This is a genomic window from Lentzea sp. NPDC059081 (genome assembly GCF_042738015.1).
Taxonomy (GTDB): domain Bacteria; phylum Actinomycetota; class Actinomycetes; order Mycobacteriales; family Pseudonocardiaceae; genus Lentzea.
In genome coordinates this window covers 1-113,546 of record NZ_JBHYGW010000022.1, presented here as the reverse complement: position 1 = coordinate 113,546, position 113,546 = coordinate 1, and the positions used below count along the sequence as shown (strand labels likewise).

Sequence of the window (113,546 nt, the reverse complement as noted above, 5' to 3'; positions counted from 1 at the left end):
GTTCCTGCAGCTCGCCGACGCGTTCGACATCGCGGTCGTCTCGCTCTGCGACACACCGGGGTTCATGGTCGGCCCCGACGCCGAACGCACCGCCACCGTCCGCCACCTCACCCGCATGGTCGTGACGGGCGCGAACATCACCGTCCCCTTCGGACTCGTCGTGCTCCGCAAGGCGTACGGCCTGGGCGCGCAGGCGATGGCGGCCGGCAGCCTGAAGGTCCCGCAGTTCGCGATCTCCTGGCCCACCGGCGAGTTCGGTCCGATGGGTCTCGAAGGCGCGATCAAGCTCGGCTTCAAGAAGGAGCTCGAAGCCATCACCGACCCGGACGAACGAAAGCAGCGCTACGACCAGATGGTCGCGATGGCCTACGAGCACGGCAAAGCGCTGAACGTCGCGTCGGTCTTCGAGATCGACGACGTGATCGACCCGGCCGACACCCGCCGTTGGATCGCCACGGCGCTGGCCCCTGCAGCTTCCCGGTCGCCCGGGAGGAAACGCCCGTTCATCGACACGTGGTGAAGGAGAAGTTGTGGTCAGTGTCGCCCCGACTGAAAAGAAGACCCTGCGCAGGCTGATGGCGGCCGGGCTCGTGGGCTCCAGCATCGAGTGGTACGACTTCTTCATCTACGCGACCGCAGCGGCGCTGGTGTTCCCGAAGCTGTTCTTCCCCGAGGCCACGCCGATCGTCGGGTTGCTGCTGTCGTTCAGCACGTTCTGGGCGGGCTTCGTCGCGCGCCCGATCGGTGGCCTGGTGTTCGGCCACGTCGGCGACAAGGTCGGCCGCAAGCCCGCGCTCGTCATCTGCCTGGCGATGATGGCGAGCGCCACGTTCCTGATCGGCCTGTTACCGACGTCGTCGAGCATCGGCGTCGGCGCACCCCTGCTGCTCGTGCTGCTGCGCTTCCTGCAGGGCATCGCGGTCGGCGGGCAGTGGGGCGGCGTGGTCCTGCTGCTGACCGAGTCGGCGGGTGAGAACCGGCGCGGCTTCGCGGGCACGTTCGGCCAGGCCGGCGTGCCGATCGGCGTGTTCCTGGGCAACGTCGCGTTCATCCTGGCGTCGACGACGATGTCGGCGCAGGCGTTCGCGTCGTGGGGCTGGCGCGTGCCGTTCCTGGCCTCGGCACTGCTGTTCCCAGTCGTCCTCTTCATCCAGCTCAAGGTCGAGGACAGCCCGGTGTTCCGCGAGATGCAGCAACGCCGCGCCGACGCACCCGCCGTCGCCCACGCACCGCTGACGGAAGTCCTGCGCACGCACCGCAAGCCGATCCTGCTGGGCGCGGGCCTGATGTTCGCGTCCAACGCGATCTTCTACGTGTCGATCGCCGGCGTGCTCTCCTACGCCACGACGACGCTGGGCCTGACGCGCGACTCCGTGCTCATCGTCAGCCTGCTCTCCTCGGTCGTGAGCATCCCGGTGATCCTCTACGCGGGCCACCTGTCCGACCGCATGGGCCGCCGGCCGCTGATCATCGCGGGCTCCATCGGCCTGATCGTGTGGGCGTTCCCGTACTTCCTGCTCGTGGACACGGCGTCGTTGTTGTTGCTGTTCGTCGCCACGACGGTCGGTGGCGTCGCGTCCTCTCTCGTGTACGGACCCATCGCCGCGTACCTGGGTGAGCTGTTCGAGCCGCACGTGCGGTACTCGGGCGCCTCTCTCGCGTACCAGCTGGCGTCGATCCTCGTCAGTGGCGGCACTCCGGTCATCATGACGGCGCTGCTGGGGTGGACGGCGACGTCCATGTCGGTGTCGGCGTTCCTGTGCCTGATGGGCGTGGTGACGCTGTACTCGGTGCTGAAGCTGCCGGAGACGCATCCGGCGAAGGCGTGATGGTCGTTTGACCACGTTTCTCCCTCGGGCACCACCGGCAACCCTCAGTCAGACTGACGAGGAACCGACCGAGGAGATGACGGCGTGTCCGACAGGGTATGGATGGTCACCGGCGCCAACAGCGGTCTCGGCCGCGCCATCGCCGAGGCCGCGATCGGGGCCGGTGACCGCGTCGTGGCCGCCGCGCGCCGGACGGAGACGCTCGACGACCTGGTGCGGGCCCACCCGCGCCAGGTCGTCCCCGTCCAGCTGGACGTGACCGACCACGAGGCCATCCGGACGACCGTTGCCAACGTCATCGCCGAAGAAGGGCGGATAGACGTCCTCGTCAACAACGCGGGCCGTATGCACGTGGGGTCCGTGGAGGAGACCACGGACGCGGAGTTGCGCGATCTCTTCGAGGTGCACGTGTTCGGGCCGGCGGCACTCATCAGGGCCGTGCTGCCGCACATGCGCGCACGGCGCGAGGGGGCCATCGTGCAGGTGAGCAGCCTTGGCGGGCAGCTGTCGTACGGCGGGTTCGCGGCGTTCAGCGCGTCCAAGTTCGCGCTTGAAGGCCTGTCGGAGGCGCTCGACGACGAGGTGAAGGAGTTCGGGATCAAGGTGCTGATCGCCGAACCCGGCTCGTTCCGCACGAACCTGCTGCGCGGCTACACCGAGTCCCGGCGGACCGAGGTCTACGCGGAGTCGTCCGGCAAGACCCGCAAGTTCATCGACGTGCGCGACGGTCAGCAGCCCGGTGACCCCGCGAAGGCCGCCGCCGCGATCCTCACCGCCCTCGACGCCGCGGAGACGCCGTTGCGGCTGCCGCTGGGCGGTGACGCGGTGGACGGCGTGCTCGCCCACCTCGACCAGGTGCGGGCCGGGGTCGAGCTGTGGGAGAAGGTCTCGCGCGAGACCGACTTCGACCGCTGAACTGCGCAAACGCACCCGAACCGGCAGTAAATCCGGACAAAACGATCCTTCACAGTCAAGACCTCTGCGGAACCCCGGAGCGATGCCGTACGTTGCTGCGTCGTGACCACTCTCATGGCGCGCTTCAAGCAGCGGATGCGTCGGTTCGCCCAGAAACCGGCGTCGGTTGACCTCGCCCCGTTCCAGGCTCTGCTCGCGGACGTGGAGAAACACGCTGACGCGTTCAAGGCGTTCAGCGACGAGGAGCTGACGGAACACGCGAAGAAGCTGCGCGAGGAGAGCACGGACACCGAGCTCGTCGCCCTCACCAGAGAGGCCGCCGAGCGCGCCATCGGGCAGCGTCCGTTCGACGTGCAGGTGCTGGGCGCGCTGGGCATGCTCAGCGGGCTCGTCGTCGAGATGGCGACCGGTGAGGGCAAGACGCTCGCGGGCGCCATGGCCGCGGCCGGGTTCGCCGTCAAGGGCAAGCGCGTCCACGTGGTCAGCGTCAACGACTACCTCGCCCAGCGCGACGCGGAGTGGATGGGCCCGCTGTACCGGCTGCTCGGCGTCACGGTCGGCTGGATCAACGGCAGCTCGAAGGCCGAGGAGCGCCGCGAGGCCTACAAGTGCGAGGTCACGTACGCGCCGGTCAGCGAGATCGGTTTCGACGTGCTGCGCGACCGGATCGTCACGAGCCCCGACGACCTCATCGTGCCCGAGCCGGAGGTCGCCCTGATCGACGAGGCCGACTCGGTGCTCGTCGACGAGGCGCGCGTGCCGCTCGTGCTCGCCGGCTCGACCAGCGCGGAGGCGGCCGACCCGGTCATCGCCGACCTGGTGAAGCGCCTGCGGCAGAACCTGCACTACGAGATCGACGACGAGGAGCGCAACGTCTTCCTCACGGGCGCGGGCTCCGAGGCCGTCGAGCGCGCTCTCGGCGAGATCGACCTGTATTCGCAGGAGCACGTCACCTCGACGCTGTCGAAGGTCAACGTCGCCCTGCACGCCCAGGTGCTGCTGCACCGCGACGTCGACTACATCGTCCGCGACGGCAAGGTGCACCTGATCAACGACACCCGCGGCCGCGTCGCGAAGCTGCAGCGGTGGCCGGACGGCCTGCAGGCCGCGGTCGAGGCCAAGGAGAACGTCCAGACGACCGAGTCGGGCGAGATCCTCGACTCGATGACGGTGCAGGCGCTGCTCTCCCGCTACCCGACGCGCTGCGGCATGACCGGTACCGCCGTCGCCGTCGCGGAGACCCTGCGCGAGTTCTACGAGCTCGAGGTGCTCGTGATCCCGCCGAACAAGGAGAACATCCGCGAGGACGAGCACTTCCGCCTCTACGCGACGCTGGAGCAGAAGGAAGAGGCGATCGTCGAGGAGATCAAGACCGTCCACGAGACCGGGCGGCCGATCCTCGTCGGCACGCTCGACGTCGCGGAGTCGGAGCGGATCTCCTCGAAGCTGCGCGACGCCGGCATCGAGTGCGTGGTGCTGAACGCGAAGAACGACGCCGAGGAGGCGTCGATCATCGCCGACGCCGGCTCGTACCAGCGCGTCACCGTCTCCACGCAGATGGCCGGTCGCGGCACGGACATCCGCCTCGGCGGCCACGAGGGCGAGGACCACGACCGGATCGCCGAGCTGGGCGGCCTGTACGTGATCGGCACCGGACGCCACTCGTCGTCACGACTGGACGACCAGCTGCGCGGCCGCGCCGGACGTCAGGGCGACCCCGGCGGCTCGGTGTTCTTCTCCTCCATGCACGACGACCTCGTCACGCAGTACGCGCCGGACGCCGAGGACCCGTCCGAAGTGGACGAAGACGGCCGCGTGCGCGACAAGGGCCTGCTGCACACCTTCGAGCACGCGCAGCGCGTCGCCGAGGGCGTGAACCTGGAGATCCACCGCAACACCTGGCGCTACAACAAGCTCATCGAGCACCAGCGCGAGATCCTGCTCAAGCACCGCGACGTCGTCATGCGCACGGACGCGGCGTTCGAGAAGGTCGGCGAGAAGGAAGGCGTGTCCGACGAGGTGGCCGGCGACGCCGCCCGCAAGATCACGCTGTTCTTCCTCGACGACCTGTGGACGCACCACCTGACGTTCCTGTCGGACCTGCGCGAGGGCATCCACCTGCGTGCGCTGGCACGGCAGAACCCGTTGGACGAGTTCCACCGCGAGGCCATCCCGGCGTTCAACAAGATCGTGCCGGAGTCGTGGGAGCTCACCAGGGAGAAGTACGAGGCGGCGACCATCACCGACGACGGCTACGACCTCGCCGACGCCGGGGTGAAGCGCCCGAGCTCGACGTGGACGTACCTGGTGCACGACAACCCCTTCGGCTCCGGGCTGGAGGAGTCGATGAAGGGTCTCGTGAAGATGGTGCGCGGCCAGCGCCGCTGACCGTCAGCCGTTCGCGATCAGATCGTCAGCGGGTCTGGCCTGCCGGGGCACCACCCCGGCCGGTCTGGCCCCGCTCGCCGACGTGGTCATCTCCTCGGAGAGCGCTCTGATCTCCGCGAGGATGTCCAGGTGCTCTTGCGACGGCGGTGGTCCCACGAAGTTGGACCTGTTGTGCGCCGTCCGTTCCGCCCGCTCGGCCAACTGCCGGATGCGGCGGAGGAGATCGTGCTCCCCGTCCGGGAGCAAGCAGTCCGTCTGCTCCATCACCCGTGCAAGCTTTCGCGTGCACGGGTGATAGGTCGATCCCCTAGTCGGCTGATTCCAGTTTCTGGACCAGCCACGCGTGGAACCCGCCGATGTGGTGCTCCGAGGGCACCAGCACTCCGCCCTGCGCGTAGGCGCGGGAGGCCATCGCGGGCTGACATCGCTCGCAGGCTTCGAAGTCCTGTTCGTTCACCCGGTGGAACAGCTCGACCGAGCGAGAGACATCACGGCCGGTGTCGACGACTTCCCTGGCGTAGAGCCAGTCGCACTCCACGACCGTCCGGTCGACGGCCACCGGGTACATGCGGTGCAGGATCACGTGGTCCGGCACGAGGTTGATGAACACCTGTGGTTTGACCGTGATGGCGTAGTACTTCCTGTCGCGTTCCTCTTCCAGGCTGGAGAGTTTCTCGAAGCCCTCGCTGCCGTCGACCGTGAAGCCCTGGATCTCGTCACCGAACTCGGCGCCGTGCCCGACGTAGTACTGGGCCGCGTAGCCGTCGGCGAACTCGGGCAGGACCTCGGTGAGCTCGGGGTGGATCGTCGCGCAGTGGTAGCACTCCATGAAGTTCTCGATGATCAGCTTCCAGTTGGCCTTCACGTCGTAGACGATTCGTTTGCCCACGGACAACTCGTCGATCTCGTACCCGTCGATGGCGTCCAGGCTGCCGAGGCGTTCGGTCACCGCGCTGAGGACGTCGTCCTCAAAGCTCGGAGGACTCTCGGCGAGATTCACCCACGCGTACCCGAGCCACTCGCGCAGATGCACCTTCGTCAGTCCGTACTCAACGCGATCGATGTCCGGCATTGAGGTGAGATTGGGTGCGGCAATCAGTTTTCCGTCCAACGCGTACGTCCAGGCGTGGTAAGGGCACTGGAACGCCCGTTTGACGCTGCCGGCGTCGTCGACGCAGATGCGCGCGCCGCGGTGGCGGCACACGTTGAGGAACGCGTTGAGCGCTCCGGTGCGGTCGCGGGCGATGAGCACGCTCTCGCGTCCCACCTGCACGGTGCGGAAGTCGCCTGGCTTCGCGAGGTCGCTGGACTTGACCGCGCAGAACCACATCTTCTCGAAGATCTCCGCCTGTTCCTGCGCGAAGATCGCGGGGTCGGTGTAGTAGCGGCCCTCAAGGGTGGAGATCAGGCTGCCGGTCATGCTCCGCCTCTCAAGCGAGCAGGGTCGAAAAGGGCGATCGGGTGCCGCGTGGCCCCGTCGGTCGTGAGGTCGGCCAGGATCTCGCCGACGACGGGCGTGAACTTGAACCCGTGCCCGGAGAAACCGCACGCCACGGTCACGTTCTCGTGCTCGGGGTGGCGGGCGATGACGAAGTGCCGGTCGGCGGTGTTGGTGTACAGGCAGGTCGCGCCGCGCTGGTACGTCCCGGCGATGCCGGGCATCGGTCGTGCGGTGGCGTCCACCATGGCTTCGACCTCGTGGTCGTGCACCGTGCGGTCGATCGTGTCGGCCGTGCACGGGTCGCCGCCGGTGTGGAACGCGACCTTCACCGCGCCGTCGATGCGGGGGAAGCCGTAGAAGCCGCGGCCGTCCGCGGGGTCCCAGATGTAGACGGGGTGGTCGTCGAAGTCGCCGGTGGGCGTGAAGTAGTGCTGGACGGCTCGTTCGACCTCGAACGGGATTTCCAGGTCCCGCAACAACTCCGGCGCCCACGCTCCCGGACACACGACGACGTGCTCGGCTTCGTAAGTCGCCAGCGCCGTGGTGACGCGGCCCTGTTCCCAGTGCTTTACCGATTCCTCGAAGTGCAGCTCAGCGCCCGCTCGCCGCGCCAGTTCGAGGTGAGCGCGCACCGCCGCCTCCGGCACGACGAACCCCGCGCCCTCCTCGTACAGCGCGACCTCGTCCGCCTCGGGACGCAGGGTGGGGAAACGTTTGCGGGTCTCGTGCGCGTCGAGCAGCTCGTGCTTCAGCCCGTACTGCTCGGCACTCGCCCGGCTGCCGCTGATCGTGTCGCTGTCCGGCGGGCCGACGATGACGCCGCCGACGCGGTGGAAGATCCGCTCGCCGCTGTCCTGCTCGATCTGGTCCCACATCTCGTGGGCGCGCAGCAGCAGCGGCACGTACGCGGGGTCCTCGAAGTAGGCCTGCCGCGTGATGCGCGACCCGCCGTGGCTCGACCCCAGCGTGTGCGCGGGCGTGAACTTCTCCAGCCCCAGCACCTTCAAGCCGCGCCGGGCGAGCCGGTACGCGGCGGCACCGCCCATGCCGCCGAGCCCGATGACGATGACGTCGTAGGCCACGTCAGGCCCTGAGCCGCTTCATCTCGGGGTCGAACAACGGCTCCCGCGCCGGCCGCGCGGTGACCTTGCGCCCGAAGTACTCGATCTCCACCTCGTCGTCGATCTCGCTGGGCAGCCAGGCGTAGGCGATGTTGAGGCCGGTCGTGTACCCGTAGGCGGCACTCGTGACGTACCCGACCGGTTCTCCCTGGTGGTACACGGGTTCGCTGCCCATCACGACGTCGTGCGGGTCGTCGATCGTGAGGCAGGTGAGCTTCTTGGTGGACGTGAGGTTGTGCAGCGCCTCCTTGCCGAGGAAGTCCTTGTCCTGCCGGACCGCGAACCCGAGCCCCGCCTCGAACGGGTCGTGCTCCGTCGTCACGTCGGTGCCCCACGACCGGTAGCCCTTCTCCAGCCGCAGGCTGTTGAACGCCCCGCGCCCGGCGGCGATGACGCCGTGCTCCTGCCCCGCCTCCCACAGCGTGTCCCAGAGCTTCGGGCCCAGGTCGGCCGTGGTGTACAGCTCCCAGCCGAGTTCGCCCACATAGGACAGTCGCAGCGCGGTCACCGGAACGTTCTTGATGAACGCCCTCTGCGCGGTGAAGTACCCCTTCTGCGTGTCGAGCGTGTGTGCGACACCGTCGAGCAGATCGCGCGCTTTCGGCCCCCACAAACCGATGCAGCACGTTCCCGGCGTGATGTCCTTGACGTGGACGCCTTCCGGCGCGTGCCGGGTGAGCCATTCGAGGTCGAGGTTGCCGTTGGCGCCGACCTGGAAGGTGGTGCGGTCGAGCCGCGCGATCGTGAGGTCGCTGCGCACCCCGCCCTGCTCGTCGAGCAGCAGCGTGTAGACGACGGCACCGGGCTTGCGGTTGAGGTTGTTGGTCGTCATGCGCTGCAGGAACTCCAACGCCCCCGTCCCGCTGACCTCCAGCCGCTTCAACGGCGTCATGTCGAACATCGCCACCCGCTTGCGCGTCACGAGCGCCTCGGCCCCGCAGATCGGCGACCAGAACCGGCCCGCCCACTCGTTGCGTTCGGGCACCTCCGCGACCTCGGGCAGGTCCGCGTTGGCCTCGTACCAGTGCGGCCGCTCCCACCCGGACGCCTCCAGGAAGAACGCCCCGAGCTCTTTCTGCCGCTCGTAGAACGGACTGGTGCGGATCGGCCGCGGACTCTCCATGGGCTGCAACGGGTGCAGCAGGTCGTAGACCTCGACGAAGTTCTGGCAGCTGCTCTCCAGCACGAAGTCCGGCGCCAGCTGCACCTGCTCGAACCGCCCGAGGTCACTGGAGTGCAGGTCCAGCTCGGGCTGCCCGTCGACGATCCACTCGGCCACCGACCGCGCGACCCCGGCGGAGTGCGTGATCCACACCGCCTCGGCCACCCAGAACCCGCTCAACCCCGGATGCTCCCCCAGCAACGGCATCCCGTCGCTGGTGAACGAGAACAGCCCGTTGAACCCGTGGTCGACCCCGGCCTCGGCCAGCGCGGGAATGAGGTCCACCGCCGCCTCCCAGGACGGCTCGAAGTCCTCCTTGGTGAACGGCAGCTCCGACCCGGTGATGTCCTGGGCCCTGATCGGCATGGGCTTGTGCCCGTAGGCCCCGATCCCGACGGCCCGCCCGTGCGACCGGAAGTACAGATCGGCTTCCTGGTGCCGCAGGATCGGCTGCCGCGCCAACGCTTCCACCGACGCGTCCACTTCCCCGGTGAACGCGTACTGGTGCGCCATCGGCACCAGCGGAACGGTCAACCCGACCATCTCCCCCAGCACCGGCCCCCACATCCCGGCACACGACACGACGATGTCAGCGGCAAACGTCTCACTCTCGGTCCGCACCCCGGCAACCCGATCGCCCGCAGTCTCCACCGCGACAACCTTCTGCCCGAACACGAACCGAGCCCCGCGCTCAGTCGCCCGCCGAGCCTGCACCTCAGCGGCCAGCACCGGCTTGGCCAGCCCATCACTGGGAATCAAGAACCCGCCGAGCACCTGCTCCCGATCCAGCAGGGGGTACAGCCGAGCCACCTCGTCCGCGTCCACCAGCCGGCTCTCCACGCCCCACGACGTGGCCCACCCGTGCCGCCGAGCCAGATCAGCGAGCCGAGCCTCACTGGTGGCGATCTCCAGCCCGCCGATCTGCTCGAAGCACCCGAGCGCCGTGTACTTCTCCACCGTGTACCGCGCGAACTGAGTCATGCTCCGACACGAGTTCGTCTGAAAAACCAACCCGGGCGCATGACCGCTGGACCCACCAGCCGCCAGCCCATCAGCCTGCTCCAACACCGTGACGTCGGTGAATCCTCGTTCGGTGAGCTCGTCGGCCAACGCACACCCGACGATCCCCGCCCCCACCAGCACCACGCGAGGCACTTCACCAGGCATCAGGACACCCCTTCGCCGCCGTTGCGTGGAACGGAACCCGTTCCGCCATCAGCAACAAAGTGCGGCCAGCGAGACCGGCTGTCAATACTGCCGTTCGGGCGCGAGACGTCCGGCTCCCACCAGAACCGGTCATTGCGGGACGTTCCGCAGGCTCCAGTCGCACAAGGCGTCCGAGACCGCCCATGGCGAGGACGACCCACGCCCACCTGGGACGACGTCGTCAACCTGGCCGAGAAGGGGCCCGCACTCCTAGCGTCCGCCGACCGGGAGCCGGAGGCGGGAGGCGGCAGACAGATCGGGCAACGCGATGCCGAAGGCGAGCAGTAACAACCCCCGCACTCCCACAACCGCGATGCCGAAGGCGAGCCGTGCAGACCTGACGCCGATGGGTAGCGGTGCACCCACTCGTGGTTAGGCGATTGGGGCTTGACTTTGGGTGCGAGGTGCTACCACTAGTGGATCGGCCGGTTGCGAAGCATCCGGCCTTTTCCGGCCGAACCAGCGCCTCGCAAGGGCCCCGAAGTCAAGCCCCAATCGCGGATCGTCGCGGAGCGGCGATGAACCCAGTCTTTCGTCCGAGGTGCACGCCCACGCTGGAACAGCCACGAAACCGCAACGGCGACCACGCTGGAACAAGCACCCGACCGCAAGGACGACCACGCTGGAACCAGCACCAGACCGCAACGGCGACCACGCTGGAACCAACACCAAAACTCACCCAGCAAAATACCCCAACTGAGCCGACAACTCCCCAGCAGCAGAAGTCATAGCCGGAACAATCTCCAAAACCCGCTCCCGACTCAACCGATAAGAAGGCCCAGAAGCACTCATGGCGGCCACAACCTCCCCCCGATGCCCCCGCACCGGCACGGCCACCGCATGCAACCCCAGCTCCAGCTCCTCAAAACAAGCCGCATACCCCTGAGAAGACACAACATCCAACTCAGCCAACAACCGATCAGCATCAACAACGGTGTTGACCGTATAAGAATCCAACGACAAAGAAGCCAACCGCTTACGTTCATCAACAGCCAAGTAAGCCAACAAAACCTTACCGGACGAAGTCGCGTGCAACGGCGTCCGCTGCCCGATCCAGTTGACCGCGGAAACAGCCGCCGACCCACGAGCTTGAGTGATGTTGATAGCCACCCCGGCGTCATGCACAGCGATGTTCACGGTCTCACCGAACGCATCGGCAAGAGACTGACAAACAGGCTGCCCGAGCTTGGTCAGGTCCATCCGCCCGGTAGCCGCCCCGGCCAGCCGCACGACCCCGAAACCGATCGCGTACTTCCCCCGCTCCCCGAGCTGCTCGACGAGCCCGCGCGACTCGAGCACGGACACGAGTCTGGAGACCGTGGACTTGTGCACGCCCAGCTCACCCGCGATCTCGGTGATGCCGGCCTCGCCCTGGGCGAGGAGTTCGAGCACGCTGATGGCCCTGTCCACGGACTGCACCTGAGCTGCCGAGTCGGAGTTGCTCATCGCGCAACAGTATCCGGCAGGTAAAACAGGCCGCTCGACCTCTTGACGGCGCGTCGCGAGAGCCGCACATTGTGTTGCGTCATTCGGAACGTGTGCCGTGTCACGCAACGGAGGCCGACGATGATCCGCGCCTGCGCTCTCATGGACCTGCCCGCGGGGGAGGCCGTTCGCGTCGTCGGTCCCCACGTGCCGATCGCGGTGTTCAACGCCGACGGCGTCCTGTACGCGGTCGACGACACCTGCACCCACCAGGACGCCTCGCTCAGCGAGGGGTGGCTGGAGGGCTGTTTCGTCGAGTGCCCGCTGCACGCCGCGAGCTTCGACCTGCGCACCGGCGAACCCACCTGTCTGCCCGCCAAAAGGCCGGTGAGGACCTACCCCGTTCTTGTGGAGGATGGAGTGGTCTATGTCGATGTCGAGGTGAACAAGGACGTGGCGTGAGGACGATCGCGATCATCGGTGCATCACTCGCCGGTTTGAGGTCGGCGCAGGCACTGCGCCAGCAGGGGTTCGACGGACGGCTCGTCGTCATCGGCGACGAGGTCCACCTCCCCTACGACCGGCCTCCTCTCTCGAAGGACTTCCTGCTCGGCAAGGTCGAGGCCGTACCGCTGGCGGACCAGGAGGACCTCGACGCGCTCGACGCCGAGTGGCGTCTGGGCGTCCAGGCGACCGGGCTGCTCTCCACCCGGGAGATCGCCCTGAGCGACAGCACGACGGTCGAGGCCGACGGCGTCGTCATCGCGACGGGCGGCATCCCGCGCACGATTCCCGGCGCGCACGTGCTGCGCACGCTCGACGACGCCATCAAGCTCCGCGAGGCGTTCGCCGGGGCTCAGAGCGTCGGGGTCATCGGGGCGGGGTTCATCGGCGCGGAGATCGCGTCGAGTGCGCGTGCGCTGGGCAAGGAAGTCACCGTCGTCGAGGCGTTGCCGGCACCGCTCATCCGTGTACTGGGTGAGGAGATGGGCGCTGCAGTTGGACTACTGCACGGCGACCATGGATCAACGTTGATTACGGGCGTCAATGTTGACTCGGTCAACGTTGACGGCGGAATCAACCATGGAATCAACCTCAGTGATGGACGCAAGGTGGACGCGGACGTCGTCGTCGCCGGCATCGGCGTCCGTCCGGCGACGGACTGGCTCGTGGGCGGACCCGTCCAGGTCGACAACGGCGTCGTGTGCGACGCGGGCGGGGTGACGGCTGTGAAGAACATCGTGGCCGTCGGCGACGTCGCGAACTGCGCGGGCGTCCGGGCCGAGCACTGGACGTCCGCGACCGAGCAGGCGCAAATCGCGACTCGCAACTTGCTGGCGGGCGAGACGGTCGCCACGCACACCAACGGCGGCTACGTCTGGTCCGACCAGTACGGGGTGCGAATCCAGTTCATCGGGCGAGCGACGCGTGACGTTCGCGTCGAAGACGGGTCAATCGAGGACAGGAAGTTCGTGGCGACGTACCGAGACGGCGACAACGGAGACGATGTCGTCGGGATCGTCGCGATGAGCAACGCGCGGCTGTTCACCCGGCTGCGCAGGAACCTGAAGTAGGAGACGGTCGTCACGGTTTGAAACCCACCGGCGACCGGCTACACCCCGATGTCCTTCGTGGACGGACGAACAGGGAGGCGCCCGTGTCGCCGGTGCGGCAGATCATCAACCCCTACGACCGCAGTGTTCTCACCGAGGTCGAGGACCAAACCCGCGACCAGGCGATCGCCGCGATCGAGAAGGCCAGAAACGCCTTCGACCACGGCGACTGGCAGCACTCCGCCCCCGAACACCGCGCCGCCGTGCTGAACCACGTCGCGGACCTCCTGGAGCGCGACAAGGAGGACATCGCCCGCACCGAGACGCTCGACACCGGCAAGACGCTGGTGGAGAGCAGGATCGACGTGGACGACGTCGTCGCCGTGTTCCGCTACTACGGCAACCTCGCCGGGCTGCTGCACCCGAAGATCGTGCAGGGCGCCCCGGCGGACGTGATCAGCCGCATCGACTACGAACCGGTCGGCGTCTGCGGCATGATCGCGCCCTGGAACTACCCGCTGCTGCAGATCTCCTGGAAGATCGCGCCGGCCCTGCTCGCGGGCAACACGCTCGTCGCGAAGCCCAGCGAGATCACGCCGCTCACCACCATCAAGCTCTTCGAGCTGCTGGCGGAGGCCGGCCTCCCGGACGGCGTCGCGAACCTCGTCCTCGGCACCGGGCCCGAGGTCGGCGCGCCGCTGAGCGAGCACCCGGACGTCGACCTGGTCTCGTTCACCGGCAGCCTCGCCACCGGTCAGCGGATCATGGCGTCGGCGGCGAAGACCGTGAAGAAGGTCGCGCTCGAACTGGGCGGCAAGAACCCGAACATCGTCTTCGCGGACGCCGACCTCGACACCGCCGTCGACTACGCGCTCACGGCCGCGTTCTTCCACGCCGGCCAGGTCTGCTCGTCGGGCACGCGGCTCATCGTGCACAGCAGCGTCTACGACGACTTCGTGACCGAGGTCGCGCGCCGGGCCGACCGGATCAAGCTGGGCAACGGTTTCGACGCCGACACCGAGTCCGGGCCGCTCGTCAGCGAGGAGCACCGGGCCAAGGTCGAGAGCTACGTCGAGCTCGCGAAGCAGGAGGGCGCGACCCTCAGGGCGGGTGGCCGCCGGCCGGAGGATGCCGAGCTGCAGAACGGTTTCTTCTTCCGCCCCACCGTCTACGCGGACTGCACCAAGGACATGCGGCTCGTCCAGGACGAGACGTTCGGCCCGATCATCACGGCCGAGCGGTTCGAGTCCGAGGAGGAGGCCGTGGCGCTGGGCAACAACACCGACTACGGCCTCGCCGGCGGTGTCTGGAGCCAGGACCTCGACAAGGCGCAGCGCGTCGCGAAGAAGCTCCGGCACGGCACGGTCTGGATCAACGAGTTCGGCCCGTACCTGCCGCAGGCGGAGTGGGGCGGCTTCAAGCGCTCCGGTGTCGGCCGCGAGCTCGGCACCGCCGGTCTGCACGAGTACACCGAGCCCAAGCACGTGTACCAGAACCTCAAGCCCCAGGCCCAGAACTGGTTCGCCCGCGGCACCGGTTCCGCGCGAAAGGACTCCGCCCAGTGACCGCTTACGACTACGTCATCGTCGGAGGCGGAACAGCGGGGTGCGTCCTCGCCGCGCGGCTCACCGAGGACCCGTCCGTCACGGTCGCGGTCATCGAGGGCGGGCCGTCCGACGTCGGCGACGAGAAGATCCTCAACCTGCGCAACTGGATCAACCTGCTCGAGACCGAGTACGACTACGACTACCCGACGGTCGAGCAGCCCCGCGGCAACTCGCACATCCGGCACAGCCGCGCGAAGGTGCTCGGCGGGTGCTCCAGCCACAACACGCTGATCTGCTTCACCCCCCTGCCGCAGGACTTCGACGACTGGGGCCACGGCTGGACGTGGGACGCGATCGGCCCGTACTACGACAAGGTCCAGCTCAACATCATCCCGGTGGCGGAGAAGGACAGGAACCCGATCGCGAAGGACTTCGTGACGGCCGCTCAGGAGGCCATCGGGGTCGACGAGGTCGACGACTTCAACGCGGAGCCGTTCGAGGACGGCGTGGGCTTCTTCTCCATCGCCTACCACCCGGAGAAGAACAACCAGCGCTCGTCGGCGTCGACCGCGTACCTGCACGAGATCCTCGGCAGCCGCCGGAACCTGACGCTGCTGCTGCGCACCTGGGCGAGCAGGATCGAGTTCGACGGCACCGAGGCGATCGGGGTGCACACCGACAAGGGCTACATCGAGGCCAACAAGGAAGTGCTGCTCTGCGCGGGTGCCATCGACACCCCGCGGCTGATGATGCTGTCGGGCGTCGGCGACTCGAAGCACCTCAGGAACATCGGCATCGAACCGAAGCACGACCTGCCCGGCGTCGGCGAGAACCTGCTCGACCACCCGGAGTCGGTGATCGTCTGGGAGACCACGAAGCCGCTGCCGGAGAACTCGGTGATGGACTCCGACGCGGGCCTGTTCGTCCGGCGCGACGAGTCCGACCCCAGGCCGGACCTGATGTTCCACTTCTACCAGATTCCGTTCACCACCAACACGGAACGCCTCGGCTACCCGAAGGTGGAGCACGGCGTCTGCATGACGCCGAACATCCCGCGGCCGCACAGCAAGGGCCGCCTGTGGCTGAAGTCCAACGACCCCACCGAGAAGCCGGCGCTCGACTTCGGCTACTTCACCAACCCGGACGGCTACGACGAGCAGACCCTCGTCGACGGCTTCCGGATCGCGCGGAAGATCGCCGAGCAGGAGCCGCTCAGGTCGTGGCTGAAACGGGAGATCGCTCCCGGCCCGGACGTCACGAGCGACAAGGCGCTGTCCGAGTACGGCCGCCGGGCCGCGCACACCGTCTACCACCCGGCGGGCACGTGCGCGATCGGGTCCGTTGTGGACGGTGATCTCAAGGTGATCGGCTTGCAGGGCCTGCGGGTCGTCGACGCGTCCGTGTTCCCCACCATGCCGACCGTGAACCCGATGGTCACGGTCCTCATGATCGGAGAACGCGCCGCCGACCTGATCAAGGGGGGCGCGTGAACCTGACGGCCGAGGACAGGCTCAAAGACCTCGGGTACACGTCGGAGTTCAAGCGGGACATGAGTCCCTGGGCGAACTTCTCGCTCGGCTTCACGTACCTCTCCCCCGTGGTCAGCACGTACACGTTGTTCGGCACCGCCCTCGCCCTGGGCGGTCCGCCGATGATCTGGAGCTTCGTCGTGGCGGGCGTCGGCCAGTTCCTGGTCGCGCTGGTCTTCGGCGAACTGGTCGCGCAGTACCCGGTCGCAGGCGGCGTCTACCCGTGGGCCCGGCGGCTGTGGGGCAAGCGCTGGGCGTGGATGACCGGCTGGGTCTACATGATCGCCCTGCTGGTCACGATCGCGTCCGTCAGCTACGGCGCGGGCCCCTACCTGGCGACGCTGCTGGGCTACACCGCGACGGTCGGCAACACCGTGCTCTGCGCGGTCGCGATCATCGTGGTCTCCACGCTCATCAACTACGCCGGCACGAAGGTGCTGAGCTGGGCCGCGATCTTCGGGTTCGCCGCGGAGATCGTCGGCGCGCTCGTCGTCGGCGTCTGGCTGCTCGTCGACAACCGGATCCACGGCCTGGGCGTGCTGTTCGACAGCTTCGGCGCGGAGGGGTCCGGCAGCTACCTGCCGGCGTTCTTCGCGGCGGGCATCATCGGCCTCTACCAGTACTACGGCTTCGAGGCGTGCGGCGACACCGCGGAGGAGGTCGAGGATCCCGGCCGCGTCATTCCGAAGGCCATGCGCCGCACCATCTACATCGGCGGCGCGGCGGCCACGTTCGCGTGCCTGTCACTGCTGCTCGCGGTGCCGGACTTCGGCAGGGTCATCAGCGGTGAGGACGCCGACCCCGTCACGAACGTCCTGACGAACGCGTTCGGCCCGGTCGGGTACAAGATCGTGATCGCGGTCGTGCTGATCTCGTTCCTGTCCTGCACGATGTCGTTGCAAGCCGCGGCCAGCAGGCTGACCTACTCCTACGCCCGCGACAAGATGCTGTTCGGGCACAGGGCACTGGCGAAGTTCAACCCGAAGCGCCACATCCCGCCGTACGCGCTGGCGCTGGCCGGCGTGATCCCCGCGGTCATCGTGGTCGCGTCGATGCTCTCGACGAACGCGCTGGACAAGATCGTCTCGTTCGCGACGCTCGGCATCTACCTGGGCTTCCAGATGGTGGTGTTCGCGGCGCTGCGGGCACGGCTCAAGGGCTGGACGCCGTCGGGCGAGTTCACGCTCGGCCGCTGGGGCCTGGTCGTCAACGTCCTGGCGCTCGCGTACGGCGTCGCGGCGATGGTCAACATGGTGTGGCCGCGCACCCCGGACGCGCCGTGGTACGACAACTACGTCGTGATCCTCAGCGGCGCGCTCGTGGTCGGCATCGGCCTGGTGTACATGGTGATCGCCAAGCCGTTCGGCAACTCCGACGCTGCCGCCGGCGACGCCGTTCCTGTCGAAAGATCAGCTGTCCTGCAGGCGAAGTAGCCTCAACGCGAGCTGCACCTCCAGCACGCGGTCCGGCGTCTGCCAGTCGGCGCCGAGCAACGACGAGACCCGGTCGAGCCGTTGCGTGACCGTGTTGACGTGGAGGTGCAGCTCCGCCTTGGCACGACTGAGGTTGGCGCCGCAGCGGAAGTAGACCTCCAGCGTGTGCACGAGCTCCGTGCCGCGTTCGGTGTCGTAGTCGAGCACCGGCCCCAGCACCGACCGCACGTACCCGGACACGTCCGCGCGGTCGCCCAGCAGCACGCCGACGAACCCGAGGTCGTCCAACGTCGCCGCGTCCTTGTCCCGTCCCAGCTGCCGCAACGCCTTCAGGCACCGCCGCGCCTCCTCGAAGGCCGCCGCGATCGCCACCGGACCGGCGACCGGCCCGCACGCACCGACCGTCGCGTCCAACGCCTTCGCCACATCGCGCATCACGCCGGTGGACGACGACGGCAAGGCCAGCACGACGTCACGGCCACGCGACCCAGCCAGTCCTCTGTGGACCGACGCGTAATGCGTGGCACCGGACAGGTTCCCGTCCGCCACCAGCACGACGTGCGGCTCGGACAGCTCGACACCCACCCGCCGGGCCCGAGCCAGCAGACCGGTGGCGTCGCGGCCGTCCAGGATGTCGGTGATCAGCTCACCACGGACCTTGTTCTCCGCCTCGGCCACGGTTCGCCGCAGCAGCAACAACAACGCCGTCACCGCCGCCGACCGCTCGAACACCCGACGGTCCGCGTCGGAGAGGTCGGGACGGCCTGAGAGCGTGATCCCGCCCAGCAGCTCGGACCCCGCGAGCACCGCGCACACCCACACCTCCCCCACCAGCACCGCACGGCCGTTGGCCCGCACCGCCGGCGATGGCACGGTCTCCAGCACCTCGACCGGCCCGCCGAGCAGCTCCCCCACCGCCGCGGCCACCTCGGCCGAGGAACCGCCGCGCAGCACCAGGTCCGTGAGCCGGTCGTGGGCTTCCTCTGCGCGTTTCATGGCCTCGTTGTGCGACTGGATGGTCGCGAACAACGACGCCGTGTCGATCGCGATGGCCGCGTGGTCGGCCAGCGACTGCAGCAGGGCCACTTCCTCGGGCGGGAACTCGCGCGGGGTCCGGTCGGCCGCGTACAGCACGCCGATGACCTTCGAGTCGAGCTTCAGCGGCACGCCGAGGATCGCGGTGAGGCCCTCGTCGCGCACCGCCGAGTCGATCGGCCGGGTGTGGTTGAAGCGGGCGTCGGCGAAGTAGTCGGAGGTCGAGTACGGGCGCGCGGTCTGCGCGACCAGGCCGCCGAGTCCCTCGCCGAGCCCGAGCCGGACCTTCTGGAACAACGGCGAGAACGACCCGTCCGTCACCCTCATGTAGGTGCCGGCCGGGTCGTTCATCGACAGGTACGAGACGTCCGTCCCGAGCAGCGTCCGCGCTCTGCGCACGATCGAGCGGAGGACCGCGTCCGGGTCGCGCATGCCCGCGAGCTCGGACGCGGTCTCGAACAACGCCGCCAGTTCGGCCTCACGCCGTCGTGTCACACCCCAACCCTGTCACGTTCCTCCAGATCCGCACCACGGGTCTCCCGCGCGGCCAGCACCGCGACCACGGTCAGCACGCACATGGCCACCACGTAGATCGAGATCGGCAGCGACGACCCGTAGGCCTTCAGCAACGCCGTCGCGATCAACGGGGCCAGCGCACCGGCCGCGATCGACGCGAGCTGGTAGCCGATCGAGGCACCCGAGTACCGCACCCGCGTCCCGAACAGCTCGGAGAAGAACGCGCCCTGCGGCCCGTACATGGCGCCGTGCAGCACGAGGCCGACCGTCGTCGCCACGATGATCAGGAACGGGTTCTTGGTGTCCAGCATGGCGAAGAACGCGAACACCCACACCGCCATGCCGGCCGCGCCGACCAGGTAGACCGGCTTGCGCCCGAACCGGTCGGAGAGGTGGCCCCACACCGGGATCGTCACCAGGTGCACCGCCGAGCCGATCAGCACCGCGTTGAGCCCCACCGACTTCGACAGGCCCAGGCCGGTCGTCACGTAGACGAGGATGAACGCCGTGATCACGTAGTACGACACGTTCTCGGCGAGCCGGGCGCCCATCGCGACCAGCACCTCGCGCCAGTGGTCGCGCAGCAGTTCGAGGACCGGCGCCTTCTCCTGCTTCGGCGCCTTCTCCGCCTTCTCCTGTGCGGCCAGGAAGACCGGCGACTCGGACACCTGCAGCCGGATCCACAGCCCGATCACCACGAGCACGCCCGAGAGCAGGAACGGGATCCGCCAGCCCCACGCGAGGAAGTCCGCGTCGGACTGCACCGCGGCCAGGATCGCGAGCACGGCCGTCGCGAGCAGGTTGCCGCCCGGCGCTCCCGCCTGCGGCCACGACGCCCAGAACCCGCGGTGCTTCGCGTCCCCGTGCTCCGACACGATCAGGACGGCCCCGCCCCACTCGCCGCCGAGCGCGAAACCCTGCACCAGCCGCAGCAAAGTCAGCAGCAACGGCGCCAGGACGCCCACCGACGCGTACGTCGGCAGCACGCCCATCAGCATCGTCGCGCCACCCATCAGCAACAGCGACAGCACCAGCAGCTTCTTGCGCCCCAGCCGGTCGCCGAAGTGACCGAAGACCACGCCGCCCAACGGCCGGGCCAGGAAGCCGATCGCGTACGTGGTGAACGCGAGCAGCGTGCCCGTCAGCGGGTCTGCCGTGGGGAAGAACAGCTTGTTGAACACCAGGGCGGCCGCCGAGCCGTAGAGGAAGAAGTCGTACCACTCGACGGTCGTCCCGATGAGCGAAGCGCCTACCACCTTTTTGATCATCGACTACTCCTCATTGAGCGGTCCAGCCGCCGTCGACGGCCAACGACGTGCCTGTGACAAAACTGTTGTCGCACAACCACAGCACGGCGCCGGCGACCTCGGAGGGCTCGATCAGCCGCTTGACCGCGCTGCGCTGGAGGAAGATCTGCGACGTGACGTCGTCCTCACCGATGTCGTGCACGCGCGCCTGGTCCGCGATCTGCTTCTCCACCAACGGGGTCCGCACGTAGCCGGGTGCCACGCAGTTCGACGTGACGCCGAACGGCGCGCCTTCGAGGGCGGCGACCTTGGAGAACCCCTCCAGGCCGTGCTTCGCGGCGACGTAGGCCGACTTGAACGCGGACGCGCGCAGCCCGTGCACGCTGGAGATGTGGACCAAGCGGCCCCAGCCGGCGTCGTGCATGTGCGGCAGGACGTGCCGGGTGAGCCGGAACGCCGCCCCCAGCATCAGCTCGACCATCGCCGAGAAGCGCTCGGCGGGGAACTCGTGGATGGGCGCGACGTGCTGCACGCCGGCGTTGTTGACGAGGATGTCGACCTCGGCAGGCAGGGCGTCGACGGGGCCCGTCAGGTCGGCGACGTGCCCGGTCCCGCCGAGCCCGGCGGCGAGCTCCAGCACCCGCGGGTCGCGGTCGACCAGATGGACCTTCGCGCCCTGGGAGGCCAGCGCCTCGGCGCAGGCCAGGCCGATGCCGCTCGCGGCTCCGGTGACCAGCGCGGTGTGACCCGTGACACTCGACATGACCGGAAACGGTAGGCGTCACAGGCCGTGATCAACATGTGGCGGCCCCACACAACGCCTGGTCACGCGGTGGCTTTAGCCACCATTTAGCGCCGAGCGGGGATAGATCGCAAAAGTTTGGGTACAGGGGCGTAAGCTCCCGTCACCTGAACGGGGGAAGATCGCTAGAGGGGGAACCACCATGTCCACCACACCCATTTACGACGACCTCCTGCGCGAGCTCGACGAGATCGCGCAGGAGGCCGGTTTGACCAGCTCGGAGCCCACTCCCGAGCCTGCCGAGTAACTACTTCGGGGGAGCGATCAGCTCGGCGGGCACCGGCTCGTCCTTGCTGATCAGGTCGAAGAGCTGCGAGGCCTTCTCCTTGTTCCACTGCACGACCGAGCCCGCACCGGGCACCGTCGGCGTGGACCCCACCGGCACCGTGCCGCTCGTCGCCTCGCTCATGTTGAGCGCGACGCTCGCGAGGTGCCACACGTGGTCGTCGTCGTTGACCGACACCGCACCCGAGGCCGCGTTCATCAGCGGCACGAGGCGGAACGGGTTCGCGAGCGTGGCCGGGCTCTTGACCTTGGCGAACAACGCCGACAGGAACTTCCGCTGGTTCTGCACGCGCTGCAGGTCGGCGGTCGCGAACGCGCGCGTCCTGACGAAGCCGAGCGCCTGCGGCCCGTCGAGCTCCTGGCAGCCGGCGGGCAGGTCGATGCCGGCCAGCGGGTCCTTGATCGGCTCGTCGAGGCACATGTCGACACCGCCGACCGCGTCCACCATGTCGGAGAACCCGCCGAAGCCGATCTCCATGTAGTGGTCGATCCGCACGCCGGTCGCGCCCTCGACGGTCTTCACGAGCAGCTGCGGGCCGCCGAACGCGTACGCGGCGTTGACCTTGTTGCGGCCGTTGCCCTCGATCGCGACGTAGGAGTCGCGCGGGATCGACAGCAGCACGGGCTTCGCGGCGCTGTTGTCCGGCAGGTGCAGCATCATGATGGTGTCGGTGCGCCGACCGGCCGCGTCACCGGTGGCGAGCGCGTCCTTCTGCTCCTGCGTCAGGCCTTCGCGCGCGTCCGACCCGACGAGCAGCCACGTGGTACCCGCCGTCTCGGCGGGACGGCCCTCGTAGTCCGGCAGCGCGTTGATCCGGGTCAGCGTCGAGTCGACGTAGAACCCGAACCCGACGGCACCCAGAACCAGGACGAGCAGCAGCACCAGGATGATGCGTCCAGGACGCCGCTTCTTCCGCACCGGCCGCTGCGGCGGCATGGGACGCCGCGGCTGCTGGTAGCCGTGGTGATACCCAGCGCTCATGTGTCGCCAACCCCGATCGCTTTAGTTTCGCTTTGCACCTAGGGACGCGAGTCGTCCGTCCAGGTTGCGAGGAAACCTACCGGGGCGGCAGCACCAACGCCTCGAACAGGCGGTTGACCTCGGCAGACGGGTCGTCGGTGAATCCCGTGTGCGCGGGCGAGGTCTGCACGATGGTGCTGCGCGGCGCCGTGAGCCACCGGAACCGCTGCCCGGTGGAGGTCTTGCTGACCGGCCCGGCGTCGGCGGTGCCGGCGCACGAGCTCGTGAGGTGCGCCAGGCTGCTTTCGAGCGTCTCGACGTCGAGCCGCGGGTCGAGCGCCCGCAACCGGTCACCGTCCACATAGGTCTTGGCGCACAGGAAGTCGAGCGCCCGGCAGTAGACGATGACGCCGACGTTCATGAACTCGCCGCGCTCCTGCCGCGGTACGGCCCGCAGCAGCGCGTACTCAAACACGTGCGGCACGCGCGGCCTCCAGCGAGTCGACCCAGCCGCGGTGCGCGAGGCGGTAGGTGAAGAAGTCCTTGTAGCGCTGCCGCAACTCGGCGGGATCGCCTTCGAGCCACTCGTCCGGCACGAGCGCGAGCACCTCGTCGAGCAGCTCCGGGGTGACCGCCGCCGCCAGCTGAGCGTCCACTTCGGACAGCGCGGCCGCGTTCGGCAGCATCGCGTGGTCGGACGGGTCGAACCGGAACTCCTTGGTGGCGGGCCGGTCCTCGCTCCACGAGTAGTGGAAGTACAGCGAGGCGCCGTGGTCGATCAGCCACGGTTCGCGGTGCCACAGCAGCATGTTCGGGTTGCGCCAGCTGCGGTCCACGTTCAGCACGAGGGCATCGAACCACAGCAGCCGCGTCGCCAGATCGGTGCCGGGGTCGCGCACGACGGGGTTGAAGTCGAACGAGCCCGGCAGGTAGTCGAGACCCAGGTTCAGCCCGCCGCTGGCCTTCAGCAGCTCCTGGACCTCCTGGTCGGGTTCCGCGCGCCCCAGCTCGGGGTCGAGGTGCACGAGCACGATCTCGGGTATGCGGAAGCCCAGCCGCCGCGCGAGCTCGCCGACGACGATCTCGGCGACCAGGACCTTCACGCCCTGCCCGGCGCCGCGGAACTTCACCACGTACATGCCCAGGTCGTCGGCCTCGACCAGGCCCGGCATCGACCCGCCCTCGCGGAACGGGGTCACGTACCGGGTGGCCGTGACCTCCCTCAGAAGACTCCCTGCCACATTCACCGGCGCATGATCACACGAACACCCGCCCGAAGCCGAACAGGATTCGGGCGTAGGCGGCCTGACCTGCCTTGTTCGGGTGGTAGGAGTCGCCGACCGGGTTGGTGAGCCCGTTCATCCACGGCTCCACCGCGCACACACCGTGGTCCGCAAACGCTTCCCTCGGGTCCACGAACCGAGCCCCGGCTAGTGCAGCCGCCTGGGAGACGACCGCCGCCAGCTCGTCGGCGGCGTCGTTCAACGCCATCCGCTTGGCACCGGACATCACCCGGCAGCGGTCGTCCGGTGTGAACAGCCGCGGGTACCCGACCACCACGAGCTGGGCACGCGGCGCGGCAGCACGGATCGCCGCGTAGGTGGAGTCGAGCCGCGAAGGCAACGAGGAGCGGGTGAACTCCCGCGCCTCGGACACCCGCGAAACACACGCGCGGTCGCCGTTCAGCGTGCAGGTGGTCAGCACGTCGGCGAACCCGAGGTCGTTGCCGCCGATCGTGATCGTGACCAGCGAAGTGGCCGGGGTCAGCGCGCGGAGCTGCGGCCGCAACGAACGGGTGGTCGCGCCGCTGCACGCCAGGAACTCGAACGACGTGAACTCCGCGCCCCGCAACGCCGGATACGCGTTCGAGCTGCGGCGGCACGCCCCGTCCAGGTAGGCGCCGGCACCCGCACCGGACGCGTAGGAGTCGCCGAGTGCGACGTACTCCGGTGCGATCGGCGCGGGCGCCAGCAGTGCGACCGCGAGTACCCCAGCCAAGAAACCCATGTGTGCCGGAGTACCAGCGTCCACACAGGACCGGGAAGGGCGTTAGCCCAGTCGGGTGGGCAGCACGCAGACCGGGATCTCGGTCTTCAGCGGCGTGCCGGACGGCGTGATCTTGCCGGTCGCGCGGTCGACGGCGAACGACGTGACCAGGTTGGAGTTCTGGTTGGCGGCGAACAGGAACGACCCGGTCGGGTCGAACGTGATGTGCCGCGGGTACTTGCCGCCGACGGACGTGTGGCCGACCAGGGCCAGCCCGGCGCCGTCGACCGCGAAGTGCGCCACGCTGTCGTGGCCGCGGTTCGACACGTAGACGTGCTTGCCGTCGGACGAGACCAGCACCTCGGCCGGGTAGTTGCGCTCGGCGCCCTCGGGCGCGGTCTTGAGCACCTGCCCCGGCGTGAGCTTCCCGTCGGCGTAAGCGCAGCTCACGACGGTCGAGTCCAGCTCGTTCGCGACGTACGCGGTCTTGCCGCTCGGGTGGAACGCGATGTGCCGCGGCCCGGCGCCGGGCGCGAGCTTCGCCGTCGAGACGAGCTGGAGCCGGCCGGTGAAGGAGTAGAAGAACACCGAGTCGGCGCCCAGGTCGACCGCCGCCGCGTACTTGCCGGCCAGGTCGAACACGATGTGGTGCGCGTGCGGGCCCGCCTGGCGGTCCGGGTCGGGTCCCGAGCCCTGGTGCTGCACCTTCTGCGTGCGCGCGCCGAGGCTGCCGTCGGCGTTGACCGGGAAGACGCTCAGCGAGCCGGACGAGTAGTCGGCCGTGATCAGGTACTTCCCGGACGGGTCGAGCGTCAGGTGGCACGGGTCGGCGCCGCCGGTCGCCTGCTTGTTGATCACCTTCAGCGTGGCCGCGTTGATCGACGTGACCTCGCCGGAGGAGTTCTCGTTGACGGCGTACAGGAACCGGCCGTCCGCGGACTCGACCACGAACGACGGGTTGACCACGCCGGAGATGACGCCCGTCTTGGCGAGCCGGCCGGTCGAGGTGTCGTACGTGCCGATGCCGATGCCCTTGGCGCCGCCGCTCCACGTCGTGTACGCGCCGAAGAACACTCTCTTCGTGGCAGGTGCCGCCTCAGCGGTTCCTCCGGTCATCAGCAGTCCAGCTCCCACGCCCATGGCTCCGAGAAAACGTCGCCGGTCCACACCCACGTCCGCACCTCCGGTAGTTCGTCGGCGGCGGCGCGATCCACACTGGCCTAGACCACTGCGGCGATGCAACAGGCGCGTCGAAGATTGCGTCTAGCGCAACGGGTCGTTCGACACCAGCCTGGCCTTCTCGGCTTCGAGGTCGTACGCGGGCGGCGGGAACTTCGGGTCCATCTCGCGCAGGGTCTCGAGCAGCAGCCGGCTGATCGCCCAGTTCCGGTACCACTTGCGGTCGGACGGCACGGCGTACCAGGGCGTGTCCGAGCAGGTCCGCAGCGCCTGCGTGTAGGCCTCCTGGTACTTCGACCACTTCGACCGCACGTCGATGTCGGCCGGGTTGTACTTCCAGTTCTTGCGCGGGTCGTCGAGGCGGGCGAGCAGCCGTTCCTTCTGGACCTCCGGCGAGATGTGCAGGAAGCACTTGACGAGCGTGGTGCCGGTGTCGGCGAGCTCCCGTTCGAACGCGTTGATCTCCTTGTAACGCCCGCGCAGCTCCGCGGCCGTGATGAGACGTTCTACTTTGGGCACGAGGACGTCCTCGTAGTGCGACCGGTCGAACGCGCCGATGCGGCCCTTCTCGGGCAGGACCTTGCGGATGCGCCAGAGGTAGTGGTGCCGCAGCTCGGCGGCGGTCGGCTTCTTGAACGACGCGATGTGCACGCCCTGCGGGTTCACCAGGCCGACGACGTGACTGATCACGCCACCCTTGCCGGAGGTGTCCATGCCCTGCAGCACCAGCAGCACCGCGCGGGAGCTCTCCGCGTACAGCGCCTCCTGCAGGGTGTCCAGCTCGGTCCCGGTGGCGGCGAGGTCCTCCGCCGCCTCCTTCTTGTTCTTGGGACCGATCGGGCGGCCGGCGGGGTCGAGGGTGGAGAGGTCCACCTCGTCGAGCCGCAGGGCATCACGAACCGACTTCTTCGCCATCATCAGACCGTAGCGATTCACCGCTGATTCCGCCCGCTGTGCAAAGAACTGCCACGGACGGATGAATATGCGCAACGAACTGAGGCCGTGCGCAACGCTTGACGGCTGAATTCGCTTGTAGACGCACCTAGCCTTGGAGGATGACCGCCATCGCTGAGCACACCGCCACCACCAGCGCTGACTTCATCAACCTCGACGAAGAGTGGAGCACCCACAACTACCACCCGCTGCCGGTGGTGCTCTCGCACGGCGAGGGGGCGTGGGTCACCGACGTCGAGGGCCGCCGCTACCTCGACTTCCTGTCCGGCTACTCGTCGCTCAACTTCGGGCACCGCCACCCCGCCCTGGTGGCCGCCGCCGTCGAGCAGCTCGGCCGCGTCACACTGACCAGCCGCGCGTTCCACCACGACCAGTTCGGCCTGTTCTGCCGCGAGCTCGCGACGCTGACCGGCACCGAGATGGTCCTCGCGATGAACTCCGGCGCCGAGGCCGTCGAGTCCGCGATCAAGGTCGCGCGCAAGTGGGCCTACCGGGTCAAGGGCGTGCCGGAGGGCACCGCCGAGATCATCGTCGCCGGGTCGAACTTCCACGGCCGCACCACGACGATCGTGTCGTTCTCGACCGACGAGACCGCGCGCAACGACTTCGGCCCGTTCACGCCCGGCTTCAAGGTCGTCAAGTACGGGGCGCTGGACGAGGTCGAGTCGGCCATCTCGCCGCGCACCGCCGCCGTGCTGATCGAGCCGATCCAGGGCGAGGCCGGCGTCGTCGTGCCGCCCGCCGGGTACCTCGCGGGCGTCCGCCGCCTGTGCGACGAGAACAACGTCCTGATGATCGCCGACGAGATCCAGTCCGGGCTCGGCCGCACCGGCGAGCTGTTCGCGCTCGACCACGAGGGCGTGCGCGCCGACCTCTACACGCTCGGCAAGGCCCTCGGTGGCGGCATCCTGCCGGTGTCCGCGGTGGTCGGGTCGCGCGCGGTGCTGGGCGTGCTCAAGCCCGGCGAGCACGGGTCGACGTTCGGCGGCAACCCCCTCGCGTGCGCCGTCGGGCGGGCGGTCGTGCGGCTGCTGGAGACCGGTGAGTTCCAGGAGCGCTCGCGCGAGATGGGCGACCACCTGCACGCGGAGTTGAACAAGCTCGTCGGCCACGGCATCGCCGAGGTGCGCGGGCGCGGGCTGTGGGCCGGTGTCGAGATCGCGCCGGGCGGTCCCGTCGGCCGTGCGGCGTCCGAGGCGTTGTCGGTGCGCGGGGTGCTGTGCAAGGAGACGCACGCGTCCACGCTGCGGGTGGCGCCGCCGTTGGTGATCACGCGGGACGAGATCGACCTGGGTGTGCAAGCGATTGCGGAAGTCGTTCGTCCCGATTTGGGGTGATTTACGCGCCTGGCCAGGTCACAAATGCGGCGGACGAGCCACGTACTTCGTCCGCCGCATGCATCATGACTCGTATGGGTGAAAGGGTGCGTGCCAAGGCCGCTGCGGCACTGGGTCGTTGGGTGGAGCCGGACGAGGTCTACGCGGAGGGGCGCGCGCTGCGGTCCGAAGTGGACTTCAAGGCGCACCGGGCGATGTCGCTCGCCGCATCGCGCCCGTCCGTGCTGGAGTTCCTGCGCGCCAGCAACGAGGGCCGGCTGGAGCACCTGATCCCGCTGCGGGTCGGCCGGATGCTCGAGAACCCGTTCGCGTTCTTCCGCGGCTCGGCGGGCCTGCAGGCGGGCGACCTCGCCGCCGGGTGCGCGACGGGCCTTCACGCTCAGTTGTGCGGTGATGCACACGCCGCGAACTTCGGCCTCTACGGCACGCCCGAGGGCCAGATCGTCATGGACATCAACGACTTCGACGAGACGCTGCCCGGCCCGTGGGAGTGGGACCTGAAGCGGCTCGTGGCGTCGCTGGTGCTGGCGGGCCGCGTCGGCGGCGTGTCGGACAAGGGCTGCCGCGACGCCGCCGAGGACGCCGTCAGCGCCTACCGGAGCACGATCAAGCACCTCGCCGAGATCCCGTTCATGGACTCGTGGACCGCGCTCGGCGACGAGTCGACGCTGTCGAAGGTCAAGGCCGACGACCTGATCAACGACTTCTCCAAGGCCGCCGAGAAGTCCCGCAAGAACACCAGCGCCCGCTTCGCCGCGAAGTGGACCGCGCACGACGGCGAGAAGTGGCGGTTCGTCACGAACCCGCCGACGTTCACCGAGGTCACGCAGAAGACGGCGGACGCGGTGATCGGCGCGCTGCCGTCCTACGTGGACACCCTGCGCGAGTCCCGCCGGAACCTGATCATGCGCTACGGCGTCTCGGACGTGGCGTTCCGCGTCGTCGGCACCGGCAGCGTCGGCCTGCGCAACTACCTGGTCCTGCTGCACGGCAACGGCACCGAGGCCCTCGTCCTGCAGGCCAAGGAGGCCCGGCCGTCGGCGTTGCAGCCGTTCCTCGACGTCGACCCCGCCAAGCACGAGGGCAAGCGGATCGTGCACGGCGCACGGCTCGTGCAGGCCGAGACGGACATCCTGCTCGGCTGGACGACCATCGAGGGCCGGCACTTCATCGTGCGCCAGTTCCGCAACCGCAAGGGCGAGATCGACGCGACCACGCTGAAGCGCGACGACCTCGACGACTACGGCCGCTTCGCCGGTGCTCTGCTGGCCCGCGCGCACACCCGGTCGCTGGACCCGCGGCTGCTCGCCGGGTACTTCCAGAACGGCGGCGGCAACGACCTGGACGAGGCCTTCGCGAAGTACGCGTTCGACTACGCCGACCAGACCGAGGCGGACTACGAGGAGCTGACTCGTCTGGTCAAGGCCGGGAAGCTGCCCGCGCACGTCGAAGAGGACCGCTGACGCGGCGGAGGATCGCTTCCGACACGAGCCACAACGTGACGGCATCGAGCACGTGCCGCTCGAAGTGGGTGGCGATCGGGACGGCTGCCGCACAGCGGTTCGTCGAGGGTGCGGAGCGTGAGCGACACCGCTGACACGGCCCTCCGCTCCGCGCGGAATCGATTCCGACTGACCGGCCCCCTGGGGGGCGCGAGTCCCCACTCCTATCGTCTCAGGCAGGTCTGACAGTTCCGGGGCGCTCGACGGGCCGTGGTCGCCGGGTGGGACGAAGCGAGGGCGGCCACTGAGCCGACACCCAGCGGCGGCCGTGATGGTCACGCCGACTGATCAGCTCACGAACCCGCGCCGCACCCGTCCAGGGCACCGGTGAGCTGGGTGGCGAGCGTGGGGAAGCTCAGGCTCGCGAGGCCGACCAGTGCGAGCAGGCTCGGCGGTGCCTCGGCCCACCGGCCGGGACCGAGGCGTTCGCAGCAGGCGTCGACCGACACGCCAGCGGTTCTACCGCAGCGAGATGAGCGGAGATCGTGCTTAACCTGGCCAGGTGAAGATCCGTCGCGCCGCCTCCCCCGACGACGTGGTCGCCGCCGCGCACCTGTTCGACGCGCCGCCGCGGCCGGACTCGACCGCGCGGTTCCTGGCGCAGGACCACAGCCACCTGCTGATCGCCTACGTCGGCGACGTGCCGGCCGGGTTCGTGTCCGGGATCGAGACGACGCACCCCGACAAGGGCACCGAGATGTTCCTCTACGAGCTGGGCGTGGACGACCGGTTCCTGCGCCGCGGCATCGGAACGGCGCTGGTCGAGGCGCTGCGCAGCCTCGCGGCGGAACGCGGTTGCTACGCGATGTGGACCGGCACCGCCGCGGGCGACACGGCGGCGCAGGCCACCTACAAGAAGGCCGGCGGGTCGATCTACGACGGCGCCTTCGTCAGTTGGGAGCTGTGACCTCGGCAAGCAGGGCGTGCCAGGCGCCGGCCGAGAAGGCGAGGGTCGCGGCCGGGTTCTTGGAGTCGCGGACCAGTGCGTTCCACGCGAGCGAGACCTCGACGCAGTCGCTGTTGACCGTACCGTCGCTGTAGCTGCTCTTACGCCAGGTCCGTTCGCGATCCATTGGAGTCCTCTCGCAGCCTGCTGACGTACTCCATCAGCTTCCTCCGAGATTGTTCCGGATCCAAGGCGACGGCATCCAGCCGCTGAAAGACCTTCCGCGTTCGCTTGATCGCGGCGGGATCCTGCGCGAACACCATGGCTGCCTCGGTCGACCCGTAGGACACCGGTGACGCCTTCTCGAACTCGTACAGCGAGCACTTCGACAACAGCGCGGCCGTCATGACATTGGCCGGGACGATCCTCAGCACGTGGGTGCGGTGGAGAAGGCGCAGGTACTGGTCCTCCATCACCTGTGCCGTCCCCAGCCGCACCTGGAGAGCGAGCTCGTGGAGGTAGAAGACGCACTCCGGGCGGTTCGGCCTCCGCATGATCGTCTGCCGCTCGACGCGCAGTTCGATGCCCCTCTTGATGTTCTCCGGCGTCTCGACACCTCTCTCGACGAACAGTTCGTGCGCGTACGGAACCGTCTGCAGCAGCCCGGGCATCATCAGGACGTCGTAGGTGGTGATCTTCGTGGCCGCCGACTCCGTCATGGAGAGCGTGCGCAGCTCGTCCGGGACCTGCACGAAGTACAGGTCGAACGCGTGCCGGTAGCGGCGGCGGAACTCCTCGAAGAAGTCGACGTCCTTGCCGCACAGCGTCAGGTACTGCACCAGGTCGATCTCGCTCGCGCGCGCCCGTCCGTGCTCGATGTTGGAGACCTTGCTGGGGTCCCAGCCGAGCTGGACGGCGAGCGCGCGGCCGGTGAGCCCGGTGCCGGACTCGCGCAGGTGGCGCAGCTCGTCGCCCAGGTCCCTGCTGTACGCGGTGGAGATGGTCATTCCGCCGACGCTAGGGCTTGAAGTCAGTCCCAGAAGGGGCTCGTTCGGGTGAAAACTAGGTCCACACCGGTTCGTCCACTTCGGACACCTTGCCGTCGGCCCTGAAGTGCAGGAAGCGGTCGAACGACTTGGCGAACCACCGGTCGTGCGTGACGGCGACGACGGTGCCCTCGAAGTCGTTCAGGGCGTTCTGCAACGCCTCCGCGGAGGCGAGGTCGAGGTTGTCGGTCGGTTCGTCGAGCAGGAGCAGCGTCGCTCCGGACAGCTCCAGCAGCAGGATCTGGAACCGGGCCTGCTGGCCGCCGGACAGGTTCTCGAAGCGCTGGTCACCGGCCTTGTCGAGGCCGTAGCGGCTCAGCACGGACATGGCGGCGCCGCGGTCCTTGCCCGACCGCCGGCCGTCGCCGTGCCAGAGGATGTCGACGAGCGTGCGGCCGAGCCATTCCGGGTGCTCGTGGGTCTGTGCGAACAGGCCGGGCACTACGCGCGCGCCGAGTTTCCACGCGCCCGTGGTGCGGACGTCGTCGCCGCCGAGCAGTCGCAGGAAGTGGCTCTTGCCGGAGCCGTTGGAGCCGAGCACCGCGACGCGGTCGCCGAAGAAGATCTCCTGCGAGAACGGCTTCATCAAGCCGGTGAGTTCGAGCTGTTCGCACGTGATCGCGCGCACGCCCGTGCGTCCGCCCCGAAGGCGAGGGGTGACCTTCTCGTCCGAGGGGATCTCCGGAGGAGGACCGGCGTCCTCGTAGCGTTGGAGGCGTGCGGCCATCACGCGGTACTTCTGCGCCATCACTTCGGAGGACTTGGCCTGTTGCTGGAGGGTGCGCACGAGTTCCTTGAGGCGTGCGTGCTCTTCGTTCCAACGGCGGTGGTCTTCGAGGAGCTTCTCGATGCGTTTGGCGCGGGCGGTGTGCCAGGTGGCGAACGAGCCGGCGTGCGTCCAGGCGGAGTGCGCCTCGACGGTGACGACGTGGGTGGCGGCACTGGCCAGCAGCTCGCGGTCGTGGCTGACGACGAAGACGGCCTTGTCGGTGGCCTTCAGGCGGTCCTCGAGCCAGCGCTTGCCGGGGACGTCGAGGTAGTTGTCAGGCTCGTCGAGCAGGAGGACCTGCTCCTGGCCGCGCAGGAGCGTTTCGAGGACCAGGCGTTTCTGCTCGCCGCCGGAGAGCGTGCGGACCTCACGGAACCGTGCGCGGTCGTAGGGCAGGCCCAGTGCGGCGACCGTGACGGTGTCCCAGAGCACCTCGACGTCGTAGCCGCCGGCCTCGCCGTAGCCGGTGAGGGCGTTGGCGTAGCGCATCTGGGCGGCTTCGTCGTCGGTGTCCATCAGCGCGAGCTCGGCGTCGTCGAGCTCTTGAGCGGCGGTCCGCAACGCCGGAGGGGCGACGGACAGCAGCAGGTCGCGCACGAGTGAGTCGTCCCGGACCGAGCCGATGAACTGCGGCATCACCGCGAGTCCACCCTGCACGTGCACGCTGCCCTGTTTGGGGGTGAGCTCGCCCGACAGGATCCGTTGCAGCGTCGTCTTGCCCACGCCGTTCGCGCCCACGAGCGCGACCACGGTCCCGCCGCTCACCTTGAACGAGACGTCGCGGAACAGCTCCCTGCCGTCGGGAAGTGCGTACGCGAGCCCGTTCGCCTCCAGATAACCCACGCCGGAGATGATCGGGGTCTCCGGCCGCGATGACCAGCGAGTTACGGGTTACCGCAGGCGCAGCGGGTACTTCCTGAACACCAGCACACCCGCTGTGACCAGCAGGCACTGGAACGCGGGACCGAACGCTCCGATCACCATCAGCAGCACCGTGAGGCCGCCGAAGACGAGCAGGAGGGAGTAGAACAGCCACGGCCGCACCTGACGGTTCATGGTGCGGGCGAGTCTCGGTTCGTCCGCCAACAACCGCTGCTCGATCTCCTCGAGCGAGCGGCGCTCGGCTTCACTCAGCATGGGTGCCTCCGGGGGACGTCGGGACGTCATCATTCCCACTCGTCACCAGTGGATACTCGAACGTCGCCGGAGTCAAACCCTCGACAGCGCGACCAAACGGCTGACAGCTCGCAGATACTTCTTCCGGTAGCCGCCGTTGAGCATCTCGTCGGTGAACAACTCCGACAGCGGGCGGCCCGACACGGCGACCGGGACGTCGCGGTCGTAGAGGCGGTCGCCGAACGCCACGAGCCGCAGTCCGACGTTCTGGTCGGGTGCGGGCTTGACGTCCTTGAGGTGCACCGCGGTGACGCCGTCGAGCAGCCGGCCGTACTTCGACGGGTGGATGCGGGCGAGGGCCGCGCACAGCTCGTCGAAGTCGTCGATGGTCGAGCCCTGGGTGTTCGCGGCCCTGGTCTCGAGGTCGGCGGTGGCCATCGGCGCCGGGGCGTCGGGCAGGCCGCGGTGGCGGTAGTCGGGGCCGTCGACGCGCACGACGTCGAACTTCGAGGACATCGACTGGATCTCGCGCAGGAAGTCGGCGGCGGCGAACCGGCCCTCGCCGAGCTTGTCGGGGAGCGTGTTCGAGGTGGCGGCGACGTGCACGCCCTGGGCGGTCAGCTCCTTGATCAGGCGCGTGACCAGCATGGTGTCGCCGGGGTCGTCGAGCTCGAACTCGTCGATGGCGAGCAGCTTGTGGCCGCTCAGCCGCTTCACGGCCTCGGGGAAGGTCAGGACGCCGACGAGGTTCGTCAGCTCGACGAACGTGCCGTACGCCTTGGGGCCCGGCACGGCGTGCCAGAGGCTCGCGAGGAGGTGGGTCTTGCCGACGCCGAAGCCGCCGTCGAGGTAGAGGCCGAGCTTGCCCTCGTCGTCGGCCCTGCCGCCGAACAGCGACCACTTCTTGCGCTTGACGCTGACGCGGGCGGCGAACAGGCGGCCGGCCTCGACGGCGGCGGCCTGGCTGGGCTCGTCCGGGTTCGGGAGGTAGGTGTCGAAGCTGACGGTGTCGAACCTCGGCGGAGGTACCAGGCCCTCGATCAGTTCGTCGGCACCGATCTGGGGATCCCGGTCGGACAAGCGCATGCCCGCACCCTATCGGCGTGATGGGATGGGTTCGTGCAGATGTTGTGGCCCTCACCGGGCGTTGAGATGACCGACACAGACCTGGTGGAGCTCTACTCCTCCGAGTCGGGCGTCACGGCGAACTTCGTGTCCAGCGTGGACGGTTCGGTGTCGGTCGAGGGACGCTCCGCCGGCCTCGGCTCCCCCGCCGACAAGAAGATCTTCTCGCTGGGGCGCGAGCTCGCGGACGTGGTGCTGGTGGGCGCCGGGACCGTGCTGGCGGAGGGGTACCGGGGTGCGCGGCGGGAACGGCCGCTGCCGATCGCCGTGGTGACCGCGCGGGGGTCGCTGACGCCGGACCTGCCGCTGTTCACGGACACCGCGGTGCCGCCGATCGTGATCACCTGCGCGGCCGCGTCGTTGCCCGCTCTGCCCGCCGAGGTGATCGTCGCGGGTGACTCCGAGGTGGATCTCCCGCTGGCGGTGTCGGAGCTGGCGGCACGGGGTCTGCACAAGGTCGACCTGGAGGGCGGGCCGCGGTTGTTCGGGGCCATGGTCGCCGCCGGGCTGGTCGACGCGCTGAACCTGACCGTGGCGCCGTTGCTGGCCGTGGGCGAGGCCTCGCGGATCGCCACGGGCCCCGTGGTGCCGCCGGTCGATCTCTCGCTGGCGTCGGTGCTGCGTGCCGACGACGTGCTGTTGCTGCGCTACCAGCGGCGAAATTCCAGTTGAAGAGGCAGGATGTCGGCGTGGACCTTCCGCTGACACCGCCGCTGCAGCCGATGCTCGCCACCGCGGTGGACGGCATCCCCGACGCCGCGGACCTGCTGTTCGAGCCGAAGTGGGACGGGTTCCGCTGCGTGGTGTTCCGCGCGGGGGACGAGGTGTTCCTGCAGTCGCGCAGCGGCAAGCCGCTCAACCGGTACTTCCCCGAGGTCGTGGCGTCGATGCTCGACGTGCTGCCCGAGCGCGTGGTCGTGGACGGCGAGCTCGTGGTGGCGAAGAACGACGAGCTGGACTTCGACGCGTTGTCCGAGCGCATCCACCCGGCGGCGTCGCGGGTGACGATGCTGGCGGAGTCGACGCCGGCCACGTTCGTCGCGTTCGACCTGCTCGCGCTCGGCTTCGAGGTGCTGCTGGAGAAGCCGACCGTGGAGCGTCGTGCGGCGTTGCTGGAGCTGCCGGGTCTCAACGTCACGCCCGCGACGACGTCCGTGGAGACGGCCCGGCAGTGGTTCACGCTGTTCGAGGGCGCCGGGCTGGACGGCGTGATGGGCAAGCCGTCCGACGGCCCGTACACGCCGGGCAAGCGGTCGATGATCAAGGTGAAGCACGCGCGGACCGCCGACGTGGTGCTGGCCGGGTTGCGCTGGCACAAGGACACCGAGCCGGGGACGGCCGTCGGGTCGTTGCTGCTCGGGGTGTACGACTCGTCGGACGTGCTGCACCACATCGGGGTGTGCGGGTCGTTCAAGGCGGCGGAGCGGCGGTCGCTGGCTTCCGAACTCGCCCCGTTGATCACCGCTGACGACGACCACCCGTGGGCACACCCCGTTGCGGGCCAAAGGATTCCCGGCGAGATCAACCGGTGGCGCGGCAAGCAGGCCGAGTACGTGGCGTTGCGGCCCGAACGGGTGCTGGAGATCCACTACACGCAGACCGAGGGCGACGCGCCGGTGCGGTTGCGGCACAACGGCCAGTTCGCGCGGTGGCGTCCGGACCGCGAACCGTTGTCGTGCCGCTACGACCAGCTGGAGATCCCGGCCCGCTACGACGTGGCGTCGGTGCTGAAGGGCGAGCTGCGGGCTCGTTAGGCCTCGGGTTTCGCCGATCTCGTCGCACCGACCGACGCGATCACGACGCAGCAGATCGCGACCCACTGGACCGGTGCGAGGAACTCCCCGAGCAGGACGAGACCCGCCACCGCGGCGACCGCCGGCTCCAGTGACATGAGAATGCCGAACACGCGTGCGGGCATGCGCCGCAACGCTTCCAGTTCCAGCGAGTACGGCAGCACCGACGACATCAGGCCGACCACCACCGCGGCGGCCAGCACGACCGGGTCGAGCAACGCCGTGCCCGCGGACGTGACGCCGAACGGCAGTGCGATCACGGCACCCACCGCCATCGCGAGCGCGAGGCCCTTGCCGTCGCTGGTGGTGCTGCCGAGCTTGGCCGTGACGAGGATGTACGCGGCCCACAACCCGCCCGCGGCCAGCGCGAAGAGCACGCCCGTCCACAGCAGACCGCCCTCGACGCGGGTGAGCAGCACCACGCCCGCTCCCGCGAGCAGCACCCACAGCCCGTCGAGCCAGCGCCGTGAGCCCGCGACGGCCACCGCGAGCGGGCCGAGGAACTCGATGGTGACGGCGGCGCCGAGCGGGATGCGTTCGATGGCGGAGTAGAAGCAGAGGTTCATCGCCGCGAGCACGACGCCGTAGGTGAGGACGACGGTGAGCGTGCGGCGGTCGAGTCTGAGGGACGGCCGCCAGATCGCCAGCAGCACGACCGCGGCCACGAGCAGGCGCAACGTGACGATGCCGATCGCGCCCGCCGTGGCGAAGAGCTGCTTCGCGACGGCCGCGCCGACCTGGACGCTGACGATGCCGAGGAGCACGAGAGCCGTCGGCGGGACGCCGCCCAGGAGCCTGGCGACGGGAAGCCGATCAGCGTGGGACATGTGCCCCATCCTTGCTCACCTCTCGTTTACCTTGCTCGTGCGAGGCTTCAGTTCCCGGATCGTGAACGAGAGTGAGGACTTCTGTGCGTCGCGCTGCCTTGGCCCTACTGGCAGTGAGCGTGCTGGCTGCGTGCAGCGCGGGACCCTCGACCCGGCCGGTGATCGCCGTGCGGGGTGAGGAGAACGGGCCGGTCGACCAGAGCACGCTCGCGGGGCCGCAGCCCGTGCCCCCGCTGGACGAGTACAAGAAGGACTCGCTCGCGTGGGCGCCGTGCAACGAGCAGATGAAGGACCGTCTCGGCGGTGACGCACCGCAGGGCGACCTGACCTACGAGTGCTCGCGCATGTCCGCCGTGCTCGACCCGCCGGGACGTCCCGGCCGCGGCACGATCGGCATCGCGCTGATGCGCGTGGGTACCGGCAAGAGCGCGTTGGTCGTGGTGAACGACCCCGGTGGCGAGCCCGGCACGGTGAAGGCGGCCCGGCTCGCGGCGGCGTTGCCGAAGGAGATCCTCAGCACGTACACGCTGATCGGCGTGGACCGCCGCGGCACGGGCCGGTCGGACGGCTTGGCGTGCGTCCCGATGGGGACGCGTGCGCAGCTCGTCGAGTACGACCCCGTGTCGACCGAGCAGTCGAACCTGGTCGTCGCGGCCGGTGAGGCGTCGCAGGAGTGCGTGCTGGACCTCGAGGGCAGGCTGACCGCGTTCGACTCGTGGCGCGCGGCCGCCGACCTGGAACGCCTCCGCGACTACCTGGGCACCGACCGCCTGAACGCGATCGGCCTGGGCGAGGGCTCGCGGGTGATCACGACCTACGCCCAGCGCTACCCGAACCGCATCGGCCGCACCGTCCTCGACGGCGCCCCGGACCCGACGCTGGACCAGGTGGGCGTCCTGGAGTCCCGCGCGGTCGCCGCCGAGGCGACGCTCGAGGCGTTCGCGCGCGACTGCAAGATCCGCACCTGCGCCCTGACGAACCCGCGCGAGGACGTGCAGGCCCTGCTGACCCAGCTGCGCACGACCAGGGTCCGCGGCGACTACATCGACCTGACCCCCGGCTCGGCCCTGAACGCCGTCGCGACCGGCCTGGCCGACCGCTCCCGCTGGCCCGCGCTGACCGACGCGCTGGTGAAGGCGCGCGGCGGTGACGGCAGCGGCCTGTTCGCGCTGCTCGCACCCCAGGTCAACGAGCTGGACGAGAACCCGCCCCGCTTCGACGCGGGCCTGATCATCGGCTGCAACGACACCGCCACCCGGATCCCGCCCGACCGGGTGAAGGCGCTGAGCACCGACTGGCAGACCAAGTACCCGATGTTCGGCGCCCTGTACGCCCGCCAGCTGCTGCACTGCAACCCGTTCCCGCCGCCCAAGGCGGAGAAGGTGGACCCGCTGAAGAGCGCGCCGCCGATCGTGGTGCTGAGCACGGCCAACGACCCGCTGACGCCCGCGCCCGGCTCGGAGCACGCGGCGCAGCGGCTGCCGGGGTCGGCGTTGATCGGGTGGCAGGGCAGCGGGCACGGTGCGCTTGGGCTGTCCGGGTGTGCCACCACCGCTGTCCGGGACTACCTGATCGACGCGAAGGTACCGTCGAACGGGACCGTCTGTCCTCCGTGATCCGGCCGGTCCGCTGACGGGCCGTGACCGAGATCGGAGTGCGGGATGGAGATCGCGCCGACGAACCAGGTCCACGGTCACGCCGGCACCGTGGTGCAGATCCACGACGTCCACGGCGATCTCCGCCTGCACCAGTCGAACCCGTCCATCCACCCGGTGACGCCGCACCAGCTCCCGGCGGACATCCGGCAGTTCAGCGGGCGGGAAACCGAACTGCGGCAGCTCGACTCGGTGCTGGAGGACGAGCGTCCGGCGGCCGCGGTCGTCGTCTGCGCGATCGCCGGCACCGCGGGGGTCGGCAAGACCGCCCTGGCCGTCCGGTGGGCGCACCGGGTGCGCGACCGGTTCCCGGACGGCCAGCTGTACGTCGACCTGCTCGGGTACTCACCCGACGCGCCGGTCCTGCCCGGCCAGGCGCTGGAGGGGTTCCTGCACGCACTCGGCGTGTCGGGCGATGCCGTTCCGCCGCGGCTCAGCGACCAGGCCGCGCTCTACCGCTCGCTGCTCGACGGCCGCAGAGTCCTGGTGGTGCTCGACAACGCGAGCACTCCGGACCAGGTGCGCCCCCTCCTCCCCGGCTCGAACACCTGCTTCGCCCTGATCACCAGCCGCAGCAGCCTGTCCGGTCTCGTCAGCCGCAACGACGCGCGGCGGCTCACCCTGGACCTGTTGTCCCCCACCGAGTCCCTGAGCCTGCTCCGCGACCTGGTCGGTGCCGGCCGGGTCGAGGCGGAGCCGCTCGCCGCCGCGACCCTGGCCGGCCAGTGCGGCCGCCTGCCCCTGGCGCTCCGGGTGGCCGGCGAACGCGCGGCGGCCGAGCCCGCCCTTGCGCTGAGCGAGCTCGTCGACGAGCTGCGGGACGAGCGCAGTCGCCTGGACCTGCTGTCCGGCGCGGACGACCAGGACGCGAGCACCGCCGTGCGCGCGGTCTTCTCCTGGTCGTACCGCGGCCTGGCACCGCCCGTCGCCAGGCTGTTCCGGCTGCTGGGGCTGCACCCCGGACCCGACTTCGGCGCACCGGTGGCCGCCGCACTGGCCGATGTCGGGCTGCTTCAGGCGAAGCGTCTCCTGCAGGCACTGGCGCGCTCGAACCTCATCCAGCCGAGCGACCCCGGCAGATACCGGTTCCACGACGTGGTGCGCCTCTACGCGGCTGAGCTCGCCGAGTCGGAGGAGGCGGACGGTGAGCGCACCGCGGCGGTTCGCCGGATGCTCGGCTGCTACCTCCGTTCCTCGAGCGCCGCCGACAGGCTCCTGTTGCCGCTGTTCACCCCTCCGGTGGCGGACTTGCCGGAACCGCCGGCCGACGTCGTGCCCTTCACCTCGCGCGATGAAGCCCTGAAATGGTGTGAAACCGAAGCGGGCAACCTCTCCGCCGCGGTCCGCCAGGCAGCTCAGCTCGGCGAGCACGAGGTGGCGGCAGCATTCCCGCGTGCCCTGTGGAGTTACTACGACCTGCGCAAACCGTGGACCGAGTGGATCGCCACCTACGAGATCGGCATGTCCTCGGCTCGACTGCTGGGTGATGACAAGACCCTCGCCTGGATCGTCCGGGCGCTCGGCGTGGCCCACTACGACCTCCAGCACTACGACGAGGCCGCCGCGCTGTTCTCGGAGTCGCTGGCCATCCGCCGCGCCATCGGTGACCTCGGCGGTACTCCCGCCAGCCTCGACATGCTCGGCACCACTTATCGCAGGCAAGGATTTCAGGACGCCGCACTCGACTGCCACCAGGAGGCGCTCGCCATCCGGCTCGAAGGCGGGGACAAGCGCGGAATCGCTGTCACGCTCAACCGGCTGGGCTCGACCTATCGCGATCTCGAACGCTTCGACGAGTCCCTCGACCACCTGACCAGATCACTCGTCCTGAGGCGGGAAATCGGCGATCTGCACGGGCAGGGTTTCGCACTCCACAGCATCGGCGCCACTTACGAACAACTCGGCCGCCTGCGCGATGCCATGGAGGCGTACGAGCAGTCGCTGGTCATGCGCAGGGAGATCGGTGATCGTCGTGGCGAGGCCGAGATCCTCCATTGCCTCGGGAAGATCCTGCTGCGCTCGGATAGGGCCGGCCGGGCGCGCGAGGCGTGGGCGGACGCTCTCGTGATACTCGACGAGCTCGGCGCGCCCCAGGCCGCGGACGTCCGCCGGGAACTCCGGGAGCTCGACTCCGGCCGGAACGCGGAAGAAGCCTGATGCGGCAAAGGGAGCCTGCCGCGTGAACCACACCGCGGCAGACTCCCTCGCCGAATCTTCGTGTCAGCAGCTGGAACAGCAGCCGCAGCCGGGACCCGTGCACCCGGAACAGCACCCACACGTACCCATCAGGGCCTCCCGTACTCCAAGCCGGTCCTCGCGCGGGACCTCCGCGCATCCCACGGTCCGCCCCGGCACCAGCCCTGGGAACCCCTCTCACCCGAACGCGTGGCGACTGCCACCGCTCGGGTCGCGGCCCGTGACAGAGCTACGCGCCCAGGTCCTCCAGGGCCTTCTGCGCTGCCTCCAACTCGGCGCGCAACTGCTCCACCCGGGCCAGCTGCTGGGCACGCGCCGCGTTCAGGACGCCCTCGACGATCTCCGCGACCTCGGGCGTGAGCAGCTTCGCGGCCTGGGCCACGGCGGCCGGCGGGACCGGGGTCGGGCGGACCGTCTTGCGGGTGCCCTGCATGACCTCGACGACCCACTCGCCCTCGCCCACCGAGACCAGCGTGACGGTGACCTCGGGGGTCGCGTTCTTCGCCGCCGGCTTGCGGGCGGGCTTCGCGGCGGGCGCCTGCTCCGCGGGAGCGGCGGGTTTCGGCTTGGGGGCCGCTGGCTTCACCGGCGCCTCCGGGACGTAGGGATGGATGATCTCAGTCTCCCGCGGCGGCTCCGGCGGCGCCGGAGGAGGGGTCGCCGGCTTCTTGCGCGGCGGCGGCTTCTCCAGCGTCAGCTCGGCCGGGGAGAAGGACATCTCGTCCTTCGAGCCCGTGGGCCGGACCTGGATGAAGTCGCCCTCGGGAGGATCGGTGACCGCCAGCAGCTTCGCCGACCTCCCCTCCTCCATGCCCACCGCGGCCGCCGTGAACCACACCAGCGGCTGGGTGCCTCCGTCCAGCTGCGAGCGCAGGCTGTCGACGTCCTCCGCCGACAACCCGCTCTTCTTCGCCATCGCGCTGCCTCCCCACCGTTCGAACACCTGTGCCCCAGCATGCCCTACTCCCCCGACATTTCTGAGCACAGGGTCGGCTTCAAGATCATCACGAACCTCCTGGCCGTGGTACGACAGGAGGCACCATGCGCCGAACGCTGATCGCACTCACAGCCTTCACGACTTTGGCCTGCACACCCGAACCACCTCCCGCGCCCACGACCCCCAGCGCACCCGCCCCGCTCACCGGCGAGTGGGACAAGAAGCTCGACGCAGCAACGCAAACACCACACCCGTGCGGCCCCACGACCGCACGCACACCGGCGTGCGCGGACCGGCTCGCCAACCAGGCCGACGTCGTGTCCGCTCTCGGCGCTGAGCTCCGGGCACGCGAGGACTCCCGCCGCTACAGCAGGACACTGGCCGGCATCGTCAAGGTCTTCCAGGCGCGCGAAGCCTACGCGGACTGCACCACCGACGAGGACTGCTGGCGCCAGGCCTGGCAGATCAACCTCGGCACGCTGGCCGTCAGGACGACCCTCCAGACCGACCAGACCCGCTGACTCAGGCCTCTTCGCCCCGCAACCGGTACTCGCAGCCGTACTCGACCGCGTACGACAGCTCGTAGATGTGCACGATCTTCGGCCCACCGTGCAGGTGGACATACGTCACGGTCTGCTTCGGATCCTCCGGCGTGGACGGCAACGAGTCGACCCGGCCGTCGAGGGGACCGCCGACGTACCGCACGACATAAGGCTGGGACATCACGACCTCCTCTCGCGTTCACCTCATTCTACGAGGTCGCTCATAGGATTCGTCACTGATACAGCCGGTTGGCTCACTCGCCGAACCACCGTCTTCCGGCACCACCGGCCGCTCTTCGTCACGAAACGCCCACCTCGGCGCGCTTCCGTTGCCGCCCAACGCATGCCACTTTGCGCAGCGGACCCGGGCGGCGCCGGGTTCAGCGCGCGGGATCGACGAACGACATCTGGCTGTTCGCCCACCGGCGCAGACATCCGTGCAGGGCGGCCAGCGAGTTGTTCTCCCTGGTGTACAACCACAACCGCTCACCGAGCGCACGCCGTTCCGCCGGCCCGTGGACCATCGGCACGCGGGAGTCGTCCATCAGCTCCTGCGGCAGGTCCCAGCGCAGGCCGGCCTCGCACATGGCGGCGGCAAGGACGGCGACCAGGCCGGAGAGTGCCGGATGGTCCGCGGCGAGCGGTTTGAGCACCAGCTCGCGGTCAACTCCGGTGAACCACCGGACGATCTTCGCCAGTACCGACACCGGGAGCGGCAGCACGTCGGGAAGCGCAGGAGCGAGCGCTTTCGACACCGCGTCGAAGTACCTGTGCCGGTGCGCCACCGACGCCGGGGTGAGGTCCCGGATCGCCTTCACGAGCGGGCCGGGCACGTACTCGGTCCCGTCACCGGGCAGCAATGCGTACACGAACGTCCGTGCACGGTGCCGTCGCAGGAAGATCTCCGGTGCCACGAGCCCGTGGCGCGCCTCGCCGAGCGCCACCTCGTACGCGACAGCGGGTTCGCGCACGACCAGTCCCGCGCCGAGCCGAAGATCGGTGTCCAGGTCACGGGTACCGGCGGTCCGCTCGACCACCTTCCTGGCGATGGTCGCGGCGCGGTGCCTCCTCCTGCCGCGCAGGGCGATGAGGCCGTTCCTGAGGTACTCGTCACCGGTGCGTCCCAGCAGCGCGAAGGCGTGCTCCAGCAGCTCCACGACCGTCGCGCGGCGGACGCTGTTGTGTTCGAGGAACGAGACGCAGAACGTGATGATGGCGAGCTCGGCCCGCTCGTTGGGCGTCGTGCGCGCCGACTTGAGCAGCAGGGCCACGCACTCGTCACCGCCGTCGGCGCGGTTGACGTCGTACATCTGCAACGCCACCTGCGGCACGACGAAGCTCTTGCCGGAGATGATCATCGGCCGCAGGACGCCCACGAGCCCGATCGCGGTCGGCTGCGTGCGCAGGACATGACAAGCCGTGTAGTACTCCATGAACGTCCGGTGGGTGAAGCCGAACCGCCGTTCGCCGCTGCTGGACGTGCTGATCTGCGTCAGCACCCACGCCCGTGCCGCGCAGTAGTTGAGGAAGGCGCGCGCCTGCTGGTGGTAGGTCAGCGTGTCCTCGTCCTCACGTTCCTCGAGGTGGGCGACGACCAGGCGTTCCAGCTCACGCTCCCCCGCCGAGCCCTGGCCGCCCAGCTGGAAGAAGAAGTGCTGGGCCAGCTCCTGCACGAGGAACTTCGCGAGCTTCACCGACGAGCGGATCAACGACGGGACCTGGCTCACCGAGTCCCACCGGACGAGCATCAGCTCGGCGCACTCCCGGTAGACGTCCGCGCTGTTCTCCGGGATGTAGCCCTCGCTCTGGTAGAGCATGCAGAGCAACGAGAGCATCAACGGGTTCGACCGCAGGTCCCGCACGTGCTCGCTGTCGGTGAGGAACGCCGAGCTGTGCGCACCCTCGACAGTGCTGTGCGGACGCATCAGCGAGAACCAGGTGCGCACGTAGTGCCCGACCTGCTCGTCGTCGAAGTCCGGCAGCCAGTGCACCGGGAAGGCCTCGGAGTCGAGCATCGCAACCGGGTAGCTCTCCTCCCGGCAGGTGACCACGATGCGCGTCAGGGGGAAGCGGGCGGCGAACGCCTCGATCGCGAGCACCACGGCCCGGCGCGCAGCGAGCCCGCCGACCTCGTCCAGCCCGTCGAAGACCACGAGCCCGTCACCGCGGTCCAGCACGTCGGTGAGGTGCTGCCGCGGCACCTCCCTCTGCACCAGCGGACGCAGGTCGGCGGTCAGGATCGAGACGAAGTCGTCCTTCAGCTTCTGGTGGTGCTTGAGCTGGACGAGCAGCGGCACGACCCGGCTGCCGGCGGTGGTAGCCGTGCGGTGGATCATCCGCCGGATGAACGTGCTCTTGCCCGCCCCGGGATTGCCGACGACGACGAACTTCCGCGCGGTCAGCTCGCCTTCGGCGACCCGCGGTTTCGACGGGTCCCGCGGGTCTTTGCGGCGCAGCGTGCGCGGCACGTAGATCTTCTCTACCGGGAAGCGGAAGTCCTCCTTGGAGTGCGGCATCACCATCCGGTCGTACGCACGCCCCATCGCCGCGCGGATCACGGTACCGGCATCGGACGACTCCCCTGACCTGACCGAGTCGAGCGCCAGCGCGAGCCGTTCCGCGATCGGCCGTTCGGGCCCCTTCACCGCGATGCGGATTTTGTCGCTGGCGTCGATCCTGCGCCCCGACTCCCGCGCCAGATAGTCGATCTTCCCCCAGAGATCGCGCGCGAACTCGCGCGTGGCCTGGTCGTCCACTCCGACGGCGCCGACGACCTCGTGCACGAACGCGGCCAGGAGCTCGGCCTTCTCCGCCTCCGTGTCGTCACCCGCCTGGCCGGTGTGATGGCGGTTGCAGCACAGCTCGATCAGGGTGCGGCAGTCACGTCCGCCCAGGTAGGCGATGGTGCGGCTACGCGTGCGGGCGGGAATCGGCTCCTCGGACTCGCGGACGTCTACCACCGCCGCGACGGCGATGTCCGCCGCGACAGACGAGATTGCGACCATGCCCGGAAGATCGGCACCTCTCCGGCCGCCGTTACTCCTGCTTGCGGGCCCGCGACGGCTGCACCCGCAACGGCTCGCCCGGCATCTTCGGGTAGTCCGGCGGGTACGGCATCTCGCCGCGCGGGTCAGCCGCGTACCACTCCAGCAGCTTCTCGATCCCGAACGCCTCCGAGTCGAGCGAGGCGTGCGGATCCCCGCGCTCCTCCAGGTACTTCGGCACCGTCAGCACGTCGAAGTCATCGGGGTCCACAGTGGACAGCTCGTCCCAGGTCACCGGAGTGGAGACGGTGGCACGGGAGGTGCCGCGCACGGACCAGGCGGACGCGATCGTGCGGTCGCGCGCGGCCTGGTTGAAGTCGATGAACACGCGTTCGCCGCGTTCTTCCTTCCACCACGCCGAAGTCGCCAGCGACGGCGCCCGCTTCTCCACCTCGCGGGCGAGGGCGATCACGGCGTGCCGGACGTCGATGAAGTCCCACTCCGGCCGGATGCGCACGGCCACGTGGATGCCGCGGCCGCCGGACGTCTTCGGGTAGCCGACCAGGCCGGCGTCGTCCAGCACCTCGCGCAGGACGGCGGCGACGCGGGCGGCGTCGGAGAAGTCCGTGCCCGGTTGCGGGTCGAGGTCGATGCGCAGCTCGTCGGGGTGGTCGACGTCGGGGCGCCGCACCGGCCACGGGTGGAAGTCGAACGTGCCGAGGTTCGCGGCCCACACGACCACCGCTTCGGAGGTCGGGCAGATCTCGTCGGCTGGCCGGCCAGACGGGAACTTCACCTGCACCGTCTCGACGTAGTCGGGCGCGCCCTTGGGCACGCGCTTCTGGTAGAACGCCTCTCCCTCGACGCCGTCGACGAACCGCTTGAGCACCACCGGGCGGTCGCGCAGCACCGTCAGGAGCACGGGCGCCACGGTGCGGTAGTACTCGACCACCTGCCCCTTGGTGATGCCCCGCGCGGGGAAGTACGGCTTGTCCGGGTTGGACACCCGCACCAGCTGGTCACCGACCTCGAGCTCGATCGCCTTCGACTTCGCAGCAGCCACGCGACGACACTAGAGCCCGCGCACGAACGCCGCGAGCGCCAGCTCGAAGCTGTCCCGGTCCAGCTCGCGGGCCACGCCGGGGAGCAGGTGGGCGCGGTCGAGGTGCGGGTAGCGCTCGGAGTAGTCGGCGGGGTCGGCGGAGAAGCCGCTGGAGAACGAGCTCAGCGCGGAGCCGAACACGACGTATATGAGGCCGGCGGCGATCATCGTGGCCTCGCGGCGCGACCAGCCCGCGTCGACCAGGGCGCCGTGCAGGATGTCGAGGCGGCGCAGGGACTCGTCGCGGCCCGCCGGTCCGTAGGCCAGGAACGGCACGATGTTCGGGTGCGAGGAGAGCGCCTCACGGTACGAGCGCGCGCATCGGAGCAGGCCCTCGCGCCAGTCCACGGCGAAGCCCGAGACGTCGACCGACGCCAGGATCGTCGACGCGATGTCGTTCAGCAGCTGGTCCTTGGTGCGGACGTGCCCGTACAGCGACGCGGCCTGCACACCCAGCTCGGCGGCGAGCTTGCGCATGGACAGACCGTCCAGGCCGTCGCGGTCGATGATGGCCAGGGCCGCCGACCTGATGCGGTCGGCGCTCAGCAGAGGGGTGCTCGGCCGGGGCATGTGGGTTAACCTAACACTGTTCGGTTAATCGGGAGGGGTCGTGGATCTGACGCTTTCGGACGAACACCGGCAGCTCAGGGAGCTGGCACGGCGGTTCACCGACGAACGCATCGTCCCGCACGCCGTGCGCTGGGACCGCGAGGAGGCCATCGACCGCGACCTCGTGCCGGCGCTCGGCGAGGTCGGGTTCCTCGGTCTCGGCATCGACGAGCGCTACGGCGGGTCGGGTGGCGACAACCTGGCCTACTGCCTGGTGCTCGAAGAGGTCGCACGAGGGGACAGCGCCGTGCGGGGCATCATCTCGGTCTCGCTCGGGCTGGTCGCGAAGTCGATCGCGAAGCACGGCACCGAGGAGCAGAAGCAGCGCTGGCTGCCCGGTCTCACCAGCGGCCGGCAGGTCGGCTGCTTCGCGCTCACGGAACCCGGCACCGGCAGCGACGCCGGCAGCCTGGTCACCAAAGCCACCAAGACGGACAGCGGCTACCGCATCACCGGCCGCAAGGTGTTCATCACCAACGGCACGTGGGCCGACGTCGCGCTCGTGTTCGCCCGTACCGGCGGACCGGGGCCGAAGGGCATCAGCGCGTTCCTCGTCCCCACGGACACCGCGGGCTTCACCGCCACCGAGATCAAGGGCAAGCTCGGCATGCGCGGCCAGGCGACGGCCGAGATCACGCTCGACGACGTCGAGGTGCCGGACGACGCCCTGCTCAGCGACGAGGGCTTCAAGCTCGCGATGGGCGCCCTAGACAAGGGCCGGATGTCCGTCGCGGCGGGCTGCGTCGGTGCCGCGCGGGGCGCCCTGGAAGCCGCGTTGAAGTACGCCGGGGAGCGCGAGCAGTTCGGCAAGCCCATCGCGGGCTTCCAGCTCGTCCAGGAGCTCCTCGCGGATATGGCGGTCGAGACGGACGCCGCCCGCCTGCTCACCTGGCGCGTCGCCGACCTCGCGGATCGCGGTCAGCCGATGAGCACCGAGGCGTCCATGGCCAAGCTCTACGCCAGCGAGGCCGCGGTCCGGGTCGCCAACAACGCCATCCAGGTCTTCGGCGGCTACGGCTACATCGACGAGTACCCGGTGGGCAAGTACCTCCGGGACACCCGCGTCACCACCCTCTACGAGGGCACCAGCCAGATCCAGAAACTGCTCATCGGCCGCGCGCTCACGGGCGTGAACGCGTTCATCTGAGAGGAAAGCAATGGACTTCACGCTCGACGAGGAGCAGAAGGAGATCCGCGACTGGGTGCGGACCTTCGTGCGCAAGGAGATCATCCCGCTGGAGCCCGAGGTGCTGCGCCGCGAACGCGCCGGCCAGCCCGGTCTGCCGAAGGAGGAGCTCAAGGCGTTGCAGGACAAGGCGAAGCAGGCCGGGTTCTTCGGTGTGCTGACGCCGCAGGAGTACGGCGGCATGGGGCTCGGCGGCATGATGACCGCGCTGATCGAGGCCGAGCTCGGGCGCAGCTTCGTGCCGTTCCGGTTCGGCGGGTACGCGGACAACATCCTGTTCCACGGCAACGAGGAGCAGAAGCAGCGCTACCTGCTGCCGACGATCTCCGGCGAACGGGTGTCGTGCTTCGCGATCACCGAGCCCGGCGCCGGCAGTGACGCCAAGGCCATCCGCACGACCGCCGTCCGCGACGGCGACGAGTGGGTCATCAACGGCGAGAAGACGTTCATCACGCAGGGCAACGAGGCCGACTTCGTGATGGTGTTCGCCGTGACGGACAAGGAGAAGGGCGCCGACGGCGGCGTCACGTGCTTCCTCGTCGACCGCGACATGGGCTGGAAGTCCGAGCCCATCCCGACCATGGGCCAGTGGGGTCCGGCGGCGCTGGTGTTCGACAACGTGCGCGTGCCGCACGAGAACATCCTCGGCGAGGAGGGCAAGGGCTTCAACCTCGCGATGCAGTGGATCGGCCAGGGCCGCTACCTGCTGCCCGCCCGCGCGCTCGGCAGCGTCGAGCGGCTGGTCGAGATGTCGATCGAGCAGGCCAAGAACCGCGTCACGTTCGGCCAGCCCATCGCCGAGTACCAGGCCATCCAGTGGATGATCGCCGACTCCGCGGTCGAGATCGAGGCGCTGCGCTGGCTCGTGCTGCACGCCGCGTGGCTCGTCGACCAGAAGGCGGACTCGCGGCAGGCGCAGTCGATCGCGAAGCTCTACGGCGGCATCAAGGCCAACGAGATCGTCGACCGCGTCCTGCAGATCCACGGCGGCATGGGCTACACCCGCGAGCTGCCGATCGAGCGCTGGTACCGCGAGCTGCGGCTGCTGCGCATCTACGAGGGCACCGACGAGATCCAGCGCCGCACGATCGCCCGCAACCTGCTCAAGGGCCACGCCAACGTGCGCGGCACCCTCGGATAAGTGCTCGACCACGGCATCCTCGGCGTCGTCGACCGGCAGGTCCGCACCTGGTCGGCTGGCGACGCCGAGGTGTACGCGGAGGCGGTCGGCGGCCTCTCCCCCGCGTTCGCCATCCCGTTGCTGCAGCACGGCGGCCCGCAGCTCGGGCTGACCGGCGCCGACATGACGCAGGTCCTGCACGCCGAACAGTCGCTCTGGCTGCACAAACCGCTTCCTGCCGACGGCTCCGCGCTCGTCACCAAGACCGTCGAGCACATCTACGACAAGGGTTCCGGCGCCCTGGTCGTGAGCCGCTGGGAGTCCGAGCACGCGACCACGCGCTCGTCGTGCTTCGTCAAGGGCGACGGCGGTTTCGGTGGGGAACGCGGCGAGACGCGGAAGTTCGGGGTCCCGGACACCGACCCGGAGGTCGGCTTCTTCCGGACCAGCGAGGACCAGGCGTTGCTCTACCGCGAGACCGGTGACGTGAACCCGATGCACCACGACCCGGAGTTCGCGCGGCGGGCCGGGTTCCCGAGACCGATCCTGCACGGCCTGTGCACGCTCGGGATCACCTTGCGCGACAAGGACTTCACCGAGCTGCACGCCCGGTTCACCGCACCGGTGCTCCCCGGCGACGAGCTGCGGGTCGAGCACTGGCCCACCGGCGAGTTCCGCACGTCCGTCGACGACCGGCAGGTCCTGATCGGGTGGGTTCGGCTTTCCGAAGTGGACCTCGGCGGACATCCGCCACGATCGGGGGCATGAGCAGTGCCCTGGCGGACGACGGGATCGTCCCGGTGCGCGTGGCGGTGGAGTCGCGCGACCTGATCAGCGCGGCCGGGGTGACCCACCTGCTGACGTCCTCGCCGCGGGTGCGGGTGGTGCCGGACCGCGCCGACGCGCACGTCCTCCTCGCGCTGGTCAACGAGCTCTGCGCGCAGCAGGCCGCACGGCTGCGGGCCGGCGGCTCGCCGAGGATCGTGGTGATCGCGGCACGGGTGCACGACCTCACGCCGTCGATCGCGGCGCAGGCCGGCCTCCCGGTCCCGGTGCGGCGTGCTGACGTCAACGCCGAACGCCTGGTCGAGCTTCTCGTCGGCGCACAGCCGGTGCGGGACAGGGCGCCCGTGCTCACCGACCGCGACCTGGACCTGTTGCGGCTGCTGGCGGACGGCGCGACGGTCGCGGAGGTGGCCGCACGGCTGTTCTGCTCGGAACGCACCGTGAAGTACGTGCTGCACCAGCTGCTGGACCGGTTCGGGCTGCGAAACCGCGTGCACGCCGTGGCGTGGGCCCTGCGCTCCGGTCTGCTCTAGGAACCGAAGACCAGCGGCAACTGCACCCTCCTGCTGATCCCGGCCTTGCGGTAGACGCGGGTCAGGTGCAGCTCGACCGCGCGGCGCGTGACCCCGAACCGCGCCGCGATCTCCCGGTTCGTCTCGCCTTCCAGCACCAGCCGCACGATGCGCGACTCGTGCGGCGTCAGCTCGTCCCACACCGCTGCTCTCGGCGCACCCAGGGCGAGATGCATGCGCGAGCGGTGGTGCGACAGCAGGGCGTGCGCCCACGACGTCGGCAACGCGCCCATGTAACCGAGTCGCACCAACACTTCCCGCGCGTCAGCGGGCTTTCCGGCGTCCACACAGGAAGCGACGAACGCACCCGTTCCCAGCGCCACACAGCCACGGTCGGGCGACGTGTCAAGCTCGCGCATGAGTCGTGCGACTTCGGCGTGCTCGCCGCGATCCCGGAACGCCCACATCTCCAGCGCCGTCAGCCAGTCCTGCTCCGCACCGACGAGCCGGGCCCGCCCTCGCGGGTCGAGCTCGCCGCACCGCCAGTCGAGGGCCACCGCGTCGAGCCACTCCGCCGCCTCGCCGTCGACGAACGCCCGCAGCCGCGCCAGCTCGTCGGCGCGCGGCGGGATGCCGCACCGCAGGTGGAGGTCCGCCAGCGCCATCGCCACCCGCGCCGCGACGTCCCCGCTCCACGGCTCGCGGAGCGCGGCACGCAGGCACCGCGCGGCGGTCTCCGGCCGTCCGGCGGCCCTGTGCGTTCGTGCCGCGTCGTGCAGTACCGGTGCGGCCCACCGCGTGCCCACCGGTTCCGCGCACTCCAGGACGTGCTCGGCGACGGACGAAGCAGAGCGGCAACGCCGTTGCAGCACGTCGGCGGCCGTGCGGTGCAGGCGGTCACGGAGCTCAGGTGCGGTCTCGTGCCGGATCGCGTGGCGCAAGGCCGGTGTCCGCATCCGCATCGGCTCGTCCCAGGCCAGCCGTGCGTCCACGAGTCGTTCGAACGCCGATCGCGCGCGGAACAGCTCCAGGCCGGAAACCTCGCCCAGCACATCCGGTTCCGAGCTGCCCAACACCGCCAACGCCCGTGCGACAGCCACCGCGTCGGCGTCCAACGTCTCCCAATGCCGCCGCACGGCTCGCAACAACCGCGGCAGCCGCAACCCGGAAAGCACGGCAGGCAAATCCGGAATGTCCGGAACGGTGTCCAGCACGTCGCACACCAGGCCCGGCGCCCCGCCCGTGAACTCCACGAACAGTGAGACCAGATCCGGCGAGACGTCGGCCCGGCGCCGGACGATCTCCGCCACGACTACGTCGTCGACCGGCCGCAACGGCACCCGCACGGCGTCGACCAGCCCCAGTTCATCGGGGTCGACGTCACCGGCGGCCAGCACCGTTCCCCGGAACCGCGCCAGCCGTTCGACCTCCTCGGCGGAGAGCCGTTCGACGTCGTCCGCCACGAGCACTGCGTGGCGATCCACCCCTGCCAACGCACGCACGCCCCGCACCGGTCGCAATCCGCTGCGGACGGCGATCGACGACGCGACGGACAGCAGTGCGCTCTTACCCATGCCCGTCGCGCCGTGCACGACGCACGACCGCGCGGTGCTCAGCGCGTCGGTCAGGACGTCGATCTCCCGCTCGCGCCCGACGAGCAGGCTGCCCGCCTGCCGCACGACGGTGCCGACGAGACCGGGGCGGAGCGGGGTGACCATGCGTTCCAGGAAATCCCTTCCAGCACGAAAGGACCACGCAGAAGCACCGGCAGAAGTACGCAGGTCCGCCCGTTCACACGGACTGAACGTGAAAAGTGTTCGGTGACTCAACTGGTAATGACGACGCGGAAACCTGAACCATTTACGTGCCGTTTACGTGACCTCTTGTGAACACAGGCGAACACCACAGGGAGTCCCGATGCGGGTCGCGTCACGCACCGTCTTCGACTTCGTCCGGCTGAACGGCAGCACCGCCCCGGTCGAGACGGAACTGATCTACCAGGCCGACGACCCGTTCGCGGTGACCATGCGGTTCCACGCCGGCGGCTCGGTGGCGACCTGGATCATGGGCAGGGACCTGCTCGCCGAGGGCATGGGCATGCCCTCGGGGGACGGCGACGTCAGACTCCGCCCCCACTCCGGCCGCACGCTGGTCCTGGAACTGATTTCCGACCGGCACGTGACGGTGTTCCGCTTTTCGGCGAACACGCTGCGGAAGTTCCTCGCCGCCAGCTACCGGCTCGTTCCCGCGGGCACGGAGAGGTTCGACGCGGACGCCTTTCTGAGTACCGTTCTACGCTGAAAGGGCGAGCGCACGCGCCAAATCCTCGTCCGATTCGGCTATCCGACCGGCAGCCCGATGGGCTTCCGCACGATGCACCAACACCTGCGCACGCCACGACGTCATCTGTGCACGCACGTAGACGGCTTCGGCTTCCGTGAGCACTTCCACGGCGTCGTCCGGCCTGTTCGCGTCTATCAGCGCGAGACCGAGCCATCCGAGCGTGCGACCCAGTGCTGAGAGTTCGTAGGCCGTGCGGGCGTATGCGCGCTGTTCGCGTGCCACTTCTTCGTGCACGACCACAGCAGCTTCCGCGCGGTTGGTCCGCCGCCACAACACGCCGAGCACAGACCGTGCGTAGTGCACGTCCTGAGATTCACGCATCGACTCAATGGCCTTGAGACACACACGCTCGGCCTCTTCGTCCTGACCGAGCCCGCTGTGCGCGGCCGACGCGATGAGCCGGACCCAGCCGAGGTGACCGGTCTCGCCCGACGACTCGGCGAGCTGGACCGCCCTGGTCAGCACCTCCAGCGCCGGACCGGACCGGTCGGCGATGTCGAACAGCACCCAGCCGAGCTGGGCGAGCACCACGATCTCCTGCCACGGCTGCCGCGTGGACGCGAGAGCGGCGCGGTAGACGCGTTCCCAGACGAGACCGGGCTCGACGGCCGCGTAGTGCGAGAGTGCGATGACAGCGCGCGCTACGTCGTCGTGCATGTCCATGGACTGCGCGCGTTCGATGGTCTCCAGCAACAGGTCGCGATGCGCGTCCAGCCAACGCCGCGCCGCCTGGATGTCGGTGAACGGCGTGCCGCGCGGACCCACGCGCCGTGCGTCGCCCGTCTGTCCGAAGAGAACCCCTGCGGCCACGGCGGTTTCCAACAGCCACGCGATCATCGCGCGGTGTGCGTCGTCGTCGGTGGCGTCTATCAACCCGTTGGCGAACGTCTGCACGAGGCTGTGGATCGAGTAACCGTTGCCGTCAGGTTCGAGCAGGCTCACGTCGGCCAGTTCCTCGAGTGCCTGCAACGCCTCGCCGACGCCGATGCCCGCGAGCACGGCAGCGAGGTCCGGCGTCACATCGGTGCCGACGAGCAGCCCGAGCCGGCGGAACACGAGCCGCGCGGTCTCCGGCAGGTGCGCCAGCGAGACCTCGAACGCGCCCCGCACGTCGAGGTCGCCCGCGGTGAGGGCGGCGAGCCGGCGTTCCTCGATCTGCTCCACCAGGTGCCGCACCGGCCAGCGCGGGCGGCTGGCGAGCCGGTTGCCCGCGATCCGCACGGCGAGCGGCGACCTCCCGCACAGCTCCACGAGCTCCCGCGCGGCGGCGGGATCCTCGGCGGCACGGGCGGCTCCGATGATCGACGTGAGCAGCTCGACAGCGGCGTCCTCCGCCAGTCCGCCGAGCCGCAGCCACGTGGCGCAGCTCAGTCCGGCGAGCCGGTGCCGCGACGTCACGACCGTGAGGCAGCCCGGATCGGCCCGGAGCGTGCGGACCTCCTCCTTCGTGCGCGCGTTGTCGAGCACGAGCAGAAGACGCTTCCCCTCGACCAACGACCGATAGAGGCGCGTCTGGCCGTGCACGTCCTCCGGCACGTGTTCCGCCGACACGCCGAGGTCCTTGAGCAACCGTTCGAGCGGAGGCGCCGGCCCGTCCAGCTCGACGAACAGCTGACCGTCGGGATAACGCTCCTCCAGCAGGTGCGCGGCCCGCACCGCGAGGCTCGTCTTGCCGGTTCCCGCGGCCCCGTGGGCCACCACGAGCCCACCCCGCGCGGACGCGATCGCGTCCAGCTCGGCGCCCCGGCCGACGAGGTCCGCGACGTACACGGGCAACGACCGGACGGGTCGTGCCCGGCCAGCCCGCGCGAGTCGGCGCAGCTCGTCCCGGCTCGGCTCGTCGAGACCCAGCGCGTCGAGGAGGGCCTCGGTCGTGCGGCGCTGCGGCGACCGGGCCCGGCCGCGTTCCATGTCGGAGATCGCCCGCACGCTGACGCCGGAACGCGCGCTCAGCTCCTCCTGGCTGAGCCCGGCGAGCCTGCGGTGGTGCACGAGCCGGGCGCCGAACGTCATGATCGCGAAACTATCGGTTCAGGCTCGTCAGCATCTGCGCGCACACGCGAGAGAGATGGCGTCGCATCACCGTGGACGCCCGCGCCGCGTCTCCGTCCCCGATCGCCTTCACGAGCTCGTCGTGGTCGTCCATCGACGCCTGCTGGTGCTGCGGGTCGTCCTCCAGCGCACTGCGCAGGAGCACCACGCGTTGCTGCACGAGCCGGACCTGCTCGGCGATGTGCGGGCTGCGGGCCGCGTCCAGCAGCGCCTGGTGGAACGCGAGGTCGAGCCGGTACGGGAAGGGCTGCCCCGCCCTGTAGCCGCGCCGACTCTCCTCGCACACCTCGCGCAGCCGCACCAGGTCGCCGTCGGTATGGCGGGACGCCGCCAGTTCCGCGGCGGCGCACTCCAGGGCGGTGCGCAGCTCGAACAGCGCGCGGACGTCGCCGTCGTCGGCAGCGGGCACGAACGCGCCCCGGTGCGGCACCAGCGTCAGCAGCCGCTCGGAGGCCAGGTGCCGGATGGCCTCGCGCAACGGGCCGCGGCTGATGCCGAGCCGCTGCGCCACCTCGACCTCGTTGACCCGCGAACCGGCCGGGATCTCCCCGGTCAGCACCAGCTCGCGCAGCACGTCGACCGCCTGCCCGGCGAGGCTGAGGTGCAGAGGGGGTGTCACCTTCGTCTCCTGATCTGGACGGCACCCGCTGTCCGCCCGTTAAACTAGCGAGCATGTCAACTGTCGACAGTTGGCAGTCTTTGGGTGGCAGTCACCACGAGCGTGGGAAGGGCGACATGGGACACGAGGTTCTGGCCGAGGTCTGGCGGGGCGACTTCCTGGAGTCGGTGCACCACGGCACGGTCGTCGCGACCGACGCGTCCGGCTCCCCCACCCTGTCCGTCGGACGGCCCGACGACGTCGCGTTCCCGCGGTCGTCCAACAAGCCCCTGCAGGCCCTCGCGATGCTGCGCGCCGGCCTCGACCTCGACGGCGAGCTGCTCGCCCTGGCCTGCGCCTCGCACTCCGGCGAGGACTTCCACGTCGGGGGCGCGCTGCGGATCCTGGCGTCGGCCGGCCTCGGCGAGGACGCCCTGCGCTGCACCCCCGACCTGCCGATCGGCGAGCAGGCCCGCGCCCGGCACCTCGCCCTGGGTCTCCCCGCGGCCCCGAAGTACATGAACTGCTCCGGCAAGCACGCCGCCATGCTCGCCACCTGCGTCGTCAACGGGTGGTCGACGGAGAGCTACCTCGACCCGACGCACCCGTTGCAGGTCGCGACCCGCCGGACGATCGAGGACGTGGCCGGCGAGCCCGTCGCGCAGGTCGGCGTCGACGGCTGCGGCGCCCCCATCTTCGCCATCAGCCTCACCGGCCTCGCCAGGGCGTTCGGCCGCCTGGCCAGCGCTCCCGAGGGCACCCTGGAACACCGCGTCGCCGCCGCGATGAACGCCCACCCGCAGTGGGTCGGCGGCACCGGCCGGGACGTGACGGCTCTGATGAGCGCCCTGCCCGGCGTCATCGCCAAGGACGGCGCCGAGGGCGTCTACGCGGTCGGCCTGCCCACCGGCGAGGGCGTGGCCCTGAAGATCGCCGACGGGTCTTCGCGGGCGCGTGCCGTCGTCGTCGTGGCCGTGCTCAAGCGTCTCGGTGTGGACGTGAGCGGTGTCGAGGACCTCGCGACCGTGCCGGTCCTCGGTCACGGACGCGCGGTGGGCGCCGTGCGTCCGTCACTCGCTGTCGCCAGTTAGCCGTTCGCCAAGCCGGAATCCGGACCCCCAGCCACTAAGCTGGGGGTTATGGGCGAATCGAAGGACGAGCGCGAGCAGTTCCAGGAGGAACTGATCGGCCTCGACCCGCACGATCCCGAGACGAAGGCGTTCGCCGACCACCTCGACCGGATGAAGCGGCACCGGCCGGGCTACACCGTCGAGGGCTACCTGGAGGGCGTCCAGGACTTCGCCGACTCGGCGAACCGCACGACCGGCCACCAGCGACTCGTCGCCGTCATCGTCGTCGGCCTCATCCTGCTCGGCGTGATCCTCACGATCTGGTTCGCGCTGGGCGACATCCTCGCGATCATCTTCTGAGCGACGACGCCTTAACGGGGGCTTACGGCCCCGCACGACCCCGTCCACCGGGAAGCCCAGCGGCACGGGCGGCGTTATAAAGAGTCATGGAACCTGTTGTCGGCACCACTCCCAAGGTCGTGCGTTCCGAAGAGGAATGGCGCGCCCAGCTGAACCCCGCCGAGTACGCGGTGCTGCGCCAGGCAGGCACCGAGCGCCCGTGGACGGGCGAGTACACCGAGACCAAGACCGAGGGCGTCTACGAGTGTCGCGCCTGCGGAGCGGAGCTCTTCCGCAGCGACACCAAGTTCGACTCGCACTGCGGCTGGCCGTCGTTCTTCTCGCCGCTGGCCGGTGAGTCGGTCATCCTGCGCGAGGACCGCACCCTCGGCATGAAGCGCGTGGAAGTGCTCTGCGCCACATGCCACAGCCACCTCGGGCATGTTTTCGAAGGTGAGGGGTACCCCACACCGACGGATCAGCGTTACTGCATCAACTCCGTCTCCTTGAAACTCGTTCCGTCCGAATAGGAGACTGAGCCCGGAGTCCGGTTCAGGACGAGCCGGACCGACCTGGGAGGCATCATGCACTTCTTCGGCACCGATGGTGAAGGCTCCGGCGGAGTCGACGGCGGCTCGTCGAGCTGACGTCCCGCGCACCGCCGGGCCCGAGCTCGAAGAGTGAGCGACGGCCACCGGAAGTGACGGCGGACGGGCAACCCTAAGGCTTCGTCAACAAGCCTTGTGAGCATGTGGCCCGGACCACACCATGGATCGCACCGAAGCACTTTCGGTGCAGTCAGGGGGTGGGTCGCATGCAGAAGCCTTGGGGGTTGTCCGGGCCGGAGTTCCTTCAGCTGTACTGGATCGGACTGGCACTGGCGGTGCTGGTCGCGATCGTCGTCCGGGTGCGCGCGCGTGCCGGCCGCGGTGAGCAGCCCGTGCGGTCCCTGGACATGGACGAGCTCGCGTTCCTCGCGGGCGGTGCGCGGCGCGTCGTCGAGACGTCCCTCGCACGCCTGCTCACCGCGGGCGAGATCCGCACTTCCCGTCGTGGCGCCGTTCAGGCCACGTCCACGACGAGTTCACGCAACGCCGTGGACCGCGCGGTCATCAGCGACTGCCAGCGCTACTCCAACCGCACCGTGAACCTGATGATCCCGGCCGTGTCGCAGGACGAGGCCGTGACGTCGATCGGGCGGCGCCTGGAGGCGATGGGCCTGGTGATCAGCGCGGAGGCCGCGAAGAGCGCGCGCCGCAAGGGATCCATCGCCCTGTGGGTGCTCGTCGCGATCGGTGTGGTCCGCTGGGTCAACGGCATCGCGATCAGCGCGCCCGTCGGCTGGCTGACGCTGCAGCTCGTGCTCACCGGACTGCTGATCGTCGTCCTCACGCGCGGCGGCAAGCACGTCCGCACCGGCAAGGGCAGTCGTGCCCTCGACGAGGCCCGCACGTCGCGCAGCCGGTCGGCGATGCCGGAGGAGGCCCTGTACGCCGGCGCGGCCGGGCTCGTCCTCTTCGGAGGCCTCACCGTCTACCCGGACCTCGCCGTCCGCAGCTCCCTGCTCGCGTCCTCGGGGTCCGCCGGCGGCTACACCGGTACGGGCGGCTACAGCTCGTGCTCGACCGGTTCGTCCTCGTGTTCGAGCGGGAGCAGCTGCGGCGGGGGCGGCGGATGCGGTGGTGGCTGCGGGGGTGGCAGCTGACCGGACTCGCGGTCGTTTTCCGGTAACACCAGGAACCCGGGGGTAGATCTCACGTCGAAGATGCACTGGCTCAGTGAGGGGAGTGCTGATGACCAAGTCTTCGACACCGCACCAGGTGGTCTGGACGGCGGAGGAGATCGGGTTCCTGGCAGGGGGGCCGGGCAGGGCGGTGGAGGCCGCGCTGGCCCGGTTGATGGACGGCGGTCTCGTGCGCGTCTCCCGCGAGGGCCTCGTGACCGCCGTCCACCAGAACGGTTACGGCGCCACGACCCCGATCGAGGCGTACGTCCTCACCGGACTCCACGGCAGCGCGCGTCCGCTCCGGCAGCTCGTGCCGGTGTCGGCGGCGAGCCACGAGATGGGCGCGCTGCACCAGAGCCTGGTCGCACGCGGTGTCGTGCGGTCCCAGTGGGGCAAGCCCCGCGGTGGCGTCCAGGCGCTCCGGGTGCTGCTGATCGTCCTCGCCGTCCTCTCCCTGGTCGGCGTCATCGCGTTCGACGGCCGGATCATCCTGGTGACGGCGCTGCTGGTGCTCCTGGTCTTCCTGCTGCGCAACAAGGGCAGGCTGACCACGCAGGGCAAGAGCGTGCTGATGTACGCGCTCCGGAACCAGCGCGGCGGCGCGGACGTCGTAGCGTTGCACGGGCTGAACCGGGGCAAGGGCCGCCCGCGGAGGTCCACTTCGAACAGTGGCAGCAGCTGCACCACCACGTACGACTACTACGACCACACCAGCGGGTGCAGCAGCTCGTCGAACTGCTCCAGCAGCAGCTGCGGCAGTTCCAGCAGCTGTTCGAGCAGCAGCAGTTGTTCGAGCAGCAGTTGTTCGAGTAGCAGCAGCAGTTGCAGCAGTTCGAGCTGCAGCAGCAGTAGCAGTAGTTGCAGCAGCTCCAGCAGCTGAGGGGGAACGATGGTCACACCCACGAGCACGCAGGGCACCCAGCTGGTCCCCGAGCAGATCGGCTTCCTGGCCGCGGGACCGTCCAGAGCCGCCGAGACCGCGCTGGCGAGGCTCCTCGACGCCGGACTGGTCCGGGTGACCCGCGACGGACGTGTGTCCGCCGTCCACCAGAACGGCCGCGGCACCACCACGGCGCTCGAAGCCCGCATCCTCAAACAGGTGCGGTCACCGCTGTCGTTCACCAAGGTCGTGCGGATCGCCGCCAACGACAACGAGGCGCACGCGATGCGCCGGCACCTGCTCGACCGCAAGCTCATGCGCCCTGCCCGCAAGCGCTCCGAGGCGTGGTGGGTCTTCTTCTTCGTCGGGCTCCTGCTGACGGTGCTGGGCTTCCTGCTGCCGTACTTCTTCTTCGGCGCGGCGGGCTTCTTCGTCCTCGGGTTCTGGACGCGTGGTCGCAGCGGCGTCACCAGGGCCGGCCGGGCCGTGCTGAACGACGCGGCCGCGAGCGACCGGGTCCTCGCGGTGGCGAAGTACGGCTTCGCCGGCCGGGTCGCCGGGCAGAACGTCGGCGACCTGTTCGACCTGCCGAGGGCCGTGGTCAACGCGGTCAAGGTCCCGGCGAGGCTGCGGAAGAAGAAGCAGGCGCAGGGGCGCCGTCGTGGCGGGTCCGGCGCGGCCGCGTCGAGCTGGAGCAGCGGCTGCGGGGCCAGCAGCTGTGGTAGCAGTGACAGCAGCAGTTGTTCGTCCGGCAGCAGCTGCTCCAGTGGCAGCAGCTGTGGTGGCGGCGGGGGCTGCGGTGGCGGAGGAGGCGACTGATGGCGGGGATCAAGGACCTGGGCGTCGGCATCGGCTGGCGCTCGGAGATCGACCTGACCGTGGAACGGCTGCCCGGCGTGGACTTCGTCGAGGTCGTCGCCGAGAACCTCCACACCGGACACCTGCCGGAGTCGGTGACGCTGCTGCTGGAACGCGGCATCCCGGTCCTCCCCCACGCCGTGTCGCTGTCGCTGGGCGGCGCGGAGGAGCTGGACCTGGGCCGGGTCGAGCACCTGGGTGCCGTCGCCGAGGCCGTCGGCGCGCCGATGGTCAGCGACCACGTGTGCTTCGTCCGTGCGGGCGGGCTCGACTCCGGCCACCTCATGCCGGTGCCGCGCACCAGGGACGCGCTCGACGTGCTCGTCGCGAACGTCAAGCTGGCACAGGCGAACCTGCCGGTGCCGCTCGCCCTGGAGAACGTCGCCGCACTGTTGGAGTGGCCGGACGGCGAGCTGTCCGAGGGCGAGTTCCTGGCCGAGCTCGTCGAGCGCACGGACTGCTGGCTGCTCGTCGACGTCGCGAACCTCTACGCCAACGCCCGCAACATCGGCACCGACCCGGAGCGGTTCCTCGACGAGATCCCGCTGGAGCGCCTGGCATACGTGCACGTGGCCGGCGGCGTCGAGCACGGCGACGTCTACCACGACACGCACGCGCACGCGGTGCTGCCGGAAGTTCTCGGGGTGCTCGACGAACTGTGTTCCCGCGTGAATCCACCCGGTGTTCTGCTGGAACGCGACGACAACTACCCGTCCGACACCGAAATCGCGTCCGAACTGGCCGCGATCCGCGCCGTCGTGGACAAACACCGTGGCTGAAATGAACGAGATCCCGGCCGCCCGCGAAAGGCTCGCGTCTCAACAGGCGGCCCTGTTGAACGCCTTGCTCGCCAATGGTCCTGCCCCGGCGGGGTTCGACGAACAACGCCTTGCCGTCGAACGCCGCGCTTTGCTGTCCAAACGGCGGAGCATCGCGCGGATGCTCGGCCCCTCCGTGGCCGACGAGCTGGGCGACCGGTTCCAGCCGCTCTTCGACGCCTACGCGGTCGAACACCCACGTCGGGCGGGGTCACGCGCCCGCGAGGACGCCGCGCGGTTCGCGGAATGGTGCCGCGCCGCGGGCGAGCTGCCGGAGAACCGCAAGTCCTACTGGAAGTTCTGGCGATCGAACTGACAGTCGAACGGACCGGCCGGAATCGTCCGTTCAGCTCTGTGTGACTCCAGTCGCCCCTCGATACGTTCAAAACCGTCGGGGGGCGTTTTCGATTGCCTTCGCATTACCGCGGAAGGCCTTCCGGCCTGCGCGGACCACAACGCGCAGTGAATTCGGCCCACGAGGGGATTCGAATGCGCGGAAAAACGAAGGTGCTGAGCGCCGTCACGGCGCTCGCCCTGACAGCGGCGCCGGTCGCGGTCGCGACGGCCGCACCACCAGCTCCCGCACCCCGGAAGACGGCACCCCAGCAGGCGGTCGACGAGGTCACCCTCGTCACCGGCGACAGGGTCCTCCTCGGACCAGGTCAGCGGGTCGTCGCGATCGAGCCCGGCGAGGGCCGCGACACGATGAGGTTCAGAACACTCCGCGGTCCCGACGGGCACACCGCGGTCATCCCGCAGGACGCGTTCGGGCCCCTGGCGGCGGGCCGGCTCGACCGCAGGCTCTTCGACGTGACCACGCTGCTCGAGTTCGGCTACCGCGACCGGATGCCGTTGATCGTGAACGGCGGCGGCAGGCTCGGCGCGAGGAGCACCGGCGACTGGAATGCCCTGCGGCTCTCCGGGGACAAGATCTGGCTCGACGGCATCCGCAGGCCGGTCCTCGACCGGTCGGTCGCGCAGATCGGCGCACCGGCCGCCCACCAGCGGGGCATCACCGGCAAGGGGATCAAGGTCGCCATCGTCGACACCGGTGTCGACGAGAAGCACCCGGACCTCGTCGGCCAGCAGGTCGCCGAGAAGAACTTCACCACCGACCCCGACAACACCGACACCATCGGCCACGGCACGCACGTCGGTTCCACGGTCGCGAGCCACGACGCGAAGTACGGCGGGGTGGCCCCCGGCGCCCAACTGCTCGACGCCAAGGTGTGCACCTCGCGCGGCTGCCCGGACTCCGCGGTCATCGCGGGCATGCGCTGGGCCGTCGAGCAGGGCGCCCAGGTCGTGAACATGAGCCTCAGCGGCCCGGACACACCCGAGGTCGACCCGGTGGAACAGGCGGTCGACGAGCTCACCGCGCGGTACGGCACGTTGTTCGTCATCGGAGCGGGCAACTCCGGCTCCCCCGGCACGGTCGGCTCGCCGAGCACGGCCGAGGCCGCGCTGTCCGTCGGCGCCGTCGACCGCGACGACCAGCTCGCCTCCTTCTCCAGCAAAGGCCCGCGCATCGGGGACAGCGGGCTCAAGCCGGAGGTGACCGCGCCGGGCGTCGGCATCGTCGCGGCGGCCGCCGGCACGAACGGCGGGCACGTGGCGGCGAGCGGCACGTCCATGGCCACCCCGCACGTGGCGGGCGCCGCGGCGCTCCTGCGCCAGGAACACCCCGAGTGGACGCCGGCGCAGGTCAAGTCGGCCCTGGCGACCACCGCCAAGCCGACCGCCGGCGTCAGCGCGTTCGACCAGGGGGCCGGGCGCATCGACGTGTCCAAGGCGATCGACCAGGTGCTGACCGGTGACGTCACGGTCAACCTCGGCAAGCACGAGTGGCCGCACGACGACGACAAGCCGGAGATCAGGCCGATCACCTACACCAACCCGACCGGTGCGGCGATCACGCTCGACCTCACGCTCACCAGCACCGCGCCGCGGGGCATGATCGCGCTGAGCGCCTCGAAGGTCACGGTCCCGGCCAAGGGCACCGCGTCCGTCGACGTCATCGGCGACACCCGTGCCGACACGCAGAACGGCGCGTTCACCGGCGAGGTCGTCGCGACGTCCGGCACGCACACCGTCCGCACGCTCGTCGGCATCGACCGCGAGGAGGAGCGCTACACGCTCGCGGTCGACTTCACCGACCGCGACGGGAAGGACCCGGCGAGCTCGTCCACGTTCCTCGTCGGCCTCGACAACTCCGTCGTCCAGGTGCTCGACACCGCGGGCGACCTGAAGATCCGCCTGCCCAGGGGCACCTACGTGCTGGAGACGACGATCGGGACGGACGAGGGCCTGGACCTGCTGGTGCAGCCGAACGTGGTGCTCACCGCCGACACGGCGATCACACAGGACGCACGCCTCGCGAAGCCGTTGTCCATCACGCCTCCGGAGGCCCCCGGCGACTCGGTGGTCGGCGAGCTCGCGTGGCGGCGCACGCTCGGCAGCCGGACGGTGGCGTCGACGCTGGTCGCGCGCGGCGGCTTCGACGGCATCCGCACGGCCCAGGGAGGCGGACCGCTGTCGCCGGCGGAGATGGCGTCCCTGGTGACGCTGCAGACCGACACCGCGGCCGAGGCCGGCACGTACTTCCGGCTGTCCTACCCGGTCGGCGGCAGCCTGCCCACCGGGCTGACGCGCGCACCGCGGAAGGAGGACCTGGCCCGCGTCGAAGCCACGATCAGCGGACTCGCACCCGGCAGCACGGCGCTGAAGGGCGAGCTCCCGGCGTCGGCGCTCGGCCTCTACGGCGGCGGGCTGCTCTACCGGGCTCCGGAGAGCGGCGAGGTCGTCGACTACGTGACGACCGAGGGCCTGCGGTGGCAGTCGTCCCTGCTGAACACCCACGCCAACGGCGCCATGGAACAGATCACCTCCGGGTTCCGCACCTACCAGGCCGGGCGGACGTACCAGGAGCGGGAGAACCGGCCGGTGTACTCGCCGGGGCTCCCCGAGACGCCGTACCCCTTGGTCACCCGGCGCGGGCCGTTGCTCATCGTCGGCGTCCCGCTGGTGAGCGACGCGAGCAACGGCATCGGTTACTCCACGTTGGACAGTGCGCGCACCGCCCTGTACCGCGACGGGGTCCTGCTCGACGAGGCCGCCTCGACGAGCGGGTACTTCGAGAAGGTGCCGCTGTCGCAGGGCGACTACCGCGCCGAGATGAGCCTCGACCGGAGCTCGCAGTTCGAGTTCAGCACCAAGGTGTCGGGTGTCTGGACGTTCAGGTCCACCGGCACCGAGGGCAGGACAGAGGCGCTGCCGCTGTCGGTGGTGCGGTTCGCGCCCCAGCTCGACTCGAACGGCGCGGTGCCCGCAGGAACCTTGCAGCGCATCGGGTTGTCCACGCAGTCGCAGGGCGACACGGGCGCGGTGCGCATCACCGGCGTCCAGTACTCGCACGACGACGGCAAGTCGTGGCGTCCGGCGGGTGTGTCCGGTGCCAGTGCGCTGGTCTACAACCCGCTGAACGCGGAGTGGACGTCCTTGAAGGCCACCACCGTCGACGCCAAGGGCAACACGTCCGAGGTGACGGTGATCCACGCCTACCGGCTGAGCTGAGGACGCGGGAGGGCCGTCTCGCGGCGGCCCTCCCCCGCCGTCACGGCAGGTTGACGACCAGCTCGGCGGCCGGGACGCGGGTGCCCGTGTAGAAGGGGATCTCCTCGCGCACGTGCAGCCGCGCCTCGGTGCCGCGCAGGTGGCGCATGAGGTCGACGATGCGGTGCAGCTCGTCCGCCTCGAACGCGAGCAGCCACTCGTAGTCGCCGAGAGCGAACGACGCGACGGTGTTCGCGCGCACGTCCGGGAAGTCGCGGGCCTCCTTGCCGTGGTCCGCCAGCATCTTGCGGCGGTCCTCCTCCGGCAGCAGGTACCACTCGTAGGAGCGCACGAACGGGTAGACGCACACGTACTTGCGCGCCTCCTCACCCGCGAGGAACGCGGGGATGTGGCTGCGGTTGAACTCCGCGGGGCGGTGCAGGGCGACCTGCGACCAGACCGGCGTGGAGACCTTGCCGAGCGGGGTGCGGCGGAAGCCCGTGTAGGCGGCCTGCACCTGCTCGATCTCCTCGGCGTGCCACCAGATCATGAAGTCGGCGTCGGCGCGCAGACCGGCCAGGTCGTAGACGCCGCGGACGACGACTCCCTTGCCCTCCAACGCGTCCAGGTAGTCCTGGGTCTCGCTCGCGGCGGCGCTGCGGTCCTCGGGCAGCTTGCCGGGTTCGACCCGGAACACCGACCACATCGTGTAGCGGATGGTGTCGTTGAGCTCGTTGTAGTTCAGGCGCGCCATAGGTCCATCTTGGCACGGGCACCTCAACGGCGAACGCGGCCCAGCAGGTGTGCTGCGACACGGGCGGCGGCCGCGTCGGCGGTCGCGATGCACGCCGGCACGCCCACTCCGTGCAGCGTGGCACCGGCCACCGCGAGGCCCGGCACGTCGGCGATGCCGCGTTCGATCGTGTCGACCAGGTCGACGTGGCCGACGCCGTACTGCGGCAGCCCGCCGCCCCAGCGCTGCACCACGGAGTCGATCGGCTCGGCCTTGACGCCGGTCAGCTCGTACAGGTCGTTGCGCACGGCCTTGACCAGGTCGGCGTCGCTGCGCTGCAGCAGCGCGGTCTCCCCGTGCCTCCCGACCGACCCGCGCAGGACCACCGGCTCGCCGAGGTGCGCCCACTTGCGGCTGGAGAACGTGAAGGCCTTGGCGGTGAACGGGGTGATGCGGTCGGAGTACCGCTCCCCCTCCGCGATGAGGATGCCGGAGCGGTCCGGCAGCTCGGTGCCCGGCGGCAGGGCGAGCGCGACGACGGCCATCGAGGCGACCTCGACCTTGCCGTACGCGGCGGACACCTGCGGGGCGATCTCGTGCAGCAGCTTGCGCGCGGACGGCGCCGGGACTGCGAGCACGACGCCGTCGCACTCCAGGTACTCCGGCGTCGCGGCCGAGCCGATCTCCAGCCGCCAGCCGCTGCCCAGCCACGACAGCACCCGGACCGGCAGGCCCAGGCGGACCTCGGGCCGGGCGATCTCGGCGAGCCGGTCGACGAGCGACTGCACACCGTCGTCCAGCGACGCGAACACCGGCGGGCGCGCGGCCCGTGCCTGGGGCGGCGCGGGCATCATCGTCGCGGCGGCCGCGAGCAGCGACCCGACGCCCTTGTCGAGCAGCGTCGCGATCTGCGGCATCGTGGCGCGCAGGCCGAGGTCGTCCGCGCGGCCCGCGTAGACGCCGCCCAGCAGCGGGCCGACCAGGCGGTCGGCGATCTCCGGCCCGAACCGGTCCTTCATCAGCGCGCCGACCGAGACGTCACCGCCGCCGAGGTCCACCGGCGGCAGCGTCGGTTCCATCTCGACCCGCAGCGCGCCCTCGGACGACAGCAGGTGCCGGACGCTCTCGACGCTCGCCGGGACGCCCATGAACGTGTGCGCGGGCAGCTGGTGCGTGTGCCCGGCGGCGTGGACGGACGCCTTCGCGCCGGTGGGGTGCACGACGTGGTCCCGCAGACCGATCTCGGCGATCAGCTCCTGCGCCTCCGGCTTGCGGTGCAGGAACGCCTCGGCGCCCACGTCGAACCGCACGCCGCCGAGCTCGGTCGTGCGCAGCTTGCCGCCGAGGCGGTCGGACTGCTCGACGACCGTGATCCTCGCGTCGGGGCCGAGCAGCAGGCGCAACCGGTGCGCGGCGGCCAGCCCGGAGACCCCTCCGCCGATGATGGCGACGTGCGGCGCTCTCCCGTGCATTACAAGCTGTGGATCAGCTCGACGGTCCGGGTGATGATCTCCGGATCGGTGTCGGGCAGGACCCCGTGGCCGAGGTTGAAGATGTGCCCGGCCGCGGCCTTGCCCTCGGCGTGGATGCGGCGCACCTCGCGGTCGACGGCCTCGAAGCCCGCGAAGAACAGCGCAGGGTCGAGGTTGCCCTGCACGACCGGCTTGGGCAGCTCGGGGTTCGCCTGCTCGAGCCGCGCGACCGCCACGTCGAGCGGGAGCCGCCAGTCGACGCCGACGACGTCCGCGCCGGCCTCGCGCATCGCGGGCAGCAGCTCGCCGGTGCCGACGCCGAAGTGGATCCGCGGCACCGTGCTGATCGTCTCGAGGACGCGCTTCGAGTGCGGCAGCACGAACTCGCGGTAGTCGCGCTCGGACAGCGCGCCCGCCCACGAGTCGAACAGCTGGACCGCCTGGACGCCCGCGTCGAGCTGGGCGTGCAGGAACGCGGCCGTCACGTCGGCGATCCGCGCGAGCAGCGCGTGCCACAGCTCCGGGTTGCCGTGCATGAGCGCCTTGGTGCGCTCGTGGTTCTTGCTCGGCCCGCCCTCGACGAGGTACGAGGCCAGCGTGAACGGCGCTCCGGCGAACCCGATCAGGGCGACGTGCGGCGGGAGTTCCTTGAGCAGCAACCCGATCGCGTCCTGCACGGGCTGGACCTGCTCGGCGTGCAGCTCGGGCAGCGCCTTCACGTCGTCGAGCGTCCGCACGGGGTTCGCGACGACGGGGCCGGTGCCCGCGACGATGTCGAGGTCGACACCGGCGGCCTTGAGCGGCACCACGATGTCGGAGAAGAGGATCGCGCCGTCGACGCCGTGCCGCCGGACCGGCTGCATGGTGATCTCGCAGACCATCTCCGGGTCCATGCACGCGTCGAGCATCGCGGTGCCCTGGCGCAGGGCCCGGTACTCGGGCAGCGACCGTCCCGCCTGCCTCATGAACCAGACAGGGGTGTGCGACGGGGTGCCGCCACTTGCGGCCACGAGGAGGGGAACTTGAGTGCTCATATCTCTTTCATGGTCCCACGTCCCGGCGTGCCGCCGTCACTCGGCCGGATTGCGAGGCATACAGTCAGTTGCGTGACCGAGCCGGAAATCTTCCGCCGGGCGGTGGGGACGCTCAAGTCGGTTCGCCACAGGCCCGAGATCGAACTCACCGAGGTTCGCCCACCGCAGCGGCTGGCCCCGTGGGCCTACGCGCTGACGGCTGAGGTCACCGGCCCGTCGGACGAGCTGTCGACAGGAAGACTCGTGCTGCTGCACGACCCGGACGGCGACGAGGCGTGGGGCGGCGTCCTGCGCGTCGTGGCGTACGTGCGCGTGGAGCTCGACCACGAGCTCGCGTCGGACCCCCTGCTGCCCGAGGTCGGCTGGTCGTGGCTGACCGAGGCGCTGGAGCAGTCGGGCGCGGGGTTCACCGCGCTGGGCGGGACCGTGACGCAGACGTCGTCGGCCCGGTTCGGCGACATCGCGGGACCGGCGCGCACCGACGACCTGGAGCTGCGGGCGTCGTGGACCGCGCTCGACGGGGAGCTCGCCGAGCACGGCACCGCGTTCTACGAGCTGATGGCGACGGCCGTGGGGTTGCCGCCGGTGGGCGTCACGATGTTCGGGCAGCGCCAGCCGTAGGGATCCACGGCCGGCGCACTCCACCTGATATCCAATATATTGCGCTCCCCCACCCGGTCGTGCCCGGTGTTAACGCAACCAGCGGGGGCACCGCGCGACCAAGCCGGCTCCCCCAGCGGTTCGAGCCGTGCTCCGGACGTCTCTACGCGTCCGCTTCCCGCAGCACCCGCAGCACGTTCGCCCCGGCCAGCTTCGTCAGGTCGTCCTCCGACCAGCCGCGGTCCAGCAGCGCGCCGAACAGGTTCGGGTAAGTCGAGACGTCCTCCAGCCCCTCGGGAAGGCTCTGCACGCCGTCGTAGTCGCCGCCGATGCCGATGTGGTCGACGCCCACGACCTCCCGTGCGTGCTCGAGGTGCGTGACGACGTCGTCGAGGGTCGCGCCCGGCTTCGGGTTGTCGACGGCCCACTTCTCGCCGAACGTCTTGCGCTCGTCCATGTCGGCGTGGCTCGCGCCGGCGGCCGTCATGGCGTCACGAAGGGCTGCGTCCCATTGAGCGACACGAGTTGAGACGAAGTCGGGAACGAATGTGATCATGGCCACACCGCCGTTCGTCCTCAGCTTCCCGAGGACGTCGTCCGGGATGTTGCGCGGGTGGTCCGCGACGTGGCGGCACGACGAGTGGCTGAAGATGACGGGCTTGACGCTCGTGTCGAGCGCGGCGTGCATTGTGCTCGGCGCGACGTGGCTCAGGTCGACGAGCATGCCGATCCGGTTCATCTCGCGCACGACGCTGCGGCCGAACTCGGTCAGGCCGTCGTGTTCCGGCTGGTCAGTGGCGCTGTCGGCCCACGGCGTGTTGTCGTTGTGGGTCAGCGTCATGTACCGGACGCCCAGCCGGCGCAGCGCGCGCAGGACGCCGAGTGAAGAGTTGATGGAATGTCCGCCCTCGGCGCCGATGAGGGACGCGACACGCCCGGATGAGAAAACTTTCTCAGCTTCCGCAGCGGTGGTCGCGAGGCCGAGGTGGTCGGAGTACCGGGATGCCAGCTCGTAGACCAGTTCGACCTGCTCCAGGACGGCGGTGACCGCTCCGTCCCCGGCCAGCTTCCCGGGGATCCAGACGGACCAGAACTGCACGCCCAGACCGCCCTCGCGCAGCTTCACGAGGTCCGTGTGCAGGCTGGGATGACGTCGCGTGAGATCGACTCCGGCGACCGTCGCGGCGATGTCGCCGCCCGTTGTGCCGGCGAGCTCCCTGAGCGCCCACGGCAGGTCGTTGTGACCGTCGACGAGGGGCACACGCTGCAGCAACGCCCGGGCTTTCTCGCGGCCTGCACTGCTCGGCACAACCAACTCCTAGATGTCGTTCTGAGAGGGACTCGCGTTACGCCCCCTATCTAGTTGTCATCCAATCGTGTGACAGATGAGGCCATCTGTCACAACCCGATAGGGATAGATACCCGATTGATCGTCCCGTAGACCCGCATGGGCGGCTACGCTGCCCCAGACGACACCACTTTCGGTCGATCAGTGGCGCGGCTGATTGGACGAAAGTCTCGGGTGCCGGTCGGGGGGCACGACCGACTCCAGGGAAGTAGTGACGTGGCTGCCGTCGGCTTAGGTCAGGCCGTTCGTACCACGCCAGCCGGCTCGTTGCCGGCGAACATGGTCCCGCACCCGCGGGAAGAGCTTTTTTCAGTGCTGGTGGTCGACGACCACCCACTGCTGAGGGAGGCGATATCAGCTCGGCTCACCCAGATGGGAGCCGGGACAGTGCATGAGGCCGCATCGGTGGCGGAGGCTCGGGCGCGGGCACTCGCAACCGGACCGTGCGACCTCGCGATCCTCGATCTGGGCCTGCCGGATGGCACCGGCATCGACCTGGTCACGGAGCTCCGTGCCCAGGGCTGGCCCCGCATCGTGGTCCTCGCATCCTCCGACGACCCCTACGCGGTCAGGTCGGCCTTCCAGGCGGGCGCCCAGGCGTACCTCCTGAAGTCCGCCTCGCCGATGGTGGTCACCGACGGGGTGCGCAGGGTCCTCGACGGCGGCGTTTACGCAGATCCGAGCGTGGCACCAGTACTCGCAGCGGGTACTCGGGTGCCGGGCACGGACAACACGCCGCGGGAACTCTCCGCGCGTGAGGTCGAGGTGCTCCAGCTGGTCGCCGATGGCCAGAGCAACAAGGAGATCGGCGAGGCTCTGAGCCTGTCCGCGTTGACGGTGAAGTCTCACCTGTCGCGGATCGGCCGGAAGCTGGGCACAGGAGATCGCGCTCAGATGGTCGCGCTGGCCATGCGTGCCGGCGTGATCCGTTAGATACCGGTTTGAAGCACTGAACCGGCCGAGAACACCTGTGAGAGGTGCGATCGTCGTAGGGTCATCCGCTGTGGATGTACCCGCCGACGAGCCAACCGCACCGACCGGACCAGATCCGGTACCGCTGACGGAACCTGCTGATGGGGTCCCGCCCGTGGTCGCCGATCCTGCTGCGCTCCGGCGAGCCGCTGACGCGCTCGCCGGGGCGAAGGGCCCGGTCGCGGTGGACACCGAGCGAGCCTCGGGCTACCGCTACTCACAGCGTGCCTATCTGGTGCAACTGCGCCGGGAAGGCGCCGGCACCTGGTTGGTCGACCCGATCGCCCTCGGCGGACGGCTCGACCCGCTGGTGCAGGCCCTTGATGGCACTGAGTGGGTGTTGCACGCGGCGTCCCAGGACCTGCCGTGCCTCGCCGAACTCGGGCTGCGACCCGGCGTGCTGTTCGACACCGAGCTGGCGGGCAGGCTGGCTGGGTTCGACCGTGTCGCACTGGGCACGTTGGTGGAACGGCTTCTGGGCTTCCGGCTCGAGAAGGGGCACGGTGCGGCCGACTGGTCGCGCCGGCCCCTTCCTGCCGACTGGCTCACCTACGCCGCTCTCGACGTGGAGCTGCTCGTGCAGCTGCGCGACGTTCTCGAAGCCGAGCTGGAGCGCCAGGGCAAGCTCGCCTGGGCGCTCGAGGAGTTCGAGGCGGTGCGGACGGCGCCGTTGCCGCGCCCCCGCACCGACCCCTGGCGGCGCACGTCGGGCATTCACCGCGTGCGCAACCAGCGGCAACTGGCCCTCGTGCGGTCGCTGTGGGAAGCCCGCGACGCCGTGGCCCGCGAACGCGACATCGCCCCCGGCCGAGTCCTCCCGGACTCCGCCCTGATGGAGGCTGCCGCGCGCAACCCCGCTTCGGAGGCGGAACTGCTCGCCCTCCCGGTCTTCCGCGGCCGTTCCCAGCGCCGCATGTCCGGCGTGTGGATGAACGCCCTGCGCAAGGCGAGCGCGCTGACGAAGGCGGAGCTCCCGGAACCCGCCGGTCACCACGACGGTCCTCCCCCGCCCAACCGCTGGTCGGACAAGGACCCGGACGCCGCGGCCCGCCTGGCAGCCGCCCGCGCGGCCCTGACCGGCATCGCCGAGGCCAACACCCTGCCGGTGGAGAACCTGCTGCTGCCCGACCTGGTGCGCCGCACCTGCTGGCAGCCGCCGGCCGACCTGTCGCCCGAGTCCGTGGCCGCCGTGCTGCGCGAGGGCGGAGCGCGGTCGTGGCAGATCGAGCTGACGCTGGAAGGCCTCACGAAGGCGTTGGCCGCGACGGCGCCGCCGCCGTCCACCAGCTGATATCCGATATATCAATCATTTCGACGACCAACGCGGCCCGGCTGATATCCGATATATCGGCCGGGCCTTCGCGTTCGGTCACGCCCGGCAGCTGATCTCCATGCCGTCCTCGACGGGGAACGCGACGCTCACGTACCCGTTCGCCGGATCCCGCACGTAGGCGAGGTAGTCCGCCATCGAGGCCTGGTCGATGTCGTCGGCGACGACGAGCGCACCGGGCGCGAGACGCGGTTCGAGGTCGCGCAGCACCGGCAGGCAGAGCTCCTTCCACCCGTCGAGCAGCACGAGCCCGATCGGCCCCTTCAGGTCGGCCAGCGTGCGCCGCGCGTCGCCGGGCAGCACCGTCGTGACGTCGCCGAGCCCGGCCTCGTCGAGGTTCTTCCGCGCCGCCGCGACCTTCTCCGCCGACATCTCGGTGCCGTAGACGTGCCCCCGGCCGTTGTCGGCGACGGCCGCCGCCAGGTAGAGCGTCGAGATGCCGAACGACGTGCCGAACTCGACGACGGTCTCCGGCCGGCTCGACCGCACCAGGCCGTAGAGCAGGTCGCCCCCTCGCGCGGAGATCGGCATGTAGACGCCGGCCAGCGCGTCGGCGCGTTCCTGTGCGCCGACCGAGCGCAGGTCGTCCCACGGTGCTTCGAAGGTGTCGTCGGCGGTGGCGGAGTCGAAGAGCCGGTCGAGGACCGTGCGGACCCGCGGCTCGTGCAAGGTGATCGTCATGACAGCTAGATTAGACGCAACGTTGCGTCTAATCTAGCCCTGGCTAAGGTACGCGTCCGGGAGGTGGTCGATGAGCACCGCACATCGCGGGAATCGGCACGGGCGCAGCGAACAGGCGCGGCAGGCGGTGCTGGAGGCCGCCGACGACCTGCTGGCCGAGCGCGGGTTCGCCGCCGTGACGATCGAGGGCATCGCCGCGCGGGCGGGCGTGGCGAAGCAGACGATCTACCGCTGGTGGCCGTCCAAGGTCGACGTGCTGCTGGAGGCGTTCACCGAGGACATGGCCGAGCACCTGACGCCGGAGGACCACGGCGACCTCGGCACCGACCTGCGCGCCCACCTCGCGACCCTGGCGGGGTTCCTCACCGCCTCCGACCCCGGCGCGGTGTTCCGGGCCCTCGCCGGCCAGGCGCAGCACGACCCCCAGCTCGCGACGAGGCTGCGCGACGAGCACCTGAGCCACCAGCGCGTCCGCGACCGCCTCCCCCTGGAGCGCGCGATCGAGCGCGGTGAGCTCCGGGCGGACCTCGACGTCGACACCGCGCTGGACCAGCTCGTCGGGCCGGTCTACTACCGAGTCCTGGTCACCGGCTCACCCGTCCCACGCGAGTTCACCGACGACCTCGTCGCGGCCTTCCTGCACCGGTTCACCGCGCGGGCGGGCGGAACGACGTCCGGTACGCCGACGGCGTGAGCCCGGTCCGGCTGACCAGGTGCCGGCGCAGCGAGTCGGCGGTGCCCAGCCCGCTGTGGTGGGCGACCAGGTCGACGGACAGGGTGCTCGTCTCCAGCAGCCGGCGGGCGCGGTCGACGCGCCGGTGCAGCAGCCACTGCGCCGGGCTCGTCCCCGTCTCGGCGTGGAACCGGCGGGTCAGCGTCCGCACGCTCACGCGGGCGTGCACGGCCAGGTCCGTGAGGGTGAGCGGGGTGTCGAGCCGGCGCAACGCCCACTCGCGGGTGGCGGCGAGCGAGGAGTCCGGCAGGTCGGGCAGCGGCGTGTCCACCACCTGGGCCTGACCGCCGGGACGGGCGGGGGCCGCCACGGCGAGCCGGCTCGCGGTGGCCGCCGCGGCGGCGCCGAAGTCGCTGCGGATGAGGTGCAGGCACAGCTCGACGCACGCCGCGGCACCCGCCGAGGTGATCACCGGACCGTCGGCGACGTAGAGCGCGTCCGGCACCACGGTCACCGCGGGATGGCGGTGGGCCAGCTCGTCGGTCAGACCCCAGTGCGTCGTCGCGCGGCGTCCGTCGAGCAGCCCCGCCTGGGCGAGCACGAACACGCCCGTGCAGATCGCGGCCACGCGCGCCCCAGCCCGTGCCGCAGCGCGGACGGCGGCGAGCACTCGCGGGTCGACGTCCTCACGCCCACCACCACCGATCACGACGCACGTGTCGGCCTCGCGCGCGGAAGCGAGGTCGTGGTCCACGACGACGTCGGGCCCACCCACAGCCTCGACCCGCCCCGGTTCGGCGGTGCAGACGACGATCTCGTAGGCGCCGGTCGAGTCGAGCAGCATCCGCGCGATGGCGAGGTCGAACGAGAACACCGGCTCGACCACCACGAAGACGATCCGATGCATGGCCAGAACCTCCGGGAACGTGGCACACGGGCCGGTGCCGCGAACCGGGCGCCCGCAGCACTGTGGAGCAACAGGTTCGACCCGATCCGATGTTCCCGAAAAGAGGACCATGCACCTGATCGTCGGCCGTGGCGCCACGGCCACCGCCACCGCTCTGTCGCTCGCCGAGTCCGGCGACGACGTCCGGATCGTCAGCCGCTCCGGCGACGGCCCCGGCCACCCCCGCGTCACCAGGATCGCCCTGGACGCGAGCGACACCACCGCGCTGACCGAGGTGGCGGCCGGGGCGACGTCGATCATCAACGCCGCCGCGCCCGCCTACCACACGTGGCCGCGGACCCTGCCGCCGTTGTTCGGCTCGATCCTGTCGGCCGCCGAACGCACCGGCGCCACCTACGTGATGCTCGGCAACCTCTACGGCTACGGACCCGTCGACGAGCCGCTGACCGAGGACCACCCGCTGAGCGCGACCGGTCCCAAGGGCGAGGTGCGGGCCCGCATGTGGCGGGAGGCCAAGGCCGCGCACGACGCGGGCAGGGTGCGAGTCACCGAGGTGCGCGCCGGCCAGTTCATCGGTCCCGGCGCGATCTCCGTGTTCGCCCTCACGGTGGTGCCCAAGGTCCTCGCGGGACACTTCGCCCTCGTGCCCGCCGCACTGGACACCCCGCACTCGTTCACGTCCATCGGCGACGCCGCGCGCGCTCTGGTCGCGGTCGTCCACGACGAGCGGGCGCTCGGCAGGGCGTGGCACGCGCCCGTCCTGGTCACGTCCGTGCGCACCGTCGCCACCCGCCTCGCCGAGCTGGCCGGCGCACCGACGCCCCGGCTCGCCGAGATGACCGACCGCGAGATGGCCCTGCTGGGCGCCACCTCCCCGCTGTGGGACGAGCTCGACGAGACCCGGCACCAGTCGCACCGCCCGTTCGTCGTGGACGCCTCCCGGATGGCGTCGGAGTTCGGCCTGACCGCCACCCCGCTCGACGAGGTCCTCACCGCGACGCTGAAGCAGGCGGATCCTCCCGGCGAGGGATGATCTCCCGGTGGGAGACGACAGCAAGGGCCGGTTCCAGGCGATCGGCACCGAACGCCTGGAGCTGGTCCCGTTGCGACCCGAGCACGCCGACGAGATGGCCGAGGTCCTGGCCGACCCGGCACTGCACACCTTCATCGGCGGCACCCCGCTCAGCCCGCGGGACCTCCGCACCCGGTACGAACGCCTGGCCGCGGGCTCACCGGACCCGGCCCAGCGCTGGCTGAACTGGGTCGTCCGCCTCCGCGCCGAGCACCGGCTGACCGGCACCGTCCAGGCGACGATCACCGGCGACACCGCCGAGATCGCGTGGGTCGTCGGCACGCCGTGGCAGGGCAGGGGCATCGCGAGCGAGGCCGCGCGGGGGCTGGTCGGCTGGCTCGGCACCCAGGCCGTGCGCACGGTCGTGGCCCACATCCACCCGGAGCACCACGCGTCGGCCGCCGTCGCCGCCTCCGCCGGACTGACGTCCACGGGTGAGCTGCACGACGGCGAGGCCCGCTGGCGGCGGCACCTTTGACAGTTGCCTAAGCGAAATATCGGCCTCGACTGCCGGACATATGCCCTCCGAGGAGCAGTCCGTCCCCGAGGAGAGGCCTCCGTTGAAACGAATTCTCCCCATCGCCGTGGTCAGCCTCGCGCTGACCGCGGCCGTCGTCGTCCCCGCAGCCGCGACCACGGCCGAGGTCGCGCCCGCCCGGCCCGGCGCACAGCACTGGATCACGCTGGTCACCGGCGACCAGGTGCTGACCGACTCCCAGGGCAAGCCGCAGCAGTGGAAGCCCGCGCCCGGTCGTGAGCACGTCCCCGTCTCCACAAGAGAGGACGGCACACATCTCTACGCCGTCCCCGCCGACGTCGAGCCGCTGGTCACCGAGGGCAGGCTCGACCGGCGCCTGTTCGACCTCGCCCTGCTCAGCAAGCCCGAGTACACCAAGCGCCAGGGCCTCGGCCTGCTCGTGTCGGGTGGCACCGGGCTCACGGCCGCCCGGACGTTCAGCCGCATCGGCGTCGACGCGGTGACGGTGAGCGCCGAGAACGCGGCATCGGTCTGGAAGTCGCTGGAGAACGCACGCGGGTCGAACACCACCGTCTGGCTCGACGCGGTGCACAAGGCGGCACTCGACCGCAGCACGGCGCAGATCGGCGCGCCGCAGGCGTGGCAGGCCGGGTTCGACGGCAAGGGCGTGAAGATCGCGGTGCTCGACACCGGCGTCGACAACACGCACCCGGACCTCGCCACCCAGGAGATCGCCGAGAAGAACTTCTCCGACTCGCCGGACAACCAGGACCGCGTCGGGCACGGCACGCACGTCGCGTCCATCGCCGCGGGCACCGGTGCGAAGTCGGGCGGGAAGTTCCGGGGTGTCGCGCCCGGCGCGCGCATCCTCGACGGCAAGGTGCTCGGCGACGACGGGTCCGGGTACGAGTCCGGGATCCTCGCGGGCATCGAGTGGGCCGTCGAGCAGCAGGTGGACATCGTCAACATGAGCCTCGGCGGCGACGACAGCCCGGTGCTCGACCCGATGGAGATCCTGGTCAACCGGCTCTCGCAGGAGACCGGCACGCTGTTCGTCATCGCGGCGGGCAACGCCGGTCCGAACAGCGTCGGCTCGCCCGGCAGCGCGGACGCCGCCCTCACCGTCGGCGCCGTCGACCGCGACGACGCGCTCGCCCCGTTCTCCAGCACCGGGCCGCGCAACGGCGACGGCGCGATCAAGCCGGACATCACCGCACCCGGTGTCAACATCGGCGCGGCGGCGGGCGGCGCGCTCGGACAGACCAGGCCTGGTCCCGCGGAGGGCTACATCTTCCTGAGCGGCACGTCGATGGCCACCCCGCACGTCACGGGCGCCGCGGCGATCCTGGCCCAGGTGCACCCGGACTGGCGCGGTGAGCAGCTCAAGGCCGCGCTGACGGCGAGCGCGAAGCCCGGCGCGTACACGCCGTTCGAACAGGGTGCCGGCCGCGCGGACGTCGCGAAGGCGATCAAGCAGACGGTCACGTCCGGCCCGGTCTCGTTCGGCACGGCGTTGTGGCCGCACCACGACGACGCCCCGATCACCCGCGACGTCCTCTACCGCAACGAAAGCGACCAGCCGGTCACGCTGTCGCTCAAGCTGGACGCCGCCGCACCACAGGGTTTCTTCACGCTCAAGGACAGCACCCTGACCGTGCCCGCGCACGGCACCGCGACCACGAAACTGACCGCCGACACCAAGCTCGGTGGCGACGCGGCCGGCACGTTCGGCGCGTACGTCACCGCGAGCGGCGGCGGCCAGTCCGTCGTCACCCCGGCGGCCGTGACCCGCGAGGCCGAGCGCTACACGCTGACCGTCAAGGCGATCGGCCGCGACGGCAAGCCCGCCGCGGACTGGGGCGCGATGCTGCAGGGCGTCACCGGGGACGCGACGGGCGCCTTCGCGGGCCTGGGCACCGGCCTGGAGTCCCTGCGCGTGCCGAAGGGCCGCTACCTGCTCAGCGGTCAGCAGTGGACCGCGCCCGGCATCCCCGGCGCGAACTACAACTGGTTCAACGGCACGAACATCGACGTCAAGGCGGACACCACGATCACGCTCGACGCCCGCCAGGCCAAGCCGGTCGACATCGGCCTGCCCGGCAAGCCCGCCGAACGCCATTCCTACATCAGGGTCGGCCACAAGATGCCGTCGACGGAGTACGGCTTCGGTCTGCTGGGCGTGCCGCTGAGCGCCCTCAACACCGCGCACGTCGGCCCGGAGGGCAAGGCGGGTGAGATGAACGAGCTCGTCGTGGCCTCCTACACCGGTGCCGACCGCGAGGAGTTCCACGTCGTCGACCAGTCCACGACGCTCACGAGGTTCTGGACGGGCTACCGCAAGCCGTTGAAGGACAAGGACCTCGTGACCATCGAGGCCTCGGCGGGCACCACCGCCGCGGGACGCCTGGGCTACGTGCACGCCCTGGCCGCGGTCGGCGACAGCCCGTTGTTCGGCGTCGCGTTCGGACATGCCCTGCCGCACCAGCGGAAGATGCGTCTCTACTCCCCCACCAACACGTGGGGTCTGCGCTTCGAGCAGGACAACGGCGACACCACCGAGGCGTGGTGGGGCGCGGACGACGAGACGTTCAAGCCGGGCAAGACCTACCAGAAGACGTTCAACACCGGTGTCTTCGGTCCCGCGCTGACGAACGAGCGCCGCGTCGGCCTGTACCGCGACGGCGACGTGCTGTTCGGCAGCCTTCCGTTCTTCGCCGACGGCCAGGGCCGCACCGGCGGTTCGGTCGTCGACTCCGGCTCGACGGTGCTCAAGCGGGACGGCAAGGTCGTCGACTCGACCGATCGGCCGCTGGACCTGGAGACGTTCTTCTCGCTGCCGGAGGGACGCGGCCGCTACGAGCTGACCACCACCGCGACCCGGTCGGGCGTGGCGACGGTCAGCACGTCGGTCACCACGACGTGGGGGTTCGACTCGGCGACGACCGGCGCCGTCACGCAGGTGCCGTTGTCGATGGTCAGGTTCACACCGGAGGTCGGCCTCGACGGAACCCTGCCCGCGCACCGGGTCCAGCGCGTCCCGCTGACCGTCCAGGGTGGCCAGGTGAAGTCGCTGACCACGCAGGTGTCCTACGACCGGGGCCGCACGTGGCAGCCGGCGTGGGTGGTGGGTGACTCGATGTTCGTGCTCAACCCGGGCAGGGGCGGCAGCGTCTCGTTGCGCGCCAAGCTCGTGAGCAGGGGCGGTGACTCGGTCACCCAGACCGTGGTCGACGCCTACCTCACGAAGTAGCCGGGCGGCCGCGATGCGCACCGCATCGCGGCCTCCTCACCGGAACGCCTCGTCGTAGATCCCGCGCAGCCCCGGCTCGTCCGGGCCGCTCAGCCCGCAGCCCAGGACGCGCATGTCGGACGCCGCGACCAGGAAGGTCCTGCCGACCTCCGGTTCGAACCCCACCAGCACCGGCGCGCCTGTCGCGTTCCTGACCTCGAGCACGTCCGCGTCCCCGCGCCAGGCCCGGCGCACCTGCAGGGTCACGACGTCGCCGTCAATCCGCAGCACCGTGCCCTCGAACGCCATCTGCGCGCTCTCCTGCAGCACCCCGGCTTCCGGTGCGCGGCACCGGATCCGCGGGTCCTCGGGTACCTCGGTGAGCACGACGACAGTGGTCTTGCGCCCGGCCGGCGAGCTGGGGCTCATGGGCGGCGAAGGCAGTGGTGTCACCGAGTTCGGCACGGTCCGCCCGGTCGTCGGCCGTCCCCCGCTGGTGTCGGGCAGCCCCTGACCGTTCTCCAGACCGGGCGGCGTCGTCGTCGGCAACGCGACCGGCGGGCTCGGCTGCCGTGGCGCGTCCCCGCCCGTCACCACGAGCGCTCCCGCGGCCACCGCGACCGCGGCCGCCGCCCCGACCAGCACCGGCAGCCTCAGCGACGACACCCGCGGCGCCACCGGACGGCGCTCGGCACCGGCCACCAGCCGCCGGACCTCCCCGTCGGGCAGCGGACGCAGCGAGGCCGCGGGGTCGGCGCGCCGCATCCGGTCGCGCAGCTCGTCATCCGTCACGACCGCTCCCCCTCCGCCTGCTCGTCCAGCAGGGACCTCAACCTCTTGCGCGCCCGGTGCAGCCGGATGCTGACCGCGTTGGCGCTCATCCCGACGACCTGGGCGATCTCGGCGGCGCCGAGCTCCTCCCACGCCCAGAGCCGCACCAGCTCGGCGTCCGCGGAGGACAGCCGCGCGAGGGCTCCGGCCAGCGCCGGGTCCGGGTCGTCCCGCGCGGGAGCGTGCTCGGGAGGCCGGGCCACCTGCCAGATCCGCACCAGCAACCGGTCCTGCCGGCGGCGCGCCCGGTCGGCGTTGGCGAGGCAGTTGCGCGCCACGGCGTAGGCCCAGGCCAGCGGCTCGGCGGGCATCTCGTCGCGGCGCCGCCACGCGACCAGCAACGTCTCGGACAGCACGTCGTCCGCGGTCGCCGCATCGGTCCGGCGCGCCAGGTACCGGCGCAGCGGCTCGATCAGCTCCTGCGCGACGGCCTCGAAGCCCGCCCGGCGCGGTTCCACGTCCACCTGCTCCACCCCGGGTCATGTCCGGCAGGACGCCCGGTCTTTCACCTCACCGCGAGTCGGTCTCGACCAGCTCGCGCGACACCTGCGCGTGCACGAGCCGCCGCAGGGCCTTGAGCACCTCGTCGCCGATCAGCGTGCCGACGACCATCCCCTCGATGACGGCGTCCCGCGAACCGAGGCGGGCGATGTACTCGAGGTCCGCCCTCGCGATGATCCGCAAGCCCTCCAGGTACGGCTCGAGCAGCTGCTGGAAGTGGTCGTGCCCGATCGAGCGGGCCGCCGACAGCGCCGCCGCGAGCATCTGGGTCACGCCGCTCCCGGCGATGTCGAAGCCCTCGGGCGCGCCGTGCCGGTCGCAGAACTCCTGCACGTCCTTGACCGCGAGCGGGTCGAACTCGGCCGCGCTCGGCCGGCTGATGGCCTCCTGCACGGTGCCGAGCTTGGTGTGCAGCGACTCCTCGCGGGTGTCGATCACCGCGAGGACCTCGCGCACGGCCGCGATGGACAGGCCGCCCACGTCCACCAGGGCGCGGACGAGACGCAGCCTGCGCAGGTGCTCCTCGTCGTAGTGGGCCTGGTTCGGGCTGGTCAGCACGCCGGCGGGCAACAGTCCCTCGCGCAGGTAGTACTTGATCGTCGGCACCGGGACGCCGCTTCTCTTCGAAAGCTCGCCAACACGCATATGGATAGTGTACCTTCCCGTTTGTCGATAGCGGAGAGTGCCGCTATCCATTCAACCGAGGGGGCTCGGATGTTGAGGACCATGCAGAACTGGCATCGGCCGTTAGTCGTCTTCGGCGTGCTCATGGTGCTGCTGATCCCGGTCTCGCTCGTCGGGCTGCTGGTCGACGACCGGACGGTGGTCAACTCGCCGATCTGGCTCAAGCCGCTCAAGTTCGCCGTCTCGCTCGCGCTCTACTCGTTCACGCTGGTGTGGCTGCTCACGTTCCTGAAGCGGTTCCAGCGCGTCGGCTGGTGGGCGGGCACCGTGCTCGCGGCGGCCGGCGCCGCGGAGATGGTCGTGATCGTCGGCCAGGTCATCCGCGGCAAGCGCAGCCACTTCAACTTCGAGACGCCGCTCGACACCGCGTTGTTCTCGATCATGGGCTCGACCATCGTCGTGCTGTGGGTGACGCACGCGATCGTGGCGATCCTGTTGTGGCGCACGGACATCGAGAACAAGGCGCTCGCCTGGTCGATCCGGCTCGGGCTGCTGATCTCGTTCCTGGGCCTCGGCGTCGGCTTCCTCATGACGAGCCCGAAGCCCGGCCAGGCGCTCGACGGCGACACGCTCGGCTCGCACACGATCGGAGCGCCCGACGGCGGTGCCTACATGGCGCTCACCGGGTGGAGCACCGAGCACGGCGACCTGCGGGTCGGCCACTTCATCGGCATGCACGCGCTGCAGGTGCTGCCGGTGATCATCGCGCTGCTCGGCGCCCGCGCCAACACCAGGATCGCGTGGGTCACGAGCGCGTCGTTCCTGGGGATCTTCCTGCTCGTGACCTGGCAGGCGCTGCGCGGCCAGTCGCTGGTCCAGCCCGACAGCACGACCCTGCTCGCGCTGGCCGGAATCGTCGTCGCGACCGCACTGGGACTGGTGTGGGCGCGTGAACCGAAGAAGGAGCTCGTTCCCGCATGACCGCCACCCTGTTCTCGCTGACGTTCCTGGTCGCCGCGCCGTTCTGGGCGCTGATGATCCTCGCGCCGAAGTGGTCCTGGACGCAGAAGACCGCCGAGTCCTACCTGATCGTGCTGCCGCCCGTGCTGATCTACGTCGTGCTGCTGATCCCGGAGCTCTTCACCGTGCTGCCGCTGGTCACCCGGCCCGAGATCGGCCCGCTGGCGGAGTACCTGGCCACGGACACCGGCACGGCGCTGGTGTGGGCGCACATGCTCGCGTGGGACCTGTTCGTCGGGCGCTGGATGTACCTGGAGGGGCGCCGGCTGAACGTCCACCCGCTGGTCATGGCACCCGTTCTGGTGATCACGATCCTGCTGGCCCCGGTCGGGTTGCCGCTCTTCCTCGTCATCCGCAAGGTGTGTGACACAACGAACAGGGGCGCCACTGTGGTTACCGGTCAGTAACTAGGGCTAGAGTTGGCGTTACCGACCGGTAGGGATGTCGTGCTGCCCCTCCGGAGTGGACAGAGTTGTCACCACAAGTGAGGAGACGCCGTGGCCGCACCAGCAGCGCCGGCACGCGTTCGGAACGTGGTCTTCGTCGACGGCGTCCGCACGCCGTTCGGCAAGGCCGGCCCCAAGGGGATTTTCGCCGAGACCCGTGCCGACGACCTCGTCGTGAAGGTCATCCGTGAGCTGCTGCGCAGGCACCCCGAGCTGCCGCCGGAGCGCGTCGACGAGGTCGCCATCGCCGCGACCACGCAGACCGGTGACCAGGGCCTGACGATCGGCCGGACCGCGGCGCTGCTCGCGGGCCTGCCGAAGTCGGTGCCCGGCTACGCCATCGACCGCATGTGCGCGGGCGCGATGACCGCCGTCACCACGGCGGCGAGCGGCATCGCGTTCGGCGCCTACGACGTCGTGATCGCCGGCGGTGTCGAGCACATGGGCCGTCACCCGATGGGCGAGGGCGTCGACCCGAACCCGCGCTTCCTGACGGACAAGATCGTCGACCCGTCCGCGCTGGTCATGGGCCAGACCGCCGAGAACCTGCACGACAGGTTCCCGGAGATCACCAAGGACCGCGCGGACGCGTACGCCGCCGCCTCGCAGGCCAAGTACGCGGCCGCGCTGGCCGCCGGCAAGATCGGCCCCGAGCTGGTGCCCGTCGCGACCCGGTCCGCGGAGAACGGCTGGGGCCTCGCCACCGCCGATGAGCCGCCGCGTCCCGGCACCACGGTCGAGGACCTCGGCAAGCTCAAGACGCCGTTCCGCCCGCACGGCCGGGTCACCGCGGGCAACGCGGCCGGCCTGAACGACGGCGCGACCGGTGCGATCCTGGCCGAGGAGGAGACCGCGCGCGAGCTCGGCCTGCCCGTCGGCATGCGCCTGGTGGGCTACGCGTTCCAGGGCGTCGACCCGTCGGTCATGGGCGTCGGACCGGTGCCCGCCACCGAGCGCGCGCTGTCCCGCGCGGGTCTGTCCATCGAGGACATCGGCCTGTTCGAGATCAACGAGGCGTTCGCCGTGCAGGTGCTGGCGTTCCTCGACCACTTCAAGATCGCCGACGACGACCCGCGCGTGAACCAGTGGGGCGGCGCGATCGCGACCGGTCACCCGCTGGCCTCCTCCGGCGTGCGCCTGATGACGCAGCTGTCGCGTCAGTTCGCCGAGCGTCCGGACGTCCGCTACGGCCTCACCACCATGTGCATCGGCATCGGCATGGGCGGGACCGTCATCTGGGAGAACCCGAACTGGAGTGGCAAGTGACCATCACCGCTGAAGAAGCCAAGGCGATCTTCCCCGATGAGGTCGTCACCCACGCCAAGACGCGTCTGATCACGGTGCCCGGCCTCGACAAGCCGGTCGCGTTCATCACGATCGACAACGGCCTGGACCACACCCGTCCGTCGACGTTCGGCCCGCAGTCGCTGGTGTCGCTCGGCGCGGCGTTCGACGAGGCCTACGCGGCCGAGCCGGCCGCCATCGCCGTCACCGGCAAGCCGTTCATCTTCGCGGTCGGCGCGGACCTGACGGCCGTCGAGCAGGCCACGGACCGCTCGCAGGGCGTGACGATCGGCAAGCTGGGCCACGACGTCTTCAAGAAGTTCACCGACTCGGACGTCCCGACCTTCGCCTTCGTCAACGGCGCGGTCATGGGCGGTGGCCTCGAGCTCGCGCTGTCGTGCCACTACCGCACGCTGGCGTCGAACGCGGCCGCGATCGCGCTGCCCGAGGTGTTCCTGGGCCTGTTCCCTGGCTGGGGCGGCACGCAGCTGCTGCCGAACCTGATCGGCGCGAACGACGCCGTGACGGTGATCTTCGAGAACGCGCTGAACCAGAACAAGATGCTCAAGCCGGCCGAGGCGCTGAAGCTGGGCATCGCGGACGTGCTGTTCGACTCCGCGGACTACCTGGAGCAGTCGCTGCTGTGGCTGTCGCAGGTCGTCCGCGGCGAGATCACGGTGCCGCGCAAGGAGATCGACCGCGGTGAGGCGTGGGACGCCGCCGTCGCGCGTGCCAAGGGCATCGTGCACGGCAAGACCAAGGGCGCGGCGCCCGGTGCGGCCAAGGCGCTGGAGCTGCTGGAGCTGGCGCGCGAGAACGACCTCGACAAGGGCTACGCCGCCGAGACCGAGGGCCTCGCGGACCTCGTGATGAGCGACGAGCTGCGCGCGGGCCTGTACTCGTTCAACCTGGTGCAGAAGCGGGCGAAGCGGCCGGCCGGCGCGCCGGACAAGTCGCTGGCGCGCAAGGTCACCAAGGTCGGCGTCGTCGGCGCCGGTCTGATGGCCTCGCAGATGGCGCTGCTGTTCCTGCGCCGCCTGCACGTGCCGGTCGTGCTGACCGACGTCGACCAGGCGCGCGTGGACAAGGGCGTCGGCTACGTGCACGCCGAGGTCGACAAGCTCGCGGGCAAGGGCCGGATCTCGCCGGACGAGGCCAACCGCCTGAAGGCGCTGGTCTCCGGCTCGCTCGACAAGGCAGCGTTCGCCGACGCCGACTTCGTGATCGAGGCCGTGTTCGAGGACCTCGCCGTGAAGCAGCAGGTGTTCGCCGAGGTCGAGGAGCACGTCTCCCCCGAGGCGATCCTCGCCACGAACACGTCGTCGCTGTCCATCACGGACATGGCGTCGAAGCTCAAGCACCCCGAGCGCGTCGTGGGCTTCCACTTCTTCAACCCGGTCGCGGTCATGCCGCTGCTGGAGATCGTGCGCGCCGAGCAGACCGACGACGCCACGCTCGCCACGGCGTTCTCGATCGGCAAGCAGCTGAAGAAGTCGTCGGTGCTGGTGAAGGACGCGCCCGCGTTCGTCGTGAACCGCCTGCTGACCCGCTTCATGGGCGAGGTCATCAAGTCGGTCGACGAGGGCACCTCCTTCGAGGTCGCCGACAAGGCCACCGAGCCGCTCGGCCTGCCGATGTCGCCGATGATCCTGCTGCAGCTGGTCGGTTCCGCCGTCGCGCTGCACGTGTCGGAGACGATGCACGGCGCGTTCCCCGACCGCTTCGCGGTGTCGGAGAACATGAAGAAGTTCGTCGCCGCGGGCAAGGGCGCCGTCTGGCAGTGGGACTCCGCCGGCAACCAGACCGTCGACCCCGAGGTGCTGGCGCTGTGGGAGTTCGGCTCCACGCCGCTGACCGGTGACGAGGTGAAGAACCGCGCGCTGGAGGCGTTGGCCGAGGAGATCCGCATCATGCTCGACGAGGGCGTGGTCGCGGAGGCGCAGGACATCGACCTGTGCATGATCCTGGGCGCCGGCTGGCCGTTCTGGCTGGGCGGCATCACGCCGTACCTGGACCGCACCGGCATCTCGGAGAAGGTGACGGGCAAGCGCTTCCTGGCGCCCGGCGTCGCTTCGGTGCCCGCGTAGCGCTGAGGTGGCTGAGGCCCCGGCTCTCTCGACGGAGCCGGGGCCTCACTCGTTCTCGGACACGTGCTGCTCCGCGGTGCCGTCCTGGCGGATGAAGTAGGCCTCGATCCGCGTGGCCCGCAACGTGACCTCGGATCCGGCCACCAGGTCGCGGTAGCGCACCAGGTCCGGCAGCCCGATGGCGACGACGTCGAACGGGTGCTTCTGGCGCAGCATCAACGACCTGCGCAACGCCTCGCTGAACGCCCAGCGGGGCGACTCGTCGTCCTGGGGAACCTCGACCAGCGCGCCTTCGAGCTGACGTTCGAGTGCGGCCCGCACGTGGTCCGCCGTGCCCCACGTCGCGATGTCCGTGACAGTCATACGACCCGTATCGGCTGGAATCGCGGGATCATTAGCCGCGAAGGCCTCGATCAGGTCATTCTTGTACCCGAACTGCTCACTTGATCAGCAAGCCGTCCTCTCGCGTTCGACTACTCGCTGACATCGAGTGTCGCTTTGACTGCGAGGAGTGATGTCGTTCACCGGTTGCTCTCGATCCAGCCGAGTTCGACAAGCCGAAATCGCCCGTCGAAAGGCGAGCAGGTACTGGGCCTGTGCGACTTCACCGCCCAGGCTTTCCCGAAGCACGGTCTGACACGGTCGACGGCTGTCAGACGCACGGGAACTCGACGAGTCCGTGCGCGAGCACGGTCCCGCTGCCGCCCGTCGAAGCGACCCCGCGCGTCATCAGGGAGATCTACCCGGACACGTTCCGCCGCACCGGCCGGGCCGTCTCGGGCACCGACCAGAGCAACAGCGCGGCGGAGCTGGGCAAGTGCATCGACCCGTGCACGGATCAGCTCATGAAGGCTGCCAGCGAGGCGTCTGCCTGGACCGGCGACGTGACAACCTGCACCACCCGTATCAACTCGACGCAGAAGGCGCTGGACGTGGTGCGGGCATCGGTCAGCAATGTCGGCCGGAAGCTCGTCGGGCTCACCGGCATCGGTGCCGTCATCGGCCTCGTCCTGGGCATCATGGGCCTTCTGGTCGGCATCGCCGCTTGGCGGGTCTCCTTGAAGCTCAAGGCGGACGAGCAGAACACCCAGCGCAAGCAGCCGTCTACGAAATGGCCGACCCGGCGCGGAAACTCGATGACGCTCCCGCACTCAAGCCTGCTCGCAGTCGCTCAGATCATGTCGGTTCACGACTGATGCGACGGAGCGCTCGGTCCTGCCACTGCGGAGTTGCGCATGGAAGCACGGTCTGCGGTGATCTGCAGCACCAGCAGTTCAGGACGATCAACATCATCCGATCAGACCGCGTCGAGCACGGCCAAGCGAGACGACAGCACCTCGTAGCCAACAGCTTCCTGTGGAAGGCGAGTCCCCGACGTCAACAATTCTCGTGCCACGTCGGCGAACGGACCGAGCCACGTCACGACCTCGGCGGCCACCCCTGCCGCGACCGAGGAGGCCGGACGCGCGACTCCCAGGTCGAACAGCAGTCGGTACAGCGACAGCGCCGGAGACACCGGCGGAAGCCCCGCCGACACCGCAGCGGTGTTCGCACTGATCGGTATCTGGAGTCCTTTCCAGTCGACGTCGCCGAAGTACGTGATCCGATCAGGTACGGGAGACAGCAGAGGTACCGACAACACCGCTGACGGAAACTGACCACCCGTTCCATAACCGACGTGCCGTCCAGGACCACCAGCGGCGGCACTGAGGCGGGTCGCCTCCAACAACGACGTGTAGGTGTGGTGATTCTCCGCTATGAGCAGGGCTGTGCCGCGTGGATCGACGCTCCCCGGAACCCACTGGGACACGAACGGGATCGGAACCGGGTGACAACGCAACAGACCCAGTGTCAGCGCCTCGGAAGTGAACAGGCGTGTCGCCACGAGCGCATCGAGCCTTTTCTCATCGCCGAACAACTCGAGCGATCTTTCCCTTACCGGCACACTGGGCCGAGCCGCGCCTCCATCGCGGAGAAATCCGGCGACGATCTCCAGCACCGCGACTTCTCCGGGCTTGACTGCGATCCGCCCGGCGCCTTCGAGTGCGGCAGGCCAGACGCGCGGATGTGGCGCTGATCGAACGGCGCGCTCACGAGGCGGACGCCGCACCCACAACGGCAAAGGCGGCGCGTCCCTCCCGTCGAAGTGGCGCGGGGAACTCGGAAACACCACCAGACCTGCCGCGGCGAGCTCGTCTAGCGCGTCTCGGATGTCGCCGCGTGCCGTTGGCGTGGTCGCCAAGCTGCGGTCGAACGCGACGGCCGCGCCGTACAGCACCTCGACGTCGATCTTCTGCCGTTGTGCGGCCGCGACGTGGTTGGCCAAGTGCAGAGCCAGCGAGCTCATCCTCATGACGCGACACCGTCCGTCGACGGGTCTTGTGCGACTCGCACGCTGGTGATGCCTTCGACCTCTGACCCGAAGCGGTCCTCCAGAACGACGTAGCGCCGAGTTCTCAGCGCCCCCGGTGTGTTGCGCATCCGCAGCACGTTCGGGAACTGTCCGACCGCGCCGAGGTCCTCCACTCCGGTCATGTAGACCAGCTGGACACCGTGCGCGGCTGCCACGTCCCGCTGGAGCCGCAGGAGCGCGACGTGGCTGGCGGTACCCAGGGGGTTGTCGAGCACCAAGGTGCCTCCGAGCGCGACCTTGCCCCGGCCGCGGTTGACCGCTCGCAGCCTCGCCAGCGTGCAGTAGAGCGCGACGCAGACGGTGAGTTTCTCCCCACCGGAGAACTTGCCCAGCCGCGTCACGTCCACAGGTTCGACTGCCAGATCGCTGTTCGGCTTGAGCACCTTGACCGTGAACCCGCGCGGCGCCACGGCCTCATGGACACACCGCTTGACCAAAGCGAGGCCTTCGGGCTTCGACTTCTCGCCGACGATGCGGTCCACGACGGCATCGATGCGAGCGTGAAGATCCTCCTCGCTCGCGGGCCGGACGAACCTGATCCGGAGGAACTGCTCGTTCGCCCAGCCACCCAGTGTCCCAGGCAGCTTCGAGTGCCGGTTGGCGGACTCCAGGTTCGCCAGCACCACCTGCACGAGTCCGGCGATCTGGCTCACGACCAACTGCTGGTCCCTGCCGATGTCGGCCAGCTGGCCCTCGATGGTCGTGCGGCGCACACGCATCTCTTGCGCACGGCTCGCCGCGCGCTCGGCGAGCACCTCGGAGTCGTCACCGGTGAACCGGTCCCGGATGGCGTCCGGGATGGTGGAGAAGCGAGTCTCCGATGCCAGCTTGCGCACTGCCAAGGTGGCCTGGTCGAGCTCCTGGCCTGTTGCGACGGCAACGCCGGCGGCCGCTGCCAGCGCGTCAAGCACTGTCTGCGTCGCGGTTTCGGCTTGCACGTCGTCACCGTCGAACGGTGTCATGGTCTGCGGCACGATCGCGGGTGCCGCAGCATCGGCGAGGCGGTGTGCGCGCTGGACGAGCACTTGAGCCAGGGTGCCGGCTCCGGAGGCGGCATCTCGTGCCTCATCGGCCTCCCGGTTCATCGTGGTCACCCGGCCGCTCATCTCCGTCGCCATCGCCGCGTTCTCGTCCGCCTGACAACGCGCTTCTTCCTCTGTCACGGGCTCGACGTCGAGCTGGGCATGCCGCAGCCTGTCCCGTGGTGTCCGGGCGGCGACTTCCTGCTTCGCTTGCTCGAGCTCGAACTCGAGGTGGTTCAGCTGAGTCCGCACGTCCGCTGCCCTCTGCCTGGCCCGTGTCCGCGCCGAGGCTCTGCGTTCGCCGTCTTGACCCTCACCGGTGTCAAGCAGTTCCTTCGCGCGCTCACGAATGGCATCTGGGCAACCAGCGAGCTCACGCCTCGCTCGTTCACCGCGCCGCGCGATGTTGTCCAGCCGCTCAGCGAGGACGGACTGCGCCGCGACAGTGCGCCATTGCGACTCCAGGTCGATGAAACGGCTTTGCAGCAACGACAACGGTTCGCCGGTCTCGGAGACTTCGACATGATGCTCCGCGTCGAGCAACGAGATCGCGCGACCTTCCTGTTCGTACCGCTCGCTCCGGGCGCGGTGCGACTCGACCTGTCTCCGAGCGTCACGTTCGGCCTTGCGCAACTCCTTCGCTCGACCAGCGGCTTGCTCCGCGATCCCGTTGTACGTCTGAACATCACGGTCGAACTGCTTGATGGCCGTCTCGATCCCGGGCAACTCCGCGACCTGGACAGCGAGAGTCTCCAGACGGTTGATCCGTCCTTCCAGAGACGTGAGCTGACCGGTCAACTCTCGCTCGGCGTCAGCATCGGACGACTCGTTTTCGTCCAGTTCCGTGATCTGCTCGCGGAGCTGTTCGTCGGCGTCGGCCGTGTCGTCGATCACCTGGCGGAGATCGTCGATCGTCTTCTCCAACGCGGCCAGGTGGCCCGCCGGGCAGTCGTTCAGCAACGTCTCCAGCGTGGCGAGAAGCGCCCGATCGGCGTGCGACTGCTCGTGGAGGCCGGCGATCCGCTGGTCCTGACCGTGGCGCCGCAGCTCGCGTTCGACACGGGCGCCGTCGGCGGCAACGGCGTCGAACAACGCCGGGTCGCTGGCAACTGACCACCATTCCGGTCGTATGCCGTGCAGCGCCTGTTCCATCTGCGCTGCGGTCGCGACGGCGACGTGCGCGACCGAACGCCATCCGTGTTCCTCCAGCGCCGCACGAGCCCGTGCGACGTCTATCCCGGTGATCACGACTCCCGCGGCCAGCTCTGCGACCACGGGGTTCTCCAGTGCCGCAATACGGCCTGCTTCGGGCACGAGGTCGCGGAACAGCTCCCACCCCGGTCGCGCCGCGGCGTCCGAGGACACGGAGGCGATCATTTCGGCCGCGCGCTGCGCATCGCGGGTGGTCGGGAGGAACGCGTCGCCGCGCAGGCCCTCCAGCGCTCGGTCGTCTTCCGCTGCGTCGACTCGAGTATCCACAATGGTCGATTCAGCGAGCGCGACCGCGTGGGTCAGCGCGGTGCGGAGATCAGCCGCTTCGGCCCATAGGTCAAGTCGTCCGCCATCTTCGAGTTGCACGAGTTCGGCGAGCCTCGCGTCGACGGCGAGCGCGTCAGCCCGTTCGACCAGCCTGCCGTGATCGGAAAGGAGCTGCTCTCGCTCCGCCCTCCTGGCTGCCAGTTCGGCGGTCAGTCTCCGGCTGTGGTCGACCAGCGCCCTGCGTCGCACCGGCCGCGCGGCCCGTCGTTGCCGCACGTCGCCGAGCTGCGTGTTCGCCTCGCGCTTGGCCGCTCGGTATTGCGCGAGGACCACCGCGGGATCAGCCTCCGGATCCGGCAGGTCTTCCCGGCTCACCGCCGCCTCGACCGCCTTGCGGAGCTCTACCACCCTGCCCCGCAGCTGCTCGGCACGCACTTCGGCTCCGGTCGCCGACTCCTTGTTCCGCTGGGCTCGGCCCTCCTCCGCCTCCGCGTCCTCATCAGCCTTGCCGGCAACCATCGCCTGGATCTGCCAGGCTTCTCGTTCATCAACGGCCAGGGCTGCGTAGCGCGCCTTCAGCGTCGCGGCGGCGACATCACGCCGGGCACGCAACGGAGCGCTCTGGCGCTCCTCCTCGTCCATCTGCCGACGCACGGACTCAGCCTCGGCCTCGGCCAGATCGGCCAGGGGTCCGACAGCCTCCCAGGCCGAGGCAACAGCCTCAGCGTGCTCCGACAAGCTCTCCCCCGTGTCTCGCGCTTCAAGCGCTGCGGCCTGGCGATGCGTCGCCGCGATCCGGAACAACTCGTTCGCCACGTCGTTGACCCGGTTGCGTTCGCGGTCCAGCTTCAGCGCTTCCGCACGGAGGCGCTCCTCTTCGGCGGCGAACCACTCGTAGTCCGACTCGTGCGCCTCTGCCGCCCGGCGAAACGCGCCGGCGAGCCGCGCGGCCGCCACTCTCGCCCTCGCTGCCTCGTCGTTCGCCTTCGTCGCGAGTAAGAATCGCTGGGCCAGAGAGTCGAGCCTGCCCGCCATCTCGGCGCAGAAGTCGCGATCGACGCGCAGGTCCTTCTTTCGGCCGATCACCTCGATGATCTTCCGCAGGTTGGTGGCCACCAGATCCGGCTCAGCGGGGTCGACTGTCAGGTCGACGAGGAAGTCGACGAACTTGCTGGTGGAGTTGAACTTGAACAGCTCGGCGACTCCGCCCTCCGAGTGGTTCATCTGTTTCTGGTAACCGAACAACGCGGGATCGAGGTTTCGAGCGGTGAGCGTTTCCATCCACTGCTTGCGCTGGTCGGTGATCGCGAACGACAGCTGCTGCGGCCGGGTGGCGGCGACTTCCTTGAGCAGCCGGACGAAGTCGGCCATCGTCCTCGTCCTGCCGGTCTCGTCGTGGACGGGGAGATGGTCGAGATCGAGCACCCCCGGCACCGCGAAGAAGGTGTAGTACCAGCCGTTGAGCTTGTCTCGATCCCGGTCGGGATCGATCGGCTTGCGCTGGTCGGCCCACTCGTAGACGGCTCCGGTGATGAGCCTGGGCGTGGGAAGCAGACCACCGTCCGGCTGTGCCGCCCACTCCGCGACGGTGTGGCTCGTGTCCCCGGAGGCGATGTAGTCCTCCAGGTACCGGTCGACCGATTTGCCCATGAAGTCTTTGCGCAAGGGCAGGACGAGAGCGAAGAACAAGGACAGCAGACTGGACTTCCCGCCTCCGTTGCGCAGCCACAGGATGGAGTCGACGGGATCACCGGGTGCATCCGCCGCAGCCGCCGACACGTCCAGGGTGAGATCGGTGAACCTGGCAGCCGGATCACCGACGCTGACCAGCCGGAACCTGGACAGTTGGTAGGTCATTTCGTCACCTCGTCGCGCCGGATCGCGGCCAGCAGGTCATAGGTCTCGTTGCCCGCGAGTTCGCCTGCTTGGACGCGAAACCGTTCGAGCAGCTGGAACGTCTCGGTACCGCGTGCAGGCGCGAGCCTCGCGAGGCCTTGGTCGACCATCCAGTTCAGGACGTGAGCCACCCAGTAGGTCGACGAGGCCGGCGAGCGACGTGCCTTGCCCTTGCCCTTGTCCGCCTTGTACGCGGGAGACAAGCGGTCGTAGGTCCGCCAAGCTTCGTCGAGCGTCTCGTCGTCGGCGGGTGTGCGCTTGAAGCGCTCGCACACCTCACGGACGAAGCGTTCGATCTCGTCGACTGACACCCATCGGACGCGATCGTCGTCGAAGTCAGCCGGAGTCGGATACGCGTAAGCGGTGATCCCGACGCTCACCAGTCCTACCAGGAGGCGTTCCGTCACGCCGTTGACGTTGGGCAGATCAGAAATCCGATAAGCGAACACCGACTCGCGGCGAACACCGAGCACCAGGCCGAGATCGGAATCCGAAAGCACCCGTACGTCCAGCCCGTCGAGCACGCTGTCCACGGCATTGCGGAACTCGACGTCGACCCGGTAGCGGCCGAGCAACGTCCGGTAGCCGGAATCCGCACCAGGGCGCGCTTTCGGGCGCAGCGCACACCCGATGAGCACACCCACATCGGCCAGATCACGCTGACTCAGCGTCATGAAGCCTCCCAGTCTCGTTGCACCGCAACGGAACACGTCTGAGCCCACCGTGCCAGCGCGTCCTCGTCCTCGGCGACGATGAGGTCGTCGCCGGACCAACCTGGCACGGTGATCAAGGCACCGTCGGCGTCGACAGCCGCGGCAGGGCCCAGCACGCGAGCAGCCGCGTCCACAGCCGTCGACGCGTCTTCGGTGGTTTCCGGTGCGTAGTTCCACAGCACGGCCAGCACGATGAGCCGCTCCACGGCCGCGCAGTCGACTTCGGCCGGAAGGTCTGCGGCTCGGGCAGCGAGCAGCAGCTCGGACAGTCGAGCGGGTAGCCCCACGTCCGCGACCACACTTGCCGCGACCCGCAGCACCTCCGGCGGCACGGCTGGTGGGTCCGGATCGCCGAGTTCGTCGTCAGGGATCGGCGGTGCCTCGCTCACCGGTTCGCGACGTGGCGCGAGCAAGTCGTCCACCAGGTCTGCGAACCGGACGAGCGGACGAACTCCGGGGCCTGCCATGAAAACGGCGAAGTTCTCAGCTGGGTCGACCGCGATTTCCGCAGGCAGGGCGAGCAGCGGCAGGAACACCCCGTCGGTGATGTCCGGGTTGCGCAGTCCCCCGACCGGCCGGAACGACTGCCGGGTCTGCTCGTCGAGGAAGACCGTCCGCGCTCCGACGAGTCGTCCGTGCAGCTCTGTGTGTCGTTGGCGGCATTCCTCGAGAAGCCCGGCAATGCGTGCCGCAGCAGTGGCGACAGCCGGCTCGGTGTCCGCGGCATCCAGCGCGCCGCGAACGTGGTCGAGCAGTTTCGCCTCGCCTGCGAGCCGCTCCTCCAGATGGGCACGGTTGCGTTCCAGCTGCTCCGGCACCTGGGTGGCCCATTGACCGAGCACCGTCCGGATGTCCCGAGTCGTGTCGGCCAGAAGTGTCCTCAGCTCGTCCGCGTACCGGACGGACAACAACCGTGACCTCTCGGCCGCCTTCTCCGCCTGTCCGAAGGCCCCGCGTTCGAGCTGCCTCGAGAGCATGAGCTCGACGGCGGCCTGCTCGTCCTCGACGTCGAACTCCAACCCGCCGACCAGGGCGTTGATGGCATCAGCCGACGCACGCAGCACGTTGACGCCACGGGTGTGTTCCTCGTGTTCGGTGAGCAACCGGAACTCGGCGGTGGTGAACCTGTGCAGGACGCTGCCATCGTCGGAGCGGGAGAAACTAGACACCCGGTACCTGAACGGCACCTCGCGTTCTCGTCGGTTCAGCAGCGCGTCCACCACATAGTGCGCGACGGCGACGTGCTCGTCGAACGAGCGCTCCGGGTTGATGTTGGCCGCCAACGCCGCCAACCCCGCGACCACCTCGTCATAGGTGACCTCGTCGTCGAAACCCTGTCTGGCGATCACCGTGTCGATCGCGGCCAAGGCCAACGTGACGACGTCGTAGCTCTGCTCGCCCCACACCTGCCGAGCGGCGTTGTCCGCCGCGTCGGCCACCGGACGGGTGCGCAGAAGCGCGTGAACACGATCGCCGAACGACTCGTCGAAGACGGCACGCCCGACTGTCGAAGGTTCGCTCACCCGGCGTCACCCCCTCGGTCTGCCGGTTGCTCCACCGTACGAGCGACCACCGACAGTTCTCAGTCCACGGACCACCGTGAACACCCGTTCAGCTCAGCGGTCACACCTGTTCGCGTGAAGCATCGCCACAGATCGTCGTGACGATCGCGATGTCGAACACCTGCCAGACGTTGATCGCCGGAATGTGAACTCCGGTTACACGCACCGGCGGCAATGAGCCGCGCCATGGCGCCGGCCTCACTGCTACAGAGTGACCTCCGCGAACTCCTGCACCCACGCGACCGTGATCCCATCCCGCTCTCCACCGCCAGCGGGTGCGAGGTGGGTTCGAGCTCCACCAACGCCCGGACGCCCAGCTCCTGCGTGTGCGGGTTGGTCTTGAGGTTCAGCGTCGTGGGCTCGCGGCCGGGCAGGATCGTCTACAGCCAGCCGAAGTGCGACGGCTCGATCACGCGCGCCGGGTCGTGTCGCCGCAGACCACGCACTGCTCCTCGCCGAGGATGCTGCGCGGCGTCTCGGCGACCTCCGGCGACCAGAAGACAGAAGACGGGCGCGGAGCAGTGAGCACGCGAACGGGAGGCCCTCGTGGGCCTGGCCGCAGCAAGTGCAGGTGACCCACAGGAAGATCGTGAGCGGCAGCATTGAGGTCATTGGTGATCTGGAAGGCGGTTTCGGTTCACCTTCGCCACCTGCCCTCGCGGCCGTGGCAGTCGTCGCGATCAGCACGCAACGCAAGGCATACCTGGCCGCCGAGTACGTCGTCGTCTTCTTCGGCCTCGCCCTCCTCCGCAACCTCTTGGCCCGCGGCACGAGCCCGATCCCCGTGCTCCTCGTCCTGGGCGGTGCGAGCGTGGCGTACCTGCTGCGATCGCGCACGTTCGACCGCCGCTCGCTCTGGCGCCCCGAGGAGGTCCGGCTCAAGCCGATCCTGGCGCTCTGGCTCGTCGCGGCGGCCGCGGCCGTCGTGGCCGTGCTGGTGCTGTTTCCGGACCAGTTGTTCGCGTTGCCGAAGGAACAGCCGCTGCTCTGGCTCGCGGTCTTGGTGTTCTACCCGTTGTTCAGCGTGTACCCGCAGGAGCTGGTGTTCCGCGCGTTCCTGTTCGAGCGCTACGGCCCGGCGTTCGGCACGTGGACGGTGGCGGCGAGCGCGGCGGCGTTCGGGTTCGTGCACATCGTGTTCGGCAGCTGGGTGTCGGTCGTGCTGTCGGCGGCGGGCGGCTGGCTCTTCGCCACCCGCTACCGCCGCACGCGTTCACTGCTCGCGGCGTCGGTCGAGCACGCGCTCTACGGCGTGCTCGTGTTCACCGTCGGGCTCGGGCAGTTCTTCTTCCACGGCGCCGTTCAGACCTGACGGATCGGCACGACCTCCACCAGCCGGTCCAGGTCCTTGAAGTCCTTCACGTTCATCGTCAGCACCGGAATCCGAGCGACCGCCGCCGTCGCCGCGATCTGCAGGTCCATCCGCCGCGGCCGAGGTGACCGGCCCGCCCGGCGCACCAGCGACGCCATCTGCCCGTAGACCTTCGCCTCCTCCAGGCCGAACGGCAGGATCTCGAACGTCTGCTGCGCCGCGTAGTACCGCTCGGTGCGCGCGGCCCGTTCGACCGGGTCGTCGACGTCGATCCCGAACGCGAGCTCGGCGATCGTGACGGCGCTGAGGTACGGCCGGGCGGTCACGTAGTCGCCCAGGTCCGCCCGCTCCAGCCTGATCAGCACGCAGGTGTCGAGCAGACAGCTCAGCTCTGCCACGGGCCGTCCAGCGGGTCGTCGGCGCCGAAGAGCTCGTCGGCGGCCGCGCGGTCGGCGTCCCACCGGTCGGCGTCGATCGACGGCAGGGTGCCGAACAGCACCTGCACGTCGCCGAGCGAGGGCCTGGTGACGGCCTCGCCGTGGTACGGCGAGAGCTGCGCTACCGGCTTGTTGTTGCGGGTGACGACGAAGCTCTCCCCCGCCTCGACACGGCGCATGATCTCCGCGTTGTCGTTGCGGAGCTCGCGTTGCCCGATGGCTTTGAGCTGCTGCATGTACACCAATGTAGCTCAACTCGCCAATAAGTGCTACGGAGTAGCTACAGCGTTCCCCGGCTACCCGGACGGCATGATCAGGATCGGCACCTCGGGCTGGCGCTACCCGGAGTGGCGCGACGGGTTCTACCGCGGCGTGCCCCAGCGGCTCTGGCTCAGCCATCTCGCCTCGCACGTCGGCACGATCGAGATCAACAGCTCGTTCTACCGGCTCCAGCCGCCGGCGTACTACCGGAAGTGGGCCGCCGAGACACCGCCGGGCTTCGTCTTCGCCGTCAAAGGACCGAAGCTGGTCACGCACGTCAAACGCTTGCGCCACGTCGAGGACGCGCTCGAGGAGTTCGCCGAGTCCCTCGCGCTCGGCCCGAAGCAGGGTCCGGTCATCTGGCAGCTGCCGCCGAGCACGCGGTTCGACGCGGCCCTGATCCGCGACTTCCTGGCCATGCTCCCGCCAGGAAGGCACGCCTTCGAACCGCGCCACGAGTCGTTCCGCACCGACGTCTACTTGGAGCTGCTCCAAGAGCACAACGTCGCCCACGTCGTGAGCGACGCACCGACGTTCCCGCGCATCGAGGCCGTGACCGCCGACTTCGCCTACGTCCGGCTGCACGGCCACGACGAGCTCTACATCAGCTCCTACAGCGACGACCAGTTGGACGAGTGGGCGCGCAAGATCCGCGACTGGGACCGCGACACGTACGTCTACTTCGACAACACAATGCAAGGTGCCGCGACAAGTAACGCCAAGACTCTGGCGGAAAGCCTCAAACCGCCGTTACGGTCACATACGTGAAACTCACTCGCGTCTCGGCCACCCTGCTCCTGGCCGCGAGTCTCGTTGCTCCCGCGCAGGCGGAACCGGCCTCCTCCTCCACGTGGACCGGTCCGCTGAGCACGCGCGGACGGTGGATCGTCGACGCCAACGGCGACCGCTTCAAGCTGAAGTCCGGCAACTGGCACGGTGCGAGCGGCACCTGGAACGGTTCCGGCGACATCAACGACCCCACCACCCACCACGCCGGCGAGAAGGCCGACCAGGTCCCGCTCGGCCTCGACCGCGCGACGATGGCCACGATCATCAGCGGCTTCAAGGAGCTGGGCGTCAACAGCGTCCGGTTGCCGTTCTCCAACCAGATGATCAAGGACACCAACCCCGTCACCGGCCTCAAGGACGCGCAGCTCAACGGCAAGAAGCCGCTCGAGGTCTACGACGCCGTCGTCGCGGAGCTGACCCGCAACGACCTCGCCGTCATCCTCAACAACCACACCACGACGTCGCGGTGGTGCTGCGGCGTCGACGGCAACGAGCGGTGGAACACCAGCCAGAGCACCGACCAGTGGGTCGGCGACTGGGCGTTCATGACCGACCGCTACAAGTCGAACAAGCGCGTCGTCGGCGCCGACCTCTACAACGAGGTGCGGCGCAACGTCTGGGACGACCCGAACTGGGGCTGGGGCAACGACCACGACTGGCACAAGGCGTCCCAGCAGGCCGCGGACCGCATCCAGCAGACGGCGCCGGACCTCCTGGTGATCGTCGAGGGCATCAACTGGACGGGCATCCCGGTCGACGGCTTCGCGCACGGCAGGCCGACGCTGGAACCGGCGCGGTTCCTCAGCCACACCCTCGCCAACCCGGAGAAGCTGGTCTACAGCGCCCACTTCTACGGCTACACCGGCCCCAACCACAGCGGCGCCACGGGTGTCGGCGAGACCAGCGACCCGCGCTACCAGGACCTCTCACCCCAGGAGCTGACGGACGTCCTGCAACGCCAGGCGTTCTACATCACCGAGGCGCGGAAGCACTACACCGCGCCGTTGTGGATCAGCGAGTTCGGCGTCGGCGGCATCGACGAGTCGAACCAGCGGGCGCGCGACTGGTTCGAGCGGTTCGTCGACCAGCTGATCGCCCAGGACGCCGACTTCGCCTACTGGCCGCTGGTCGGCTTCCACGCCAACCGGTCCGGCAACAGCTGGGCGTTGCTGCGCTGGGACGCGAACGGCAACCGGATCAGCGTCAACGACGGCGACGACTGGCGGTCCGGCGCGTGGAACCGCCTCGTCAACGCGCCGAGCCGGACCGGGCAGATCGCGCGCGAGCCGCGGTTCAACATGCTGCTCAAGGAGTCCTGCCCGCAGAGCGAGGAGCTCGTCGGCATCAGCCACACGGGCGGCCGCGGCCTGTGCGCGAGCAGTCCACAGTGGAGCAGCACGACCAGGGTCACCAACGAGCAGTACGTCAACGGCGACTGGGCCGTCGGCTACACGAAGCTCCAGTGCCCCAATGGGAACGCGGCCGTCGGGTACGCCAACTTCACGTTGGTCTGCGCGCCGATCGCGGGCGGGAGCACGACCCGTGTCGTGTGGTTCGACCGCGGCGACAACCGGCCGGACCTCGGCGGTGACTGGGCGAACGGGCACTACAAGGGCCAGTGCGCCCAGGACGAACACCTCGCCGGCGTGGCCTACAACTGGCGCAGGACGCCGGACGCGTTGCTCTGCCGGAAGTAGAGTCCGAAGTTCTCCAGGAAAGCGGCCGCAGGGTCCTCGACGTCGGTCGAGGTCTTGCGGCCGTTCTCGGTCACGACGACCTGCTTGTCCGTCACCGTGATCCGCCCGCCGGGAACCACCTTGGTCGCCATCGGCCCCTTGCGGAAGTGCGACTCCGGCGCGGTCTGCTGATACCAGCACGTGGCCGCGAACTCGGTCAGCTGCCGCGGCCTGCGCTCCACCCGGTAGGCAGGCTCCCCGTCGTGGAACACGTCCACGTCGTCCCCGTTGTCCGCCAACCGGAAGACGCCGGCCGGGTCGTGCTGGTCGTCCCGCGACCGCCACGACAGCGGGTGCAGCGCGAACGCCCCGAACCCGACGTCCACCAGCCACTCGTCGTCCACGAGCAGCACCAGGTGGGCGAGCGGAGCGCCGAGCCGTCCCTCCGCGCCGTACACCCGCGCCGCGAGCCGGTCGACCCGATGTCCCAAGTCCTGCAACAACTCCGCGAACAGCCCGTTGACCTCGTAGCAGAACCCGCCGCGCCGCCGTTCGACGATCTTGTCGTACAGCCACGGGATCTCGAGCACGATCCGGGTGTCCATGTGGGTGTCGAGGTTCTCGAACGGAACGCTCATCAGGTGTCGCTCTTGCAACTCGGCCAACGACGACGTGCGCGAGGCACCGATGCGCTGTAGGTAGGCGTCCACCGTGTCACGATAGCCAGATGGGCAAGGTCAGGATCGGCACCTCGGGGTGGGTCTACCCGCCCTGGCGCGGCACGTTCTACCCCAAGGGCGTCACGCAGAAGCGCGAGCTCGCCTACCTCAGCGACCAGCTCGGCTCGGTCGAGATCAACGGCTCGTTCTACTCGCTGCAACGCCCGTCGAGCTATCGGAAGTGGGCCGCGGAGACGCCGGACGACTTCGTCTTCTCCGTGAAGGGCAGCCGTTTCATCACGCACATGAAGCGCCTCAAGGACGGCGACGAGCTGCTCGCGAACTACCTCGCGTCCGGCGTCCTCGCCCTGGGCCCGAAGCTCGGCCCGATCCTGTGGCAGCTCCCGCCGACGCTGCGGTTCGACGCCGCCCTGCTGACGGCGTTCTTCGAGGGTCTCCCCCGCACCACCACCGAGGCAGCAGGGATCGCGAAGCGCCACGACCACCGCGTCGACCCGGCGCACACCACCACGGACGCCGAACGGCCGATGCGCTACGCCCTCGAGATCCGCCACGAGAGCTACAAGACGCCGGAGTTCGTCGACCTGCTGAAGCGCCACGACATCGCGCTCGTGGTCGCGGACGCCGCCGGCAAGTACCCGTTGATCGAAGAGGTCACGAGCGACTTCGTCTACGTCCGGCTGCACGGCCACGACGAGCTCTACGTCAGCGGCTACACCGACGACGGCCTCGACCGGTGGGCGGAGAAAGTGCGCGCGTGGGCGAAGCACGGCGACGTGTTCGTCTACTTCGACAACGATGCGAAGGCCTACGCGCCCCGGGACGCGAAGGCGCTCCAAGATCGTCTGGCCGATTGACCCGAATGGACGCACACTCGTCTCCGACGGAGGTGCGCCCATGTCGACGAAGAGCCTCATCACCGCCCTGGTGATCACTGCGGGCGCGGTCGCCTCCAGTGGGATCGCCGTAGCGCAGAGTGACAAGTCCTGCGACAAGGGCGAGTTCTGCGTGTGGACGGGACCGGACTACACCGGCACGGTGCAGCGCCTCGACCTGGAATCCGCGAACCCCGACGAGTGCATCCCGCTCACGATCGTCGGCAGGTCCTTCGTGAACCGCCTGAGCAGGGACGCGAGCGTGTACCAGCGCGAGAACTGCTCCACCGAGGCCGAGTTCACCACCTACCCGAAGCACGGCACCTACGTGCCGGACGCGTACTTCGTGATCAGGGCCCTGGAAGTGTGGGGTCCCTAACGACCGCGGACTACTTTAGTCACCCTATGTAACACCACTCGATCGTGTGAGTACTCGTCAGTAGGTCCCATTTGCTGCCTAGGTTGCCGCCCTATCGAGTGGTGGCAGCTGGAGGACATGTGACCGTGGCGGGTGAAGCCGGGTTACTCGAACTGATGGCCGGGCGACTGGCCAAGGACGATCTCACCCCACGTGCGGCAGAACTGGTGCTCGCGGCGTGCCGGGGCGAGGCGGCGCTGGACCGCGCCCTCGCCGGCGCTCCGGCGCAGGAGGACGCCCCGCGGGAGAGGACCGATGGCCCCGGTCACGGCATCTTCGTGTCGGAGATCCGCGTGCGCGGCTTCCGGGGCATCGGCCCCCAGGCCCGCCTGCCGTTGGCACCGGGGCCGGGACTGACCGTCGTCACGGGACGCAACGGCTCGGGCAAGTCGAGCTTCGCCGAGGCCGCGGAACTGGCGTTGACCGGCTTCAACGCCCGGTGGACCCGCGCGCGGCACGACGTGTGGCGGCAGGGCTGGCGCAACCTGCACCAGACCGACACCGCCGTCGAGCTCGACCTCGTCCAGGCCGCGCGACCGGGCCGGACCACGATCCGAAGATCCTGGTCGCCCGAGGAGGACCTCGGGCAGGGCGCGTGGACGCAGGACGACGAGCCGTTCGACGACCGCCGGTGGCACGACGCGCTGGAGACCTACCGGCCGTTCCTGCCCTACAGCGAGCTGGGGACCGTCCTCGACGCGCAGCCGGAGGACCTCTACGAGGCGATGCACCGCTTCCTGGGCCTGGAGGCGATCACGGAGGCGCAGCAGTCGCTCGCCGAGCACCGCAAGCGCCTCGCCGACGTCGTCGCCCGCCCGTACGACCGGCGGGAACGCGTGCGCGCGGAGCTGGCCGCGTCCCCCGACGAACGCGCCCGGCGCGCCGCCGACCTGCTCGGCAGCTCCTCCCCCGACCTCGACGCCATCGCGGACCTCGCGCTCGGCACGGACGTCGGCAGCGGCACGGGCCTGCTGCACCAGATCGTCGACCTGGCCCTGCCGCCGGAGGACGAGGTCGAGCGGTGCCGGGAGAACCTCGACAGGGCGCTCGGCGCCGTGACGGCCGTGGCCACGGCCAACGCGCAGGACTCGTTGCGCTCCAGCGAGATCCTGCGGCTCGCGATCCAGCTGCGGGAGTCCGGCGGCGCCAAGACCTGCCCGGTGTGCGACCTCGGCCGGCTCGACGGGATGTGGCTCGCCAAGGCCCGGCAGCGCGCCGAGCACCTCGCCAAGGCCGCCGCCGAGCTGCACGACGCCGCGGACAAGCTGGACGTCGCCATCGCGGCGACGCGGGCGTTGTGCCTGCCGGTGCCGGAGGTGCTGCAGGAGACCAGGGGCATCGTCGACACGACCGCGGTGCTGCAGGCGTGGCAGGCCTGGGAGGAGTGCTTCGCGCTCGACGACCCGGTGCGGCTGCGCCAGGAGCTCTTCGACCGCCACGCCGAGCTGGTGGTGGCCGTGGAGCAGCTGAAGTCCGTGGCGCGCGAGCAGATCGACCGGCGCGACCTGGTGTGGCGGCCGATGGCGATCGCGTTGTTCGAGTGGCACTCCCAGGCGCAGCAGGCGCTGGCGGACGCCGACGTGCTCGCCGACGTGACCGAGGCCGAGAACTGGATCCGCAAGGCCGCGGCGACGTTGCGCTCGGAGCGCATCACGCCGTTCGCGAAGGAGTCGCAGCGGATCTGGCAGCGGCTGCGCCAGCAGAGCAACGTCGACCTGGGCGCGGTGCGGCTCGGCGGAACCCGCAACGTCGAGCTGGACGTGTCGGTCGACGGCGTCTCGAACTCGGCGCTGGCGGTGATGAGCCAGGGAGAGCTGCACTCGCTGGGTCTCGCGCTGTTCCTGCCGCGCGCGATGGTGGACGAGAGCCCGTTCCGGTTCGTCATGATCGACGACCCGGTGCAGGCGATGGACCCGTCCAAGGTGGACGGACTCGCACAGGTGCTCGCCGACGTCGGGCTCACCCGCCAGGTCGTGGTCTTCACGCACGACGAACGGCTCGTGGAGGCGCTGCGGCGGTTGCGGCTCTCGGCCACGGTCTGGGAGGTCTGCCGCGGCGAGGAGTCGGTCGTGCAGGTGCGGATGTCCGACGACCCCGTCGGCCGGTGCCTGAACGACGCACGGGCGATGCGGGTGGACGAGGACCTGCCGGACGCGTTGCGGGCCGAACTGGTGGCGTCGTGCTGCCGGGCGGCCCTGGAAGCGGCGTCCCACGCGCGCTTCCGCCGCGAACGGCTGAGCCGCGGCACCCCGCACGCCGAGGTCGAGCGCGTCCTGGAGGGCGCGTTGACGACGAAGCAGACGATCGCGCTGGCCGTGCTCGACGAACACGCGGAACCGGCGAAGCTGATGCCCCATCTCGAGGACGTGGTCGGATCATGGGCGGTAGACCTGCTGCAAGCGTGCCGGGTCGGCGGCGACAGCGGAGACCTGGACGTGCTGATCCGCGACACCGAGCTGCTCGCGGGGTGGCTGCAGAGATGAGCCTGCCCTCGGACGTGCAGGACCGGCTCACCTGCGTCGCGAATCTGCTGGCACGCCCGGAGCAGCTCGACGGTGTGCGGATCCGGTGCTGCGCGGAGCTGTTGCGCACGGCGGTGGAACGGGCGGTGGCGCGCGCCTGCGGTGCGGAGAACGTCGACCAGCCGGTGCACGCCCTGCTGATCAGCCTCCCGTCCCGGGTGGACGCGGACATCGCCTACGACACCTCCCAGCTGTGGCACGCGCTGAGCCGCGCGATCCGCCACCACGGCTACGAGCTGACCCCGACCGTCGCGGAGCTGAGCGGCTGGCACGCCGACGCCGCGGCCGTCGTCGCGGCCCTGCAGCCGTCCATGACCCTGTTCGGCACCATCGACCTCCACTGAAGGCACCGGTGAAACTGCTGCTGTTCGCGGACCTGCACCTGGACGCGCGCTTCCCCAGCGCGGGTCCCGTGCGACGCAAGGCGTTGCGCGACACGCTGGGCCGCATCGTCGACCTCGCCCAGGAGTCCGACGTCGACGCCGTGCTGTGCGCCGGCGACCTGTACGAGCACGATCGCTGCTCCCCCACCACGGCGTCGTTCCTGCGGTCGGCGTTCGACTGCGCGCTGCCGGTGTTCCTGGCCCCCGGCGGTGACGACTGGTACGGGCCGCAGTCGGTCTACCGGCAGGTGGACTGGACGCCGAACGTGCACGTGTTCTCGTCGGGGTCGTTGACGCCGGTGGAGCTCGCCGACGGCGTCACGCTGTGGGGCGCCGCGCACGTCGGACCCGGTCCGGCGAAGGACTTCCTCGACGGCTTCGCGGTGAACCGCGGCGGCGTGAACCTGGCGCTGTGCCACGGTTCCGCGCCGGAGGACGTCACGATCACCGGGCTGGACCACGCGTTCCTCGGGCACGTGCACACGCCCGAGCACGCCGACCACTACACGTTCCCGGGCAACCCGGACCCGTTGACGCCGGGCGAGACCGGTGAGCGCGGGGCGGTGCTGTGCACGGTGCACGACGACGGCTCGGTGTCGCGCGAGGTGTTCGACGTGTCCGCGTCGCGGTCGCTCGACTGGCTGTGCGCGGAGGAAGCCTTCCCGTTGCTGGACTTCGACGCCGTCGCCGCCGAACGGACCGTGCGCGGCCAGTTCGTGCGCGACGTGCTGGCGGACGAGTCCCTGGACACGGCGTTGCGCGGCCGGGTGCTCGCGACCGGCCTGCGCGCGTTGGAGGAACGATGAAGATCGAGTCGGTGACCGCGCACGCGTTCGGTCCGTTGCACGACAGGACGTTGCCGCTGGCGCCCGGCCTGACCGTGGTGTCGGGCGTGAACGAGTCCGCGAAGTCGTCGTGGCACGCGGCGATCCGCGCCGCGCTGTGCGGTGAGCCGGCGGCGCGCCACCGTCCGTGGACGGGCGAGTCGTGGCGCGTGGCGGCGATGGTGTCGCTGGAGTCCGGTGAGGTGGTCGCCGTGGACCGGGACCTGAACGACGACTCGGCCCCGGACGTCGCGCAGCGGCTGGGCCTGGACCGCACGTCGTTCACCGCCACCGCGTGCGTGGACCAGGCGTCACTGCTGAGCGTGCTGGAGGCGGCGGACGGGCTGCAGGACCACCTGCGTCGTGCCGCGGCCACCGCCGGCACCGACGGCACGGTCGAGCAGGCGTTGCAGCGGCTGACCGCGCCGGTGGACGCGTTGCGCGAGGCCAGGAACCGCTTGCGGGAGACCGAGACCGACCTGGCGGTGGCACGTCGTGAGCACGCCCGGTACCTGGAGCTGAGCACGCAGGCCCGTTCGGCGGCCGCTGCGCGCGCACGCTTGGCCGTGCAGGAGCACTCCGAGGTCCTGGACGCGTTGACGGCTCGCGTGGCGCGGCTGACCGAGCTGCAGGACCGCTTCGGCGACTCGCCTCCGTCCGGCCTCGCCGCGCAGGAGGAGCTGACGCACGTGGTGAACCGCGCGCTGGCGGCGTGGCGCGCGGCTCCCACCCCGCGTGTGCTGACCGGTCCGTCGGCGGCGGCGCTGGAGGCGGAGCTGCGGGCGCTTCCGGCGACTCCGGTGGGCGAGACGGCGGTCGACGACGAACTCCGTCTCGTGGCAACGGCTTACGAGACCGCGTCGGCCGTCGCCGCGGCCCATCGCGAACGCATGCCGTCACCCCCGACGTCCGCAGAGCCGTCGGTGCTGCGCGGTCTCGCGACCCGGCTGGACCCGACCAGCGGCGCCCGGCTGACCACCGCGTCGATCGAGGTGGACGGCGCCCGCCAGGTCCAGGACGAAGCGGCTTCCGCGGCGGCCCGCACCCAGGTCGAGGCCGACGTGGCGGCGGCACGCGTGCAGGAGATCGCGCTGCCGAACCCGTTCCTGCGCAACGCTTTGATCGCTCTGAGCTGCCTCACCACGCTCGTCGGCCTGCTGCTGTTCCTGGTCGACCAGCAGCTGGCCGCGATGGGCGTGCTCGTGGCCGCCCTGGTCGCCGGCACCGGCGGTGCCCTGTCCCGCGGCAACGCACCCGCCCGTGAGGCGGCAGTGGCCTTCGCCGCCGAACAAGCCGCGCTGGCCACGCAAGCCCGCGGCCGGCTGTTCGTCGCCGACCGCGCCCTGGCCGAGGCGGAGGGCCAGCGCGCCGTGGCGTCGGAAGCCGTGCGCATCAACGACGAGGCCGTGGCGGAGTGCGCGTCCCTCGGCGTGCCGGCGGACCGCGAGACGTTATGGCGCCTGGCCAACCGCGCCGCCTGGGAGGCCGAGCACGCCGACCTGATGTGCGAGGTGACACGCACGGAGAAGGCCGTCCGCGTGGAGCTGGCGGCCCGCGGCAAGGTGGACGCCACGATGTCCGTGCCGGACCTGCTGGTGGACTACGAGACGGACTGCAAGGTCCGCGCCCGCCAGGCCTCCATGGCCGCCCAACGCCCGTTCCTGGCCCAAGCCCTCGCCGACCGCCGCCAGGCCGAAGCCGCCGTCACCGAGGCCACCGTCGCCCACACCAGGGCCCTCGCCCTGCTCCGCCACGCCGTGACCGCCATCGGCCGCACCGGCGAACGCCCGGAAGACCTGCTCCGCGCCATCGCTGAGTGGCAACGCGGCTGGGACGACCTCCTCCGCGAAGCCGAGGAGGAACGCAACGCGTGGGCCGAACTCCAGGCCCTGCGAGCCGACGGCACCCTCGACGACCTCGAGACCACCCTCTCCGCCGCCCAGACCCACCACGCCTCCCTGCTGGAAGCGGCCTCCCGCTACGCCACCTGCGACCCGGTGGACCCGTCGCTGGCAGCCTCCGCCCCCGCCCTCGCCGCCACCGTGGCCGAGATGACCCGAGGCCTGCCGAGCGTCCCCGACGCCGAGGAGGCCGTGCAGACGGCGACCGAGGCACTGGCCGAGGTGACCGCCGAGGTGGAGGCCATCGACCTGGCCACCCGCTACCTGACCGCGGCCCGCGAAAAGGTGCACAGCACCATCGCACCCGCCCTGGAGTCCGCCCTGCGCACGTGGCTGCCCCTCGTGACCGACGGCCGTTACGTGGACGCCGCCGTCGATCCGCAGTCGCTGACCGTGCGCGTGTGTTCCGCTTCGGACGCCTGGCACCACGCCTCGCACCTGTCCCTGGGCACCGCCGAGCAGATCTACCTGCTCCTACGCGTGGCACTGGCCCAGCACCTCGCCACCGAGACGTGCCCGTTGTTGTTGGACGACGTCACCGTGCAAGCCGACGACACCCGCACACGCGCCGTGCTCGACCTGCTGCTGCGGCTGTCGGAGGACCGGCAGATCGTGCTGTTCGCGCAGGAGACCGCGGTGGTGGAGTGGGCGCAGGAGCGGCTGGGTGAGCGGGACGTGCTGCACCAGCTCACGCCGGTGGCGGCCTAGAGGAACCGGTGCCGGTGCGCCGCGAACATGGGCGCCCTGGCACCACCTCGGTCGCTGACGGTCCGGCCGGCCAGGCGTTGCTCGATGAACGCCAGCACGCTCTCCAGTCCCCTGGCCGGCGGACCGGCCTGGATCCTCAGGTCCTCGCCGACGTAGACGTAGCCGTGCTCGAACAGGTCGTCGCAGCCCAGCTTGCACGCGGCGATGATGTTGTTGCGCCAGCGCCGGCGCTCCTCCTCCGAGCAGTCGGCGCGCCGTTTGATGTGAGCGGCCCAGATGAGCCGTTGCGGCTGCATCTCGCCACACAGCTCGCACTCGACCAGCTCGGCGTTGCCGAATGCCTTCGACTTCAGCCATCGCTGCTCTTTCCGGACCGTGGTGACCGAGACGCCGTCGAGCTCACCCTCGAAGAGCTCCTCCTCGCCGAGCCCCTCGACCTCGACCGTGCTGAAGTCCTCGGGCTCTGGCTCGTCGGCCGCGTCCGGGTCGTCGAACACGACAGGCGTTCCCTGCCTGCATCCGGACTGCCGCAACGCGTCCATCCCGCGGTGGCCGAGGAAGTCGACGCCGACCTGGTGCTGTGTCTCCAGCAGCCGCACGTCGACCCGATGCCGGTACTCCTTGTCCGGCCAGACCTCGTCGGCACTCGCGTACAGCGGCCTGGTGATCTCCATGACCAGGACCTGCTCGATCCGCACCTGCGACCAGCGTTCCTCGGTCACCCGAGGGCCGCCGGGAGCCCTGTGCCCGAGTACCAGCCGGTCGCCCGGCTGAAGCGAGCCGGCGACGTCGTGGCCGTCCTTCTTGTCGAGCACGGACGTCTCCCAGCCCCAGACGCCGCGGTCCTTGCCGATGCCGAAGTTCTCGGCGGACTGCTCCCCCACGTACACATATGCGGTCCGGCCCACTGCCCACCTCACCGATCGCGATCGACTCCCCCGGTCAACGATGGATATCACCTCGGACCGACAACCACGAGCGGCGCCGCCCGAAATTGTCAGACCCCGGCGCTACCGTCGGCCCATGACCAACGCCGCCTTCCGCAAGCTCACCCCCACCACCGGCGAGCGGCTCGCCGAGCTGGGCCTGCGCCAGGAGATCCTCGACCGCGCCATCGCCGCCGGCATCGACGCGCGCGCCGCCTCGCCGCCGTTCGGGCCCACCAACGCGCCCGGGCTGCTCGACTGGATCCACCGCGTCGGCACGTTGCGGCAGCTCCTGGCCGCGGAAGGGTGGCAGCGGCTCGACCACTGGAACGCCGGGCTGGTGCGGCACCCGGCGCGGCCGATCCTGCTGGGCACGTTGCAGGGCAACCGGGGGACGGGGTCGCCGGACGCGCCGTTGCGCAGCGACTACGCGAAGGGGCCCGCCATCGCGGCGATGATGCGGGACAACGACCACGACCAGTTCGCGCTGTTCGAGAACGCGCGCAACGAGGGGCTCAAGTTGTGGTTCCTGGTCACGTACCCGGTGCAGCTGGAGGACCGGCTCGTGGTGTTGCGGGAGGTCTCGCAGCCTGAGCCGACGCCGCAGAACCAGATCATCGAGCGGTGGGCGCACCGGATCGTGCTGCCGCCGATGGAGTTCCCGCTGAGCAGGACGCCCGCTGTGGACGGTCCCGAGGAGGTGGACTTCCCGGTCGCACTGCGCCGGTAGATCGAGCCTCCCGCGGCCGGGAACAGGCCGAGCGGCGACGCACCAGGACCCGCCTGGCATGCCGTCGCGCGGGCAGCGACAATGGCCCGATCATGCTCACGCCCTCGCGACTCACGCTCGCCCGCACCCGGCGCGGACTCACCGCGGCCGAGCTCGCGCGCAAGGCGGGGGTGCAGGCGCGGGCGATCAGCGAGTACGAGCGCGGGGTGCGTCAGCCCAAGCCCGCCACCATCGAGTCGCTGGCCGGCGTGCTCGGGTTCCCGGAGGCGTTCCTCGCCGCGCCGGAACCGCCCCGGCCTCAGGCCGTTGAGACGCCCACGGCCCAGGCGACGGCGGCGGCCCAGCTGGCGATCGAGTTCAACGGGTGGCTCGAGCGCCTCTTCGTGCTGCCCCAGCCGAACCTGCCGCCGCCCAGGACGTCGGCGGACGGGACGCGGCTGAGCTGGCGGCTCGACGACAGCCCGGCGCCGAACATGGTGCAGCTGCTGGAGTCGCACGGCGTTCGGGTGTTCTCACTGCCCGCGGACTGCGTGGCGCAGGGGGCGTTCTCGTGCTGGCACAACGGCACGCCGTTCGTGTTCCTCACCCCGGCCTCGTCGCCGGAGCAGGCGCGGTTCGACGCGGCTGTCCAGCTGGCGGTGCTGCTCGGGCACGACGCGCCGCAGGAGTTCGCCGACGAGTTCCTCATGCCCCGGCAACGGCTGCGGGGCACCGACCACCGGCACTGGCACGTGACGAGGGAGCGGTTCGTCCAGCGGGCGAACGTCCTCAGCCTCGCCTCCGGGGGCATGATGCGCCGGGAGACGTCCAAGCTGCTCACCAAGGTGTTCAAGGTCCTCCGCGAGAACGGCACGACACCGCTGCACGTCGCCAAAGAGCTGAACCTCGACCTCGAAGAGCTCAACGGCCTGGTGTTCGGGCTGGTGCTGACCGCGCTGCCGGGCGGCGGCGAACCGGGACCGAGGGGCCGGGCCCGTCTCACCCTGGTCCACTGACGCGCTGGTGCCGGGAATTCCCGTTCCGCGTCACCTCGCGATTACGCGGTGACGTTTTCGGCCCGTTGTATTAGGCCAAACGAGCGATTTCTGAAACGCATCGCCCGGCGCACCCGACACTGAGAGTGACGGGACGCCGAGTCGTGGGGACGCCTTATGACGATGCAGCAACGCACAGAGCCCTCGCCCGCAGCCGTACTCATCGCCGTTGCCGTGCTCGCGCTGGTTCTGACCGTTGCTTTCGGCCCGCTCGGCTTCGTCATCGGCCTCGCCCTGTTCGCCTTGATGTTCGTCGGAACCAAGCACAACCACGCCTCGGAGCCAGTGGTCCCGACGCGCACCCGCTCGCGCCTGCGCCGGCTGTCGACGGCGGGACGGATCGCGATCGTCGGCGAGTCGCACCACCAGGACGCCATCGCCGAGGTCGCGAAACAGGCGTCGGCCCACCGGATCGACGGCGCCGTCCCGGCGACCGCCGTGCTCGTGCCGGAGGCGGCGAAGACGGTGCGGGTCGACCTGGTGCGCGCCGACGGCACCGCGGTGACCGCCGGCCACCTGCGCGGCGACCAGGCCGCGGACTACCAGCCGTTGCTGCTCGAACTGGCCGAACGCGGCGAGGTCGGCTCCTGTCCCGCACGCATCCTGGCTGCCGGCCCCCGCAACCACACCGTGCACCTGCATCTGGGCGCACCACGGCTGCTGTTGCTCGACCACGAAGCACTCGGCACCGCGCCGACCTTGCCCGCCGAACGGCAGGTCACCATCACGGAGGAGGAAGCGCATCAGCACGTGCTGCACCGCGTCGTCAACGGACGCACTCCGGTCCACGTCATCGCAGAACTGAAGGACTGTCGCATCGCGCGAGGCCCGCACACGGGCGAGCACACCCTCGAAGTGCTGCTTGAAGGTGAACGCATCGGCCAGCTCACCTATGCGATGGCCCTTCGCTACTTCGAGATGGTGAGACAGTGGCGAGTTCGAACGGGCCGCGCGCTCTGCGAAGCGGTGATCACCAACGAAGGCACGCGCGGCCTTCACGCGAAACTGCTGCTGCCCAAGTAATCCGCGAACGTCCGCGGTTCACGGCCAAGAACCCGCTGCACGCCGTCCGACACATGCGCTTCCTCTCCCCTGCGGATGCGCACGAGCAGCATCGTGACGAGGTCGGCGATCTCGTCGGGGTAGCCGAGCCCGCGCAACGAGGCGGCGAAGTCGTCCGGCTCGACATCGGTGTACAGGACGGGCTTGCCGGTCACCGCGACGATCCGCGCCAGCATCTCGGCGAACGACAGCGGTTCCGATCCGCTCAGCTCGTACGTCTGCCCTGCGTGCCCCTGCTCGGTCAACGCGACGACGGCAACCTCCGCGATGTCCCGGACGTCGATGAACGGGTGCACGCCCTGTCCCGCCGGCACCGCGAGCTCACCCTGCTGCACGGGAGCGGCGAACAGGTCCTCGTCGAAGTTCTGCATGAACCAGGTCGGCCGCAGGATCGTCCACTCGACACCCGAGCCCTTGACCGCCGCCTCGAACGGGTCGTCGTCCGGCGCACCGCGCATCGACAACAGGACGAGCCGGGTGACACCGGAGCGCACGGCCAGCGGCACGAACTCAGCCAGCAGCGCGGGGTTCTCCGGCGGCACGACGTAGACCGCGGTGACGCCGGCGAGTGCGGGCTCCCAGGTACCGGGGACGGACCAGTCGAACTTCGTGGCCGACGACCTCGACGCCGGACGGGCAGCGGTGCCCAGGAGGCTCGTGACGCGGCGACCGGTCTTGCCGGTGGCGCCCAGGACCAGGACGGTGTCGTCCACTGTTGAAGGGTTGATCGCGCTCAATGTTGACATGACTCAAGCCAATCAACATTGACTCGGACGATCCATGCTTGATTAGCCGCCGTCCTTGCTTGTTCGTCCACGTGGTACTCAATGGACATGAGTGAGCGTGACCTTGTGGACCTGAGGGATGCGTTGCGGGCGTTCGCCGCAGCCCGCGACTGGGACGAGTACCACACGCCCAAGAACCTGGTGATGGCGTTGTCCGCGGAGGTCGGCGAGCTCACCGACCTGTTCCAGTGGCTGACGCCGGACGAGGCGCGGGACGCGATGAAGAATCCAGAGCTCGCCTGGAACGTGCGGGACGAGCTCGCGGACGTGATGCACTACCTCACCCGGCTGGCGGACAAGCTGGGCGTCGACCTCGTCGAGGCCGCGTTCGCCAAGATCGAGCGCAACGAACGCCGGTTCCCGACCGGGGACCTGCGTCCCGTTCCGATCGAGAAGGGCGACGCGTAGTCCACCCGCCGAAAGGTGAAGCGCCGTTCCCCTGTGCGGCAATGGTTTCGCTTCACCAGGGAGAACGGCGCTCCCGTGTTCAGCGCCGACAGGAAGACCTGGTTCCACGACCATCCACCTGGTCATGGCCCGGGTTCCCTGGCGCCGACCGCCGGCTCGTGATGGTGCCCTGCCCATGGCGTTCGACGCACTGCAGTCCTGCTCAGAGGTACGTGAGCAGGAGGAGGATCAGGCACACCAGCAGCACGACGCCGAGCACTGCGGGCAGGAACGACTGCGAGGACGGCGCGGGCTCGCGGGCGTGCCTGCCCCGCCTCCTGCGCGCTCGCCACCGCAAAGGTGCCTCCCCTGCCCACTGCTCGTTCATGACGGTCACGGTAGGGACGGGGAAGCGGCACTTGACGCACGTCACCCGCTCGCCGGGAGTGCGTCACCCGGACAGCCGCCGCGGCGAACACGGCGTTCGGACGGGCAAAACGAAAAAACCCTGCGGGGAGCGCTTGTGGCGCTCAACCCGCAGGGCAAATTAAGTTCGGCGGCGACCTACTCTCCCACACCGTAACCAGTGCAGTACCATCGGCGCAGAAGGGCTTAACTACCGGGTTCGGAATGGGACCGGGTGTTTCCC

General features: G+C 69.8%; 104 protein-coding genes, 1 rRNA gene and 1 pseudogene (1 of these 106 running past the window's edge). 56 read left to right on the top strand and 50 right to left on the bottom strand.

The annotated features are described in order from the left end of the window. The 4 genes from ACFWV3_RS34855 to secA2 all read left to right on the top strand — a co-directional run. Positions 1-520 carry the 3' end of a carboxyl transferase domain-containing protein gene (locus tag ACFWV3_RS34855; protein ID WP_382417735.1) on the top strand. Its footprint begins 2,759 nt before the window's first position, so 520 of the gene's 3,279 nt are visible here — the last part of the coding sequence; its start codon lies off the left edge, out of view; the stop codon is at positions 518-520. A gap of 10 nt (positions 521-530) precedes the next feature. Then, positions 531-1,829, top strand: coding sequence for an MFS transporter (locus ACFWV3_RS34850; RefSeq protein ID WP_382417733.1), 1,299 nt, complete (start codon positions 531-533; stop codon positions 1,827-1,829). Positions 1,830-1,913: 84 nt separating this feature from the next. Further along, a complete protein-coding gene (locus tag ACFWV3_RS34845; protein WP_382417731.1) occupies positions 1,914-2,744 on the top strand; it encodes an oxidoreductase in 831 nt (276 codons plus the stop codon). 102 nt (positions 2,745-2,846) lie between these two features. Beyond that, positions 2,847-5,132: an accessory Sec system translocase SecA2 gene (gene secA2, locus ACFWV3_RS34840; RefSeq protein WP_382417730.1), complete on the top strand. Its 2,286-nt coding sequence runs from the start codon at positions 2,847-2,849 to the stop codon at positions 5,130-5,132. A gap of 3 nt (positions 5,133-5,135) precedes the next feature. Here the strand turns inward: secA2 and ACFWV3_RS34835 are convergent, their stop codons facing one another. The 5 genes from ACFWV3_RS34835 to ACFWV3_RS34815 form a co-directional block, all read right to left on the bottom strand. After that, entirely contained in the window at positions 5,136-5,396 is a 261-nt protein-coding gene (locus tag ACFWV3_RS34835; protein WP_382417767.1) for a hypothetical protein, read from the bottom strand. Between the two features lie 43 nt (positions 5,397-5,439). Then, positions 5,440-6,552, bottom strand: coding sequence for an aromatic ring-hydroxylating dioxygenase subunit alpha (locus tag ACFWV3_RS34830; RefSeq protein WP_382417729.1), 1,113 nt, complete (start codon positions 6,550-6,552; stop codon positions 5,440-5,442). Next, entirely contained in the window at positions 6,549-7,655 is a 1,107-nt protein-coding gene (gene solA / locus ACFWV3_RS34825; protein WP_382417727.1) for an N-methyl-L-tryptophan oxidase, read from the bottom strand. Before solA ends, ACFWV3_RS34830 begins: the two co-directional genes overlap by 4 nt. Position 7,656: 1 nt before the next feature. Continuing rightward, complete coding sequence (locus ACFWV3_RS34820) at positions 7,657-10,023, bottom strand: FAD-dependent oxidoreductase (protein ID WP_382417725.1); 2,367 nt, start codon at positions 10,021-10,023, stop codon at positions 7,657-7,659. 714 nt (positions 10,024-10,737) lie between these two features. Further along, entirely contained in the window at positions 10,738-11,508 is a 771-nt protein-coding gene (locus ACFWV3_RS34815) for an IclR family transcriptional regulator (protein ID WP_382417723.1), read from the bottom strand. Positions 11,509-11,628: 120 nt separating this feature from the next. On the opposite strand from ACFWV3_RS34815, the gene ACFWV3_RS34810 reads away from it, so the two are divergent. The 5 genes and pseudogenes from ACFWV3_RS34810 to ACFWV3_RS34790 all read left to right on the top strand — a co-directional run bounded on the left by ACFWV3_RS34810 (position 11,629) and on the right by ACFWV3_RS34790 (position 17,549). Beyond that, positions 11,629-11,949, top strand: a complete 321-nt coding sequence (locus ACFWV3_RS34810; RefSeq protein ID WP_382417721.1) for a bifunctional 3-phenylpropionate/cinnamic acid dioxygenase ferredoxin subunit — start codon at positions 11,629-11,631, stop codon at positions 11,947-11,949. Then, positions 11,946-13,061 (top strand): NAD(P)/FAD-dependent oxidoreductase, encoded by a 1,116-nt coding sequence (locus ACFWV3_RS34805; protein WP_382417719.1) that lies wholly within the window; start codon positions 11,946-11,948, stop codon positions 13,059-13,061. Before ACFWV3_RS34810 ends, ACFWV3_RS34805 begins: the two co-directional genes overlap by 4 nt. A 48-nt stretch (positions 13,062-13,109) precedes the next feature. Next, a pseudogene (locus ACFWV3_RS34800) lies at positions 13,110-14,605 on the top strand (aldehyde dehydrogenase family protein). Next, on the top strand, positions 14,602-16,077 hold the full coding sequence (locus ACFWV3_RS34795; protein ID WP_382417717.1) for a GMC family oxidoreductase: 1,476 nt from the start codon (positions 14,602-14,604) through the stop codon (positions 16,075-16,077). Before ACFWV3_RS34800 ends, ACFWV3_RS34795 begins: the two are co-directional and overlap by 4 nt. Continuing rightward, entirely contained in the window at positions 16,074-17,549 is a 1,476-nt protein-coding gene (locus tag ACFWV3_RS34790; protein WP_382417715.1) for an APC family permease, read from the top strand. Before ACFWV3_RS34795 ends, ACFWV3_RS34790 begins: the two co-directional genes overlap by 4 nt. On the opposite strand, the gene ACFWV3_RS34785 is transcribed toward ACFWV3_RS34790, so the two are convergent. From ACFWV3_RS34785 to ACFWV3_RS34745, 9 genes are all read right to left on the bottom strand, one after another. Continuing rightward, positions 17,526-19,079 (bottom strand): helix-turn-helix domain-containing protein, encoded by a 1,554-nt coding sequence (locus tag ACFWV3_RS34785; protein ID WP_382417713.1) that lies wholly within the window; start codon positions 19,077-19,079, stop codon positions 17,526-17,528. The genes ACFWV3_RS34790 and ACFWV3_RS34785 overlap by 24 nt on opposite strands. Further along, on the bottom strand, positions 19,076-20,368 hold the full coding sequence (locus tag ACFWV3_RS34780; RefSeq protein ID WP_382417711.1) for an MFS transporter: 1,293 nt from the start codon (positions 20,366-20,368) through the stop codon (positions 19,076-19,078). Before ACFWV3_RS34780 ends, ACFWV3_RS34785 begins: the two co-directional genes overlap by 4 nt. Positions 20,369-20,378: 10 nt before the next feature. After that, positions 20,379-21,110 (bottom strand): SDR family NAD(P)-dependent oxidoreductase, encoded by a 732-nt coding sequence (locus ACFWV3_RS34775; protein WP_382417709.1) that lies wholly within the window; start codon positions 21,108-21,110, stop codon positions 20,379-20,381. A 286-nt stretch (positions 21,111-21,396) separates the two neighbouring features. Continuing rightward, positions 21,397-22,416 (bottom strand): LCP family protein, encoded by a 1,020-nt coding sequence (locus ACFWV3_RS34770; protein ID WP_382417707.1) that lies wholly within the window; start codon positions 22,414-22,416, stop codon positions 21,397-21,399. A 76-nt stretch (positions 22,417-22,492) separates the two neighbouring features. Beyond that, complete coding sequence (locus ACFWV3_RS34765) at positions 22,493-22,879, bottom strand: DUF3037 domain-containing protein (protein WP_382417705.1); 387 nt, start codon at positions 22,877-22,879, stop codon at positions 22,493-22,495. Beyond that, a complete protein-coding gene (locus ACFWV3_RS34760; RefSeq protein WP_382417703.1) occupies positions 22,863-23,642 on the bottom strand; it encodes a HipA family kinase in 780 nt (259 codons plus the stop codon). Before ACFWV3_RS34760 ends, ACFWV3_RS34765 begins: the two co-directional genes overlap by 17 nt. 10 nt (positions 23,643-23,652) lie before the next feature. After that, on the bottom strand, positions 23,653-24,402 hold the full coding sequence (locus ACFWV3_RS34755) for an SGNH/GDSL hydrolase family protein (RefSeq protein WP_382417702.1): 750 nt from the start codon (positions 24,400-24,402) through the stop codon (positions 23,653-23,655). 42 nt (positions 24,403-24,444) lie between these two features. Further along, complete coding sequence (locus tag ACFWV3_RS34750; RefSeq protein ID WP_382417700.1) at positions 24,445-25,497, bottom strand: lactonase family protein; 1,053 nt, start codon at positions 25,495-25,497, stop codon at positions 24,445-24,447. Between the two features lie 147 nt (positions 25,498-25,644). Then, a complete protein-coding gene (locus tag ACFWV3_RS34745) occupies positions 25,645-26,475 on the bottom strand; it encodes a PPK2 family polyphosphate kinase (protein WP_382417764.1) in 831 nt (276 codons plus the stop codon). A 140-nt stretch (positions 26,476-26,615) separates the two neighbouring features. Between ACFWV3_RS34745 and rocD the strand changes: the two genes are divergently transcribed. Together rocD and ACFWV3_RS34735 are read left to right on the top strand one after the other, a co-directional pair. After that, positions 26,616-27,851 (top strand): ornithine--oxo-acid transaminase, encoded by a 1,236-nt coding sequence (gene rocD / locus ACFWV3_RS34740; RefSeq protein ID WP_382417698.1) that lies wholly within the window; start codon positions 26,616-26,618, stop codon positions 27,849-27,851. 74 nt (positions 27,852-27,925) lie between these two features. Beyond that, positions 27,926-29,314, top strand: coding sequence for a DUF2252 domain-containing protein (locus tag ACFWV3_RS34735; RefSeq protein ID WP_382417697.1), 1,389 nt, complete (start codon positions 27,926-27,928; stop codon positions 29,312-29,314). A gap of 332 nt (positions 29,315-29,646) precedes the next feature. On the opposite strand, the gene ACFWV3_RS34730 is transcribed toward ACFWV3_RS34735, so the two are convergent. Beyond that, positions 29,647-29,802 carry a hypothetical protein gene (locus ACFWV3_RS34730; protein WP_382417695.1) on the bottom strand — a complete coding sequence of 52 codons (156 nt, stop codon included), beginning with the start codon at positions 29,800-29,802 and terminating at the stop codon, positions 29,647-29,649. Positions 29,803-29,855: 53 nt separating this feature from the next. Here ACFWV3_RS34730 and ACFWV3_RS34725 point away from each other — a divergent pair, with 53 nt between their 5' ends. After that, a complete protein-coding gene (locus tag ACFWV3_RS34725) occupies positions 29,856-30,260 on the top strand; it encodes a GNAT family N-acetyltransferase (RefSeq protein WP_382417694.1) in 405 nt (134 codons plus the stop codon). Here the strand turns inward: ACFWV3_RS34725 and ACFWV3_RS34720 are convergent. From ACFWV3_RS34720 to zapE, 5 genes are all read right to left on the bottom strand, one after another. Continuing rightward, entirely contained in the window at positions 30,244-30,426 is a 183-nt protein-coding gene (locus tag ACFWV3_RS34720; RefSeq protein WP_382417692.1) for a DUF397 domain-containing protein, read from the bottom strand. The two genes, ACFWV3_RS34725 and ACFWV3_RS34720, sit on opposite strands and share 17 nt — an antisense overlap. After that, on the bottom strand, positions 30,401-31,246 hold the full coding sequence (locus tag ACFWV3_RS34715) for a helix-turn-helix domain-containing protein (protein ID WP_382417691.1): 846 nt from the start codon (positions 31,244-31,246) through the stop codon (positions 30,401-30,403). Before ACFWV3_RS34715 ends, ACFWV3_RS34720 begins: the two co-directional genes overlap by 26 nt. Positions 31,247-31,301: 55 nt before the next feature. Then, positions 31,302-32,897 (bottom strand): ABC-F family ATP-binding cassette domain-containing protein, encoded by a 1,596-nt coding sequence (locus ACFWV3_RS34710; protein WP_382417689.1) that lies wholly within the window; start codon positions 32,895-32,897, stop codon positions 31,302-31,304. A gap of 48 nt (positions 32,898-32,945) precedes the next feature. Next, positions 32,946-33,191, bottom strand: a complete 246-nt coding sequence (locus tag ACFWV3_RS34705) for a DUF3040 domain-containing protein (RefSeq protein ID WP_382417687.1) — start codon at positions 33,189-33,191, stop codon at positions 32,946-32,948. Positions 33,192-33,263: 72 nt separating this feature from the next. Continuing rightward, positions 33,264-34,256, bottom strand: a complete 993-nt coding sequence (gene zapE, locus ACFWV3_RS34700; protein ID WP_382417685.1) for a cell division protein ZapE — start codon at positions 34,254-34,256, stop codon at positions 33,264-33,266. 66 nt (positions 34,257-34,322) lie between these two features. Here zapE and ACFWV3_RS34695 point away from each other — a divergent pair, with 66 nt between their 5' ends. Together ACFWV3_RS34695 and ACFWV3_RS34690 are read left to right on the top strand one after the other, a co-directional pair. Continuing rightward, entirely contained in the window at positions 34,323-34,967 is a 645-nt protein-coding gene (locus tag ACFWV3_RS34695; protein ID WP_382417683.1) for a dihydrofolate reductase family protein, read from the top strand. Between the two features lie 17 nt (positions 34,968-34,984). After that, on the top strand, positions 34,985-36,049 hold the full coding sequence (locus ACFWV3_RS34690; RefSeq protein ID WP_382417681.1) for an ATP-dependent DNA ligase: 1,065 nt from the start codon (positions 34,985-34,987) through the stop codon (positions 36,047-36,049). Here ACFWV3_RS34690 and ACFWV3_RS34685 read toward each other — a convergent pair. After that, entirely contained in the window at positions 36,046-36,915 is an 870-nt protein-coding gene (locus ACFWV3_RS34685; RefSeq protein WP_382417679.1) for a DMT family transporter, read from the bottom strand. The genes ACFWV3_RS34690 and ACFWV3_RS34685 overlap by 4 nt on opposite strands. A gap of 113 nt (positions 36,916-37,028) precedes the next feature. Between ACFWV3_RS34685 and ACFWV3_RS34680 the strand changes: the two genes are divergently transcribed. Both ACFWV3_RS34680 and ACFWV3_RS34675 read left to right on the top strand, forming a co-directional pair. Then, positions 37,029-38,531: an alpha/beta hydrolase gene (locus ACFWV3_RS34680; RefSeq protein WP_382417678.1), complete on the top strand. Its 1,503-nt coding sequence runs from the start codon at positions 37,029-37,031 to the stop codon at positions 38,529-38,531. A 45-nt stretch (positions 38,532-38,576) separates the two neighbouring features. Next, positions 38,577-40,727, top strand: coding sequence for an ATP-binding protein (locus ACFWV3_RS34675; RefSeq protein WP_382417676.1), 2,151 nt, complete (start codon positions 38,577-38,579; stop codon positions 40,725-40,727). Between the two features lie 268 nt (positions 40,728-40,995). Here ACFWV3_RS34675 and ACFWV3_RS34670 read toward each other — a convergent pair whose 3' ends face one another. Next, entirely contained in the window at positions 40,996-41,682 is a 687-nt protein-coding gene (locus tag ACFWV3_RS34670) for a DUF6319 family protein (RefSeq protein WP_382417674.1), read from the bottom strand. A 125-nt stretch (positions 41,683-41,807) separates the two neighbouring features. On the opposite strand from ACFWV3_RS34670, the gene ACFWV3_RS34665 reads away from it, so the two are divergent. After that, positions 41,808-42,224, top strand: a complete 417-nt coding sequence (locus ACFWV3_RS34665; RefSeq protein WP_382417672.1) for a hypothetical protein — start codon at positions 41,808-41,810, stop codon at positions 42,222-42,224. Between the two features lies 1 nt (position 42,225). On the opposite strand, the gene ACFWV3_RS34660 is transcribed toward ACFWV3_RS34665, so the two are convergent. The 4 genes from ACFWV3_RS34660 to ACFWV3_RS34645 all read right to left on the bottom strand — a co-directional run bounded on the left by ACFWV3_RS34660 (position 42,226) and on the right by ACFWV3_RS34645 (position 46,901). Next, the gene (locus tag ACFWV3_RS34660; RefSeq protein WP_382417670.1) at positions 42,226-42,426 is read right to left on the bottom strand and encodes a hypothetical protein; all 201 of its coding nucleotides are present in this window, start codon (positions 42,424-42,426) and stop codon (positions 42,226-42,228) included. 199 nt (positions 42,427-42,625) lie between these two features. Beyond that, on the bottom strand, positions 42,626-45,250 hold the full coding sequence (locus ACFWV3_RS34655) for an NACHT domain-containing protein (protein WP_382417668.1): 2,625 nt from the start codon (positions 45,248-45,250) through the stop codon (positions 42,626-42,628). 31 nt (positions 45,251-45,281) lie between these two features. Continuing rightward, positions 45,282-46,292: a non-homologous end-joining DNA ligase gene (gene ligD / locus ACFWV3_RS34650; RefSeq protein ID WP_382417666.1), complete on the bottom strand. Its 1,011-nt coding sequence runs from the start codon at positions 46,290-46,292 to the stop codon at positions 45,282-45,284. A 9-nt stretch (positions 46,293-46,301) separates the two neighbouring features. After that, positions 46,302-46,901 carry a TetR family transcriptional regulator gene (locus ACFWV3_RS34645; protein WP_382417665.1) on the bottom strand — a complete coding sequence of 200 codons (600 nt, stop codon included), beginning with the start codon at positions 46,899-46,901 and terminating at the stop codon, positions 46,302-46,304. Between the two features lie 40 nt (positions 46,902-46,941). On the opposite strand from ACFWV3_RS34645, the gene ACFWV3_RS34640 reads away from it, so the two are divergent. The 4 genes from ACFWV3_RS34640 to ACFWV3_RS34625 are packed head-to-tail and all read left to right on the top strand — an operon-like array spanning position 46,942 to position 50,565. Next, the gene (locus ACFWV3_RS34640) at positions 46,942-48,087 is read left to right on the top strand and encodes an acyl-CoA dehydrogenase family protein (RefSeq protein WP_382417663.1); all 1,146 of its coding nucleotides are present in this window, start codon (positions 46,942-46,944) and stop codon (positions 48,085-48,087) included. Between the two features lie 10 nt (positions 48,088-48,097). Continuing rightward, positions 48,098-49,267: an acyl-CoA dehydrogenase family protein gene (locus ACFWV3_RS34635; RefSeq protein ID WP_382417662.1), complete on the top strand. Its 1,170-nt coding sequence runs from the start codon at positions 48,098-48,100 to the stop codon at positions 49,265-49,267. Further along, positions 49,268-50,014, top strand: a complete 747-nt coding sequence (locus ACFWV3_RS34630; RefSeq protein ID WP_382417660.1) for a MaoC/PaaZ C-terminal domain-containing protein — start codon at positions 49,268-49,270, stop codon at positions 50,012-50,014. After that, complete coding sequence (locus ACFWV3_RS34625) at positions 50,011-50,565, top strand: LuxR C-terminal-related transcriptional regulator (RefSeq protein WP_382417659.1); 555 nt, start codon at positions 50,011-50,013, stop codon at positions 50,563-50,565. Before ACFWV3_RS34630 ends, ACFWV3_RS34625 begins: the two co-directional genes overlap by 4 nt. On the opposite strand, the gene ACFWV3_RS34620 is transcribed toward ACFWV3_RS34625, so the two are convergent. Then, positions 50,562-52,262, bottom strand: coding sequence for a LuxR C-terminal-related transcriptional regulator (locus ACFWV3_RS34620; RefSeq protein ID WP_382417657.1), 1,701 nt, complete (start codon positions 52,260-52,262; stop codon positions 50,562-50,564). The genes ACFWV3_RS34625 and ACFWV3_RS34620 overlap by 4 nt on opposite strands. A gap of 199 nt (positions 52,263-52,461) precedes the next feature. Between ACFWV3_RS34620 and ACFWV3_RS34615 the strand changes: the two genes are divergently transcribed. Continuing rightward, positions 52,462-52,845: an SsgA family sporulation/cell division regulator gene (locus ACFWV3_RS34615; protein WP_382417655.1), complete on the top strand. Its 384-nt coding sequence runs from the start codon at positions 52,462-52,464 to the stop codon at positions 52,843-52,845. On the opposite strand, the gene ACFWV3_RS34610 is transcribed toward ACFWV3_RS34615, so the two are convergent. Together ACFWV3_RS34610 and ACFWV3_RS34605 are read right to left on the bottom strand one after the other, a co-directional pair. Continuing rightward, positions 52,837-54,900, bottom strand: coding sequence for a helix-turn-helix domain-containing protein (locus tag ACFWV3_RS34610; RefSeq protein ID WP_382417653.1), 2,064 nt, complete (start codon positions 54,898-54,900; stop codon positions 52,837-52,839). The two genes, ACFWV3_RS34615 and ACFWV3_RS34610, sit on opposite strands and share 9 nt — an antisense overlap. 10 nt (positions 54,901-54,910) lie before the next feature. Then, the gene (locus ACFWV3_RS34605) at positions 54,911-55,558 is read right to left on the bottom strand and encodes a GntR family transcriptional regulator (RefSeq protein WP_382417651.1); all 648 of its coding nucleotides are present in this window, start codon (positions 55,556-55,558) and stop codon (positions 54,911-54,913) included. A gap of 116 nt (positions 55,559-55,674) precedes the next feature. Between ACFWV3_RS34605 and ACFWV3_RS34600 the strand changes: the two genes are divergently transcribed. The 9 genes from ACFWV3_RS34600 (at position 55,675) to ACFWV3_RS34560 (ending at position 64,801) form a co-directional block, all read left to right on the top strand. After that, entirely contained in the window at positions 55,675-56,628 is a 954-nt protein-coding gene (locus tag ACFWV3_RS34600) for an asparaginase (protein WP_382417649.1), read from the top strand. A 48-nt stretch (positions 56,629-56,676) separates the two neighbouring features. Continuing rightward, on the top strand, positions 56,677-56,967 hold the full coding sequence (locus tag ACFWV3_RS34595) for a hypothetical protein (protein WP_382417647.1): 291 nt from the start codon (positions 56,677-56,679) through the stop codon (positions 56,965-56,967). A gap of 86 nt (positions 56,968-57,053) precedes the next feature. After that, positions 57,054-57,476, top strand: a complete 423-nt coding sequence (msrB, locus tag ACFWV3_RS34590; RefSeq protein WP_382417645.1) for a peptide-methionine (R)-S-oxide reductase MsrB — start codon at positions 57,054-57,056, stop codon at positions 57,474-57,476. A gap of 284 nt (positions 57,477-57,760) precedes the next feature. Next, positions 57,761-58,651, top strand: coding sequence for a TIGR04222 domain-containing membrane protein (locus ACFWV3_RS34585; RefSeq protein ID WP_382417643.1), 891 nt, complete (start codon positions 57,761-57,763; stop codon positions 58,649-58,651). Positions 58,652-58,739: 88 nt separating this feature from the next. Beyond that, a complete protein-coding gene (locus tag ACFWV3_RS34580) occupies positions 58,740-59,552 on the top strand; it encodes a TIGR04222 domain-containing membrane protein (RefSeq protein ID WP_382417641.1) in 813 nt (270 codons plus the stop codon). Between the two features lie 9 nt (positions 59,553-59,561). Beyond that, the gene (locus tag ACFWV3_RS34575; protein ID WP_382417639.1) at positions 59,562-60,371 is read left to right on the top strand and encodes a TIGR04222 domain-containing membrane protein; all 810 of its coding nucleotides are present in this window, start codon (positions 59,562-59,564) and stop codon (positions 60,369-60,371) included. Further along, positions 60,371-61,189 carry a DUF692 domain-containing protein gene (locus tag ACFWV3_RS34570; protein ID WP_382417637.1) on the top strand — a complete coding sequence of 273 codons (819 nt, stop codon included), beginning with the start codon at positions 60,371-60,373 and terminating at the stop codon, positions 61,187-61,189. Before ACFWV3_RS34575 ends, ACFWV3_RS34570 begins: the two co-directional genes overlap by 1 nt. 1 nt (position 61,190) lies before the next feature. Beyond that, on the top strand, positions 61,191-61,544 hold the full coding sequence (locus ACFWV3_RS34565; protein WP_382417635.1) for a hypothetical protein: 354 nt from the start codon (positions 61,191-61,193) through the stop codon (positions 61,542-61,544). 173 nt (positions 61,545-61,717) lie between these two features. Then, positions 61,718-64,801, top strand: a complete 3,084-nt coding sequence (locus tag ACFWV3_RS34560) for a S8 family serine peptidase (RefSeq protein ID WP_382417634.1) — start codon at positions 61,718-61,720, stop codon at positions 64,799-64,801. A gap of 40 nt (positions 64,802-64,841) precedes the next feature. On the opposite strand, the gene hemQ is transcribed toward ACFWV3_RS34560, so the two are convergent. From hemQ to hemE, 3 genes are read right to left on the bottom strand one after another with little or no spacing between them, the layout of a single operon-like run. After that, entirely contained in the window at positions 64,842-65,534 is a 693-nt protein-coding gene (hemQ, locus tag ACFWV3_RS34555; RefSeq protein ID WP_382417632.1) for a hydrogen peroxide-dependent heme synthase, read from the bottom strand. Positions 65,535-65,557: 23 nt separating this feature from the next. Further along, a complete protein-coding gene (gene hemG / locus ACFWV3_RS34550; protein WP_382417629.1) occupies positions 65,558-66,985 on the bottom strand; it encodes a protoporphyrinogen oxidase in 1,428 nt (475 codons plus the stop codon). Further along, a complete protein-coding gene (gene hemE, locus ACFWV3_RS34545) occupies positions 66,985-68,019 on the bottom strand; it encodes a uroporphyrinogen decarboxylase (RefSeq protein WP_382417628.1) in 1,035 nt (344 codons plus the stop codon). The genes hemG and hemE overlap by 1 nt, the downstream gene beginning before the upstream one ends. A gap of 72 nt (positions 68,020-68,091) precedes the next feature. Between hemE and ACFWV3_RS34540 the strand changes: the two genes are divergently transcribed. After that, positions 68,092-68,640: a DUF3000 domain-containing protein gene (locus tag ACFWV3_RS34540; RefSeq protein WP_245847888.1), complete on the top strand. Its 549-nt coding sequence runs from the start codon at positions 68,092-68,094 to the stop codon at positions 68,638-68,640. Positions 68,641-68,782: 142 nt separating this feature from the next. Here the strand turns inward: ACFWV3_RS34540 and ACFWV3_RS34535 are convergent, their stop codons facing one another. After that, a complete protein-coding gene (locus ACFWV3_RS34535; RefSeq protein WP_382417627.1) occupies positions 68,783-69,928 on the bottom strand; it encodes a dipeptidase in 1,146 nt (381 codons plus the stop codon). Positions 69,929-70,246: 318 nt separating this feature from the next. On the opposite strand from ACFWV3_RS34535, the gene ACFWV3_RS34530 reads away from it, so the two are divergent. Further along, a complete protein-coding gene (locus ACFWV3_RS34530) occupies positions 70,247-70,900 on the top strand; it encodes a response regulator transcription factor (RefSeq protein ID WP_181320591.1) in 654 nt (217 codons plus the stop codon). A gap of 70 nt (positions 70,901-70,970) precedes the next feature. After that, positions 70,971-72,230: an HRDC domain-containing protein gene (locus tag ACFWV3_RS34525; RefSeq protein ID WP_382417626.1), complete on the top strand. Its 1,260-nt coding sequence runs from the start codon at positions 70,971-70,973 to the stop codon at positions 72,228-72,230. A 78-nt stretch (positions 72,231-72,308) separates the two neighbouring features. On the opposite strand, the gene ACFWV3_RS34520 is transcribed toward ACFWV3_RS34525, so the two are convergent. Further along, positions 72,309-72,950 (bottom strand): O-methyltransferase, encoded by a 642-nt coding sequence (locus ACFWV3_RS34520; RefSeq protein ID WP_382417624.1) that lies wholly within the window; start codon positions 72,948-72,950, stop codon positions 72,309-72,311. Positions 72,951-73,020: 70 nt separating this feature from the next. Between ACFWV3_RS34520 and ACFWV3_RS34515 the strand changes: the two genes are divergently transcribed. Then, complete coding sequence (locus ACFWV3_RS34515; protein WP_382417622.1) at positions 73,021-73,644, top strand: TetR/AcrR family transcriptional regulator; 624 nt, start codon at positions 73,021-73,023, stop codon at positions 73,642-73,644. Here ACFWV3_RS34515 and ACFWV3_RS34510 read toward each other — a convergent pair. Beyond that, on the bottom strand, positions 73,598-74,530 hold the full coding sequence (locus ACFWV3_RS34510) for a GlxA family transcriptional regulator (protein ID WP_382417620.1): 933 nt from the start codon (positions 74,528-74,530) through the stop codon (positions 73,598-73,600). The two genes, ACFWV3_RS34515 and ACFWV3_RS34510, sit on opposite strands and share 47 nt — an antisense overlap. Before the next feature lie 109 nt (positions 74,531-74,639). Here ACFWV3_RS34510 and ACFWV3_RS34505 point away from each other — a divergent pair, with 109 nt between their 5' ends. The 3 genes from ACFWV3_RS34505 (at position 74,640) to ACFWV3_RS34495 (ending at position 79,330) form a co-directional block, all read left to right on the top strand. Continuing rightward, complete coding sequence (locus ACFWV3_RS34505) at positions 74,640-75,563, top strand: NAD-dependent epimerase/dehydratase family protein (RefSeq protein WP_382417619.1); 924 nt, start codon at positions 74,640-74,642, stop codon at positions 75,561-75,563. A 7-nt stretch (positions 75,564-75,570) separates the two neighbouring features. Beyond that, positions 75,571-76,080, top strand: a complete 510-nt coding sequence (locus ACFWV3_RS34500) for a GNAT family N-acetyltransferase (RefSeq protein WP_382417617.1) — start codon at positions 75,571-75,573, stop codon at positions 76,078-76,080. A gap of 82 nt (positions 76,081-76,162) precedes the next feature. Next, positions 76,163-79,330, top strand: a complete 3,168-nt coding sequence (locus ACFWV3_RS34495; protein ID WP_382417615.1) for a S8 family serine peptidase — start codon at positions 76,163-76,165, stop codon at positions 79,328-79,330. 36 nt (positions 79,331-79,366) lie between these two features. Here the strand turns inward: ACFWV3_RS34495 and ACFWV3_RS34490 are convergent, their stop codons facing one another. Genes ACFWV3_RS34490 through ACFWV3_RS34480 form a run of 3 tightly spaced genes read right to left on the bottom strand, consistent with a single transcriptional unit; the run spans position 79,367 to position 81,247 of the window. Beyond that, on the bottom strand, positions 79,367-80,101 hold the full coding sequence (locus ACFWV3_RS34490; RefSeq protein ID WP_382417613.1) for a hypothetical protein: 735 nt from the start codon (positions 80,099-80,101) through the stop codon (positions 79,367-79,369). Further along, complete coding sequence (locus ACFWV3_RS34485) at positions 80,098-80,604, bottom strand: RNA polymerase sigma factor (RefSeq protein WP_382417611.1); 507 nt, start codon at positions 80,602-80,604, stop codon at positions 80,098-80,100. The genes ACFWV3_RS34490 and ACFWV3_RS34485 overlap by 4 nt, the downstream gene beginning before the upstream one ends. Before the next feature lie 46 nt (positions 80,605-80,650). Further along, on the bottom strand, positions 80,651-81,247 hold the full coding sequence (locus ACFWV3_RS34480; protein ID WP_382417609.1) for a MerR family transcriptional regulator: 597 nt from the start codon (positions 81,245-81,247) through the stop codon (positions 80,651-80,653). 108 nt (positions 81,248-81,355) lie between these two features. Here ACFWV3_RS34480 and ACFWV3_RS34475 point away from each other — a divergent pair, with 108 nt between their 5' ends. The 4 genes from ACFWV3_RS34475 to ACFWV3_RS34460 all read left to right on the top strand — a co-directional run bounded on the left by ACFWV3_RS34475 (position 81,356) and on the right by ACFWV3_RS34460 (position 86,102). Next, a complete protein-coding gene (locus tag ACFWV3_RS34475; RefSeq protein ID WP_382417607.1) occupies positions 81,356-82,246 on the top strand; it encodes a hypothetical protein in 891 nt (296 codons plus the stop codon). Continuing rightward, positions 82,243-82,692, top strand: coding sequence for an ABA4-like family protein (locus ACFWV3_RS34470; protein WP_382417606.1), 450 nt, complete (start codon positions 82,243-82,245; stop codon positions 82,690-82,692). The genes ACFWV3_RS34475 and ACFWV3_RS34470 overlap by 4 nt, the downstream gene beginning before the upstream one ends. Before the next feature lie 90 nt (positions 82,693-82,782). Next, a complete protein-coding gene (locus ACFWV3_RS34465) occupies positions 82,783-83,997 on the top strand; it encodes a thiolase family protein (RefSeq protein ID WP_382417604.1) in 1,215 nt (404 codons plus the stop codon). After that, positions 83,994-86,102, top strand: coding sequence for a 3-hydroxyacyl-CoA dehydrogenase NAD-binding domain-containing protein (locus tag ACFWV3_RS34460; RefSeq protein WP_382417603.1), 2,109 nt, complete (start codon positions 83,994-83,996; stop codon positions 86,100-86,102). Before ACFWV3_RS34465 ends, ACFWV3_RS34460 begins: the two co-directional genes overlap by 4 nt. Before the next feature lie 45 nt (positions 86,103-86,147). Here the strand turns inward: ACFWV3_RS34460 and ACFWV3_RS34455 are convergent, their stop codons facing one another. Then, positions 86,148-86,465: a hypothetical protein gene (locus ACFWV3_RS34455; protein ID WP_382417601.1), complete on the bottom strand. Its 318-nt coding sequence runs from the start codon at positions 86,463-86,465 to the stop codon at positions 86,148-86,150. Positions 86,466-86,947: 482 nt separating this feature from the next. Between ACFWV3_RS34455 and ACFWV3_RS34450 the strand changes: the two genes are divergently transcribed. Then, entirely contained in the window at positions 86,948-87,298 is a 351-nt protein-coding gene (locus tag ACFWV3_RS34450; protein ID WP_382417600.1) for a hypothetical protein, read from the top strand. Between the two features lie 101 nt (positions 87,299-87,399). Here ACFWV3_RS34450 and ACFWV3_RS34445 read toward each other — a convergent pair whose 3' ends face one another. The 4 genes from ACFWV3_RS34445 to ACFWV3_RS34430 all read right to left on the bottom strand — a co-directional run bounded on the left by ACFWV3_RS34445 (position 87,400) and on the right by ACFWV3_RS34430 (position 95,148). Further along, positions 87,400-88,449, bottom strand: a complete 1,050-nt coding sequence (locus tag ACFWV3_RS34445) for a hypothetical protein (RefSeq protein WP_382417598.1) — start codon at positions 88,447-88,449, stop codon at positions 87,400-87,402. A 2-nt stretch (positions 88,450-88,451) separates the two neighbouring features. Then, positions 88,452-92,795, bottom strand: coding sequence for a hypothetical protein (locus tag ACFWV3_RS34440; RefSeq protein WP_382417597.1), 4,344 nt, complete (start codon positions 92,793-92,795; stop codon positions 88,452-88,454). Positions 92,796-92,869: 74 nt separating this feature from the next. Then, positions 92,870-93,586, bottom strand: coding sequence for a hypothetical protein (locus ACFWV3_RS34435; RefSeq protein WP_382417595.1), 717 nt, complete (start codon positions 93,584-93,586; stop codon positions 92,870-92,872). After that, the gene (locus ACFWV3_RS34430) at positions 93,583-95,148 is read right to left on the bottom strand and encodes a hypothetical protein (protein ID WP_382417593.1); all 1,566 of its coding nucleotides are present in this window, start codon (positions 95,146-95,148) and stop codon (positions 93,583-93,585) included. The genes ACFWV3_RS34435 and ACFWV3_RS34430 overlap by 4 nt, the downstream gene beginning before the upstream one ends. Before the next feature lie 703 nt (positions 95,149-95,851). Between ACFWV3_RS34430 and ACFWV3_RS34425 the strand changes: the two genes are divergently transcribed. Then, complete coding sequence (locus tag ACFWV3_RS34425; RefSeq protein ID WP_382417591.1) at positions 95,852-96,499, top strand: CPBP family intramembrane glutamic endopeptidase; 648 nt, start codon at positions 95,852-95,854, stop codon at positions 96,497-96,499. Here ACFWV3_RS34425 and ACFWV3_RS34420 read toward each other — a convergent pair. Both ACFWV3_RS34420 and ACFWV3_RS34415 read right to left on the bottom strand, forming a co-directional pair. Next, positions 96,490-96,897, bottom strand: a complete 408-nt coding sequence (locus ACFWV3_RS34420) for a type II toxin-antitoxin system VapC family toxin (protein WP_382417589.1) — start codon at positions 96,895-96,897, stop codon at positions 96,490-96,492. The two genes, ACFWV3_RS34425 and ACFWV3_RS34420, sit on opposite strands and share 10 nt — an antisense overlap. Then, entirely contained in the window at positions 96,885-97,172 is a 288-nt protein-coding gene (locus ACFWV3_RS34415) for a type II toxin-antitoxin system Phd/YefM family antitoxin (RefSeq protein ID WP_382417587.1), read from the bottom strand. The genes ACFWV3_RS34420 and ACFWV3_RS34415 overlap by 13 nt, the downstream gene beginning before the upstream one ends. 73 nt (positions 97,173-97,245) lie before the next feature. Between ACFWV3_RS34415 and ACFWV3_RS34410 the strand changes: the two genes are divergently transcribed. Continuing rightward, positions 97,246-97,965, top strand: coding sequence for a DUF72 domain-containing protein (locus ACFWV3_RS34410; protein ID WP_382417585.1), 720 nt, complete (start codon positions 97,246-97,248; stop codon positions 97,963-97,965). Further along, positions 97,962-99,683 carry a glycoside hydrolase family 5 protein gene (locus ACFWV3_RS34405; protein ID WP_382417583.1) on the top strand — a complete coding sequence of 574 codons (1,722 nt, stop codon included), beginning with the start codon at positions 97,962-97,964 and terminating at the stop codon, positions 99,681-99,683. Before ACFWV3_RS34410 ends, ACFWV3_RS34405 begins: the two co-directional genes overlap by 4 nt. Here ACFWV3_RS34405 and ACFWV3_RS34400 read toward each other — a convergent pair. Further along, a complete protein-coding gene (locus tag ACFWV3_RS34400; RefSeq protein ID WP_382417581.1) occupies positions 99,638-100,372 on the bottom strand; it encodes an arylamine N-acetyltransferase in 735 nt (244 codons plus the stop codon). The genes ACFWV3_RS34405 and ACFWV3_RS34400 overlap by 46 nt on opposite strands. A gap of 17 nt (positions 100,373-100,389) precedes the next feature. Between ACFWV3_RS34400 and ACFWV3_RS34395 the strand changes: the two genes are divergently transcribed. The 6 genes from ACFWV3_RS34395 (at position 100,390) to ACFWV3_RS34370 (ending at position 107,973) form a co-directional block, all read left to right on the top strand. Further along, entirely contained in the window at positions 100,390-101,199 is an 810-nt protein-coding gene (locus tag ACFWV3_RS34395) for a DUF72 domain-containing protein (protein ID WP_382417579.1), read from the top strand. A 40-nt stretch (positions 101,200-101,239) separates the two neighbouring features. Continuing rightward, entirely contained in the window at positions 101,240-101,596 is a 357-nt protein-coding gene (locus ACFWV3_RS34390) for a peptidase inhibitor family I36 protein (protein WP_382417577.1), read from the top strand. Between the two features lie 155 nt (positions 101,597-101,751). After that, positions 101,752-104,118 (top strand): AAA family ATPase, encoded by a 2,367-nt coding sequence (locus ACFWV3_RS34385; protein ID WP_382417575.1) that lies wholly within the window; start codon positions 101,752-101,754, stop codon positions 104,116-104,118. After that, positions 104,115-104,501: a hypothetical protein gene (locus tag ACFWV3_RS34380; RefSeq protein WP_382417573.1), complete on the top strand. Its 387-nt coding sequence runs from the start codon at positions 104,115-104,117 to the stop codon at positions 104,499-104,501. Before ACFWV3_RS34385 ends, ACFWV3_RS34380 begins: the two co-directional genes overlap by 4 nt. An 8-nt stretch (positions 104,502-104,509) precedes the next feature. Next, a complete protein-coding gene (locus ACFWV3_RS34375; RefSeq protein WP_382417571.1) occupies positions 104,510-105,346 on the top strand; it encodes an exonuclease SbcCD subunit D in 837 nt (278 codons plus the stop codon). Continuing rightward, entirely contained in the window at positions 105,343-107,973 is a 2,631-nt protein-coding gene (locus ACFWV3_RS34370) for an ATP-binding protein (RefSeq protein WP_382417569.1), read from the top strand. The genes ACFWV3_RS34375 and ACFWV3_RS34370 overlap by 4 nt, the downstream gene beginning before the upstream one ends. Here the strand turns inward: ACFWV3_RS34370 and ACFWV3_RS34365 are convergent. Then, positions 107,970-108,881: a hypothetical protein gene (locus ACFWV3_RS34365; RefSeq protein WP_382417567.1), complete on the bottom strand. Its 912-nt coding sequence runs from the start codon at positions 108,879-108,881 to the stop codon at positions 107,970-107,972. The two genes, ACFWV3_RS34370 and ACFWV3_RS34365, sit on opposite strands and share 4 nt — an antisense overlap. A 115-nt stretch (positions 108,882-108,996) precedes the next feature. Here ACFWV3_RS34365 and ACFWV3_RS34360 point away from each other — a divergent pair, with 115 nt between their 5' ends. The 3 genes from ACFWV3_RS34360 to ACFWV3_RS34350 all read left to right on the top strand — a co-directional run bounded on the left by ACFWV3_RS34360 (position 108,997) and on the right by ACFWV3_RS34350 (position 111,686). After that, positions 108,997-109,629 (top strand): hypothetical protein, encoded by a 633-nt coding sequence (locus tag ACFWV3_RS34360; RefSeq protein ID WP_382417565.1) that lies wholly within the window; start codon positions 108,997-108,999, stop codon positions 109,627-109,629. A 92-nt stretch (positions 109,630-109,721) separates the two neighbouring features. Further along, positions 109,722-110,624, top strand: coding sequence for a helix-turn-helix domain-containing protein (locus ACFWV3_RS34355; RefSeq protein WP_382417563.1), 903 nt, complete (start codon positions 109,722-109,724; stop codon positions 110,622-110,624). 156 nt (positions 110,625-110,780) lie between these two features. Next, positions 110,781-111,686 (top strand): hypothetical protein, encoded by a 906-nt coding sequence (locus tag ACFWV3_RS34350; protein ID WP_382417562.1) that lies wholly within the window; start codon positions 110,781-110,783, stop codon positions 111,684-111,686. Here the strand turns inward: ACFWV3_RS34350 and ACFWV3_RS34345 are convergent. Further along, positions 111,659-112,438: an SDR family NAD(P)-dependent oxidoreductase gene (locus ACFWV3_RS34345; protein WP_382417560.1), complete on the bottom strand. Its 780-nt coding sequence runs from the start codon at positions 112,436-112,438 to the stop codon at positions 111,659-111,661. The two genes, ACFWV3_RS34350 and ACFWV3_RS34345, sit on opposite strands and share 28 nt — an antisense overlap. Before the next feature lie 120 nt (positions 112,439-112,558). Between ACFWV3_RS34345 and ACFWV3_RS34340 the strand changes: the two genes are divergently transcribed. After that, positions 112,559-112,918 (top strand): nucleotide pyrophosphohydrolase, encoded by a 360-nt coding sequence (locus tag ACFWV3_RS34340; RefSeq protein ID WP_382417559.1) that lies wholly within the window; start codon positions 112,559-112,561, stop codon positions 112,916-112,918. A gap of 202 nt (positions 112,919-113,120) precedes the next feature. On the opposite strand, the gene ACFWV3_RS34335 is transcribed toward ACFWV3_RS34340, so the two are convergent. Beyond that, complete coding sequence (locus tag ACFWV3_RS34335) at positions 113,121-113,285, bottom strand: hypothetical protein (RefSeq protein ID WP_330855444.1); 165 nt, start codon at positions 113,283-113,285, stop codon at positions 113,121-113,123. Between the two features lie 163 nt (positions 113,286-113,448). Next, a 5S ribosomal RNA gene (gene rrf / locus ACFWV3_RS34330) occupies positions 113,449-113,546 on the bottom strand; the annotation flags it as partial.

Excerpts from the sequence above, each read along its gene's own strand:
- ACFWV3_RS34570 (WP_382417637.1), top strand. The coding sequence starts at position 60,371 with ATGGCGGGGATCAAGGACCTGGGCGTCGGCATCGGCTGGCGCTCGGAG.
- ACFWV3_RS34475 (WP_382417607.1), top strand. The coding sequence starts at position 81,356 with ATGTTGAGGACCATGCAGAACTGGCATCGGCCGTTAGTCGTCTTCGGC.
- zapE (WP_382417685.1), bottom strand. The coding sequence starts at position 34,256 with ATGCGCTTGTCCGACCGGGATCCCCAGATCGGTGCCGACGAACTGATC.
- ACFWV3_RS34645 (WP_382417665.1), bottom strand. The coding sequence starts at position 46,901 with ATGCCCCGGCCGAGCACCCCTCTGCTGAGCGCCGACCGCATCAGGTCG.
- ACFWV3_RS34770 (WP_382417707.1), bottom strand. The coding sequence starts at position 22,416 with ATGAGCGCTGGGTATCACCACGGCTACCAGCAGCCGCGGCGTCCCATG.
- ACFWV3_RS34755 (WP_382417702.1), bottom strand. The coding sequence starts at position 24,402 with ATGGGTTTCTTGGCTGGGGTACTCGCGGTCGCACTGCTGGCGCCCGCG.
- ACFWV3_RS34530 (WP_181320591.1), top strand. The coding sequence starts at position 70,247 with ATGGTCCCGCACCCGCGGGAAGAGCTTTTTTCAGTGCTGGTGGTCGAC.
- ACFWV3_RS34620 (WP_382417657.1), bottom strand. The coding sequence starts at position 52,262 with ATGGTCACCCCGCTCCGCCCCGGTCTCGTCGGCACCGTCGTGCGGCAG.
- ACFWV3_RS34455 (WP_382417601.1), bottom strand. The coding sequence starts at position 86,465 with ATGACTGTCACGGACATCGCGACGTGGGGCACGGCGGACCACGTGCGG.
- ACFWV3_RS34775 (WP_382417709.1), bottom strand. The coding sequence starts at position 21,110 with ATGTCGAGTGTCACGGGTCACACCGCGCTGGTCACCGGAGCCGCGAGC.
- ACFWV3_RS34445 (WP_382417598.1), bottom strand. The coding sequence starts at position 88,449 with ATGAGCTCGCTGGCTCTGCACTTGGCCAACCACGTCGCGGCCGCACAA.
- ACFWV3_RS34750 (WP_382417700.1), bottom strand. The coding sequence starts at position 25,497 with ATGACCGGAGGAACCGCTGAGGCGGCACCTGCCACGAAGAGAGTGTTC.
- ACFWV3_RS34695 (WP_382417683.1), top strand. The coding sequence starts at position 34,323 with ATGACCGACACAGACCTGGTGGAGCTCTACTCCTCCGAGTCGGGCGTC.
- ACFWV3_RS34715 (WP_382417691.1), bottom strand. The coding sequence starts at position 31,246 with ATGACCATCTCCACCGCGTACAGCAGGGACCTGGGCGACGAGCTGCGC.
- ACFWV3_RS34660 (WP_382417670.1), bottom strand. The coding sequence starts at position 42,426 with ATGTCCCAGCCTTATGTCGTGCGGTACGTCGGCGGTCCCCTCGACGGC.
- ACFWV3_RS34810 (WP_382417721.1), top strand. The coding sequence starts at position 11,629 with ATGATCCGCGCCTGCGCTCTCATGGACCTGCCCGCGGGGGAGGCCGTT.
- hemQ (WP_382417632.1), bottom strand. The coding sequence starts at position 65,534 with ATGGCGCGCCTGAACTACAACGAGCTCAACGACACCATCCGCTACACG.
- ACFWV3_RS34635 (WP_382417662.1), top strand. The coding sequence starts at position 48,098 with ATGGACTTCACGCTCGACGAGGAGCAGAAGGAGATCCGCGACTGGGTG.
- ACFWV3_RS34370 (WP_382417569.1), top strand. The coding sequence starts at position 105,343 with ATGAAGATCGAGTCGGTGACCGCGCACGCGTTCGGTCCGTTGCACGAC.
- ACFWV3_RS34835 (WP_382417767.1), bottom strand. The coding sequence starts at position 5,396 with ATGGAGCAGACGGACTGCTTGCTCCCGGACGGGGAGCACGATCTCCTC.
- ACFWV3_RS34585 (WP_382417643.1), top strand. The coding sequence starts at position 57,761 with ATGCAGAAGCCTTGGGGGTTGTCCGGGCCGGAGTTCCTTCAGCTGTAC.
- ACFWV3_RS34380 (WP_382417573.1), top strand. The coding sequence starts at position 104,115 with ATGAGCCTGCCCTCGGACGTGCAGGACCGGCTCACCTGCGTCGCGAAT.
- ACFWV3_RS34610 (WP_382417653.1), bottom strand. The coding sequence starts at position 54,900 with ATGACGTTCGGCGCCCGGCTCGTGCACCACCGCAGGCTCGCCGGGCTC.
- ACFWV3_RS34520 (WP_382417624.1), bottom strand. The coding sequence starts at position 72,950 with ATGACGATCACCTTGCACGAGCCGCGGGTCCGCACGGTCCTCGACCGG.
- ACFWV3_RS34615 (WP_382417655.1), top strand. The coding sequence starts at position 52,462 with ATGCGGGTCGCGTCACGCACCGTCTTCGACTTCGTCCGGCTGAACGGC.
- ACFWV3_RS34820 (WP_382417725.1), bottom strand. The coding sequence starts at position 10,023 with ATGCCTGGTGAAGTGCCTCGCGTGGTGCTGGTGGGGGCGGGGATCGTC.
- ACFWV3_RS34745 (WP_382417764.1), bottom strand. The coding sequence starts at position 26,475 with ATGGCGAAGAAGTCGGTTCGTGATGCCCTGCGGCTCGACGAGGTGGAC.
- ACFWV3_RS34665 (WP_382417672.1), top strand. The coding sequence starts at position 41,808 with ATGCGCCGAACGCTGATCGCACTCACAGCCTTCACGACTTTGGCCTGC.
- hemE (WP_382417628.1), bottom strand. The coding sequence starts at position 68,019 with ATGAGCACTCAAGTTCCCCTCCTCGTGGCCGCAAGTGGCGGCACCCCG.
- ACFWV3_RS34780 (WP_382417711.1), bottom strand. The coding sequence starts at position 20,368 with ATGATCAAAAAGGTGGTAGGCGCTTCGCTCATCGGGACGACCGTCGAG.
- ACFWV3_RS34675 (WP_382417676.1), top strand. The coding sequence starts at position 38,577 with ATGGAGATCGCGCCGACGAACCAGGTCCACGGTCACGCCGGCACCGTG.
- ACFWV3_RS34575 (WP_382417639.1), top strand. The coding sequence starts at position 59,562 with ATGGTCACACCCACGAGCACGCAGGGCACCCAGCTGGTCCCCGAGCAG.
- ACFWV3_RS34340 (WP_382417559.1), top strand. The coding sequence starts at position 112,559 with ATGAGTGAGCGTGACCTTGTGGACCTGAGGGATGCGTTGCGGGCGTTC.
- ACFWV3_RS34350 (WP_382417562.1), top strand. The coding sequence starts at position 110,781 with ATGACGATGCAGCAACGCACAGAGCCCTCGCCCGCAGCCGTACTCATC.
- ACFWV3_RS34355 (WP_382417563.1), top strand. The coding sequence starts at position 109,722 with ATGCTCACGCCCTCGCGACTCACGCTCGCCCGCACCCGGCGCGGACTC.
- ACFWV3_RS34670 (WP_382417674.1), bottom strand. The coding sequence starts at position 41,682 with ATGGCGAAGAAGAGCGGGTTGTCGGCGGAGGACGTCGACAGCCTGCGC.
- ACFWV3_RS34515 (WP_382417622.1), top strand. The coding sequence starts at position 73,021 with ATGAGCACCGCACATCGCGGGAATCGGCACGGGCGCAGCGAACAGGCG.
- ACFWV3_RS34390 (WP_382417577.1), top strand. The coding sequence starts at position 101,240 with ATGTCGACGAAGAGCCTCATCACCGCCCTGGTGATCACTGCGGGCGCG.
- ACFWV3_RS34395 (WP_382417579.1), top strand. The coding sequence starts at position 100,390 with ATGGGCAAGGTCAGGATCGGCACCTCGGGGTGGGTCTACCCGCCCTGG.
- ACFWV3_RS34360 (WP_382417565.1), top strand. The coding sequence starts at position 108,997 with ATGACCAACGCCGCCTTCCGCAAGCTCACCCCCACCACCGGCGAGCGG.
- ACFWV3_RS34565 (WP_382417635.1), top strand. The coding sequence starts at position 61,191 with ATGAACGAGATCCCGGCCGCCCGCGAAAGGCTCGCGTCTCAACAGGCG.
- ACFWV3_RS34830 (WP_382417729.1), bottom strand. The coding sequence starts at position 6,552 with ATGACCGGCAGCCTGATCTCCACCCTTGAGGGCCGCTACTACACCGAC.
- ACFWV3_RS34450 (WP_382417600.1), top strand. The coding sequence starts at position 86,948 with ATGAAGGCTGCCAGCGAGGCGTCTGCCTGGACCGGCGACGTGACAACC.
- ACFWV3_RS34735 (WP_382417697.1), top strand. The coding sequence starts at position 27,926 with ATGGGTGAAAGGGTGCGTGCCAAGGCCGCTGCGGCACTGGGTCGTTGG.
- hemG (WP_382417629.1), bottom strand. The coding sequence starts at position 66,985 with ATGCACGGGAGAGCGCCGCACGTCGCCATCATCGGCGGAGGGGTCTCC.
- ACFWV3_RS34385 (WP_382417575.1), top strand. The coding sequence starts at position 101,752 with ATGGCCGGGCGACTGGCCAAGGACGATCTCACCCCACGTGCGGCAGAA.
- ACFWV3_RS34595 (WP_382417647.1), top strand. The coding sequence starts at position 56,677 with ATGGGCGAATCGAAGGACGAGCGCGAGCAGTTCCAGGAGGAACTGATC.
- ACFWV3_RS34435 (WP_382417595.1), bottom strand. The coding sequence starts at position 93,586 with ATGACGCTGAGTCAGCGTGATCTGGCCGATGTGGGTGTGCTCATCGGG.
- ACFWV3_RS34720 (WP_382417692.1), bottom strand. The coding sequence starts at position 30,426 with ATGGATCGCGAACGGACCTGGCGTAAGAGCAGCTACAGCGACGGTACG.
- ACFWV3_RS34510 (WP_382417620.1), bottom strand. The coding sequence starts at position 74,530 with ATGCATCGGATCGTCTTCGTGGTGGTCGAGCCGGTGTTCTCGTTCGAC.
- ACFWV3_RS34505 (WP_382417619.1), top strand. The coding sequence starts at position 74,640 with ATGCACCTGATCGTCGGCCGTGGCGCCACGGCCACCGCCACCGCTCTG.
- rocD (WP_382417698.1), top strand. The coding sequence starts at position 26,616 with ATGACCGCCATCGCTGAGCACACCGCCACCACCAGCGCTGACTTCATC.
- ACFWV3_RS34705 (WP_382417687.1), bottom strand. The coding sequence starts at position 33,191 with ATGCTGAGTGAAGCCGAGCGCCGCTCGCTCGAGGAGATCGAGCAGCGG.
- ACFWV3_RS34410 (WP_382417585.1), top strand. The coding sequence starts at position 97,246 with ATGATCAGGATCGGCACCTCGGGCTGGCGCTACCCGGAGTGGCGCGAC.
- ACFWV3_RS34335 (WP_330855444.1), bottom strand. The coding sequence starts at position 113,285 with ATGAACGAGCAGTGGGCAGGGGAGGCACCTTTGCGGTGGCGAGCGCGC.
- ACFWV3_RS34685 (WP_382417679.1), bottom strand. The coding sequence starts at position 36,915 with ATGTCCCACGCTGATCGGCTTCCCGTCGCCAGGCTCCTGGGCGGCGTC.
- ACFWV3_RS34655 (WP_382417668.1), bottom strand. The coding sequence starts at position 45,250 with ATGGTCGCAATCTCGTCTGTCGCGGCGGACATCGCCGTCGCGGCGGTG.
- ACFWV3_RS34580 (WP_382417641.1), top strand. The coding sequence starts at position 58,740 with ATGACCAAGTCTTCGACACCGCACCAGGTGGTCTGGACGGCGGAGGAG.
- ACFWV3_RS34600 (WP_382417649.1), top strand. The coding sequence starts at position 55,675 with ATGGGACACGAGGTTCTGGCCGAGGTCTGGCGGGGCGACTTCCTGGAG.
- ACFWV3_RS34815 (WP_382417723.1), bottom strand. The coding sequence starts at position 11,508 with ATGAGCAACTCCGACTCGGCAGCTCAGGTGCAGTCCGTGGACAGGGCC.
- msrB (WP_382417645.1), top strand. The coding sequence starts at position 57,054 with ATGGAACCTGTTGTCGGCACCACTCCCAAGGTCGTGCGTTCCGAAGAG.
- ACFWV3_RS34625 (WP_382417659.1), top strand. The coding sequence starts at position 50,011 with ATGAGCAGTGCCCTGGCGGACGACGGGATCGTCCCGGTGCGCGTGGCG.
- ACFWV3_RS34415 (WP_382417587.1), bottom strand. The coding sequence starts at position 97,172 with ATGCAGCAGCTCAAAGCCATCGGGCAACGCGAGCTCCGCAACGACAAC.
- ACFWV3_RS34470 (WP_382417606.1), top strand. The coding sequence starts at position 82,243 with ATGACCGCCACCCTGTTCTCGCTGACGTTCCTGGTCGCCGCGCCGTTC.
- ACFWV3_RS34560 (WP_382417634.1), top strand. The coding sequence starts at position 61,718 with ATGCGCGGAAAAACGAAGGTGCTGAGCGCCGTCACGGCGCTCGCCCTG.